The organism is Pseudomonas sp. So3.2b (genome assembly GCF_019464415.1).
Classification (GTDB): domain Bacteria; phylum Pseudomonadota; class Gammaproteobacteria; order Pseudomonadales; family Pseudomonadaceae; genus Aquipseudomonas; species Aquipseudomonas shahriarae.
This window is the reverse complement of sequence record NZ_CP080494.1, coordinates 3,111,603-3,226,945: the sequence shown is the minus strand read 5'-3', so window position 1 is coordinate 3,226,945 and position 115,343 is coordinate 3,111,603. Positions and strand designations below refer to the sequence as shown.

General features: G+C 57.5%; 104 protein-coding genes and 2 pseudogenes (2 of these 106 cut by a window edge). 35 read left to right on the top strand and 71 right to left on the bottom strand.

The annotated features are described in order from the left end of the window. From K1X80_RS14410 to K1X80_RS14400, 3 genes are all read right to left on the bottom strand, one after another. Positions 1-2,776: the 5' portion of an ATP-binding protein gene (locus K1X80_RS14410; RefSeq protein ID WP_220172230.1), read on the bottom strand. It extends 35 nt beyond the left edge of the window; the window shows 2,776 of its 2,811 coding nt (coding positions 1-2,776); its start codon is at positions 2,774-2,776; its stop codon lies beyond the left edge, outside the window. 64 nt (positions 2,777-2,840) lie between these two features. Then, positions 2,841-3,827, bottom strand: coding sequence for a fimbrial protein (locus K1X80_RS14405; protein WP_057959501.1), 987 nt, complete (start codon positions 3,825-3,827; stop codon positions 2,841-2,843). A 23-nt stretch (positions 3,828-3,850) separates the two neighbouring features. Continuing rightward, entirely contained in the window at positions 3,851-4,576 is a 726-nt protein-coding gene (locus K1X80_RS14400) for a molecular chaperone (RefSeq protein WP_120733122.1), read from the bottom strand. 396 nt (positions 4,577-4,972) lie between these two features. On the opposite strand from K1X80_RS14400, the gene K1X80_RS14395 reads away from it, so the two are divergent. Further along, positions 4,973-5,377: a DUF2251 domain-containing protein gene (locus K1X80_RS14395; protein WP_198830695.1), complete on the top strand. Its 405-nt coding sequence runs from the start codon at positions 4,973-4,975 to the stop codon at positions 5,375-5,377. 602 nt (positions 5,378-5,979) lie between these two features. Here the strand turns inward: K1X80_RS14395 and K1X80_RS14390 are convergent. Further along, positions 5,980-6,504 carry a DUF3833 domain-containing protein gene (locus K1X80_RS14390; RefSeq protein ID WP_057436468.1) on the bottom strand — a complete coding sequence of 175 codons (525 nt, stop codon included), beginning with the start codon at positions 6,502-6,504 and terminating at the stop codon, positions 5,980-5,982. A 358-nt stretch (positions 6,505-6,862) separates the two neighbouring features. Between K1X80_RS14390 and folE the strand changes: the two genes are divergently transcribed. The 3 genes from folE (at position 6,863) to K1X80_RS14375 (ending at position 9,301) form a co-directional block, all read left to right on the top strand. Beyond that, positions 6,863-7,423 carry a GTP cyclohydrolase I FolE gene (gene folE, locus K1X80_RS14385; protein ID WP_169989715.1) on the top strand — a complete coding sequence of 187 codons (561 nt, stop codon included), beginning with the start codon at positions 6,863-6,865 and terminating at the stop codon, positions 7,421-7,423. A 202-nt stretch (positions 7,424-7,625) separates the two neighbouring features. Then, a complete protein-coding gene (locus K1X80_RS14380) occupies positions 7,626-9,164 on the top strand; it encodes a cryptochrome/photolyase family protein (protein ID WP_220172229.1) in 1,539 nt (512 codons plus the stop codon). Further along, a complete protein-coding gene (locus tag K1X80_RS14375) occupies positions 9,161-9,301 on the top strand; it encodes a DUF2256 domain-containing protein (protein ID WP_120733116.1) in 141 nt (46 codons plus the stop codon). The genes K1X80_RS14380 and K1X80_RS14375 overlap by 4 nt, the downstream gene beginning before the upstream one ends. Positions 9,302-9,448: 147 nt before the next feature. Here the strand turns inward: K1X80_RS14375 and K1X80_RS14370 are convergent, their stop codons facing one another. Together K1X80_RS14370 and K1X80_RS14365 are read right to left on the bottom strand one after the other, a co-directional pair. Continuing rightward, a complete protein-coding gene (locus tag K1X80_RS14370; RefSeq protein ID WP_169989717.1) occupies positions 9,449-10,228 on the bottom strand; it encodes an EAL domain-containing protein in 780 nt (259 codons plus the stop codon). 419 nt (positions 10,229-10,647) lie between these two features. After that, positions 10,648-11,028: a DUF4354 family protein gene (locus K1X80_RS14365; RefSeq protein ID WP_128593839.1), complete on the bottom strand. Its 381-nt coding sequence runs from the start codon at positions 11,026-11,028 to the stop codon at positions 10,648-10,650. Positions 11,029-11,415: 387 nt separating this feature from the next. Here K1X80_RS14365 and K1X80_RS14360 point away from each other — a divergent pair, with 387 nt between their 5' ends. After that, the gene (locus tag K1X80_RS14360) at positions 11,416-12,357 is read left to right on the top strand and encodes a radical SAM protein (RefSeq protein ID WP_128593840.1); all 942 of its coding nucleotides are present in this window, start codon (positions 11,416-11,418) and stop codon (positions 12,355-12,357) included. 121 nt (positions 12,358-12,478) lie between these two features. On the opposite strand, the gene K1X80_RS14355 is transcribed toward K1X80_RS14360, so the two are convergent. Both K1X80_RS14355 and K1X80_RS14350 read right to left on the bottom strand, forming a co-directional pair. After that, positions 12,479-13,762, bottom strand: a complete 1,284-nt coding sequence (locus K1X80_RS14355; protein WP_220172228.1) for an OmpP1/FadL family transporter — start codon at positions 13,760-13,762, stop codon at positions 12,479-12,481. A gap of 476 nt (positions 13,763-14,238) precedes the next feature. Further along, complete coding sequence (locus tag K1X80_RS14350; RefSeq protein ID WP_128593842.1) at positions 14,239-14,868, bottom strand: response regulator transcription factor; 630 nt, start codon at positions 14,866-14,868, stop codon at positions 14,239-14,241. A 360-nt stretch (positions 14,869-15,228) separates the two neighbouring features. On the opposite strand from K1X80_RS14350, the gene K1X80_RS14345 reads away from it, so the two are divergent. Then, positions 15,229-15,990 carry a subclass B2 metallo-beta-lactamase PFM-4 gene (locus K1X80_RS14345; RefSeq protein WP_198799270.1) on the top strand — a complete coding sequence of 254 codons (762 nt, stop codon included), beginning with the start codon at positions 15,229-15,231 and terminating at the stop codon, positions 15,988-15,990. Positions 15,991-16,022: 32 nt separating this feature from the next. Here the strand turns inward: K1X80_RS14345 and K1X80_RS14340 are convergent, their stop codons facing one another. The 11 genes from K1X80_RS14340 to K1X80_RS14295 all read right to left on the bottom strand — a co-directional run bounded on the left by K1X80_RS14340 (position 16,023) and on the right by K1X80_RS14295 (position 26,972). Beyond that, positions 16,023-16,505, bottom strand: coding sequence for a hypothetical protein (locus tag K1X80_RS14340; protein WP_128593844.1), 483 nt, complete (start codon positions 16,503-16,505; stop codon positions 16,023-16,025). Next, on the bottom strand, positions 16,502-17,356 hold the full coding sequence (locus tag K1X80_RS14335; RefSeq protein WP_128593845.1) for a transcriptional regulator: 855 nt from the start codon (positions 17,354-17,356) through the stop codon (positions 16,502-16,504). Before K1X80_RS14335 ends, K1X80_RS14340 begins: the two co-directional genes overlap by 4 nt. Positions 17,357-17,396: 40 nt before the next feature. Continuing rightward, a complete protein-coding gene (locus K1X80_RS14330) occupies positions 17,397-18,593 on the bottom strand; it encodes an EAL domain-containing protein (protein WP_198799269.1) in 1,197 nt (398 codons plus the stop codon). A gap of 322 nt (positions 18,594-18,915) precedes the next feature. Beyond that, the gene (locus tag K1X80_RS14325; protein WP_128593848.1) at positions 18,916-19,251 is read right to left on the bottom strand and encodes a hypothetical protein; all 336 of its coding nucleotides are present in this window, start codon (positions 19,249-19,251) and stop codon (positions 18,916-18,918) included. Positions 19,252-19,385: 134 nt separating this feature from the next. Beyond that, positions 19,386-20,261 (bottom strand): winged helix-turn-helix domain-containing protein, encoded by an 876-nt coding sequence (locus K1X80_RS14320; protein WP_198799268.1) that lies wholly within the window; start codon positions 20,259-20,261, stop codon positions 19,386-19,388. Between the two features lie 128 nt (positions 20,262-20,389). Further along, positions 20,390-21,472 (bottom strand): fimbrial protein, encoded by a 1,083-nt coding sequence (locus K1X80_RS14315; protein WP_220172227.1) that lies wholly within the window; start codon positions 21,470-21,472, stop codon positions 20,390-20,392. A gap of 26 nt (positions 21,473-21,498) precedes the next feature. After that, positions 21,499-24,024, bottom strand: coding sequence for a fimbria/pilus outer membrane usher protein (locus tag K1X80_RS14310; RefSeq protein ID WP_233096728.1), 2,526 nt, complete (start codon positions 24,022-24,024; stop codon positions 21,499-21,501). 35 nt (positions 24,025-24,059) lie between these two features. Beyond that, complete coding sequence (locus K1X80_RS14305) at positions 24,060-24,851, bottom strand: molecular chaperone (RefSeq protein WP_258571512.1); 792 nt, start codon at positions 24,849-24,851, stop codon at positions 24,060-24,062. A gap of 34 nt (positions 24,852-24,885) precedes the next feature. Continuing rightward, positions 24,886-25,446 carry a fimbrial protein gene (locus tag K1X80_RS14300; RefSeq protein WP_198799266.1) on the bottom strand — a complete coding sequence of 187 codons (561 nt, stop codon included), beginning with the start codon at positions 25,444-25,446 and terminating at the stop codon, positions 24,886-24,888. Between the two features lie 228 nt (positions 25,447-25,674). After that, positions 25,675-26,181 (bottom strand): fimbrial protein, encoded by a 507-nt coding sequence (locus tag K1X80_RS28555; RefSeq protein ID WP_370693738.1) that lies wholly within the window; start codon positions 26,179-26,181, stop codon positions 25,675-25,677. A gap of 158 nt (positions 26,182-26,339) precedes the next feature. Next, entirely contained in the window at positions 26,340-26,972 is a 633-nt protein-coding gene (locus K1X80_RS14295) for a response regulator transcription factor (protein WP_128593854.1), read from the bottom strand. Between the two features lie 273 nt (positions 26,973-27,245). Here K1X80_RS14295 and K1X80_RS14290 point away from each other — a divergent pair, with 273 nt between their 5' ends. Then, positions 27,246-27,464: a carbon storage regulator gene (locus K1X80_RS14290; RefSeq protein ID WP_164844875.1), complete on the top strand. Its 219-nt coding sequence runs from the start codon at positions 27,246-27,248 to the stop codon at positions 27,462-27,464. 203 nt (positions 27,465-27,667) lie between these two features. Here the strand turns inward: K1X80_RS14290 and K1X80_RS14285 are convergent, their stop codons facing one another. From K1X80_RS14285 to K1X80_RS14255, 7 genes are all read right to left on the bottom strand, one after another. Further along, complete coding sequence (locus tag K1X80_RS14285) at positions 27,668-28,741, bottom strand: fimbrial protein (RefSeq protein WP_220172226.1); 1,074 nt, start codon at positions 28,739-28,741, stop codon at positions 27,668-27,670. An 11-nt stretch (positions 28,742-28,752) separates the two neighbouring features. Then, positions 28,753-29,271 carry a fimbrial protein gene (locus K1X80_RS14280; RefSeq protein WP_198799265.1) on the bottom strand — a complete coding sequence of 173 codons (519 nt, stop codon included), beginning with the start codon at positions 29,269-29,271 and terminating at the stop codon, positions 28,753-28,755. Continuing rightward, complete coding sequence (locus tag K1X80_RS14275) at positions 29,271-31,886, bottom strand: fimbria/pilus outer membrane usher protein (RefSeq protein ID WP_164844876.1); 2,616 nt, start codon at positions 31,884-31,886, stop codon at positions 29,271-29,273. Before K1X80_RS14275 ends, K1X80_RS14280 begins: the two co-directional genes overlap by 1 nt. A gap of 238 nt (positions 31,887-32,124) precedes the next feature. After that, positions 32,125-32,829, bottom strand: a complete 705-nt coding sequence (locus K1X80_RS14270; RefSeq protein ID WP_128593859.1) for a fimbria/pilus periplasmic chaperone — start codon at positions 32,827-32,829, stop codon at positions 32,125-32,127. A 47-nt stretch (positions 32,830-32,876) separates the two neighbouring features. Continuing rightward, entirely contained in the window at positions 32,877-33,431 is a 555-nt protein-coding gene (locus K1X80_RS14265; protein WP_164844877.1) for a fimbrial protein, read from the bottom strand. A gap of 94 nt (positions 33,432-33,525) precedes the next feature. Next, entirely contained in the window at positions 33,526-34,059 is a 534-nt protein-coding gene (locus tag K1X80_RS14260; RefSeq protein ID WP_164844878.1) for a fimbrial protein, read from the bottom strand. A gap of 294 nt (positions 34,060-34,353) precedes the next feature. Then, positions 34,354-35,769 carry an MATE family efflux transporter gene (locus tag K1X80_RS14255; RefSeq protein ID WP_198799263.1) on the bottom strand — a complete coding sequence of 472 codons (1,416 nt, stop codon included), beginning with the start codon at positions 35,767-35,769 and terminating at the stop codon, positions 34,354-34,356. An 840-nt stretch (positions 35,770-36,609) separates the two neighbouring features. Here K1X80_RS14255 and K1X80_RS14250 point away from each other — a divergent pair. After that, positions 36,610-37,005: an SGNH/GDSL hydrolase family protein gene (locus K1X80_RS14250; protein WP_128593862.1), complete on the top strand. Its 396-nt coding sequence runs from the start codon at positions 36,610-36,612 to the stop codon at positions 37,003-37,005. Positions 37,006-37,224: 219 nt separating this feature from the next. Here K1X80_RS14250 and K1X80_RS28550 read toward each other — a convergent pair. Both K1X80_RS28550 and K1X80_RS14240 read right to left on the bottom strand, forming a co-directional pair. Further along, a pseudogene (locus K1X80_RS28550) lies at positions 37,225-37,389 on the bottom strand (IS3 family transposase); the annotation flags it as partial. A 235-nt stretch (positions 37,390-37,624) separates the two neighbouring features. Continuing rightward, a complete protein-coding gene (locus K1X80_RS14240) occupies positions 37,625-38,185 on the bottom strand; it encodes a chalcone isomerase family protein (RefSeq protein WP_120733112.1) in 561 nt (186 codons plus the stop codon). 168 nt (positions 38,186-38,353) lie between these two features. On the opposite strand from K1X80_RS14240, the gene K1X80_RS14235 reads away from it, so the two are divergent. The 3 genes from K1X80_RS14235 to K1X80_RS14225 are packed head-to-tail and all read left to right on the top strand — an operon-like array spanning position 38,354 to position 39,859. Continuing rightward, entirely contained in the window at positions 38,354-38,818 is a 465-nt protein-coding gene (locus tag K1X80_RS14235) for a thiol-disulfide oxidoreductase DCC family protein (RefSeq protein ID WP_220172225.1), read from the top strand. Positions 38,819-38,828: 10 nt separating this feature from the next. Then, positions 38,829-39,539 (top strand): SDR family NAD(P)-dependent oxidoreductase, encoded by a 711-nt coding sequence (locus K1X80_RS14230; RefSeq protein ID WP_220172224.1) that lies wholly within the window; start codon positions 38,829-38,831, stop codon positions 39,537-39,539. 14 nt (positions 39,540-39,553) lie between these two features. Continuing rightward, the gene (locus tag K1X80_RS14225) at positions 39,554-39,859 is read left to right on the top strand and encodes a DUF6482 family protein (RefSeq protein WP_115128216.1); all 306 of its coding nucleotides are present in this window, start codon (positions 39,554-39,556) and stop codon (positions 39,857-39,859) included. Here K1X80_RS14225 and K1X80_RS14220 read toward each other — a convergent pair. Both K1X80_RS14220 and K1X80_RS14215 read right to left on the bottom strand, forming a co-directional pair. Then, on the bottom strand, positions 39,854-40,471 hold the full coding sequence (locus K1X80_RS14220) for a dTMP kinase (RefSeq protein WP_115128215.1): 618 nt from the start codon (positions 40,469-40,471) through the stop codon (positions 39,854-39,856). The genes K1X80_RS14225 and K1X80_RS14220 overlap by 6 nt on opposite strands. Further along, positions 40,468-40,797, bottom strand: coding sequence for a lysozyme inhibitor LprI family protein (locus K1X80_RS14215; protein WP_057438473.1), 330 nt, complete (start codon positions 40,795-40,797; stop codon positions 40,468-40,470). The genes K1X80_RS14220 and K1X80_RS14215 overlap by 4 nt, the downstream gene beginning before the upstream one ends. Before the next feature lie 112 nt (positions 40,798-40,909). Here K1X80_RS14215 and K1X80_RS14210 point away from each other — a divergent pair, with 112 nt between their 5' ends. Beyond that, on the top strand, positions 40,910-41,563 hold the full coding sequence (locus K1X80_RS14210) for a TetR/AcrR family transcriptional regulator (RefSeq protein ID WP_216312124.1): 654 nt from the start codon (positions 40,910-40,912) through the stop codon (positions 41,561-41,563). 10 nt (positions 41,564-41,573) lie between these two features. Here K1X80_RS14210 and K1X80_RS14205 read toward each other — a convergent pair whose 3' ends face one another. The 3 genes from K1X80_RS14205 to K1X80_RS14195 are packed head-to-tail and all read right to left on the bottom strand — an operon-like array spanning position 41,574 to position 43,438. After that, positions 41,574-42,041: an Atu1372/SO_1960 family protein gene (locus K1X80_RS14205; RefSeq protein WP_057438472.1), complete on the bottom strand. Its 468-nt coding sequence runs from the start codon at positions 42,039-42,041 to the stop codon at positions 41,574-41,576. Positions 42,042-42,065: 24 nt separating this feature from the next. Further along, a complete protein-coding gene (locus K1X80_RS14200) occupies positions 42,066-42,968 on the bottom strand; it encodes a glycine betaine ABC transporter substrate-binding protein (protein WP_253207574.1) in 903 nt (300 codons plus the stop codon). Next, complete coding sequence (locus K1X80_RS14195; RefSeq protein WP_128593866.1) at positions 42,968-43,438, bottom strand: VOC family protein; 471 nt, start codon at positions 43,436-43,438, stop codon at positions 42,968-42,970. The genes K1X80_RS14200 and K1X80_RS14195 overlap by 1 nt, the downstream gene beginning before the upstream one ends. 142 nt (positions 43,439-43,580) lie before the next feature. Between K1X80_RS14195 and K1X80_RS14190 the strand changes: the two genes are divergently transcribed. Further along, on the top strand, positions 43,581-43,961 hold the full coding sequence (locus K1X80_RS14190) for a RidA family protein (protein WP_057438469.1): 381 nt from the start codon (positions 43,581-43,583) through the stop codon (positions 43,959-43,961). A gap of 94 nt (positions 43,962-44,055) precedes the next feature. Further along, entirely contained in the window at positions 44,056-46,059 is a 2,004-nt protein-coding gene (locus tag K1X80_RS14185; protein ID WP_128593867.1) for a U32 family peptidase, read from the top strand. A gap of 34 nt (positions 46,060-46,093) precedes the next feature. Here the strand turns inward: K1X80_RS14185 and K1X80_RS14180 are convergent, their stop codons facing one another. Then, a complete protein-coding gene (locus tag K1X80_RS14180) occupies positions 46,094-47,008 on the bottom strand; it encodes a DMT family transporter (RefSeq protein ID WP_057959662.1) in 915 nt (304 codons plus the stop codon). Positions 47,009-47,139: 131 nt separating this feature from the next. Here K1X80_RS14180 and K1X80_RS14175 point away from each other — a divergent pair, with 131 nt between their 5' ends. Further along, complete coding sequence (locus K1X80_RS14175; RefSeq protein WP_220172223.1) at positions 47,140-47,583, top strand: Lrp/AsnC family transcriptional regulator; 444 nt, start codon at positions 47,140-47,142, stop codon at positions 47,581-47,583. Positions 47,584-47,654: 71 nt separating this feature from the next. On the opposite strand, the gene K1X80_RS28195 is transcribed toward K1X80_RS14175, so the two are convergent. The 3 genes from K1X80_RS28195 to K1X80_RS14165 all read right to left on the bottom strand — a co-directional run bounded on the left by K1X80_RS28195 (position 47,655) and on the right by K1X80_RS14165 (position 48,649). Continuing rightward, positions 47,655-47,786, bottom strand: a complete 132-nt coding sequence (locus K1X80_RS28195; RefSeq protein WP_258571511.1) for a hypothetical protein — start codon at positions 47,784-47,786, stop codon at positions 47,655-47,657. 4 nt (positions 47,787-47,790) lie between these two features. Beyond that, positions 47,791-48,018: a hypothetical protein gene (locus tag K1X80_RS14170; protein WP_081044249.1), complete on the bottom strand. Its 228-nt coding sequence runs from the start codon at positions 48,016-48,018 to the stop codon at positions 47,791-47,793. Positions 48,019-48,103: 85 nt separating this feature from the next. Next, positions 48,104-48,649: a hypothetical protein gene (locus K1X80_RS14165; RefSeq protein ID WP_057438464.1), complete on the bottom strand. Its 546-nt coding sequence runs from the start codon at positions 48,647-48,649 to the stop codon at positions 48,104-48,106. A gap of 375 nt (positions 48,650-49,024) precedes the next feature. Between K1X80_RS14165 and K1X80_RS14160 the strand changes: the two genes are divergently transcribed. The 3 genes from K1X80_RS14160 to K1X80_RS14150 all read left to right on the top strand — a co-directional run bounded on the left by K1X80_RS14160 (position 49,025) and on the right by K1X80_RS14150 (position 52,440). Beyond that, complete coding sequence (locus K1X80_RS14160) at positions 49,025-50,434, top strand: circularly permuted type 2 ATP-grasp protein (protein WP_057959664.1); 1,410 nt, start codon at positions 49,025-49,027, stop codon at positions 50,432-50,434. Positions 50,435-50,436: 2 nt separating this feature from the next. Beyond that, entirely contained in the window at positions 50,437-51,387 is a 951-nt protein-coding gene (locus K1X80_RS14155; RefSeq protein WP_029299950.1) for an alpha-E domain-containing protein, read from the top strand. A 621-nt stretch (positions 51,388-52,008) separates the two neighbouring features. Next, entirely contained in the window at positions 52,009-52,440 is a 432-nt protein-coding gene (locus tag K1X80_RS14150) for a nuclear transport factor 2 family protein (RefSeq protein WP_120733094.1), read from the top strand. Positions 52,441-52,443: 3 nt separating this feature from the next. Here the strand turns inward: K1X80_RS14150 and K1X80_RS14145 are convergent, their stop codons facing one another. From K1X80_RS14145 to K1X80_RS14135, 3 genes are all read right to left on the bottom strand, one after another. Further along, positions 52,444-53,379: an alpha/beta fold hydrolase gene (locus K1X80_RS14145; RefSeq protein ID WP_115128209.1), complete on the bottom strand. Its 936-nt coding sequence runs from the start codon at positions 53,377-53,379 to the stop codon at positions 52,444-52,446. A gap of 79 nt (positions 53,380-53,458) precedes the next feature. Continuing rightward, positions 53,459-55,711 (bottom strand): ATP-dependent DNA helicase, encoded by a 2,253-nt coding sequence (locus K1X80_RS14140; RefSeq protein ID WP_220172222.1) that lies wholly within the window; start codon positions 55,709-55,711, stop codon positions 53,459-53,461. Next, positions 55,708-57,357, bottom strand: coding sequence for a VRR-NUC domain-containing protein (locus K1X80_RS14135; protein ID WP_216312127.1), 1,650 nt, complete (start codon positions 57,355-57,357; stop codon positions 55,708-55,710). The genes K1X80_RS14140 and K1X80_RS14135 overlap by 4 nt, the downstream gene beginning before the upstream one ends. A 188-nt stretch (positions 57,358-57,545) precedes the next feature. On the opposite strand from K1X80_RS14135, the gene K1X80_RS14130 reads away from it, so the two are divergent. Continuing rightward, complete coding sequence (locus tag K1X80_RS14130) at positions 57,546-57,770, top strand: YgdI/YgdR family lipoprotein (protein ID WP_057438460.1); 225 nt, start codon at positions 57,546-57,548, stop codon at positions 57,768-57,770. Positions 57,771-57,814: 44 nt separating this feature from the next. Here K1X80_RS14130 and K1X80_RS14125 read toward each other — a convergent pair whose 3' ends face one another. The 10 genes from K1X80_RS14125 to K1X80_RS14080 all read right to left on the bottom strand — a co-directional run bounded on the left by K1X80_RS14125 (position 57,815) and on the right by K1X80_RS14080 (position 75,293). Continuing rightward, entirely contained in the window at positions 57,815-59,662 is a 1,848-nt protein-coding gene (locus K1X80_RS14125) for a polyurethanase (RefSeq protein WP_220172221.1), read from the bottom strand. Between the two features lie 101 nt (positions 59,663-59,763). Then, positions 59,764-62,895 (bottom strand): autotransporter domain-containing protein, encoded by a 3,132-nt coding sequence (locus tag K1X80_RS14120; RefSeq protein WP_220172220.1) that lies wholly within the window; start codon positions 62,893-62,895, stop codon positions 59,764-59,766. A 31-nt stretch (positions 62,896-62,926) separates the two neighbouring features. After that, the gene (locus K1X80_RS14115) at positions 62,927-65,851 is read right to left on the bottom strand and encodes an autotransporter serine protease (RefSeq protein ID WP_220172961.1); all 2,925 of its coding nucleotides are present in this window, start codon (positions 65,849-65,851) and stop codon (positions 62,927-62,929) included. Between the two features lie 66 nt (positions 65,852-65,917). Beyond that, entirely contained in the window at positions 65,918-67,255 is a 1,338-nt protein-coding gene (locus tag K1X80_RS14110; protein WP_057959670.1) for a TolC family outer membrane protein, read from the bottom strand. Positions 67,256-67,257: 2 nt separating this feature from the next. Beyond that, complete coding sequence (locus K1X80_RS14105) at positions 67,258-68,580, bottom strand: HlyD family type I secretion periplasmic adaptor subunit (protein WP_220172219.1); 1,323 nt, start codon at positions 68,578-68,580, stop codon at positions 67,258-67,260. After that, positions 68,577-70,328 carry a type I secretion system permease/ATPase gene (locus K1X80_RS14100; RefSeq protein WP_057959672.1) on the bottom strand — a complete coding sequence of 584 codons (1,752 nt, stop codon included), beginning with the start codon at positions 70,326-70,328 and terminating at the stop codon, positions 68,577-68,579. The genes K1X80_RS14105 and K1X80_RS14100 overlap by 4 nt, the downstream gene beginning before the upstream one ends. Positions 70,329-70,505: 177 nt before the next feature. Then, positions 70,506-70,874 carry an AprI/Inh family metalloprotease inhibitor gene (locus tag K1X80_RS14095; protein ID WP_081044256.1) on the bottom strand — a complete coding sequence of 123 codons (369 nt, stop codon included), beginning with the start codon at positions 70,872-70,874 and terminating at the stop codon, positions 70,506-70,508. Positions 70,875-70,946: 72 nt separating this feature from the next. After that, complete coding sequence (locus K1X80_RS14090) at positions 70,947-72,395, bottom strand: serralysin family metalloprotease (RefSeq protein WP_057438454.1); 1,449 nt, start codon at positions 72,393-72,395, stop codon at positions 70,947-70,949. Between the two features lie 426 nt (positions 72,396-72,821). Then, entirely contained in the window at positions 72,822-73,919 is a 1,098-nt protein-coding gene (locus K1X80_RS14085; protein WP_120733078.1) for a P1 family peptidase, read from the bottom strand. A 9-nt stretch (positions 73,920-73,928) separates the two neighbouring features. Beyond that, positions 73,929-75,293, bottom strand: a complete 1,365-nt coding sequence (locus K1X80_RS14080; protein WP_057444785.1) for an APC family permease — start codon at positions 75,291-75,293, stop codon at positions 73,929-73,931. Between the two features lie 212 nt (positions 75,294-75,505). Between K1X80_RS14080 and K1X80_RS14075 the strand changes: the two genes are divergently transcribed. Then, the gene (locus K1X80_RS14075) at positions 75,506-76,300 is read left to right on the top strand and encodes a helix-turn-helix transcriptional regulator (protein ID WP_057438452.1); all 795 of its coding nucleotides are present in this window, start codon (positions 75,506-75,508) and stop codon (positions 76,298-76,300) included. A gap of 214 nt (positions 76,301-76,514) precedes the next feature. On the opposite strand, the gene K1X80_RS14070 is transcribed toward K1X80_RS14075, so the two are convergent. The 4 genes from K1X80_RS14070 to K1X80_RS14055 are packed head-to-tail and all read right to left on the bottom strand — an operon-like array spanning position 76,515 to position 80,303. Then, entirely contained in the window at positions 76,515-77,594 is a 1,080-nt protein-coding gene (locus tag K1X80_RS14070) for a polyamine ABC transporter substrate-binding protein (protein ID WP_057959677.1), read from the bottom strand. A gap of 60 nt (positions 77,595-77,654) precedes the next feature. Then, entirely contained in the window at positions 77,655-77,996 is a 342-nt protein-coding gene (locus K1X80_RS14065; RefSeq protein WP_220172218.1) for a cupin domain-containing protein, read from the bottom strand. 27 nt (positions 77,997-78,023) lie between these two features. After that, positions 78,024-79,430, bottom strand: coding sequence for an FAD-binding oxidoreductase (locus tag K1X80_RS14060; protein WP_198792114.1), 1,407 nt, complete (start codon positions 79,428-79,430; stop codon positions 78,024-78,026). A 48-nt stretch (positions 79,431-79,478) separates the two neighbouring features. Continuing rightward, entirely contained in the window at positions 79,479-80,303 is an 825-nt protein-coding gene (locus K1X80_RS14055; protein WP_186625746.1) for an AraC family transcriptional regulator, read from the bottom strand. A 257-nt stretch (positions 80,304-80,560) separates the two neighbouring features. Here K1X80_RS14055 and K1X80_RS14050 point away from each other — a divergent pair, with 257 nt between their 5' ends. Continuing rightward, complete coding sequence (locus K1X80_RS14050) at positions 80,561-80,833, top strand: DUF1652 domain-containing protein (protein ID WP_057438448.1); 273 nt, start codon at positions 80,561-80,563, stop codon at positions 80,831-80,833. Positions 80,834-80,880: 47 nt separating this feature from the next. On the opposite strand, the gene K1X80_RS14045 is transcribed toward K1X80_RS14050, so the two are convergent. Beyond that, the gene (locus K1X80_RS14045) at positions 80,881-83,346 is read right to left on the bottom strand and encodes a UvrD-helicase domain-containing protein (protein WP_220172217.1); all 2,466 of its coding nucleotides are present in this window, start codon (positions 83,344-83,346) and stop codon (positions 80,881-80,883) included. Positions 83,347-83,573: 227 nt separating this feature from the next. On the opposite strand from K1X80_RS14045, the gene K1X80_RS14040 reads away from it, so the two are divergent. After that, positions 83,574-84,269: a pirin family protein gene (locus K1X80_RS14040; RefSeq protein WP_057959680.1), complete on the top strand. Its 696-nt coding sequence runs from the start codon at positions 83,574-83,576 to the stop codon at positions 84,267-84,269. A 130-nt stretch (positions 84,270-84,399) separates the two neighbouring features. On the opposite strand, the gene pgm is transcribed toward K1X80_RS14040, so the two are convergent. From pgm to K1X80_RS14020, 4 genes are all read right to left on the bottom strand, one after another. After that, a complete protein-coding gene (gene pgm, locus K1X80_RS14035) occupies positions 84,400-86,046 on the bottom strand; it encodes a phosphoglucomutase (alpha-D-glucose-1,6-bisphosphate-dependent) (RefSeq protein ID WP_220172216.1) in 1,647 nt (548 codons plus the stop codon). Between the two features lie 114 nt (positions 86,047-86,160). Further along, the gene (locus tag K1X80_RS14030; RefSeq protein ID WP_120733068.1) at positions 86,161-87,567 is read right to left on the bottom strand and encodes a PLP-dependent aminotransferase family protein; all 1,407 of its coding nucleotides are present in this window, start codon (positions 87,565-87,567) and stop codon (positions 86,161-86,163) included. 37 nt (positions 87,568-87,604) lie between these two features. Further along, entirely contained in the window at positions 87,605-89,014 is a 1,410-nt protein-coding gene (locus K1X80_RS14025; RefSeq protein WP_120733066.1) for a hypothetical protein, read from the bottom strand. 701 nt (positions 89,015-89,715) lie between these two features. After that, positions 89,716-90,738 (bottom strand): zinc-dependent alcohol dehydrogenase family protein, encoded by a 1,023-nt coding sequence (locus K1X80_RS14020; protein WP_120733064.1) that lies wholly within the window; start codon positions 90,736-90,738, stop codon positions 89,716-89,718. A gap of 247 nt (positions 90,739-90,985) precedes the next feature. Between K1X80_RS14020 and K1X80_RS14015 the strand changes: the two genes are divergently transcribed. Beyond that, positions 90,986-91,900 carry a LysR family transcriptional regulator gene (locus K1X80_RS14015; protein WP_057959684.1) on the top strand — a complete coding sequence of 305 codons (915 nt, stop codon included), beginning with the start codon at positions 90,986-90,988 and terminating at the stop codon, positions 91,898-91,900. A 313-nt stretch (positions 91,901-92,213) separates the two neighbouring features. On the opposite strand, the gene K1X80_RS14010 is transcribed toward K1X80_RS14015, so the two are convergent. Then, on the bottom strand, positions 92,214-93,119 hold the full coding sequence (locus K1X80_RS14010; RefSeq protein WP_120733062.1) for a LysR family transcriptional regulator: 906 nt from the start codon (positions 93,117-93,119) through the stop codon (positions 92,214-92,216). A gap of 130 nt (positions 93,120-93,249) precedes the next feature. On the opposite strand from K1X80_RS14010, the gene K1X80_RS14005 reads away from it, so the two are divergent. The 3 genes and pseudogenes from K1X80_RS14005 to K1X80_RS28190 all read left to right on the top strand — a co-directional run. Beyond that, entirely contained in the window at positions 93,250-94,080 is an 831-nt protein-coding gene (locus K1X80_RS14005; RefSeq protein WP_120733060.1) for an oxidoreductase, read from the top strand. 94 nt (positions 94,081-94,174) lie between these two features. Beyond that, positions 94,175-95,176 (top strand): aldo/keto reductase, encoded by a 1,002-nt coding sequence (locus tag K1X80_RS14000; RefSeq protein ID WP_057959686.1) that lies wholly within the window; start codon positions 94,175-94,177, stop codon positions 95,174-95,176. A 107-nt stretch (positions 95,177-95,283) separates the two neighbouring features. Next, positions 95,284-95,472 (top strand): annotated as a pseudogene (locus tag K1X80_RS28190) (transposase); the annotation flags it as partial. 41 nt (positions 95,473-95,513) lie between these two features. Here the strand turns inward: K1X80_RS28190 and K1X80_RS13990 are convergent. The 8 genes from K1X80_RS13990 to K1X80_RS13955 form a co-directional block, all read right to left on the bottom strand. Then, a complete protein-coding gene (locus K1X80_RS13990) occupies positions 95,514-96,101 on the bottom strand; it encodes a hypothetical protein (RefSeq protein ID WP_057959687.1) in 588 nt (195 codons plus the stop codon). 95 nt (positions 96,102-96,196) lie between these two features. Then, a complete protein-coding gene (locus K1X80_RS13985) occupies positions 96,197-96,367 on the bottom strand; it encodes a ribbon-helix-helix protein, CopG family (protein WP_120733054.1) in 171 nt (56 codons plus the stop codon). Between the two features lie 468 nt (positions 96,368-96,835). Beyond that, a complete protein-coding gene (locus K1X80_RS28545; protein WP_057959688.1) occupies positions 96,836-97,192 on the bottom strand; it encodes an NTP transferase domain-containing protein in 357 nt (118 codons plus the stop codon). A gap of 54 nt (positions 97,193-97,246) precedes the next feature. Further along, a complete protein-coding gene (locus K1X80_RS13975) occupies positions 97,247-98,227 on the bottom strand; it encodes a GTP 3',8-cyclase MoaA (RefSeq protein ID WP_057959689.1) in 981 nt (326 codons plus the stop codon). Then, positions 98,217-99,200, bottom strand: a complete 984-nt coding sequence (locus tag K1X80_RS13970; protein WP_057959690.1) for an XdhC family protein — start codon at positions 99,198-99,200, stop codon at positions 98,217-98,219. The genes K1X80_RS13975 and K1X80_RS13970 overlap by 11 nt, the downstream gene beginning before the upstream one ends. A gap of 2 nt (positions 99,201-99,202) precedes the next feature. Continuing rightward, positions 99,203-101,383 (bottom strand): xanthine dehydrogenase family protein molybdopterin-binding subunit, encoded by a 2,181-nt coding sequence (locus K1X80_RS13965; protein WP_233093256.1) that lies wholly within the window; start codon positions 101,381-101,383, stop codon positions 99,203-99,205. A gap of 17 nt (positions 101,384-101,400) precedes the next feature. Then, positions 101,401-101,859 carry a (2Fe-2S)-binding protein gene (locus K1X80_RS13960; protein WP_029290699.1) on the bottom strand — a complete coding sequence of 153 codons (459 nt, stop codon included), beginning with the start codon at positions 101,857-101,859 and terminating at the stop codon, positions 101,401-101,403. Positions 101,860-102,003: 144 nt separating this feature from the next. After that, a complete protein-coding gene (locus tag K1X80_RS13955; protein ID WP_120733046.1) occupies positions 102,004-102,621 on the bottom strand; it encodes a hypothetical protein in 618 nt (205 codons plus the stop codon). Between the two features lie 479 nt (positions 102,622-103,100). Here K1X80_RS13955 and K1X80_RS13950 point away from each other — a divergent pair, with 479 nt between their 5' ends. The 4 genes from K1X80_RS13950 to K1X80_RS13935 all read left to right on the top strand — a co-directional run bounded on the left by K1X80_RS13950 (position 103,101) and on the right by K1X80_RS13935 (position 108,152). Then, complete coding sequence (locus tag K1X80_RS13950; RefSeq protein ID WP_169990119.1) at positions 103,101-104,027, top strand: AraC family transcriptional regulator; 927 nt, start codon at positions 103,101-103,103, stop codon at positions 104,025-104,027. A 126-nt stretch (positions 104,028-104,153) separates the two neighbouring features. Then, positions 104,154-105,419: a low temperature requirement protein A gene (locus tag K1X80_RS13945; protein WP_220172215.1), complete on the top strand. Its 1,266-nt coding sequence runs from the start codon at positions 104,154-104,156 to the stop codon at positions 105,417-105,419. 931 nt (positions 105,420-106,350) lie between these two features. Beyond that, on the top strand, positions 106,351-107,184 hold the full coding sequence (locus K1X80_RS13940; protein ID WP_120733044.1) for an oxidoreductase: 834 nt from the start codon (positions 106,351-106,353) through the stop codon (positions 107,182-107,184). A 26-nt stretch (positions 107,185-107,210) separates the two neighbouring features. Further along, complete coding sequence (locus K1X80_RS13935) at positions 107,211-108,152, top strand: AraC family transcriptional regulator (protein WP_057959773.1); 942 nt, start codon at positions 107,211-107,213, stop codon at positions 108,150-108,152. 408 nt (positions 108,153-108,560) lie between these two features. Here K1X80_RS13935 and K1X80_RS13930 read toward each other — a convergent pair whose 3' ends face one another. Next, entirely contained in the window at positions 108,561-109,097 is a 537-nt protein-coding gene (locus tag K1X80_RS13930) for a hypothetical protein (protein WP_258571510.1), read from the bottom strand. Between the two features lie 72 nt (positions 109,098-109,169). Then, positions 109,170-109,949 (bottom strand): helix-turn-helix domain-containing protein, encoded by a 780-nt coding sequence (locus K1X80_RS13925; RefSeq protein ID WP_220172214.1) that lies wholly within the window; start codon positions 109,947-109,949, stop codon positions 109,170-109,172. Positions 109,950-110,047: 98 nt separating this feature from the next. Between K1X80_RS13925 and K1X80_RS13920 the strand changes: the two genes are divergently transcribed. Further along, positions 110,048-110,299, top strand: coding sequence for a hypothetical protein (locus K1X80_RS13920; RefSeq protein ID WP_057438437.1), 252 nt, complete (start codon positions 110,048-110,050; stop codon positions 110,297-110,299). Between the two features lie 141 nt (positions 110,300-110,440). Further along, the gene (locus K1X80_RS13915) at positions 110,441-111,931 is read left to right on the top strand and encodes an MFS transporter (RefSeq protein WP_057959697.1); all 1,491 of its coding nucleotides are present in this window, start codon (positions 110,441-110,443) and stop codon (positions 111,929-111,931) included. A gap of 29 nt (positions 111,932-111,960) precedes the next feature. Here K1X80_RS13915 and K1X80_RS13910 read toward each other — a convergent pair whose 3' ends face one another. After that, positions 111,961-112,575, bottom strand: coding sequence for a helix-turn-helix domain-containing protein (locus tag K1X80_RS13910; protein WP_120733035.1), 615 nt, complete (start codon positions 112,573-112,575; stop codon positions 111,961-111,963). 145 nt (positions 112,576-112,720) lie between these two features. Between K1X80_RS13910 and K1X80_RS13905 the strand changes: the two genes are divergently transcribed. The 3 genes from K1X80_RS13905 to K1X80_RS13895 form a co-directional block, all read left to right on the top strand. Further along, positions 112,721-113,893 carry an FAD-dependent oxidoreductase gene (locus K1X80_RS13905; protein WP_233098332.1) on the top strand — a complete coding sequence of 391 codons (1,173 nt, stop codon included), beginning with the start codon at positions 112,721-112,723 and terminating at the stop codon, positions 113,891-113,893. A 26-nt stretch (positions 113,894-113,919) separates the two neighbouring features. Further along, complete coding sequence (locus K1X80_RS13900) at positions 113,920-114,300, top strand: RidA family protein (RefSeq protein WP_057959700.1); 381 nt, start codon at positions 113,920-113,922, stop codon at positions 114,298-114,300. 96 nt (positions 114,301-114,396) lie between these two features. Continuing rightward, positions 114,397-115,343, top strand: the 5' portion of a protein-coding gene (locus K1X80_RS13895) for a hypothetical protein (RefSeq protein ID WP_220172213.1). Its footprint extends 121 nt past the window's final position; the window shows 947 of its 1,068 coding nt (coding positions 1-947); it begins with the start codon at positions 114,397-114,399; its stop codon lies off the right edge, out of view.

Genomic DNA, 115,343 nt, shown 5'->3' with positions numbered 1-115,343 from the left:
CCAGGTAATTAAAGAGGGCCCGCAACGCAAAGGGTTTGACCAGGCAATAGTTCATACCTGCGGCCAGGCACAAGTCGGCCTCGCCGCGCATGGCGTTGGCGGTAGCCCCGATGATGGGCAGCGAGCAACCTTGGCTGCGTAACTCCCTGGCTAATTCATAGCCGTTGACTCTGGGCATATTCACATCCGTCAGTACCACATCGAAGTGTGAGGCCTTGCACAGCAGCAGCGCTTCATGACCATCGCAGGCCAACTCCACGGTGCAGCCAAGTTCCTCAAGCTGATCGCGCAAAATCAATTGATTGATAACGTTGTCCTCGGCCACCAGCACATGCAGGTTGAGCTTGCGCAGTTCACGCGTGTGCGCCTGCTCGTCGACCCTGGCCACCCACAACCCTTGCGCCTGGCTGACAGCCTGGTGAATCGCGCTCAACTGATTGAGGTTGGCATGCCACGCGCCGGTCTCGCTCTGCTGGCCATTGCTGCTGTTGCTGCTCACCAGGATTACCGGCCCCGGCCAGGCGGGCACCAGTGGCTGTTCGAAACTGCCTGGATGCAGTTCCAACAGTAACTGGCCCTCGGGGTGGGTCGGCTGGCCGATCTGTGCGCGGGCGCCCCAACGGCGTAACCAGCCGCCGATGGATTGAGCGAGTTCGGGGATCGGCGAAACCACATAGATCGTCTCTGCCAACAAGCTGCTCATGGGCGTACAGGGCGCCTCTTCCAGGGGCAGGGTCAGGCTGAAACTGCTGCCCAGGCCCAGCTCGCTGACCATACGGATATGCCCGTTCATCAATTGCGTCAGGCGCTGGCAAATCGGCAAGCCGAGCCCGGTCCCGGCCACCACGTTGGTGTTGCCTTCGGTTTGGTAGAAAGGTTCGAAAATCATCGCCTGGTCTTCCTGGGCAATCCCTTTGCCGGTGTCGGACACTTGCCACAGAACGCTGGAGCGCTCGTCGTCGCGGTCCAGCAACTTGACCCTTAGCACCACGCGCCCATAGTCGGTGAACTTCACGGCGTTGTTCAGCAGGTTATTGAGGATCTGGCGAATGCGCGTGACATCCCCGATCAACCGCTCGGGCAACTTGGGGTCAAAGCAGGCGTAGAGCTGCAAGCCCTTGCCCATGGCAGCGGCGGCATAGCCCTGGATGATTTCATTGACCAGGTCCAGCGGCGAGAACTCACTCAGTTCCAGAGCCAGTTGCCCGGCCTCGATCTTCGACACGTCGAGTACGTCGCAGATCAGTTGCAACAAGGTGGCCGAAGAGCCTTCTATTGCATGCAGATAGTCTTTTTGCTGGTTGTCGAGCTGGGTGCGGGCCAACAGCTCCAGGGTGCCCAGTACGCCATACAGCGGCGTGCGTATTTCATGGCTCATGGTCGCCAGAAACAGGGTTTTCGCGGCATTCGCTGCGTCGGCCGACTGCCGGGCCTCTTCCAGGGCGGCTTCAACTTGCTTGCGCGCACTGATATCACTGAAGGCGCAAAACAGCACGTCCTCGCCTCTATAGCGGGTAGGCGCGCTGCTGAGGTAAAGGTGGCGGCCGTCGAGGGTCTCGAAGTAGTCGCAATGCCCGGACGGAGCGCTATCGAACGCCTGGCGGATCCAGCCGGTGCACAGCGCTTCGCGCTCCAGGCCGTTACCCAGCCAATGCTGGGCCAGTGTGTTTTCCAGCACAACCTGGCCGTCGGTGCGACGCAGCACGCACAAGGCGACCGGCGCGGTCTGGATCACATCGCGACTGAAGGCCTCGCTTTCAATCAATGCCTGAATCCCGTTGATCGAGGGGATGATGAAGCGCTGGTTGACCCGGCGCATCACCAGCCAGATCAGCGTCACACTGAACAGGCAAAACACCAGCGAACCGAGCAGTTCGCGCCACAATCCGCGGACCACATCCCGCAGGTTGATCGAGTACATCAGTTGCCAGTCCGACGACTTGAGTTGCTTGCGAATGACCAGATGATCCGGCACCAGGCCACTGCCGACAAAACCGAAAAAGTTCGCACCCTGGGGCTCGAGCAATGACTGGTTCAGCTGGGGTTCGTGGCTATTGGTAAAGACCAGCATGCCCTTGGAATTGAGCATCATGAACTCGCCCGCACTCTGGTCATTGAGGGTCATGGACACTTCGTGGCTTTCCATTTCCAGGCCCAGCCAGCCGGAATTGGGGTCACGCTCATCCAGCAGAATGAATAGATACAAATGTGAATGCCCTTCGCTCTGGTCACTCAGCCAGAGTTCGCCTGGGTCCACTGGGTTGCGTTTCTTCAGCGTCCTGAGGCGATTGAGCATGCATTGGGAGAACGGTAATACCTGCGCCGTCGAATCGTAGAGTCGGGTTAATTGCGGGTTGGGGCCGGCGGTCACGTAAAGCAGGTTGACCTGTTTGACCTTCAGGTAGTTGCGCATGCGTGAGGTCAGCCAGATGCTCCACTGGTTGCCCGGTGTACTGCCCAACTGCAGGCGCTGCTCTTCGCTGGAAGCCGGATACGCTTGCGCTTTGGCCTGCATGGATTTGCGCACCGCCGACAGGCTCAGGCTTTCGAGCAAGGCTTCGCGGGTAGTGAAAAACGTATGGGCTTCGGCAATCGCGCTGCTCATGTAGCCGCGCCGCTGAGAGATGTCATTGTTGAACGTGGACAGCAGAAACGTGTAGACACCGCTAAAGATGCCAATCAATAACACGATGGCGAAAAGACGAAGCAGCCTTCTGGCTGCTTCGGGTCGGGACAGGACGGGATTGATCTGGAGCAGATAACTTTTAAATCGCATCGGCGGATTTTAATGAGCCATCCGCCGCCTGGGCATAAGACGATCCTTAAAAGCGCCCATGGGCTTACTTGTAGAACATATCGACGACCACCGCGGCATCGAACGCGCCAGGCTGAGGCAGGGCGCGCCACTTCAAATCAGCCCTGAAGTCTTGGCGGAAGGTCTGGTTGGCACCATTCATTTTGGCCAAGGGAAACCATTCATTGAATGGCAGGTTTTGATGGGTGTAGTCCCAGGATAACGCGATGCCCACGGAGCTGTTATTAGCGGGCACCAACAAACCATTGATCACGCTCCCGCCGCCCGGTGTCGTGGCGAAGCGAGCGCTCACCGTGTACGGAGTGTCACAGGCTTTGCGCAGGCTCAGATTGAAGGTAGCGGTGCTCGCCACTTCACCGACCTTTGCCAGGCGCGAGGGTTTGGGAAAGTTGACGACACTGGGGGTAATCGTCAGGTCTGGCGTGCAGGGCACAAAGCGGATGTCGTTCACGCCGGTGACAATGTAGTTGAGGTTGCTGTTGGGCCGGCTGTTGAGCCCCGTAATCCCGTCCAGTTGAAAGACCCGGTATTGCGACAGGGTGCTGGCCTGGCCGTTTTGCGGCGTGCTACCAAACTTCTCGATAAACACGCTGAAGTTGAGGGTGAACCGGGCCTTGTCCCAACCGACGCAATTTGACAGGTTGCAACCGCGGTCGGAGTAGAACCCCGTACCGTACTTGCCACTGCTTTGGGTGATGGGCACTGAGTTATAGCGGATCCCGGCGCGAATGCCCTTGCCGATACTGACGCTTGCCGGGTTCAGGTAAAAAAACACTTCTTCGCGGCCGTGCTCAAAGTCATCCTTGCAAATCACGTTGACCGAGCGTGGGCCCGACTCCCAGATAATCGTGCCATCCGGCGCATCGGCCGCCACCGCCAATGCGGTACCCAGCGGTGCGGTGTCGGCGACCGAGCCGCTACCGTCCACCCGGCAGGCCAGCGCATAGCTGGTAGCGGGGAGGGCAGCGCTGACAAGCAGGGTGGCCACGAGTAGGTATTTAAGAGGTGACATAGGTCGGTATTCCCCGCGTTCCATCACTTGAGAACCGCGCGATGGCGGGCCTGCAAGCCGATATCGGTGATTTCGGTAAAGTTGATTTGGCTCCCGACGCTAATGGGGGCCTGGGTGCTGAAGACTTTGCGCTCACCGGGCTTGAGCAATAGGTAGTCATCCAGCACTTGAACCTGGCCGCCTTTGTCGACTTGCACATCCACCAGGGACAGATGAAACGCACTGGGATTGGTGACGGTCAGGGTTTGCCCATCGGTGCGGCTCCATACCAGTTGCGGCACGGCCTCTGACGAACTGCCTGCCAGCCCGGCCGGGCGATAGAACAGCTTGAGGCGCTGGCGCACGGCAAATTGCACACTGTCGGCGGCTTCCGGCTTCAGCGGGATTTCCATGACGTTAAGCAAGAACATCGACTCCACATCGCTGGGCAAGCCTGCGCCGGCGTACAGAATGCGCAGCAGGTGATGCTGTTGAGCATCCAGGCGAACCAGCGGCTGAACCACGGCAAAGGGCACCGGCGAAGTTGCATCATCGTCCTCGCGGGTGACCCAGCTTTGCACCGCCAGTTCGCTGGAGGACTGATTGACGATATTGATGCTGGCTTCTTTATATTGGCCAAAGTAGATCAGGCGCGTGCCTTCAATCTTGACCGTCGCCTGCGCACAGGGCGCCAGAGCCAGCAACGCTGCAATCAGCGCACTGATCCAGAGCAGGGAGCGGCAGAATGGCAAGTGGTTGAGAGGTGACATGAGGGCCCGTAGCTTTCCTGGGTATGTTGGAGTGGCTTCGGGGTCCATGGTAGGAGGTGGGCGTCAGGGATTCTCTCAGGCGATTCTTAAAAGGGAAAATTACAGGCTCAGGGTTGGGGGGCTTTGTGTTTGTCACCGCCGAATACAGTGCCGGCTGGGGCAGGGGAGTCGGTGGTGGACGGGGCACCACAGCGCGAGCCGGGACGATCATAGGCGATCAGCGGCGGCAGGATCGTATTCTACTGCACATTTATATAACTAAACTAAACAGTTATTTAGTTTAGTTATTCTTTTTTGTTTTTTTGACAGACATAGGGCAGGTTAACAGTTGTCACCCAGCCGTGGGCTATTGGTATTCTTGATGTCTGAAACATTCAACTCGTAAAGGAATACCCGATGCCAATATACCTCGCTGCCGAATCAGAACTGCACGTGGGCCAAAACTCGGTCACAGAAGCACCCGCGGAAGAAGGAAGTTACGTTGTCGTATTCGAAGACGACGAGGACACCGGCTATTTCTACGCCCTGGATACAGCGGCTGAAAGCAACCCGATTCAAGACGCGCTGCATATCTACAACGTCGCGGACGTTTCAGACAAACATAAACCCTCCAGTTTGAAGATCGGTTGGTCAGTTGATCACAGCAAGGCCGTGTTGCTAATCAACGATTATCCGCATGCCATATTCGATTTCACGGCGAAACAAGGCTATTGCCGTACCGGGTTTCCACCGCACACTGGCAATGGTTGGTCTGAACATGGCCACGACTGGGATGATGCTGCGCTTGAACTGTTCGCATGAGTACGAGCCTGGGTTAGCCAGGCTTTTTCTTCTGCGCAAAGGATCCACCAGGTTTAACGGGTAGGCAGCGCCACACCAAGTTTCAGCATCGTGTTTTTCCAGCAGGCGAGAAACACGGGGGGCCGCTTGGTGAAAAGCGTCAAGCAGAGCCCAACGAGGATATCCCATAGGTTCGCATAATGTATATTATGTTAAATTATGTATCATGTTAGAAATGGTCATGAGCCTCGTCAGGCACTGATTCGACAAAGCCGATTCTGGCATCCACTCTCTCAACAGGCTATCTACTCCGTGTTCGTGGCGAGTCATTGAATGAAGTGGCTGCCGATGAAACTGGTTCAGTGCCGTTTATCTTCAGGTAAACGACTACCGCTGCTTGTGCAAGCTGGTGATGCGGCGCTGTTGCCCATACTTGCCCCATTCATCTACACCCAACTTAAACCCAGGCACCGTGCTTACAACACGGCTGCGGCACATCTGCGTGCGATCCACGCTTTCTACTCCTATGCCAGAACCCGAGATCTGGATCAGGCTGGAGTTACTTCCACAGTGGGTTGAACACCGGAAACGTGCAGGATGTACCTGCCGCCGGCCCTGACTACTCAAGGTTGCTTACGGAAGAACAAAGTGATCTGGCCTACTTCCACTCCGAATTTAGTCATGAACGAGCGATTGATCATGGTGTTCTTGTCCATAAGGTACATCCAGTCGTCTAATTCAACCTGATACTCCTTACCATCCACAGGAAGGCTCAGTACGTATTTCCAGCGCAGGGTATTGCCTGCCATCTCACCACGCGCCTCCCCCACCACGTCGTCAGCGGTTCCGCGCCATTGGTTATGGCCAACTGGCGTTAGCGTCCACACCCGTTTTTGTTTAGTGCCATCGCTGTAAGTAAATGACTCATCGAGTATTAACTTATTGCCTTCGGACTGGCCATTGATCTCCACGTGGAAGCGCTTGACTACCTCACCTGAACGCTTTTGAAACATGCCCCAAGCTTCGACCCGCCCCTCGAAAAAATCGCGTAGCTCAAGGGTGGGCATCTCCTGGCGGTAAGTATGCACATCTACCCGGCTGCAACTCGCGAGACCAATGCTTAGCAGAACTATCAATACCTTTAACATGTGCAACTCCTCAACGGTCTCAGGGGTTTAGAACCGCCCAGCAATTGGGATTGCAGCTGCGGGCACGCCAAAAGCTATACAAAACAATTAATTTGTACAACTGAATCCTCAGGTCGACGTTACAGCCACACAAACGGACTCCGACGGCCTGTCCAAGGGGGGCACGCGCATCGCGCAGAAATGGTGCCTGCGACAGCCACCCATACGCATCACGCCTAGGAACGGCGCACATTGTCAGGTGGTTTTTTTAGGCCTACCCTATACAGAACCTATACAGCGAATTAGATAATGTACAATAAAAACTGACCACTGGCGCTGCAATTTGACGGTGAGAGCAGCATGGCTTCGAGGAATCTTAATGAACACATCAATAGCCGAGCATTACCGTGAAATTCTCGTCGGCGTCGGCGAGAACCCTGAGCGTGAAGGACTGCTGGATACTCCCCAGCGTGCAGCCAAAGCGATGCAATACCTGTGCAATGGCTACACGATCAGTCTAGAGGATTTGATCAACGGCGCATTGTTCGAATCGCAAAACGATGAAATGGTCATCGTGCGCGACATCGAACTGTATTCGTTGTGTGAGCATCACCTGCTCCCCTTCATCGGCAAGGCTCATGTCGCCTACATCCCCACCGGGCGGGTGCTGGGCCTGTCGAAAGTCGCCCGGGTCGTCGATATGTTTGCCCGCCGCTTACAGATCCAGGAAAACCTTACAAAGCAAATTGCCGACGCTATTGCGCACATCACTGATGCGGCCGGCGTGGCCGTGGTCATTGAGGCAAAGCACATGTGCATGATGATGCGGGGCGTGGAGAAACAAAACTCGGTGATGACCACCTCAGTGATGCTGGGCGCCTTTCGCGAGTCGTCCGCTACGCGGCTGGAGTTCCTGCAACTGATTGGGCAACGCAGTTAACGCTCGGAGCTCGCGCAGGCTTGCAGGAGAGACTCAATGAACAGTTCCTTTGAAATGAACGCCTTGGTGATAGGCGCCAGCGGTGCGCTTGGCGCAGCGTTTGGAATGGCTGAAAGCAGATCCACGACGATATCGAGTCGTTACGCATTCCTTTCTCGCTGGCGGCACCCTGGTGAGTCACGTTGCACCGGGGACCTGGCAAATGAGTAAGATTCGCCGACTGTGCCTGGTGCTGGGCGACCAACTGTCTTGGGACTTGGCTTCATTGCAGGGGCTGGATCCCCAGCGCGATACGGTGTTGCTGGTCGAGGTGATGGAGGAAGCAAGCCATGTGCCCCATCACCCACAAAAAATCGCGTTGATCTTCAGTGCGATGCGCCATTTTGCCGAGGCGTTGAAGCAGCGCGGTATCCGCGTGCACTACGTCAGCCTGGATGATCCGCACAACAGTGGATCGGTGCCCGGCGAGTTACGGCGCTGGCACTCACGGCTTCAACCACAGCAACTGTACCTGACTGAGTGCGGTGACTGGCGCCTGGAGCAGTCGCTCAAGGACTGTCGCTTAACGATCCAGTGGCATAGCGATAGCCGCTTTCTCTGCACCCGCGGCGAATTTTCGTCTTGGGCCGAGGGCAAAAAGCAGCTGCGCATGGAATTCTTCTACCGCGAGATGCGGCGCAAAAGTGGCTTGTTGCTTAATGGCGACCGCAGCCCGGTCGGTGGCGCCTGGAACTTTGATGCCGAAAACCGCAAGGCGTTGCCCAAAGGTGTGAGAGCGCCCTCACCCATGCGCTTTTCGGCCGATGCCATCACCCAGGAAGTGCTGGCGCTGGTGGCAAAAAACTTCTCCGGCCACTATGGCGCCCTAGACACCTTCGACTACCCGGTAACCCACGCCGATGCCCAAGCCTTGTGGGATTACTTTCTCGATTGGGGCCTGGCTGCGTTCGGCGACTACCAGGATGCGATGGCCAGTGACGAACCCTTCCTGTTTCATGCGCGGATCAGCGCCGCGCTAAATATCGGCCTGCTGGATCTGCGCCAGTTGTGCAGCGACGTCGAAGCCGCGTACTGGGCGCAGCGGATTCCGCTGAACGCTGCCGAAGGCTTCATTCGTCAACTGATCGGTTGGCGGGAATACGTCCGAGGCATCTACTGGTTGAAGATGCCTGAATATGCCGACGGAAATGAATTCAGCAACACAAGGTTGCTTCCAGAGTTCTACTGGACAGGCGAAACGAAGATGAACTGCATGCGCCAAGCCATTAACCAAAGCCTTAAGCATGCCTACGCTCATCACATCCAACGGCTAATGGTTACCGGCAATTTCGCTTTGCTCGCAGGTATCGCGCCGAGTCAAATATGTGAGTGGTATCTGGCAATCTACATGGACGCGTTCGACTGGGTGGAGTTGCCCAACACACTTGGTATGGTCATGCATGCAGACGGCGGCTACATGGGATCTAAGCCTTACTGTGCGAGCGGCCAATACATCAAACGCATGTCCGATTATTGTCGTGGCTGCGCATACAAGGTGAGCGAAAGCACCACAGATGACGCCTGCCCTTTCAATGCGCTTTATTGGCACTTCCTGATACGTCACAGCGATCGCCTGCGCAGCAATCACCGTATGGGCATGCAGTATAAAAACCTCGACCGAATGCCTGAATCAAAGCAGCAAGCGCTCTGGCAACGTGGTCAATTGTTGCTCGCAAACTTAGATGACGGTGAATCATTTTGAAAAAGAGTGAACTCCCGGTCAAAACCTGCATGACTTGCGGCCTTCCCTTCCTATGGAGGAAGAAATGGGCGCGCTGCTGGGAGGAAGTTCGTTACTGTTCTGAGCGCTGCCGGCGCAGTAAACCTGCCCAGTGCTGAGCCAAAAAATGGCCATCACAGGCCCTCTTGGACTCAAACCAAAATCACTTGCTTAGCCAGGATGTCGATGTGATGTTAGGCGTTTTAGAACGTCACACCAAAAATCACAACCTGAGCCTACAACGATGTGCGCTATGAAATTTTCAATTAGGAATAAATTGGAAGCGGTAGTAGAAATGTATCAGGTCGTGCGAAGAGGTACCCTTGCATAAGATCTATGCCTAAGCGGAGTAATGCATCACTCTCATCACGGGTTTCAATACCTTCGGCCACAACCACTATATTTAAACGGTTTGCGACTAAAACAATACCTTCGACTATTGCAGTTTTAACCGGGTCTTTGTCAATGTTTCTTGTGAGAGCCATGTCAATTTTTAGCACATGAGGTTGGAACATCGCCAATAAATTCAACCCCGAGTAACCCGAGCCGAAATCGTCGATAGATGTAGTGAAACCTTGACGCTTGTACTCTTCGAAAATCCCCTTTAGATGCATAGGGTCATCAACACGTTCACCTTCGGTCACTTCGAACATTAGTCTCTCTGGAGGGAACCCAAACAGCCTGGCAGCCTCCAGAGTGGCTCGAATGCAGGTTTCGGGTCGATACACAGCATTTGGCAAAAAATTGATACTGAGCTTGCAGTCTGGAATGCCCAGCAAACCTAGTTCCGTCGCTCTCTCGATAGCCTTGACTCGGCATGCTTGGTCAAAGCGGTATCGGTTGTCGTCATTAACCTGATCCAAGATGCTCGCCGCCGACTCACCGTTCACCCCACGTACAAGGGCTTCATAGGCGAAGGTTGTGCGCGTTCTTACGTTAACGATTGGCTGGAATGCCATTATGAAATCGAACCCCAACCCTTCTAGATTTCGGCACTCTGCGCAGCCGACTGATACGAACGTAGAGAACGCAATATTACGGGGCATGGCTGATCCTCCAGATTTTTAGCAACCCTAACCTATAATTTTCGAGCTTTCAGTATGTATCGGCACTGATCTGGCTTCGTTGAAGGCGCATGTTCATCGCGTGCAACGCGCCAGCCTGATAATGCCAGCTTTCGCCACGCCAATATCTTGTTTTGCGCATTTCCAAGCAGAGCCAGCATCACTGGCACCCGCGCGATGAATGCCGGCGTCAGGAGGGGCCGCTGACCTTAACACCGCATGCAATGCAGACGCTGTACCCTGGATAGCCTATGGCTTCCTGCGTCGTTGCTTTTACCGATAATTTCGCGAATCAACGCCAGCTACGCAATGAGCTTGCAAGGTGTCTAGAGAAGCCGGGGCTATTCATCATGTTCCGCGGAGAAAAAAAGAGTTCCAGCATCCTAACATCCCAGAATGGCTTATTTGCATCTTCCAGAGAGCTTGATCATCAGAGGCTGATATACGCCGGAATCGACAGAAGAAAACATTGCCATACCTTGGACCGGGGCGCCTACCTTTAATTTTCCGACGGTGAGCGCCTCATCCACAGTATCCAACTTGTATTCTTGGCCTTCAATTCCGTAGGCTTTCAAACAGTAGCCGGCCAAATCAATTTCCCGCCCCTTGAGATTCCCCAGGAAAATATCAAAACTCTGTGTGTAGGCGCTTTTATCGCCCACGGACATCGTGCCGGAAGACTTTTGTGTCGAGACTACTATCACGTGATCCAGACCTTTTGCATGTGCGGTGAGAGCAATCAGGCTCAGAGTGATTGGGGCAATGATACTTGAGAATTTCATAGTGAGTCCGCTGAGGTAAACGTCAATCTTAGATAATTGAAATGTAAGCTAGTATGCTCGCCATGAAAAATAGCAGAGTTATTTCCATAGCAATATATTTCATAGATTAAAAGGAAGCCGCACGCCACACAACTCAACCACACTGAACAGTTGTGAAGCTCTGCCGCGAGGCATAGTGAGAGCCTTCACCTTAATGAAGAGGAAGCCGTTGGTAATATTTAATGAGGCGCACTATATACGCAACAATAGGGCGCGCCATGAAGAACTCTGAATTGCGCTGAATGGCTGTATCGGAGTCATTCTACTAGGTGGCACTTTAATGCTTCACTGATAACAACATCAGCGTATGTATGACCCACTCACCGCCCTCGAAATGGAAGCGACAAGATGCGCCATCACCAGCAAAAAAACCGCACTTTCGGCTTATCGCGCGTTGATGAAGACAAGGTTGAGCTGACACCGTATTTCGGTTGTCCCTGTCGCTACTGCATCAAGAAATCTAGCACTGTGCGCTGCGAGTCTCAATCGATGAGTGAGGAAAACCTGATCAATGTCGTAGAGTACATACGCAACGACGCACGCATCACTCAAGCCTCAATCACTGGTGGCGACCCGCTGGTAAAACCAAAGCAGCTGTTCGCGTTGCTGGAAAACCTGGCGAGCATTCCCCATCTCAATAACATTCGTATCGCAACCCGGCATGCTTTGCTTCAACCAGAGTACATTAATGAAGCATTTGTCGAACGCATGGCCAGTTATAACCACGTCGATTATGCCTATCCTCTGCGCTCCACAAGGGTGTCTTTGGACGTTGCAATCAACCACGCCAGCGAGCTGCAACCGGACGTCATCAGGGCACTCAACGGCTTCGCCCGTCGGGGCATCAACGTACGTGGCCACGCAGTACTGCTCAAAGGGATCAACGACGATTTCCACAGCCTTAAAAATCTTATCGATCATTTTCTCGCGGTTGGAATCACGCCTTATCACTTAATGCACTGCGCAGACGCTCCAGGTGGAGCACCGCTGCGCACCACAGTGCAAAAAGGCCATACCCTAATTACCCAATTGATGGCGTTTTCAGGCACCTATGCACTGCCTTATGGGTACGTCACAGCCATAGGTACGCAGTACATCACACCAGGCCAAGTCCTGCGCTACGAAAATATTGGCGGGCAGCGTTTTATTCGCGCCCGCTCACTCTATCCAGCCGAGCGCTATAAAACACTTTCCGGCAACTCGAGCCTGCCGCCACTGCACGAAATTGATGCGCAAGGCTACATCGTCTCGCACTACCCAGATGGTAGCGACGCCCTCCTCGTCTATTGATCCACTAAGCGCCCCAGGTACTGTGGGGCAATTCGACACAGGGCTCAGCGGCCTGCGCCGAAGGCACAGTCAAAACGCCCCGCTCTCTTGTAAGACAGCAGGGCTTTAAGACGATGGCGAATCAGAAACGGTAAGTGACGCCCAAGCCGAAACCATTGGCGCTGTTTTCATACTTGGCCTTGTAGTGCTGGCCAAGCCCATTGGTGCGGTTAACTTTGACCGGCTCTTCCTTAAGATAGGCATAAGCCACATCGACAGTCATGTTCGGCAGCACATCGTAACCAGCACCGAGACTGAAGATGGTTCGGTCCCCGGTAGGAATACGTGGTGAGCGATCCGTGTTGTTGGTCGGCGACTGGTCAAGCGTCAAACCGGTACGCAGCACCCACTGTTTGCTCAGTCGGTAGGACGTCCCCACGGCATAGGCCCAGGTATCGTGCCAGTTTTGCTCTTCTTTAATGGTACTGAGCAAAGCCTGAGCATACGCACCATCGCTGTAACTAACGCCCTCGTTCTTGACCGTGATGTCTTTCAGGCGACTCCAACGTGTCCAGGTGGCCCCGGCATAGAGCTTCCAATCAGCATTCACATCTTGCGTCACAGAGAAATCCCAAGACTCTGGCGTGTCAATTTTGAGCGACGCGTCGTAGCGTCCGCTGCTCAATAATGCGTCATGAACGTTGGCGCCTTTAGTGACTTGAGTGTGCCCCTTCAGCTTGTACTTGACCTGCGAATGGTAAGTCAGGCCTACCCGCGTGCTGTCTGTTGCTTGAAGCAACACCCCAGCGTTAAAACCCAAGGCGGTGTCGTCACCCTTGATTTTGATATTGTTGGACGCGAGACCTGGGTTCGGAAGGTTGATATCCGACTCCAGGGTACCGGAAACTCGGTTGATGGTCGGGCCAAAGCCGATAGACAGCTTATCGTTGAAGGCATAGCTGACGGTTGGCTGGAGCGTGATGACTTTCACCTCGCTCTTACTGCCGAAAGCTTTGCCTTGGAAGCCTTTTTCATAATCGGCGACCATGCCAAATGGCGCGTAGAGACCAAAGCCGGCAGCCCATTGCTCGTTGAGTTTTTGGGTGTAGAAAGCAAAGGGCGCGCCGGTAAGCGGCACCATGTTGCCCTTGTTACTGCCACTCGAACTGCCACTGGCCTGGCTGATGTTGCTTGTTGCATCAATAACGGCTAGACCACCGGTGATTTGCTGACCGTCCAGGCGAACCATACCGGCGGGGTTGCCATAGACAGTACTGGCATCTTCTGCCGATGAAGATCGCCCGGCAAACCCTGTTCCCATACCACTGATGCTTTGCTCATTCAGTGCAAAGCCACTGGCAAATACTTGTGAAGATGCCAGAGTAATAGCCAGACCCAGTGTTTTTTTCAACATTACTTTCTTCATTAATTAAAGCTCCGTGGTGATCACCACAGAGGAAAGTAACAATATTTAAATGTCAGTGTTGTAGGGCAACTTGTAGGAAAAAATCTGCACAGGCTAGTTTCGCCCATGCCAACTTACCCATCGGCAACACTTAGTTACGTACCCAGCAACTAAGGGCAACGAAACGCTCGCACATTGGCGTCACCGAAGGGCTGCTCAAGCCCTAAGCTGCGTATCTGCAGAGCGGGACGCTGCACTTGCCTTGCGCGTGCGGCAGCACATATTCGGGCATCGCTATGTTGGAGGCCCGTCGCTTGAGGCGCCCCATAATTGCGATGGCATGACTGATAGAGGCCTTATACTCGGATGCACCCCGGGAAAAGGGCATGAAGTGGTGCAAGTAATACGGATTTACACCATCGAGCGTAACGCCGTCAGGATCTCCTCCGATCAAACAGGACGGGAGTTGATATCACTGTCGCAATTTCGTAAATGACCTAATCCGCGAAACCGTTGCGCTTGGCAACTTCAAACAAATGAACCAGGGAAAAGACATTGAGCTTTTCCAGTAGTCGTACCTTGTAGGTGCTGATCGTCTTGTTACTCAGCTGCAAATAGTTCGCTATTTCCTTATTACTCATCCCTCGCACAAGCAGTTCAAATGTCATTAACTCGCGGTTGGAAAGCGTATTGATAAGTAGGGCCTCATTGGAGAAACTGTCACCGAGCGCAGGCAGTCGATCAATGCCATGAGGCATATAAGCCCTGCCTTTCATCAGCAGGTTGACAGTCCTTTGCAACTCTTCAACTGTGCACGTTTTCGACAAAAACGCCGACGCGCGCGCCGCACGGCAACGGTTGTAATAATAGCGTGCTGAGCAGGATGTCAGCACCAGAATTTCAATATTCTTATCAAAGCTGTAAATCTTCTGCATCACCTCTAACCCCCCAATTCCGGAGAGCTGGATGTCCAAAATCACTAAATCAGGTTTATGCTCACGTACCAAGTCAAGGCCGTCGGTACCATTATTAGCCTCTGCTACCCAGGTAAAGTCGTCCGGATTCAGAATGGATTTAATAGCCGCTCGCACAAGCGGTTGTCCATCAATAATAATGACTTTGAACATCAGCACCCCCCAGTGTTTCAGATCAGATGAACTACAGGAAACTTCTCATCCAGCAATCCTACACACGCGGCTGCTGTTACTTAACTAAAATACTAATCGCTTAAAGAAATTAACAAGTTATCACGCACCTCCATTGTGCACCCAGAGCCCTTAAAGCAGCCCAGGTCAATACTGCGCCTGCACCGACGCCCGGAATCCGCAGTTGAGCCAGGCGCGTACCAATCCCGCATTAATTCTCAATTCATGGTTATTCACTTCGCAATGGGTGGGATGTGCCTGATTCTATGACGCGGCCTCACTACCGATCAGAACAGGTGGGGGCATGCCCCTGTGTTGTATAACTCATTCCCTGAGAAACTTATGAAGCTTATTAATATTCTGTCAGTCATCAGCCTGGCCTGCATTACCTCCCAGGTCTTCGCTAACAAGAGTGACTTGACCCTTACCCACTTCAAAGGCCCGCTCTACATCGTTGAAGACAAGGAATATGTGCAGGAGAACTCAATGGTCTACGTTGGCGAGCAACACATCACGGTTATTGGCGCAACCTGGACCCCAGCCACCGCTGAAAAGCTTGAGCAGGAAATCAGGAAAATCAGCCCCCTGCCCATCAAGGAGGTGATCAATACCAACTACCACACCGACCGCGCGGGAGGTAACGCCTACTGGAAGAAGCTCGGCGCCAGTATTGTCTCAACGCAGATGACCTATGACCTGGAAAAAAGCCAGTGGCGCAGTATTGTCGACTTTACCCGGCAAGGGATGGAGCACTATCCAATCCTGGAACAAAGCCTGCCAGACCAGGTATACCCGGGCAACTTCGACTTGCAAAACGGCCATGTTAGAGCACTGTATTTAGGCGCGTCTCACACCGAAGATGGGATTTTTGTGTACTTTCCAGAAGAGCGTGTGTTGTATGGAAACTGCATTCTCAAGGAAAAGCTGGGTAACATGACATTCGCGAATCGCAGCGAGTACCCGAAAACCCTGAAGAAATTGCAAGGGCTGATCCGCAGTGGTGAATTGCCCGTTGAAGCGATTATCGCAGGGCATAACTCACCGATACAGAACGTTGAGTTGATTGACCATTATCTGACCCTGCTTGAACACGGCGAGCAGTAATATCTGCGGGGATTTTGCCAGTGCCGGCGAGCTCAGCGTGATGAAATATCTCGACTGCGCTCGCTCCCCAGGCACAATACGCGCTCCAGCTCTTTGATATAGAAACACGGCGTATCCGGGTTCAGGTCCAACTTGTAAAAGGTCAATTGTGATGCATGACTTGATAAATAAGCATAATTAAAGGCAACGTCTCGATCACGCACCGACATGCTTCTAAGCAGCTCATTGCCGCCTACTGGGTTAGTCACAAATCGGGCACTGCCGAAGAGGTTGTTAACCAGTGCAAACGAAAACTTCTGGCTATCATAATTTATTTTCTCAAAATCATGAATTTGATTTCCATGCGACTGAAGCCTGATCAGCACATTTAAGACTTCGCCACTGCTCATAATCATCGAACCGGTGGTGAAACAAGCGCCTTTAAGCACATCCTTACGCGATGCGGATGAATACATCAAATGCAAGGCCACGAGCAACCCGATGCCCACCAGTAGTCCAACACTGCGCTTGTTCACTTCAGGCACCTGTCTAACTGTTCATCGGTCAAGAGTGCTAACTTCGAATTATGCACTGAAACAAATTCCACCGTGCTGCCACTGATGCAAAGGATTTCGTAAAAGCTGTGCATCGTATTTAAAACCACTGTGCCGGGCACTTCCAACAAACTTTCCATGCGCCGTAGCACCGGTGCCATGCTCACTTTTAGCCTCTCGACTTCCGGTGTATTTGCACCGGTGTACCACACAGTCAGCAAGCCCTGAGTTTCGGTTTCTTTGACGAAGTCCGGCTGTAGCCAAAGGTTCCAATCAATCCGCCAAAGAAAACTCATAGCTAATATCAGCGTCGCTCCCATCAAGATATTCTCAGTGCTCAGCCGCCTTGTCAGCCATGAAAGCCTAACCTGCGGCACTTCGGAGCTTGATGCGGCGCCCAAGGTTAAAGGCGCCGGAGCGCTAATGTCGCTAACGTGCCCGGGAGCAACCAAGAACGCGGAGTTGAACTGGTAACCCCTTCGCGGAATGGTCTGGATGATTTCACGATGCTCGTCATCGGCCAGCAGTTCCCGAATCGTTGAAATAGCCTGGTTCAAGCTGTTCTGCCCAACGATACGGTCAGGCCAGCCAAAGGCAAATATTTCATCGCGACTTACAATGGTGCCTGCCCGGTCAATCAGAATTTCCAGGATTCGACTGGAACTGTATCCCAACTCAACTTTTCGCTGGTTATTATGCTCATGAATAACCAACATATTTTGCGAGGGCCAAAATACAACTTGCCGCCCTTCAGAAGCACATAGAATTAACACTTTTTTAGCTTCCGCTTGAATACCCTTATCGCTCGATGTCGGGTCAATCGATGACTGCATGTTCTTTTCCTTGCAACGATAACTGTGAGTACCTATTCTTTTAGATCACTCGGTTCATATCCGGATGAACCAGCGAAAAATACCCATGTACCAAGTCCTCTGCAGTCAAGTCTTTTGCATAAAACCAACCTTGGGCAGTGGTCGCCCCTAAGGTAAGCAGACGCTCCACTTGTTCGGGTGTTTCGACCCCCTCGACGATTACGTTGAGTTTCAGGTGTCTGGCCATATTCAGCAAATGGACCAAAATCGTATTTGCGCGCCCTTGACCTTTTTTGCTCACAAAGCAACGGTCAATTTTAAGAATGTCCAGAGGCAGGCAATCCAGATAAGACAAATTGGAATAGCCCGTACCAAAGTCATCCAAGGCAATCTTATGGCCCTGGGCACGTAATTGATTCAAATGCAGGATGGCTTCGTATTTATCAAGCACGACACCTTCAGTGACCTCAAATACAATGCGCGACGCCGGGATGCCATATTGACTCAATAGTTGTTGAATAAACGCGGGAAACGTGGGGTCGGATACATCTTGAGAAGATAAGTTTATATTGATGTAAAACCCGTCACATGCCCATAGCAGGCATGAATAATCTTCTATAACACGCTGGCAAATCCAACGGGTTGTCAACGGCATGATGCCGGATCGTTCGATCAACGGAATAAATACCGCAGGGCTTATCGTCTGCCCCTTATGGGTCCAGCGTAGTAATGCCTCAGCGCCTACCCATAGGCCAGTGTTCATATTCACTATCGGCTGATAGTGCACGCTCAACTCACCGTTAACCAAGCCTCTGCAAAACCTTGCTTGCATTGAAAAGTAATACGTATAGATCGAACTGAAAACCTTATAGAGGCCGATAATGGTACATACCCCAGCAGCCGACATAGACAATAAAATACAATACTCTATAAAGGCATAGCTTTTAGCCAACAGCGAAGGCCACTCCTCAACGCTAGCCTCATAGTTACCCATGGCTTTCAACTCACTCAGCATGCCAGGCTCAAAACCAGAGAAGTTACCATTGCTCAAATCAACAATATTACTCAGGCGCTCAAAAACATACATTTGCGCCAAATGTTCCACCGAGTATAGCGACGCCCAGACCATCAGTAATGCGACGATCAACCAAAGCGCGACTTGCGCGACTGCTACCTGAGACCACATTGAAGAAATAGAGTTTGCCCATGAGCGCTCAACAGAACGCCCACGCTTAAGAACGCGCTTGATTGCTTTCACGTATCAACCTGTTAGGTAAAGTCATTTCTAGAACTGCGGGGCTAAATCTGAATAACACTCACAAGTAGGCGAATGAAGTGAACCCGGTCGCTTCATGGCTACGATAATGATTTATTGACTGCCCGATTTGGATGCCGAGCATAGAGCAGATTGGTGTAGAGACGAGGTGATGAGTGGTGAATTCATAATTATTCACCACTCAAGCTTACTACACGCACGAAGGCCGCCCGTCCACCGCGGTCATGCGTGTGCTCTCAGCATCACTTAATAAATAGCGCCGCTATCAGTGAGCACTCGGAGGGTACATCTCAATTTAAAAAGGTTAGCGCTCGGCACCAAAGCAACGTACTGTCTCCAACTCCTTTACATAAAAGCACTGACTGCCTATACGCGCCTTTATTTTATACAAGCTTAATCTGGAAAACTCGTTCGAGTAGTAAGCGTAATTAAAGGCAATATCCCGGTCGATGCTGATCTTATCTTTAATCCACTCGCCATCCCGCTCTTGATTCGTCACAAACCGCGCATTACCGGATAGACTACTCACTTGCGTCAGAGAAAAATCCTGGGTGTTTTTATTAATCGCTTCGAAGTCGTGCAGTTTATAGCCATGGGACTGTAAGCGCTGGCTGCTATCATACACAACGCCGCTGCTCATGATCAGTACTCCAGAAGCAAAGAACGTGCCCTGCAATATCTGTCTACTCGATTGAGCCGAATACACAATATGCAAAATGATTAATATCACTACTAACCCAGACCAAGTGATCACCCATCGAATATTTAATGGTTTCAATTGACGCACCTGTTCAGTTGTTCATCTGTCAACTGGGATAATTTGGTTTTATGCACCGTCAAAAACTGCACAGATCGCCCCTGATCAATACAGACGATCTCATAAAAACCATGCATTTTATTGAAAATGATGGTTTCCGGTTGTTTGACAAACGCCTGCAAACGATCACGCAAAGGCTTGATATCGGCCTGCAACTGCGTCAGCTCTTCTGGGCTTTCCGAGACATACTGAATGTCTAACTCGCCCAATGCTTCACTTGCACTGAACAAGCCGTGCTGCAACCAAAGCGCCCAGTCGATACGCCAGACTAACGTTGCTGCCAGTGCAATCGTCAGCACACCGAGCAGCAGGTTGGTAGAGCGTGGTAGACGGTCTAATGCAAAAAACGCCTGGCCTTGCTCCGGCTGATTGATACCTTCAGCAGCATCCGCTGCTACCGGAGGCGCTGGGGCAGTGTCATCGCTGACGTTAAACTCTTCGCGGTCCTCGCTCAGGTATGCCGAGTTAAATCGATACCCACGCCGTGGGATCGTCTGGATGATCGTTCGCTGTACATCATCGCCCAGCAGATCACGAATATTGGAGATTGCCTGGTTCAGGCTGTTCTGTCCCACCACCCTGCCCGGCCAACCGTAGGCAAACATTTCCTCGCGGCCGACGATCAGGTCGGCGTGGCAGATCAGCAGTTCAAGCAGCCGGCTTGAGCTGTAACTCAACTCCTGTCCAGTGATAACCCCCCCCTCACTAACCCTCAACAGGTGTTGGCTGGGGGAAAACTCTGCATACCGCGAAACCTCATGAAGCCTGAGTATGACCTTTGTGGGCACCACCGACGGAAGAACACTGCCATCGGTACTTTCAATGGGTTGCATTACTGTCACTACCCCGCGTCTGTCTTTCGATCACGTCAATGGACTACGCTTGCCCAGAACCACTCGATAGCCGACGTATCAGCGGGAGTATAGACAGGTTTAAACGGGCCTCTAAGTGCTGTTTTTGTTTATTGATAGTTGATTGTAAAAATCGCTGTCGCATTCGCCGGGCCGCTGTGTACCGTTGAGTTAGGCAGCCTGAGGTAACGAGCCTTGAGCGCAATGACATAACTGCCACCCTCTTTGGGCTGGAGTGAAATGCCACTGTCAAGCAACGTCGACAGCCTGATCGGCTGGGTATTCTCCAACGCAAGCTGTACACCGATACCTTGCGCCGCCCTCTCAACCCTTGGGCCCTGCGCTGTGAGGCTCAGGATTCCCTCGTCAGGGGACACCGCCCGCTGGGTGGGGTCGATACGGAATGCAATTTTATTGGTTTTGAATACTACGCCTGGCTCAAGTACGTTGGCCCCTGCGGAGTAGTACCCGTAAAACCCCGGGCACTGATTGAGCACGATAGAAAAGTCTTGCCAGGGCGTGTAGCCGGTTTTCTCAAGGGTACCCACAGAGTGTTGGCCCAGACTGACCTGAATGTTCGGCGCCTGGCAGGTTTGCGACACCACCCTCAACTGGCCCGAGAGTCGCACCCTGCGCACCGGCAACTGCCGCCCACGGATTTCGTAGCCGATGTTAACGATTGGCAACGACGCACTCACGACGGGCCCCGCTTGGACATGCGCACTGACCTTGACAAGCGACAGGGTGAATTTATCCAGGTTCGGATCACGAAATACGCAGGCTTGCGGTCCTGGGCAGTCAGGTAGTTTCGCAGTGAATGGAAAGGCGCGGTTATCGACGTCCAGGAAACGCACCCCGATGCCTGCAAGGTTGGTGGGATAGGTATTGCCGTTTACCCCGGGTGAATAACCGGGGATAGACCCAGAGACCATCTCCAGGTTGCGCTTGAGGTTAATATCCCGGGTACCGGGTGCACATCGGATAGATGCGACACCGCCTGGGGTGAAGACTTGACGGTAAACCTCGGTGCCGACGGGGATATCGCGGCCGACGCTGATCTGGCTGATGCGCAGCGGCATTGTCGAATCATTTGCCCCGCCCGCCTCGACCCGTTCGCAGTCCGCCGCCGCGTTACCGGCTATCCATACGACGCTCCACACCAAAAGCGACAGAACCGCGACGTTGCCAAACATATTTCATCTCCTCAGGTCAAACCGGATTAGGGTTGAACCGCTGTGCATAGGCTGTTTCGGCTTTGCAAGCCCGACCCTTCAGCGTCGGGCGCCGGCAGCAGCAGCAGGCACTGCTGAGTGGCCTCTCGCCCCCAACTGACCCTTACTTGATCCACCCCTTCTGGTACCCGCGCATAGAGCTGCCCTCCCTGCCCGACCAAGCCTAACGACGGACCGGCGGCAAGGCTCACGGTGGCACCAAAAGGTACGGGGCTGCCGTCGGCTAAATGCACAGTGAGCAACAGCGCACGTCCCGCATTGGTTGCGAAATCCACCGCTAAAACAGCCCCGGCGGTGGGCACCACTTTGCGGCTTGATTCGTTCAGATCCACACTCGAGGATGCGCCGCGGGGGTCGATGCCCACCTCGTTAAGTTCATAAGGGCGCAGGTAAGGCACCACGGCATTGCCCTGACCATCCAGCTTGACTCCCGGAAAGCCCACCACTTCAGCCCCTTGGGCGCCCTTGGCACTGATTAACGCAATGGTGTCGCTGCGAAAAGGACTCAGCGTAAGCCCCTTGGGATGCCCAACAAGACTGCCGCCGACACTGACACCCAAGGTGGCATAGTCATCGCCCTGACTCAGCGAGCCGCCGAGGGAGGTTTTGTCGCCTTGGTACTGGCCGTTCCACGAAGTGCCCGACGTGCCACTTGCACCATCACGCTGGAGCCCAACGCCGTAACTGTATTGATTGCCCTCGCCGGAGCTACCGCTGAGGTATAGATCTTCGCTGAGTTGCCCTTGGGCATCGCGTGCCAAGCGCGCCGACAGTTGGGCGTAATGACGCGTTGAGCCAAATGCCAATGGCAGGTTAGCGGTGAGCAGGTAGGTGGTGTCCATTGCCCCGAGTGCCTGGCGGCTGCGGTTGGCATTAAGACTTAACCCCACACGCCCCAATCGGGTGCTGTAGCTGAGTTGATACTGCAAGTCACTTCCCGCCGTGCTCCTGTACCACTGGGATGACGCGCTGAGCCCTAACTGCCCCCACTCTCCGATCTGTTGATTGGCGCTCAGTGTCACACGGCGGCTCATCCGCGAAGCCAGGGTCATGGATGAGAGCACGTTCTTCTCAAACTGTAATCGCTGCGACGCATCGTTGAGATTATGGGCGCCAGTGGCCGAATACCAATAGGATGCTGCCGTGAAGTAACTGCCGGTCTCCAGCACACTCTTGCTGTACAACAGGCGCAGGGTATTGCCGTGTTCTGTGCCACTGAGGAAACGGGTCTTGGACTGCGTCAGGTCAAGCGCCAGTGCGCCCAACTGCGTATTCATGGCCACGCCGGTCAACAACGCGGTGTATTTGTCGCTCGCCTGCAGCCCGCCTTCTCCAGTGAACATATTGTTCAAGCCATGCTGGACGGTAGCTTGGGTAAAGTTGGGCGGATCATCAAGGTACTGATTGCGTAACTGCCCCGCCGTCAAGCTGTAACGCGATACGCCGGGGCGCAACAGTTGACTGACCGAAGCGTAGGGTACGGTGAAGCGTTGCTGGCTGCCATCGGCCTCAATAACGGTCACGCTCAGGTCGCCGCCATAGCCACTTGAGTAGAGGTCGTCGATCACAAACGGTCCAGGCGCGACAAGGATCTCGCGCAAAATGTTGCTCTCCTGACGGATAACCACGCGCGCGCTGGTGCGTGCGATGCCGCGAATCATCGGCGCATAGCCGCGTAGCGATTGCGGCAGCATCCGATCATCCGTGGCCAGTTGCACGCCCCGGTAGAGCACGCCATCAAATAACTCGCCCGTGGTATGGGTCTCCCCAAGCGTGAGCTGGCTTTTAAGGCCCGCCAAATCACGTTGCAGGTATGTGTTCAGCGCCTGGTACGCGGCCCCATTAGTCGGTTGCCAACTCACTGAGCCATTATGGCGAGCACGCCAATGGCTCAGGTTTATTCCGGCGTCAAAGCTCAGGTAGGCTGAGTCTTCGCCATGCCCCTTGAGATTGCGGGTTGCGTTAGCGGAGTAGCCGAAAATCGCTGCGGTGGTGCCGCGGTTCCATAACTCAGGGCTGACATACCCTTGGGCATCACGGCGCAATGCGACTTGGGGAACACTCACGCGCAACATCAAGTCTTGCAGGTTGAATGTCGCGCTGGCGCCCCTCACTGTTTCAGGTAACACCAGACAGGACGGGTCTCCTAAGGGCGTCAGATAGGCTTTCGGGCTGACTCCCAATTCATCCAGCAATTGCGCAGTGAAGCAGGGCAACACGCCCCCCCCCGATGCGGAGAACAGGATATTTTTACGTCCGATGGGCTGTTCATTAACAAACACGTCAGCCCTGTATTGCCCTGGCAACACCGCATTTCCCTTTTGAAAAGGCGCCAGGTCCAGGCTCTCTGAGCCCTCAGGCAGAAAAGCACGGTTAAAAAGCACCTCATCTGCGAAAACCTTTTGCCCACACGACATGCCCAGAGCCAACCACCAGCCAACAACAGGTTTGGATAAACGCGAGGCACTGAAGTACCGAGCCACTTCAGCCCAGGAGTCAAAAAGAGTGTTCATGGATTACTCGTATGCACTGTTCGCAGCGATCGCGACTAAGGCGTTAGCGGCCGCTTGATCAACACATCCGCGCCATAGTCATTGATAGCGCTGAGTTCCACTTGAGCCTGAGGCCCCGGCAGGTTTTTTAGCGTGGGCAAAGCAAAGGAGTGCTTGGACCTCGGCGCGAGCATTTCACTGCCGGCCATAAACCGCTGTTTGCCATCCACCACACCCACTTTGGCTACGGTCACATAAAACGCCGTGGGGTTATGCCCTTCCAGTGCCAGACCTCCGGCCTGGTGGACGATGCGCCATTGAACCTGATCAATAGCGTCGGATGCGTTGCCGCTCAACGTTTCAGGACGATAGAAAATCTTGATTCGCGAGCGAAAAGCCATCTGCAACAAATTAACCGGCGTGCCAGTCTCCGCGGGCGCGGTGGGCACTTCGAGCAGGTTGAAATAATAAACCGACTCTTTATCTTCGGGCAGGCTGGCACCGGTGAACATTAACCGCACACTTTGGCCTTTGTTTGGGTCCATGCGAAATACGGGGGGGGTTAACAAAAAAGGCGCCGTCGAATGGGTGGGGCTAGAGTTTGGATCTCCGCTGTCGACCCAAGTCTGCACCAGTACCGGGAGCACACCGTTGTTGTCCAGCGTCACGGTGATTTCTGCTTCTTGTGCCGGGTAGATCAAGCGTGTGCCGGTAATGACCACACTGGCACTCACCTGACAACAAACCATTGACATCAGCACCGCGGCCATTCCTTGGCGTATCGATATAAGGTAAGCCATAAAATCCCTTGCTTGGCTGATCAAGTTCCCAGTGCTGTCTTTAATCACAAAGGCAGCACTGGGAGTGCTGAGCGGTTGCAGCTTATAGATAGCTGATCGAGTATGTGACAGCCCCCTCAAACCTACCCGCCTGCACCGGTGTACCGGTCGTTAGATATTGAACAGTGTATGACTTCGTCATACCGCCGTTGACAAGAGGGCTGTAGTCAGAGAGTGCTGGTGCATTACCAATGACCACTGCCTCGTTGTTGGAGTCTTTAATTTGCAGCACGACGCCCTTCGCTGCAGCAGCCGCTGGTGCGGATGTATTAAGCACATTACCGCCCGCGATGCCCTCGCCGCTCTCGAAAGCGATTGCGGCACTCCCTGCTGCTGCTGTTGTTACCACTGCAGACGAGCAATTCGTGAGCGCAAAATTTAGTGCCGTAGCGCCTTTGACAGCACCTACGGTATCCATTCCTGTCGAACTTATCGTCGGCAGTGTAACGGTTGTTGTACCCGCAGCAGCGCCATTCACTGTGATGGTGCAGGTGGTAGAGCTGATACCACCGATAAAATTAATAGTACCGTCGGAGGCTGCATTCACAACCTGGATAGACGATGCGATCATCAATAACGACACAGCGATTACTTGACGTTTCATTTTAATAACTTCCCTGGTTAAACTTAAGTCAGATGTGGCGCAACATAAGTGAGCCCTACGCACTTCCTATTGCGCAACACAATCAGCAAAACACATGCAACAGCATCAAACAACTCAAAATCCATAAAGCATGTTTTTCACAAGTTTCCAGACTCGCCCCTCCCTCAGCGCAACGATGCAGCATTTCTACTTTGGTCAGCATGCGACACTCATCAGATCACCCCCCGCTTACTCGTAACTGATTGAATACGTCACACTGGTTTGAAATGGGCCAGAACCTATCGCATCACTATCAGCGATATACCGAACGTAATACTCCATCAAGTCAGCCAAGGGCATGGCGGTCTGATTTAGTTGAGAGGGGTCTCCTACCCTGATGGGATTCATCGACGCGTCGTACAACTGGAGCGCGACCCCGGTGGCTGCGTGGGACGTCAGTTTGTTTTCCAGAGTACCGTTCTCACCCACATTCGATCCACGCTGGAAATACACACGGGCCTTAGTCACCAAACTGGATGAACACCCCGAGAACTTAAACGTGAACCTTGTGCCACCCTTGGTTTCTCCTTCCACCGACATTCCTTTACGGCTCACCCTGGGCAATTGAACTAAAGGCGCAAAAGATGTTGAGTTATTGACAGCAATCGTACACGTTTGCGCCACCAACCTGCCGCCGAATTGGAGGGTACCTTCACTCGCAACCGGTGCGGCTACTACTAGCAGGGCAAACGACATCAACGTCGCTACTAGTGCCCTTACACCGAATTTATCTATCATCAATATACCCCTGGCTGCGTTTACGCTCGTCGCTTAGCAGACTGTTAGGGATGACTTTAGCCCTCAGGCAATCTACCGCCAATGAAGAAGAATGATTCACGACTAGTCACACGGGATCATCCCAGCTTATTGCGAGCCGCTAACGCTTGCAGTTGCGATATCGACTGCAATAACATTTTTTCAAAAATATTGGTTTTATGTACACTGATATGAGGTCTGCCAACATTCATGTGTTCGGCAATTTGCCTATTATTCAACCCCCTCGCCAACCCTTGAAATACCATTAGCTCGCGATCCGTCAACGTAGCAATCAAATCAGTTTCATTGGCAAACGACCGCTCTCGCGTTTTGATAGGTGCGTTAATAAAGTCAAAATAGGCGTAGCCCGAGCGTATGGCCCGAAGAATAAATGCCAGCCCCCGCACATCCCTTGAGACACGTAACGACACCGTCGCCCCGGCACGGCGGTAACGCGCCGAAAAATGCTTGGAGTCTTGCTGTGTCAGCACAATAATTTTCAGTTCGCGGTTGCCGGCACGCAGCTGCCTGATCAATTCAAGGCCCTCAATATTGAAGGTGGCAAGGTCCAGAATTGCAATACTCGCAAGCCGTGTTCGCGCAGCCTCAACAACCTGTGCCGCGCACTCGGTGTTGATCAATACGTTGACAGATTCCGCCTCTAAAATATCGGCCATTTCGCCGCCCATACACCAACGGCCCGACAGCACAACGGCTGATATTGTTTCCATCACTCTTTCCGCCTCTAACACATACTTTTCGAGAACGCTATAAGTGGGCTGCCCTGTGACCAGGCAAGCGCTCGACAAGACGGTCAGCCTAATTCAACACACGCTGCGATTAACCTGAAACATGCTTCTTTTGGCTCATTCACCTTGAGCCTCACTTCAAATCCAATCACGTCAGTGTGCGAGGTGATCAACCGAGCGCATGCCAGGTTTTTCACGGCTTTTGACTTAAGTTAAACGATAGTCAGGTAGATCATGTGCGAACGGAAATATGTCATGGAGGAATCACGCGTGAAAATTATTACACTCAAGGTCGGTGACGCCGGTTGTCTGGGTAGCGACATCAAGATCCGGATACTGACGATCCAAGGTAAGCAGGTCCAATTAGGGTTTGAAGCGCCGAGAGATATCCCTATTTATCGCGCAGAGCTCGTCCTGACGCCGGAAAAACGCCAGCGGCAAAACGATAAGTTAAAGGGTGTAACCTCCGAATAGCCGCTTCTTAGCCTTGCCCCCTATCCTGGTCGTTAATCGACCAGGATAGGGTGTTTTCCCCTTGCAGGATGATGGCACGTAAGCCGCAGACCGCTGTTCTTGCTTAGTTAAACCTCAATGCTCTGGCATACGCATCTGCAATCCGCTGCACCGGTCACTATCTATTGTCGTTCGACAAGAGCGTACCAAGGCAAAACCTCGAATCAATCATAAGCAAAGGTAATGCTGGCTACTGCGTTAGCTTCGCCAGCGGTAATGGAACTGGCAGTCTGAATATACTGCGGGGTCAGTACAAACTGGGCAGTGTTGCTCAGTGTGGCTTTATCCTTCACCCGCCATTGGGCTGCGGAGCTTGAGTCAACAAAGCTCGAGTCAGGTCCATAAATCACCGGTGAACCGCCGTCCTTGAGAAACTGAACGCCTACTCCGGTGGCACTAGCGGTGCCGGGTGTCAACTGCAGCTTATTTGTAGAGTTACTTGAATTATTTTGGTCCGTCATGGTTACCAGAACCCCGATGTCAGGAGTACTGCATTGAAGGCTGACGGTTACCGGCGCGTTTGAAGCAACTGTACTGCCGACCCCGGTGAACAGTAGAGGAGAAACGACGCCCATATTAATGACAGCCGGCGAAAGACTGGCCGTACAACCCCTCTGTTTATACTCCAGTTGGAACGCATTTAAACGCACAGTAGCGACATCTTGACCCAGAGTACCAAAATTACCCCACCCGATAGCACTCCCACCCAGAAGATATGGGCCGGGCTCTATATCCTGACTTGTTGTAATAAACTTTATTTCATATTCATAATGTATGTCGTATGCCAAAAAGCCGCCATCTCGAAACACTTTGTAGTCGTTAAATGTATCCTGTACATGAAGCACACGACTTGAACAATTACCACCGCCAAAATAGCAATCTTTTGAATATGTCCTCAAGACAAATCCAATACCTGATGGACTTCCATTAGGCAGAGCAACGTGGTATACGGTATAGTTTTTTCCAGATTCAGAGTAAGATACATCTGACGTACTAGAACTAATTGTCAGGCCATACGACCCATAACCCAAACTGAAACCTCCTACCACTCGCTGCATACCGCTGTTAATCCAACCAGTTAACGCCTCACCTATTATCGAGCTATTGAGCGCAGGCTTTTGGATGACAACGTTCTCGGCACCTATGTATGAATCAAAGAGGTCCGCCAAAGTGCTGTTAGACGTGAACAACAGCAGCATCGAAAGAACAACAGCACCGCCCTTGCTCATCGCCGTCATGAAAACTCTCATTACTGATACTCCAAAACAAAATTTGCAGTCGCGTTGGCGGGCCCAGCGGTAACCGTACTCGCAGTGGAGCGATACTGCGCATAAAACAATAGTTTATTGTCCCCTTCTACCTGGCTGATCGGAATAGCCGATGCCTGGCTGTTAATTGGAATACTTGCACTGTTCATATCGAGTATTTCAATCGCCAGGCCCTTGGCAACGCCTTCTCCCGGGGTAAGTTGCAGAAGATCGGCGTCATCTGCATCGGCATTGCCTTTAAAAGATACCTTCACCGCCGTTGCGTCATCACCACATCTTTCAAGGCCAATCACGAACTTCTGCTTACCCCAAGGAATGCCTTTTGCGTAAAACTGTTTAGTGGCGACATTACCAAAGTCCACCGTCATCTGCTGCGAAGCGAACGAAACCATGCAACCGTTAGCAGCGATCGCCCCGTTGATATTCACCAGCACGTCATAGGCCGCGGCGTGATGACAGAAGGTCCACCCTGCAATCACCCAAAGAAAGCGCTTTTCCATTACACACACTCCGCCGCCAGTTTGCTGATGTCTTTAAGTTCACTGCCCTCGTCCAGCTGGTAGTTAACCGTGCACTGCCCTCCAGGGCCGTCTTGCCACCACACCTTCAATTGCCCCTCCAGAGCAAGGCCGGACAGGAATACCTGACCGTTGTTACCCACAATGTTATCGCCAGGGGTTGCCGCCTGGGTCACGCTCGCACCGAAAGGCACGGGCATACCTTTGTAAGTAATATTCATAAGTGCACGCACCCCGACTCGCACAGCGAAGGTGCTACGCACCAGAGCACCTTGAGTCGGCACGGCGTAGGCGACTGGGTTGTCCAACTCGATGTTATTGGCCAGCGAATTGATATCCAGGGCTACCCTGTTTTGTCGGTAGGTCGAAGCTGAAGGCACCACGGCATAACCGCGAGAATCGGTTTTTATCCCCACACCGCTGGCAAGCTTCACTTCCTTGGCCAGTGGAGCTTTAACCAGGATGTTGGTTTCCCCCAGCGGCTGACTGAACGTCATACCATCCTCATGAGCCACGATACCGCCACTGAAACCATAATTAAGGCGACTACTGCTGTTGCTATTGTTGTAGCTATAGCCGACATTGGCGTTACCGGAAGCCCCCCGATAATGTGCATTCACGTTACTGCTGGCTACATGATCCTTGTCGCTATAACTTTGTTGTGCGCCATAACTCAGATTATTGTGTTCCAGCGCAGTGCCGGTCACGCCCGCGCTGTATAGCGCATGACCTTTGTTATTGAGTGTCTGCCCATAATTGGCATACGCAGAATTGTTTCGCGGACCTCGTTTACCCGTCCATGCGCCGTCGCCCAATGGCAGGGAGACACTCAGCGCAAAGACCTGATCCGTACTGTCAACCCAAGCGCTTTTGTTATAGCTATAAGAAAGGGAATAATTAACCCCTTTCAGCGAGGTGTGATAACCAGCCTGCAGCAGGTCGGTAACTTCCTTGGTATTCCAAAATGTCTGCCGATGACCGCTGACATACACAGAACCAAAGCCGCCCAATGGTTGAGAAACATTGAGCTGTGCACTGCTGCGCTTTGGGTAATTCAAATTGTAATAGTCGTAGAATTCAGGCTTTTGATAAATTTCGCCGTCTTGAGTTATAACCGACGGTCGCCTTTCCATCATTTTACTGGCCGTATCACTGAAGTTATAAAACCCACGAGTGGAATACTGATAACCCGCCAACTTGAAATTGGTACCGGAACCTATCAAGGTCTTGGCATACAACATGCGGATCGAATAACCGGTATGCTGGCTATCGTCCGCCAGAATGCTGTGGGCCGAAGTCACATCCAGCGACAACGCTCCCCAGTCTCCCAGGTTCTGCCCCGCGCCTAAGGAGTACGCTTTGTATTTCTCTGCATTCTGTACACCGCCGTATAGGGTCAGGCCGTGGGGCAGCCCCCAGGCCAAGGTGCCCTGGAGGATAGTCGGGCTGCTCTGGTAATCAGCGCCCCGTAGCGTACCGGCAACCAGATCGTATTTGAGCCGACCTTCGCGTTGCAAAACCGGCAGCGAAGAATATGGCACGCTGTATTGATTCACTCGACCATCCGCTTCACGCACACTGACTTGCAGATCGCCATTGGACGAGCTTGGATAGAGGTCGTTGATCGTAAAAGGCCCGGCCGCTACGTAGGTTTGATAGATCACGTTCCCGCCCTGACGGATAGTCACCTCGGCGTTGCTGTTGGCAACCCCTCTGACTACCGGAGCGAAACCTCTTTCACTGTCCGCCAGCATGTTGTCATCCGACAGCAGCCGCGCCCCTTCAAAGTTGAAGTTGTTGAAAACCGTATTCGATGTCGATGTCTGCCCCAGTATCAGGCTGCTTTTGATCCCCGGTAGCGCACGTTGCGCGTAACTGTTCAGGGTTTTCCAACTGACGCCGGCATCCGAATAGTAGCCATTGCCCTTGTCAACCGTCGAGTCATTCCTCAAGCGCCAGGCACCGATATTCAGTCCGGTATTGAGGTTCAAGAAATAGTTATCACTGGAAGCACTGTTGGAGGCGGTACTGTGGGCGCCCGTGAAGTTGTAACTGACCAAAAGTGCACTAATGCCATTGTCCCACTCTTCTACAGGTACGAAGCCCCTGGCCTTACCGGTCAACATCGCCTGGGGCACACTCACGTCCAGCCGCAACTGTTCCAGGTTCAAGCGACTTTGCGCCTCAGCCATTAACGACTGTAATTGAACGCAGCTACCCGGCAACACAGACTCTAAACCCGGGACAGCGGCAGGGTTGATATTGAAGTCCTTGATCTCCTCAGCGCTGAAACACGCAGCAAGCGCAGGAGCGCCGTCTTTCGAGTATTGATTTTCCTCAAACACCACATCACGGGTATTGATAAACGCGCCATTCAAGTAGACGTCGACTCGATAGGTGCCTGGCTGAATAGCGTCCGCAGCTGAGAATCTGGTAAGGTCTGCAACTTTCGTTTTGGTGTCGGACAGAAAGGCCGGATCAAAGTACTGATCGGCGTGTACCCAACCCCCATAAATCGAGGCGATCAAATACACATAGATCTTGGTATAACGAAAAGCAATCACGTTGACTGCAGGACGCTTAGTGGCTAAATCCATATTAGCCGGTCGGGGACACCATCTCATTCCGCACACCCTAGTTATTTTATCCATATAAATATCGAGGTTTATAAGCCTTCTTCCAGCGCACTATCTGACAGCACCTCACACGAAGTGGCCGGCTTCAATCCGTATCATTTTCAGTAGTGGCTCATGGCTTATTAAAGGACGAACACATACGAATCGCCATTAAGAAGCTCATTGAGTAAATGCAGAAAGACCAGGATTTACCGCTGCTTTATTTCAGTTTTATCAAAGCGCCGTAATCATTTATAAAGGAATAGTGAAGTTCACCTTTGGCATTTTCCGGCACGCGGACCTTCCCTTGTCCATAAGGTGCGACCATGGTGTTGTCCAATACATGCTCGCCAACTGATACTTTGATCAAACTGATGAAATAAGGTGTTGGATTATTGATGGCCAAGGTGTTACCCACACGCTTGACCTCTACTTTCGATGCTGAGTCCTGAAGCCCGTTTGCCAACTCTTTGGGTCGGTAAAAAAGCTTGATGCGACTGACCACAGCCAGCCGGAGTTTGCTCTGCCCATCATCGGCATCCCGCTTTGTCGAAGGGATCGCCTTGACATTGACCCAGAACAGCGTCTCACGATCCTGTGCCAAGGGCGGACCAGCGTAGACCAGGCGCAAGGTATTCTCGGCGGGTGCGCTTTCTGTTGCTTGCTTGATGACAAACAGGGGGGGCGTCACCATGAAGTCTTGCGTGACCCCACCTTCTGCGGTATCAATCCAGGATTGCAGCAAATAGACATTATTTTTATCTGTATTACTAACAGACAGAGAAACCTGCTTGCTGTCTGCCGGATAAACAACCCGTGTCGCTCCCAGCCCTACCCCTCCGGCGAAAGATGCAGTCGAGACTAACGACAGCAAGAGTGCAACACAGGCAACCATCTTTTTTTTGTACGCATTAAAAACGTCCAAAATCTATTCCTCATCAATTTCCACGATGCATTTTTACATCTTTTCACTTACTGATAGACCAGGGTAAAGTCGGCTGTCGCGTTGGCAATCCCAGGGCGCACAAATTTCTCTACTAATCGGTACTTCGCAAAGAAACTTAAAGTATTGATACCTTTGCTCAACGGCGCATACTCAACGGGATCGGCATTGACTGCTAACAGCTGGTTATCAGCATCAAATAACGCCAGACCAATACCTTGCGCTGCGTCCGTTCCTCCATTAATTGCCAATACCTGCAAATCCTCCTCATTGGCGATGCCGCTAAAGCTGATCCCAACAGACTCACTGACATTACTGTTACAGTCATCCAGCTGAATGGAGAAGGGTACTGCCTGGCTGTCACTGCCAACCCCCGTAAACTGATTACTTCTCACAGTACCCATGAGTACTATCTTGTCGGAGTTACTGATACTGACGGAGCAGGCCCCAGTGGTCACGGCGCCAAACACTGCGACTCTTCCACCAGGAAGTGTTACAACAGTATTAGAGCCGCCTGCAGCATGCACCACTGAATGGGCCGAAATCGTCAAAAAGGCTATCAAAATGCTGATCCATATAGACACTCTATAGACGTTCAAGCTTATACACCCCCTGCCTGCAAGTTCGTTTAGTTATAAAATGCCCGCCCGGGCACTTTATAACCATTCCTCACCTCCGTTATTGATAGTTCACAACGAAGTCAATATTGGCGCTTGCATCGCCTGCTACAACAGCATCCTGCAAAGAAATATAGCTCACTTGAAATGGTAAAATGTTACGACCCGGAATTAACTGGGTCTCCGTACTTACCCCGGTATTGGGAGTAATAACAACGCCATTCTGGTCCCTGATCTGCAAGCCAATGCCCTGGGCCCTGCCACTCCCCATACCCGCATCAAAAGCTGGAAAACCATCGGCGGCGGTTGCTTGAAATTTTATACTCGCAGTTTGCGAAATAACTGTATCGCAGTCCAGCAGCTCAATGGTGAAAGGTGTTCTGGATGCTTCAACCCCCGCCCCCGTAAAGGACGCGAGTCGTACCTGCCCCATATTTACTGTCAATTGCGAAGATGCTGCACTCACTGCACAAGCCGCGTTGACCACGGAACCGGTGAATTTGATTGTGCCTCCCGTTACTGGCGTGACAGCGCTGGCCATGCCACAAGACATCGCTAGAGCCACACCACAGAATGCCGAGATTCCTTTATTCATTACTGATTTCCATCCATTATTGATTGTCATTAAGGGTGTAAGCCTCCCCCTTGATATGAGCGCGGACACCAATGTAGTGTGATCTCCGACCTCATAAAATATGACAGCTAAACAATGCATAAAGAAATCAATCTGAACTTTTTCACAGCTTTTCACACCAATACACTTCTTTTCTCGGTGCTTTTAATACGCCTTATCGAGTGCAGAAGGCACAGACGCTAAAAAGTTTCAGCGCTCGAGGCGACGCAGGTCGTTATCGAGATGTTAGTTATTTACACCAACACGCGGTGAGAACTACCGACGCAATAGCGTGACCACGCCCGTCGCCAGCACAATGGTCGACAGCGGCAATGCCAGTAATATACCGACAACCCCGAGCCAGGGCGCCAGTATCAGCAAAAATGGAATTTGAATGCACATATTTGCCAGTGTAATCATAGTCGCCCTTCTGCTATCGCTGACTGCTTGATAATACGCCGCGGCGAGTACTAAGAATCCGTCCAGAAACAGCACAAACAGATGGAGGCGAACAGCGTCAATGGCTGCCACATCCAACGCAGGGTCTTCGTCGCTGATAAATATTCGCGTGCCAATGTGTGGGAAGATCAGAATCATCAGTACCAACACCACGCCCGTGCCCACCACCCAGCGCATGGCCAGAAAGAACACCTTACGGACTAAAGCCGATTGCCCCGCACCATGAAAGTAGCTGACCAGAGGTTGCATACCACTGGCCAAGCCTTCGGCCAGCAGATAATAAACCGTCATTAAATACCCGGTTATGGCATAGGCCGCCACGTTCACGGTGCTGCCGTAATGCATCAACGCGGTGTTGTGCAATAACGCGGCGAAACTGGCGTAAAGGTACATCAATAAACTGGAAAACCCATTAAGCAGAATCTGCCGACAGGGTACGGGCTGTAGGCCAAACTCGCGCAGGGCCAGGCTTAATGGCAGGGAACTGTAACGGGTGAACAGAAACACCAAGCCGATCAGCGCCGAGAGGGACTCGCCGGTGACTGTCGCAATGGCCGCCCCCTGCAGCCCCCAGCCCAGCTCTACGATAAATACGTAGTCCAGCACTATATTAGTGAGTGCGCCGACAAGCATCATGATGGTGGCCAACATGGGAGCACCCAAGTTTCTGACCAGAATGGGCATGGCAATACTGGCCATTACCAACGGTGAGGACCAACCGATAATTTGCAAATAGCCACTGCCATGGCGCTGCACGGTGGCATTGGCACCTTGCAAAGCAAGCAAGCTATCGCGCCCAGCGATGATCAAGACGCCAACTACAACGCCTAATAATACCAACAGCCACAAGCCTTGTATGAGAAAGCCCTTGGCCCTCTGGAAGTGCCCTTCGCCCTGGGCGATTGAACAATGAACGCCCGCTCCCGCACCAATCATAAGGCCAACACCGGCCATCAGGCCGATCCAGGGCCACGCCATGTTAATGGCTGCCAGCCCTTCGGCGCCCACTACATGTCCAATAAAGATCCCGTCGACGATTTGATACAAACCACTGACCAACATTGCCATGACCGTGGGCAAGGCATAACGCCAATAGGCTGCGGCCACGTTATCAGGCGTAATAGCGATTGAGCGCCTGTTCATATTGCTGACCTGAGCTGATTTGATAGTAAGGGGTTCCAGTCGATTGCCATATGCATCGGCCAGTGTTGTTCTCGTTGAAAATAGATTCACTTCAAATTCAGCGACGTAAACGCGCGGCGCAAGTTACATTAATTTCGAGTAAAAAAAGGCTCAAAAGTCATTAATTCACAATTACTCACACTTAGATGCGACGGGATCCGCTACGTTTCCTGCGGGTATTCTGCTGCGTTCTACGGGACCACCATCTACCGCTGGGTAGGAATCATTTGCCTTGCCAGCGGTGCCGTTTTATACGTCTCGCTGAGAGGCCTTCATGGAAAATAGAGTCCATCATTGAAACCAAGCACACCCATTCATCGCCAATGATAATTCTTCATGAGATTATAGAAAATAAATTAAAAGCTCAGCCTACACTACACATAGATCGAAGAGTTTGTGGTTTACGATTTATGTGCATCCGACAACTTTCGAGAAATGTAGAGTAAAACCTTCCAAACCTCGCGGTTATTACGTTGATTCTAAAAAGAGCAGATACTTTATCTCCCTCCAACACCTTTCTATGAATCGTACGGGTGCGGACTGTCAAGTCTTCAGGAGCAAACATACTAGTGATTCCCGAAGTCTTTGACGAACCCGCCCTCAATCTGGAGGGCTATACCCCGCGACTATCTACTCGCATTCGAGCATGAGCTTACCAAGGCCGCCGACAGCGCGGCAATGATAGAAGCCATGACCTAATTGTATCCCGATGCCGGTATGGGTATTGCGCTACAACTTGGGGCCAAGGTTGCAAAAGATGAAATGAAGTGGGGTTGAAAGCAATAACAAACCCAGGACAACGATCCGCTATTTCACTTAGCAATGGAGGTTGGAGCAAGCACCTTTTCTCCCCTTCAGAAAGCTAAACTACTTTTTAACTGGAGAACATTAATGAGCAAAGCAATTAACATACTTCTCGTCGGCTGGCACCCCGACGCGGTGGATTACAGCAAATGGCCAGGGCTGACACACGAGAAACTTCAGGCCGCTCTGGACACTGATAAAAACACGTTTGAAAGCCTCGGCTACGCGACTGAACTAGGCTTAATCCAAAGTGAACAGACCGCAGAAACGCTCCTTCTCAGTCTTCTTCAGGAAAAACAACGTGATTGCGTCCTGATCGGAGCAGGCGTTCGTACTGATGCCGCGTATCTACGCCTCTTTGAACGCCTCATCAACACAATTCATGAGCATGCTCCCAAGGCAAGAATATGTTTCAACAGCGGACCATTTGATTCGCTCGAGGCTGTGCGGAGGTGGGCCCCTATGCCCCCACCCATTCACTAGGCAATATAAGCGCCGCTATCATCACTGCGTTCAACGGGGGATAACGCCGTTGAACGACTTCGGCCCAGACCGCTGTATGCGCTTGCTCAAGCACAACCGCCAATATGCACCGCCGTCAATTGAGAAAAACCATTGTTGCACTGGGTGCTGCTCGCACTGGAGACTGAGCCTCCAAACTGTTCAATGGTTGAATCGCCCCGGATTCTCTAATAGTGCGAGGCGACTACAGTCTTCACCGACCTCGCGCAGATCGTCATGGATTTTGCGATAGCCATAAACGCCGCCGCTCTCCAGCCACGAATGCTTGATCAAACCCGGCAATCGCTGGTCGTCTTTAGCGCGTGCCGATTGCAGCTCAGACAATCAGACGTAATACCCACTGGGTTTACCCAGGCAAAGAGGCTATGCGTCGACACGCGGAGACGAGCCGCTCAATCAGCGACAGGCAGCTTCTTTCGGTCACTTGATTGACAGCTTGCATTTTGAATTCTTCGGGGTAACGCGGGGTTGCTTATGGATCTCCTAATTGGCCTCAGTTTGAGACAACGAGGTGTCTACAAAACCCGAGGCGATTCACCCACCGGTTCGACAAACCCGGCTTATCCAATTGTGCAATTCCTCAACGCCCCCCGGGTTTGGATCCACCCAGCAACTGGGCCCGCAGTTCCGGGTTGCGTGTTCGGGGGTCAAGCCAGATGGCAAAAAAGGCTTTGGCGAAAGCTTCATCCCTCACCACGCGCCTTAGGTTGTCGCCGAAGTAAAACCGTACGCCCTCTCCAGGAACATAAACGCCCGTGATGCGGTCGCCTGCGCGCACATTGACGAACGCGTGCTGCATTTCCCGCTCCCAGCGGCCCATCAGCTCTGAGTTCAGGCCGTAGGGTGACAAGCGACGGATTTCCTTGATGCTGGCCTCGACTAGATCGTCGCGGCTAATAGCGCGGCTGTAGGTGAGTTCAAGCGCAAAAGGTGCATCTGCAACCAGCGGCTCACCGGCGATCAGGCGTGGGCTCCAGAACTGCGCGCTGTAGACCGAGAAACCGAATACTCGCATATCCCCGCTGCCCAACAGATGGGCATTGGGGATCGCCTCACGCCAATCGGCAAATATGTCCGCGCTCTGGAGCATAAGAGCAATACAGATAAGGTGGCGGACCAAGCTATCGTTGCGCGTAGCCATGCAAATACCTCGATAAGACTCTTGGATACCTATGCGCTCGCCACGCGTCAATTGCGGGTGCGTAGCCGGATGGCATTGGCCCGTGGTTAACACGCATAAGCATTGCGCACATTGTCAGGTGGTTATTTTAGGCCTATCTTAGATAAAACCTATACAAGGTATAGTGCAATGTACAACAAAAATCCTTGGCCACTGACGCTGTACTTTGACGGTAACTGTCCATTGTGCGCGCGCGAAATCAAGATCCTGCGCCGACACGCCACAGAGGGCCGACTGCTATTTATTGACTTAAACAGCGCTGAATTTGACGCCAAGGCCCTTGGCTTTACGTTCGAGCACATGCAGTCCGTACTTCACGCCCGTTTCGCCGACGGCCGCTGGGTTGAAGGCTTGGACGCCACCCTATGGAGCTGGCGTGCCGCCGGCCTGGGATTCTGGGCCAGCCCCCTGACCTGGCGTGCACTTCGACCGCTGCTGGCGTTCGGTTATCGGCTGTTCTGCCGCTTGCGCCCCCATTTGGCGTGGTTGCCTCACCCGGATGGGGGACGTCGATGTGTCGATAACTGTTACGCAGTGCCGGAATCACAACACGCACCCGACGCGTCGGACACCTTGAAAACGAGGCAGCCTTAGAGCGCTACTCATGAACAGCCCCTTAGAAATGAACTCACTTGGCGACGGCTATCGCGCCTTAGTGATAGGCGCCAGTGGAGCCCTTGGCACGGCGTTTTGTCAGTTGCTCAAAGAAGATCCACGCTGCTCGGTTGTTCGCGAACTGACGCGTCATAGTCTTCCGGGGTTGGATCTGGAAGAGCCCGAGAGTATCGCCAAAGCCGCCGCCGAATTAGCTGAAGAAGCCCCGTACCAGTTAATCCTGCATGCTGCGGGCCTGCTCCATCGCAAAGAAATCAAGCCGGAAAAGAGTTACTCCGCCATTGAGGCGGATGCGTTTCAGGCAGTGTTCCAGGTCAACGCCCTGGGACCAGCGCTTGTTTTGCGTCATTTTTTGCCATTGCTCGACCCTCGTGGCGCGATGGCGGTGCTTTCGGCCAAGGTTGGCAGCATCGGCGATAACCGTTTGGGCGGCTGGTATGCGTATCGCGCCTCCAAGGCCGCGTTGAACATGTTGATTAAAACCGCGGCGATCGAACTGGCGCGAACCCGCCCGCAAACCCGCTTGCTGAGCCTGCATCCAGGCACCGTTATTTCAGGCCTTTCACAGCCCTTCCGTGGAGCCTCGGCAGCCAGGCCGGCACACATTGCTGCCCGCGAGTTGTTATCGCTGATTGACCGTCTGACTGCTGGCGACAGCGGCAATTTTTTTGCTTATAACGGCGAGCGCCTACCCTGGTAGGCAAGGAGTAAACCTTGAATTTGCAAGCACTGACCGAACGGGCCGCGAAGGGCGAAATACGCGAACTGGAGTTGCTGTCACTCGAAGGTGGTTTTTATCTGGCACGAATCCGCCTGGATCACGGCCAGTTCACCCTGCTTGATGATGCGGCCAAGCCGATGCGCCTGCGGTCGACCACCCACCTGCGCGACTTGCTGCAGACCGTGCCGGCATTTCCTTGCGTGCTGGTGCAGCAATGCGCGCACGACGAAATGTGCGGCCGGGATTCAGGGCCTGTCGAGGAGCTGCGTATCCCGTTTTCGCTCACCACGCCATTATGAGCAGGCAAGCACGCGATAAATCTCAGAAACAACCTGCAATGTTGCCTCTTCAAGCGTTCCCTCGTTGCGGCATAAAACCCAGCCTTGATCTGCAACCGCTCGCTCGAACGCCTGGGTACAGGCAACATGTTCTTCCAGCGTATGCATCACAGTACTGCTCAGCCCGCGCCGTCGTGCTGCGGCCCTCGCCCATGAAATTTCAGGGGCGGTGACAATCCCGACGTGCAGGTCTGGCACCTGCACGTTGCGATCAATGTTCAACTGGAGAATGTCTGCAAACGGGACTATGCGCCGAAACGCGGCATCAGACGGGTACCAGCGATCAATCAACACAATGCTGCCCGGAGGTTGTTTAGTCAGCACCTGTCGGGAAATCCATGCACGGCTATCCGCGAGGCGTTCACACACCTGCAACTCCAGATCCCGGCAGGGATTTCTCACCAGCTTGTTAACGAGGGTCATTGTTTCCCGTCTAAAGGGATCGCTTTTTTTCTCGCAAAGTCGGATTACCGTTTTGGCGTCTGCCCTCAGTACTTTTGTAACGGCTTCCAACAGTGTGGTTTTGCCGGTGCCCTTGGGCCCATCCAGAGAAACAAACAGCGGAGGATTCATTGTTGCAGTTCAACCAACCGCTGGTTGTAACTGTCACGAATGCAGGCCTGTTTGTCGTCAGCCTTCCAGCAGTCGTTGCGCCCCTTGATCCAGCCACGTTGCTCGGCCTTGAGCATCTTGGCCTGGCTGCCGGCCTTTTTCAGCGCCGTGTTGTAGGTGCTCGCCATCTGGCGATCCAGGGCGGAAAGCGCTTCGCTGCCGCAAATCAGCGTCTCCACGGAACTGGCCATGTTTGCGCTGCACTTGAACGAAGGTCCGGTCTGGGCGTGTGCGCTGATGGCGAAAATGGCCACTGGCAACAGCGCCGCGCGGATGAATGAATGCATAGGAGTCTTCCTGTAAAGGTGTCGATGGCCACATCGATGCGGGCCCACGTTGACCGCTGCAACGCGTATGATTCTGTCACGCTTTCTAGATGTGGCACTGCATAGGTCAACAATGGCAAAAATCAGCGTTAGCAACAAGGCGACCACGCCAGGCCGAAAAAATCTCACGGCAGCCGATCGTCAGCAGCAGATGGTCGAACGGGCGATCACCCTCTTCGCCCAGAAAGGCTTTGCGCTGACCACCCGCGAGCTGGCCGAGGGGCTGCAGGTTACCCAGCCCCTGCTCTACCGCTACTTTCCCAGTAAGCAATTACTCATCGAACAGGTGTACCAGCAGGTATTCATGAACCGCTGGGACCCTGAGCTGGAGCAGCAGCTCAAGGACCGCACGCGTCCTTTAAGGGGACGGCTGATTGATTACTTTATCGGTTATACCCGCACCATCCTGAGCAATGAATGGGTGCGGATATTCCTGTACGCCGGCCTGCAGGACCCGGAGTTGAACCAGCGCTATCTCAAACAATTACACGAGACGGTGTTCCTGACGATCATCGAAGAGCTGCGTCATCAGAAGCAACTGACCGCCCCGCTGGATAAACACGCGCTGAGTCTTGAGATCGAAGTGCTGTGGGGCTTCCACAGCAGCTTCTTTTACCTGGGGGTGCGCAAGTGGGTGTATCAGATGCCCGTCCCTGAGAACCTGACCGAACTGATTACCCTGCGGGTCAATGCCTTCCTCGATGGCGCCCTGCATAACGAGGCGTAGTGAAGGCCGTTTACGGGGCGTCGATTTCCGCAAAGAGATACACCAGGCAAAAGCCATCCATGGGGATGACCGGGTTGGTCCAGATCATGCGCGAATGCCGGGCCTGTTCGGCGAAGACTTCGACCAGCACGTCAGACGCGCCATCCAGGGCTTTGGGGTGCTCATGGAAATCCTCCGCCACATTCAGTACGCCTTCCAGCCGATAGACCTGGCGGATACGGCTCAAATCCCCCACCGCATCCTTGAGCTGGGCAATTGCATTCAATGCCGCCAGGCGACAGGCCGCATACCCTTGCTCCAGGTTCAGGTCGCGGCCCAGGCGCCCACGGTACAGCAGCCGGCCATCAATCCAGGGGAATTGCCCGGAGGTCATCAAGGTATTGCCAACAATGCTCCAGGGCACGTAGTTACCCAGGGCCGGGGCGGGAACAGGCAAGGTGATGCCGGCGGCCTGCAGACGCGATTCAGGGGTGGTCATGATCGGTTCCTGTTTTGATTGTGTTCAGGCCAATGGCGCCAGCCAGGAGGCAAGAGTCTGCGGGTTGTTCAGTAGCCAGCCCTCAGCCGCCTGGTCCGCACTTTTACCCTGGCGATTGAGGGCGTAATCCAACTCGGCAACAATCGCATTGCTCAGACGGATGTTATCGAGCACCTGCAATTGCGCCTCGCTGAACCGCCCCAGGCGATCAACCCGCGCCAACAGCACCGCACGGTCGACACTGCCCAGCAGCCCCTTGGGATCCTTGAGATCACGGATACGATGGCGGAAATGCAGGAACTGCGGATGCCAAAGTGGCACCACGCCCCATCTGCCCTCCTCGACCAGCGCCTCGAACGCCGCCACGCATTGTTCCTGGGTGCCGGTGCGGAACTGGTAGCCCGCCGCCGCAAGGCCGTAGTCCTCCATCATCCGCAGCGAAAACCGGGTAATCCCGGCGCCCGGGCCAATCCCCTGGATCAGCGTGTGCATACGGGCGATAACCTCCGGCTTGCGCAGGTCATCCACGGAGTCCACCTGCGACACCGACACATAGTCGGGCACACCCCACAACGCATACGGGGTGTAATGCAGGCCCAATTCGCGGGTGGCGACCACCTCTTCCACCCGGGCTTTGTACATCCCATGGCTGGACGGGATCCATGCGGAGGCAATCATGTCGATGCTGCCAGCACGCAACTGCTCGAAATTGGCCTCGTGCAGCGCATACGAACGCTCCACCCCAAAGCCCATGCGCTGCAATACCGAAGCAACCACCGCTGCTGTCGCACGATGAAAGGACAGATCAGTCACACCGAGTCGTACCATGGTTGGGCTCCTCTCAGGGTTATTGCCACGGGCCAGCAGCGGCGCCAGTAACGCTGCGCTGCCCAGGGCTTGAATCACACGTCGACGTTTGAAGTCCATCAGCGACCTTCCGCAGACGGGCCAATGGCAAGGCTCGCCATGGCCTCGCCGACAATCCGGGTTCCTGGCACATAGTCAAAGATCATTTCGATGGTGATGCCGTTGGGGTCTTCAAGAAACAGCTGGTGCTCGCCAATCTGCGGAGTCACCCGTTCGCGAAAGGCGATGCCCAGGGATTGCAGGCGGTTCTGCACGGTTTCCAGCCCTTCACAACGCAGCGAGACATGGTCAAGGGCGCCCGACCCGTAGCCGCCCGGCTTCTCGCCCAGATAGGCCTGCAGATCCTTGTCACCGCCCACGATACTGGCGATGTGCAAGAGCGGACGGCCGCCGGCGTACATCCAGCAGCCAGGGAAACGAAAATCCGGGCGCGGCCCAGGTGACAGGCCAACCACTTGTTCAAAAAACTCGGCGGTCTTGCCCCATTGTTCGGTGCGAATGGTGAAATGGTCGAGCGCTAGGACTCCCATGTTCTCTCCTGACAGTGCGGATTAGAGACGGTACAGCTGCATATTTTATCATTCGATAATTTATTTCAAGGGATAATTTATCGACCGATAACTAGTGCGTAGCGTTTACTATCCACGCTGTTCCATTCACCTAGGGCTCCCCATGAGCAACCACGACCTCAGCTTCACCCCCGACCTCGACCCGGATTCGATTTCCTCCGACGTCATCGGCTTCAACGGCATCCTGGTCTCCACACAAATCCCGGTACGCGCCGATGGCAGCCTGGAATTGGGCGATGTCACTGCGCAAAGCGAATGCACCCTGCAAGCCCTCAAAGTCGCCCTCGAACGCGCCGGCAGCAGCATGGACCGGGTCATGCACTTGACCATCTACCTCACTGACATGGCCGACCGCGCCGCATTCAACGAGGTGTACAAGCGCTTCTTCGCCAAACCCTGGCCGGTACGCGCGGCGGTTGGCGTGGCGTCGTTGGCGGTCGAAGGCATGCGGGTTGAAGTCACGGCGATGGCCGCCAAGGGCTGAGCCCGGCGCGTCATTGGGCATCCAGCGGGTGCCCGCCAGGCGATTCACGGCTACAATGCGCGCCTCAACCGTGACAAGCCTGACTAAAAAAACTATGTCCTTGCCCAAGCATCATCTGGAATTGCTCAGCCCTGCCCGCGATGTCGCCATCGCGCGCGAGGCCATCCTGCACGGCGCCGACGCCGTGTACATCGGCGGCCCAAGCTTCGGTGCGCGCCACAACGCCTGCAACGACGTGAGCGAGATCGCCCAACTGGTGGAATTCGCCCGTCGTTACCACGCCCGGGTGTTCACCACCATCAACACCATCCTGCACGACGACGAACTGGAGCCGGCCCGCAAGCTGATCCACCAGTTGTACGATGCCGGCGTTGATGCGCTGATCGTCCAGGACCTGGGGGTGATGGAGCTGGATATCCCGCCCATCGAGCTGCATGCCAGCACCCAGACCGACATCCGCACCTTGAACCGGGCCAAGTTCCTCGACCAGGCCGGGTTCTCCCAGTTGGTGCTGGCCCGCGAGCTGAACCTCCAGGAAATCCGCGCGATTGCCGATGAAACCGATGCCGCCATCGAGTTCTTCATCCATGGCGCGTTGTGCGTAGCGTTCTCCGGGCAATGCAATATTTCCCACGCGCAAAATGGCCGCAGCGCCAACCGTGGCGACTGCTCCCAAGCCTGCCGCCTGCCCTACACCCTCAAGGATGACCAGGGCCGCGTCGTGGCCTTTGAAAAGCACCTGCTGTCGATGAAAGACAACAACCAGAGCGCCAACCTGCGCGCTTTGGTAGACGCCGGCGTGCGCTCGTTCAAGATCGAGGGCCGCTACAAAGACATGGGTTATGTGAAGAACATCACCGCCTATTACCGCCAGCGCCTGGACGAGATCCTCGAAGACCGCCCGGACCTGGCTCGCGCTTCCAGCGGGCGTACCGCGCATTTCTTCCTGCCAGACCCGGAAAAAACCTTCCACCGTGGCAGCACCGACTACTTCGTCAGTGACCGCAAGATTGATATCGGCGCCTTCGACACCCCAACCTTTACCGGCCTGCCGGTAGGTGTCGTGGAAAAAGCCGGCAAGCGCGACTTGCAGGTGATCACCCATGAGCCGCTGTCCAACGGCGATGGCCTCAACGTGCTGATCAAGCGTGAAGTCGTGGGTTTTCGCGCCAATATCGCCGAGCCTAAAGGTGAGTTCGAAGAAGACGGCGAAAAGCGCTACCGCTACCGTGTCGAGCCCAACGAAATGCCGGCGGGCCTGCATCAACTACGACCGAATCACCCGCTCAACCGCAACCTCGACCATAACTGGCAGCAAGCGTTGCTCAAGACCTCCGCCGAGCGGCGGGTTGGCGTGTCGTGGCAGGCCACCCTGCGCGAAGACCAATTGCAACTGACCGCCACCAGTGAAGAAGGCGTGAGTGTCTGCACCACCCTGCCCGGCCCGTTCGGCGTGGCCAACAAGCCGGAACAGGCGCTGGACACCTTGCGCGACCTGCTTGGCCAACTGGGCACCACCCAGTATCACGCCACCGCAATCGAGCTGGACGCCCCCCAGGCGTTTTTCATTCCCAACTCGCAACTCAAGGCCCTGCGCCGCGACTTAATCGAAGCGCTGACGGTTGCGCGTGTCGAGGCCCACCCCCGTGGTGGTCGCAAGGCCGAAACCACACCGCCGCCGGTGTACCCGGAGTCGCACCTGTCGTTCCTGGCCAACGTCTACAACCAGAAGGCCCGCGACTTCTACCATCGCCATGGCGTGAAGTTGATCGATGCGGCCTACGAGGCCCACGAAGAAACCGGTGAAGTGCCGGTGATGATCACCAAGCACTGCCTGCGTTTCTCCTTCAACCTGTGCCCCAAGCAGGCCAAGGGCGTGACCGGCGTACGCACCAAGGTCGCACCGATGCAGTTGATTCACGGCGACGAAGTACTGACCCTGAAATTCGACTGCAAACCGTGCGAAATGCATGTGGTGGGCAAGATCAAGGGGCATATCCTCGATCTGCCGCTGCCGGGCAGTGGTGTGCAACAGCAAGTCGTGGGGCATATCAGCCCGGCGGACTTGCTCAAGACCATTCCCCGCGCACCACACTGAGTCCCCCTCTGTAGGAGCTGGCTTTGGCTGGCTCCTACAAGGGGCGCTTAGCATGAGAGGGCGAAACATCCGACTTCCAGCGCCACCACCATCCCCGCTGCAACCCCGCCGCAGCCAGCAGAATCGCCGCAACACCCAGCCATTGCGTCCAACCCAGACGATGCCCATAGGCCATCCAATCAACCAGGATCGCCGCAATCGGGTAGATGAACGACAACGCCCCAGTCAATGCCGTCGGCAGTTTTTGGATCGCGCCATACAGCAGCACATACATCAGACCGGTGTGCACCATACCCAGTGTCAACAGCGCCGCCCAGGCATCAACCGGTGCTGAAAGGCTGTGCCATGAAACCAGTGGCACCAACAGCACCGCACCGGTACTCACTTGAATCAGCGCCAGCAGATGGGGCGGCACAGCCTTCAGGCGCTTGATAATCAGTGCAGCGATGGCATACAAAAGAGCCGCGCCCAGCGCCTGAGCCACGCCCCACAGGTATTGATCACCGCTGCCCTGCTGCTCGCCATGGGCGGTGACGATAGCCAGCATGCCCATGAATGACACGCTCAGCCACGCCAGCTTCTGTACGGTGATTTTCTCGCCAAGCAACAGCGCCGCGAGAATCACCAGCATAAATGGCTGAACGTTATAGACCGCCGTGCTGATGGCAATCGACGCTTTTGAATAGGACGCAAACAGCAACAGCCAGTTACCCACGATGGCCACGCCGCTCAACATGGCCCAGCCGAGTGTCGAATAACTCAACCAGGCACTGCGCAGATACCCCAGGTGCCAGCACACCAGCAACAAGGTCAAGGCGCCAATGACGCAACGCCAGAACACCACCTCAATGACCGGCACCCCAGACACCAGCACAAACCAGCCGATCGTGCCGGAGATCAGCATGGCGCCAACCATTTCCCATGAGCCGCGACGTATGGATTTGTCCATGATTAAGCTCCTCGAATGAGGCTAAATTATGGCAATCTGCGTCGATCAGGCTCCAGCGCCTGAGAAAGGCCAATGGCGGTGTTTGCCTATTCTTATTAGGCAAAAATTCAGGTTTACCTAAGGAGCCCAGGATGATTGACGTTATCGACCAGCAACTGCTCGCTGCCTTGATGGACGACTCGCGTTGCTCGCTCAAGACCTTGGCCGGCATAACCGGCCTGTCCTCGCCCAGTGTCGGCGAGCGCTTGCGCCGCCTGGAAGAGCGCGGGGTGATGAAGGGCTATACCGTGGAGGTCGACCCCAAACATTTTGGCTACTTGCTGCAAGCCATCGTGCGCATCCGCCCCCTGCCCGGCCAATTGCAGGAGGTTGAACGACAGATCCAGGCGATCCCGGAATTTACCGAGTGTGACAAGGTGACCGGCGACGACTGCTTTATCGCGCGGCTGCACGTGCGCACCATGGATCAGTTGGACACCTTGCTTGACCGCCTCAACGGCTATGCCGAAACCAACACCGCCATCGTCAAGAAAACCCCGGTCAAGCGCCGGCTGCCGCCGTTGGCAGGTGGGTGATACCAGAGTTGATGCACGCTCCTCTCGCTTTGGATCACATAACAAGCTGGCTAACTGATGCGGCGCTGACGCTAGGCATCAGCACTGCCTTCGTCAGCCACCTCTTCCTCCTCGATCAGCGGCACTTGCGCATCATCCATCAACGATCCGGGGTCTTCATTGCCCGGATCATTGATCGGTTCCTCTTCGGCTGGAATATGCATGGCCTTAGCCGCCCGGGGTATCAATGTCAGCGTCGGTCTGCGGCTTGGGCTCGCGCTCTGGCTTGAAGTCCGGGCTGTACTCATTGTCCCTGGCCACCTTGTCGGTAGCGGGTTGCGGGTCCTTGGGGGCGGCGGCTGCGGTGCCGGGAGCGGGCACTTGGCGAGTCTCGTCATCGATGGCCGGATCGTTCCTGCCGCTGACGTGTGGGTCTGGGCTGTGACGGGTGCTCATGGGAACCTCTTTATCCGATGGTGTAAGGTTAAGGTGCCGCACTGGTGGATGAAGTTCAGTCCGGATGACCTGTACTGATCAATGGTCACGCCCCCGGATTGTCCACCTGGATATAGAACGCAAACGCCGCCAGCAGTATCCAGAACACCATGAACAGCCACGGCGTGCGCACCGAAAACAGCAAGGACTTGCGATAACCCTTGTGTGACGACTCGGTCTCGCAGAACAGCGGTGACTCATCGTAGGCCATGCCCATCACCGGCTCGCTGCGCAACAACTCGCTTTGCTTGAAGTGCCAGTGATCAATGATGTCGTAGGCTGCGCGGATGCCCGGCCAGGCATTGAGCGAGCTGAACACCCCGAGCATCGACAACAGCAGCGGAACCACCAGGGTAAACAGCTTGCCCCACTCCGGGTTGAGGTTGCCCATGCACGACACAAAGGCAATCACCAAAAACGACTGCGCCGTCAGGTAGGCATCGGTGCGGTTGGCGAGGATGGTGGTTTCGTACTGGATTTCCCGGCGATAGAAGTCCAGTCGGTCCTTGGGCGAACCGAAAATCTTGGCGTTGTGTTCGGTGTGGTCAGTCAGCGCCGATTCCGGGCTGTGCGGGGAGATGATTCTGGGCACAATCGTTGATCCTCAAAGTGCTTAATCTCCTTAGAAGAACCGCCCATGGCCGAAGTTCAGGTCAATCGCCTGCACCGTTATAGGGCGCAGACTGCGCATATCACGCACTGCACTTGCGCAGGCTGCTCCAGTAACGGGCTGATACACCGTGTAATCCCCATAAACGCGGTTCCGGCACAGCCATTGCTTTACTCCTGTAACCCCCTGCCTGCCCAGGTGAACACAGGAGCAACTGTTACCCCCCGACTCAGAGCCGACTCCAAAAGAAAGTAAGGACCCGGTCCGTTGGCGCCAAAAGCCACGGGCTCATAACAATGCGTTTTCTAAAGCGGCAGTGCCTGCAGCCTTTCACCCGGCACTGACAAGGTAATTGGAATGGCTCGATCTTTCTTTGATGAGATGAATGACGCAAACGGCGTATGCCGTGCGCACTACCAGGATTTTTCCCGCTGGCTGGCCAACACCCCGCCGGAACTGCTGGCCCAGCGCCGCCGTGAGGCCGACCTGCTGTTCCACCGCGCCGGCATCACCTTCACCCTGTACGGTGACGAGCAGGACACCGAGCGCCTGATCCCCTTCGATATCATCCCGCGCAGCATCCCCGCCAGTGAATGGAGCGTGATCGAACGCGGCTGTATCCAGCGGGTCAATGCGTTGAACATGTTCCTCGCCGATATCTACCACGACCAGCGCATTATCAAGGCCGGGATCATTCCCGCCGACCAGGTGCTGGGCAATGAAGGCTATCAGAAGGCCATGGTCGGCCTGGACCTGCACCGCAATATCTACTCCCATATCTCCGGTGTCGACCTGGTGCGCGATGGCGATGGCACCTACTACGTCCTCGAAGACAACCTGCGCACCCCCAGCGGCGTGAGCTACATGCTCGAAGACCGCAAGATGATGATGCGCCTGTTCCCGGAAGTGTTTGCCAAGCAGCGCATCGCGCCGGTGGATCACTACCCCAACCTGCTGCTCAAGACCCTGAAAAGCGCCAGCCGCCTGGACAACCCCAATGTCGTAGTACTGACCCCGGGGCGCTTTAACAGCGCGTTCTTCGAACATGCGTTCCTGGCCCGGGAAATGGGGGTGGAGCTGGTCGAAGGTGCCGACCTGTTCGTGCACGACCTCAAGGTGTTCATGCGCACCACCGACGGCCCGAAAGCCGTGGATGTGATCTACCGGCGCATCGACGATGCCTTCCTCGACCCCCAGGCCTTCAACCCCGAATCCATGCTCGGCGTGCCTGGCCTGGTGGCCGCCTACTGCGCCGGCAATGTGGTACTGGCCAATGCCATCGGCACCGGGGTGGCCGACGACAAATCCATCTACCCCTATGTGCCGGAGATGATTCGCTTCTATCTGGATGAAGAACCGGTGTTGCAAAACGTGCCGACGTTCCAGTGCCGCAAGCCTGAAGAACTGTCCCATGTACTGGCGCACCTGCCCGAGCTGGTGGTCAAGGAAACCCAGGGCTCCGGCGGCTACGGCATGCTGGTGGGCCCAGCCGCCTCGGCGGCCGAGATCGAGGACTTCCGCCAACGCATCAAGGCCCGGCCCCATGCCTATATCGCCCAGCCAACCTTGAGCCTGTCGACCTGCCCGACCTTTGTCGAAAACGGCATCGCGCCACGGCATATCGACCTGCGTCCGTTTGTGCTGTCGGGCAAGGAAACCCGCCTGGTGCCAGGCGGCCTGACCCGGGTGGCATTGCGTGAAGGCTCATTGATCGTCAACTCGTCGCAAGGCGGCGGAACCAAGGACACCTGGGTGGTGGAGGGCTGAGTATGCTGAGTAGAACCGCCGCAGATCTGTATTGGATGTCGCGCTACCTGGAACGCGCGGAAAACCTGGCGCGCATGCTGGAGGTCAGCTACTCGCTGTCGCTGATGCCCCAGGCCGGGCGCAGTGATGGCCTGGACGAACTGGCGATGTCGCTGCTCAGCAGTGGCACCCTCGACAGCTACCTGGAGCGCCATCAACAACTGGACGCCGAGCGCATGTTGCACTTCTTCGCCCTCGACGAAGAAAACCCGGCCAGTATCTACAACTGCCTGCGCGCCGCCCGGGGCAATGCCCATGCGGTACGTGGGCGGATCACCGCCGACATGTGGGAAAACCTCAACGCCACCTGGCTGGAAATGCGCAGCATCGCCGCCGGCGGCCTGGCGCGCCATGGCATCAGCCACTTCTGTGACTGGGTCAAGCAACGCTCGCACCTGTTCCGGGGGGCCACGTCCGGCACCATCATGCGCAACGATGCCTATCGGTTTATCCGCCTGGGTACCTTTGTCGAGCGCGCCGACAACACCCTGCGCCTGCTGGATGCACGCTACGAGATGTTTGGCGAAGAGTCCGAAGAAGTCAGCGACCTGTCCGCCCGCGGCTACTACCAGTGGAGCGCCCTGCTGCGAGCCTTGTCGTCGTTCGAGGCCTACACCGAGCTGTACCCCAATGCGCTGAATGCGCGTTCGGTGTCGGAACTGCTGCTGTTGCGCAGCGACGTACCGCGCTCGTTGCATGCCTGTATCGAGGAGTTGAGCCATATCCTCGCCGACCTGCCGGGCAGTTACGGCCGTACGGCCCAGCGCTTGGCGGCCGAGTTTGAGGCGCGGCTGCGTTACACCGGTATTGATGAGATTCTCGAAGAAGGCTTGCACAGCCGGCTGACCGAATTTATCGACACCGTGCGCGAACTGGCGCGGGCGATCCACAGTTCCTACCTGGAGGTGGTTTGACCCCCCATATCCCGCTGTAGAGGTGGGCCCGTTATAGCCATAGGTATCTATTTTTTTAGTGTTTCTTGGGTTTGTGTACATATCCGTTGCTGCGGTTACGGCGGCTATTGGTTCCGCCCTTACGGCGGCTCACTTTTGTAGAGCGCAAAAGTAAGCAAAACACTCTTGCCCCACCACTCGGTGCCTCGCTTAGGCTCGGCATGCCCGCAGTCAGGCATTGCTCCGTGGGCCCGCCGCGATCGGCCATCCATGGCCGTGTCGCGGCTACCCCGGCATCCATGCCGGGGTGCCCAATGCGCAATACCTGCCTGCGGCCATCGTGGTTTAACGGGGCGCCTAAGATCAAGATCAAAAGCCAGATCAAAAGCAGAGCAACAGCAACAGCAATCCCAAAGCGCGAAACTGCATTCCCTGTGGGAGCTGGCTTGCCTGCGATGGCGGTGTATCAGTCGATAAATGTATTGGCCGGTACACCGCCATCGCAGCGATGCGGCGACCCGACAATCCCGCTCCCACAGGTGTGGTGTTTGCTCCAGACATATAACTGTCAGTTTGGATCATTGATCCCACCTCGCGGCGGCTCTTATGGTTGTTCGACACTCATAAGAACAGGTACAAACCATGTCCGACGCTCTGCAATTATCCACCCCGGCCGCCCATACCCTGAAACGCTGGCACACCATGCTGGCCACTGCCGATCTCAAAGCCCTGCCCGAACTGCTGGCGCCGGAGGCGGTGTTTCGCTCGCCCATGGCGCATACGCCCTACCCCGGCGCGCCCGTGGTGTCGATGATCCTCAACACCGTGTTTACCGTGTTTGAAGACTTCCAGTACCACCGCGAACTGGCCAGCGCCGACGGGCACAGTGTGGTGCTGGAGTTCAGCGCGCGGGTGGGCGACAAGCAGCTCAAGGGTATCGACCTGATCCGCTTCAACGAACAGGGGCAGATCATCGAGTTTGAAGTGATGGTCCGCCCCCTGAGCGGGCTACAGGCTCTCGGTGAAGAAATGGGCCGGCGCCTGGCGCCGTTCCTGGCCAAGGCCAAGGGTTGATACTCAACGCCCGAGGAATTCCAGCAACCGGGCGTTGACCTGCGCCCCTTGCTCCACCTGGATCCAGTGCCCGCAGTTGGCCAGTACCTGCTGTTCCAACTGCGGTACCACCTCAGGCATGCGCTTGAGCGTATGCGCCTCGAATACCCCCACCGGATCGCGGTCGCCGATCAGGAACAGCGTCGGTTGTAACACCTGCCGCCCGGCCAGGAACTCGGTGCGCTGCCAGTTGCGCTCGAAGTTGCGGTACCAGTTCAACGGCCCGCGAAAACCCTGGGCGAAGGTTTGCACATAGATCTCCAGGTCGTGCTGGCTGCACCAGGCCGGCAAGGCGCCCGGCAGCGCGACACCCTCGAGCAAGGTCGCCGTGGCCGGCTTTTGCTGCAGGAATACATCCTGGTCCTGCATAAACAGGCGCAAGGTGCGTTCGATGTCCGCTTCCAGCTCCTGTTCGGCCACGCCGGGCTCCTGGAAGTACAGGATGTAGTTGAACCGCTCGGCGTACAGCTCGCGCATGATCTCGATCACCGGCCTGCGGGAGCGACCGGCAAAGGGCACCGACATTGTGACCAGGGCGCGGATGCGCTGCGGTTCCAGCAAGGCCAGGTGCCAGGCCACCACGGCGCCCCAGTCATGACCGACCATCGCCACCCGACGATGCCCGAACAGGTCCATGGCGCCCTGGATATCTGCGCACAGGGTCAGCAGGTCGTAGTCAGCAATGTCTGCAGGGGCACTGCTTGGCCCGTAGCCGCGCATCTGCGGGACGAACACCCGATAGCCGGCTGCCGCCAGCGCCGGTATCTGCAGTCGCCAGGAGTGCCAACACTCGGGAAAGCCATGGAGCAACCACACCGGCGGGCCGTTCTCGGGGCCGGCGATATGCAGGCTCAATTGAATACCGTTGACCTGGATCGTCTGTTGCTCGATAGCACTCATCACGCGGCTCCATCAGGGGACTGCTGCAGACTGCCCCAGCAGCACGGCCTGCGCCAGCATCATTGATCGGGCAAATACCTCAGGTCACCGACCACCAGCGCGGCAGCAGTGGCCGCACCTTGGGCTCGGCAAAACGGTCATCAATCAGCATCACTACCCCCTGGTCCTGCCGGGTGCGAATAACCCGGCCGGCCGCCTGCACCACCTTCTGGATCCCGGGATACAGGTAGGTGTAGTCATACCCCGAACCGAAGATCGCGCCCATGCGCAGCTTCATCTGCTCGTTGACCGGATTGAGCTGCGCCAGGCCCAGGGTGGCGATAAAGGCCCCGATCAGACGCGCCCCCGGCAGGTCGATACCCTCGCCGAACGCCCCGCCCAGCACGGCAAACCCCACGCCCTGGCTATGCTGGGTGAACTGCTCAAGGAAGGCCTGGCGCTCGGCCTCGGCCATGCCCCGTGATTGATGCCAGGTCGGGATCGCCGGATGCCGCTCGGCCAGTAATTGCGCCACTTGCTGCTGGTAATCGAAGCTGCTGAAAAACGCCAGGTAGTTGCCCGGCGTACGCGCAAATTGCTCGGCGATCAACGCCACGATGGGCTCCAGAGACGCCTGGCGATGCACAAACCGCGTGGAGATGCGATCGATGATGCGCACCTGCAACTGCGCAGCCTCGAACGGTGATTCGACGTCAATCCACGCGGTATCCGCCGGTAGCCCCAGCAGGTCGGCGTAGTAATGCCGGGGGCTGAGGGTCGCGGAAAACAGCACGCTGCTGCGGGCTGCGGTCAAACGTGGGCGGATAAATTCGGCCGGCACCACGTTGCGCAGGCTCAAGCGCGAGAAGCGGCGCTTGGCCAGCGGGTCGCGCTGGCTGATATCAAAAATAAACTGCTCGTTGAACAGCTCCGCCACCTTGGCGAACTGCAAGGCCTCGAAGTAAAAGCTTTGCAGTTCGCCCGTGAGCGCCTGCGGGTGGTCGTTGAAATACTCGCCCATGGCGCTGGTGCACAGGGCCAGGGCCTGCAACAGCTTGTCCGGTTTGCTGGCATAGGCCTGGTACACCGTGACCTGTTCCTTGTGCAGCGCATTCCATTCACGGTTGAGCCGCTGCAATGGCTTGTGCAAAGGCTCGGGGGCGCTATCGCGCACGCTCTTCAGGGCAAATTGATCAAGGTCGGCGCTGTACATCGCCCGGCCCCGCTCCACCAGGTTATGGGCCTCGTCCACCAGCACCGCGACCCGCCATTGGTTGAGTTGGGCGAGGCCAAACAGCATCGCGCCAAAATCGAAGTAATAGTTGTAGTCGGCGACCACCATGTCGCACCAACGCGCCATCTCCTGGCTCAGGTAATACGGGCACACCTCATGGGCCAGTGCCACTTCGCGCAGCGTGGGTTGATCCAGCAGGCGCACCTTGGCTGCGGCCTCGCGCGCGGCGGGCAGGCGATCATAAAAGCCTTTGGCCAGTGGGCAGGAATCACCGTGACAGGCTTTGTCCAGGTGTTCGCAGGCCTTGTCCCGCGCCACCAGCTCCAGCACCTGCAATGGCAGGTCGGCGCTGGCGTGCAGCACTCGCACCGCGTCCAGCGCCAGTTTGCGGCCGGGGGTCTTGGCCGTGAGAAAGAACAGCTTGTCCAACTGTTGTGGCGCCAGGGCCTTGAGCATCGGAAACACCGTGCCAATGGTTTTGCCGATCCCCGTGGGTGCCTGCGCCATCAGGCAGCGCCCGGTACTGACGGCCTTGTACACCGACTCGGCGAGGGTGCGCTGGCCCAGGCGAAAGTCCGCGTGGGGAAAGGCCAGGGCCCTGGTTGCGGTATCACGGGCCAGGCGCTGCTGCGCCTGCTGCTCGGCCCAGCCGAGAAACAACGCGCACTGCTGATTGAAGAACTTCTCCAGTTCATCCGCAGGGCACAGCTGGTTGATCACGGTTTCGCGCTCGCTGACGATATCGAAATACACCAGCGCCAGCTCGATCTCAGGCAACCCCAGCTTGCGGCACATCAGCCAGCCATAGACCTTGGCCTGGGCCCAGTGCAGTTGCCGGTGGTTGGCCGGCTGGGCATCCAGGTCGCCACGGTAGGTCTTGACCTCTTCCAGCACGTTGCGATCCGGATCATAACCATCGGCGCGGCCGCGCACGCTCAGCTGTTGGTAGCACCCTTCCAGGGCCACCTCACTCTGGTAATGCGCGCTACGGCGGGACGCCACCGTGCGGTGGCCGAGCATGCCTTCCTGGGCACTGGGCGAAGGGGTAAACCGCAGGTCGAGGTCACCGACCTTGGCCGTGAACTCGCACAATGCCCGCACGGCGACCGTATAACTCAAGCGCCCTGCTCCACCCAGCGGACATAACAGACGGTGACCGGCATCTGGTGCTCGCCACAGAACTCCAGCCAGCGCAATTGGTTGTCCTGCAGGCGGTCGCCCGGGCCTTTGACTTCGATCATTCGATAGGTTTTCTGCGCCGGCCAGAACTGGATCAGGTCCGGCATCCCGGCGCGGTTGGCGCGGATATCCAGCAACAGTCGGTCGAACCAGTGCCGCAGGTGCTCGGCGGGCAGGCAATCGAGGGCCTGCTCGAGCAACTCTTCGCTCAATACATTCCAGAACACAAAGGGTGACTGGATCCCCCATTTTTCGGCGTAGCGCTGGCGGATCGTGGTTTTGTAGCGCTGGTCGTGCAGTTGGTCCAGGCAGGCGGCAAACAGTTCGGCGCGGCGCTGCTGGAAGTCCTCACTGTGCAAGTCCACCGGCCCGCGCTGGAACGGGTGAAAGAACGAGCCGGGCAACGGCGCAAAGATCGCCGGCCAGCACAACAGGCCGAACAGCGAGTTGATCAGGGTGTTTTCGACGTAGTGCACCGGCCCCGCGTCATCTCCCAGGTGCGCCTGCACGCAGAACTCCACGGCGGCCAGCGGTTGCGGGAATGGCAGTTCCAGGTCCAGGCGCTGGATCACCGGGGGTTTGGCCTTGGGCAGCGCCGGTTCGCCCAGCTTGCGCCGCAACCGTGGCAGCACCCGCAACAGGTGCTGCTGCTCGGCCGCACTGTGGGGCGCTGCCTGCGCCTCCAGGGCCAGGTCCATGGCCTGGGCGAACGCCTCTTGACGCTCCAGCACCCGGATCAGCCGTGCACGCGCGCCGGGGTAGGCACAATCGCGGTAGATCGCCTCGGCCAGGGCCAGTTCGGCGACCCGTTCGCAATGCTGGCCGACCTGGAACAGCAGCTTGGCCCGGCGCTTTTCCAGCCAGGGGTTATCAGTGGTCAGCGTGGCGATCTGCGCCAGCACCTCCGCCAACGGTTCACCGGCCTCGAAGGCCTGCTGGCATTGGTGCAGGAACAGCAGGCCAGACACATCGTCGCGATGGCGCAGGCCACGGGATTCGGCACAGAACTCAACCTTTTCGTAGGTGTAGATCCCCAGGTCCGCCAGTACAAACTCCGACCAGTCCTGGTACAGGTTGCCGAAAAACATCAGCCGCAGGCGGTCACACAGGTCCATCACCGTAAGGCTGTACAGCCGGTCGTCCAACTGCGGACACCACTGCGCAAACGTCCGCGGCTCGGTAAATTGGCTGGATAAACCGGGCAGCCAATCGGACTTCTTGCCCCTGGGCTGCTCGATCCACGGCTTGAACGCTTGCAGCACCTCGCCTTTTTGCAGTTGCCCCCACACCTCATCAAGCGCCAGCAGGCCCTGCTCATTCACCCAACCGTGAGCCAACAGTGGCTGCACGGCCACGTCGACCGGGCCGATCTCGAGGTAATTGAGCTTGCTCGCCCGAAAATGCAGGCCCTTGCGCATCACCATGCGCACCAGCAACGCCTGGGCCGGTTGCGGCAGCTGGGCGAACTGCGTAACGAAGCGCTGCTCTTCATCGTCCAGCACATCCGCATAGCGCTGCTCCAGCCAGTCGAGCACTTGCTGGAAATTATGCAGGTAGTAAAACGGGTCTTCGAGGGGATTGGACATGACGGGCACTTGGGAAAACACTGGTTATGCATACAGATTGCCGCTGCCAGGCCTGCGTTGCAATCGCTAATAGATCAGTGGCGCACGCAACTTTTTGCATAAAAGTGATCAGATGGGGGTGGATCCGCGTAACATTTGTTGCCCGCAGCCGTTGAGCACGGGGTTTTCGAAGGATGAGAGTAAGGGTTATGAACATGAAGAACTGGGGCCTGCCGCTGGCTGCACTGACGTTTCTGGCATTGGCCGGTTGCTCGACGCCGACCGTCGTGACCTTGCAGAACGGTACGCAGTACCTGACCACAGACACGCCGAATGCCAAGACTCCCGATGGTTTCTACGAATTTACCGATATCGCCGGCAAGCGCGTACGGGTCAAGGCGGCGGATGTCGCGACCGTGCGCAAGGAAGACTGACCGAATCACCGTAGGAGCCGGCGAACCGGCGCCTACGGTTTGTTTCAGGTAATCACGAACGCCTCCGCCGACAGGCTGCCCAGCCCTACCCCCACCAGCGTCACCGAGTTATCGCCGAAGGTCAGCAGCGTATCGCTGCCCACTGCCTTGGCATGGTCGAGGTAGTTGTACTGCCCGTCCACCACCGCCACGCCCATAAATACCAGTTTGTCCGTCGACTGGTAGCCCAGGATCCGGTCCTGGCCGAAGTCGCCGTCGAACAGGAAGGTATTGCGCCCGCCACCCGCTTCCAGCAGGTCATTGCCGGCCCCGCCCACCAGAACATCGTTGCCTTTACCGCCGATCAGGTGGTCATTGCCGTCCAGGCCAAACAACCACTGCCCGCTATCGCCGGCCTTGAGCAGATTGGCGCCGGCATCGCCCTTGAGCGACGCCGCGTAGGCGGTCAGGTCCTTGCCCGCCAGCAACCCCTTGTCGGTCACGCTGTGGGTCACCTCTTTGCTGAACAGCAACAGATAGCTTTCCTTACTCACTATCGCGCCCATATCGCGGGTCATGCTGATACCGCCTTGGCCGTCGCGGATGTACAGGGTGCCTGCGCCATCGTTGGCCACTTCGACGTTTTTCAGCGACTGCTGCAAGTCCAGGGTGTTGAACCCCTTGCCGCCCAGCAGGATGTTGTAGCCGCCGCCATCACGGAAGGTATCGTTGCCGGCGCGACCTTCCAGGTAGTCGTTGCCCCGGCCACCCTGGATCAGGTCATTGCCGTCGCTGCCGATAATGAACGTACTGCCCTGGTGGGCTTCGGCATTGCGGTTGAGGTCCTGCACCCAGGTGTTGGCGCGCGCCGGGTCGGACAGATTGGCGACGATGATCGTCGAATCACGGCTGGTCAGGTCATAGAACTTGGATTCGAGGATGCGGCTCATGCCATCGCCATAACCCGTGGGTAAATGGGAAATCCACGTCGGCAGGTTGAGAATGGAAAACGGCAGGATATTCCAGAGCGTCGAGGCGTAGTGGTCGTTGAAGCTGACGATGTTATCGGTGCTGGAGGCATGCGGTTGGTCATGCACCCCGAGGGACGACAGATTGAACGACGAACCGTCGAGGGCGCGATAGACCGGGTCGTTTTCATAACCGATGTTCAACACCTTGTCGCCGCTGCTCTGGGTCGGCGAGGCATAGGCCACGTAGTTGGCGTCCTTATAGAAACCCGCCCAGGTGGTGTTGCTCAAGTCGGCCATGCTGTTGACCGCCAGGCCACCGAGGCTATGGCCGCTGACCAGTACATCCTGGCCACTGAGCCCCTGCGCGCTGGCATACGCGGCGACTTTGCCCAGCAAGTTGCCAAACGCCTGGCCCGCGTAGTTTTTCGCATAGTCCGCAGGGCCGAAGGCTGCCAGCAAGTCGCTGATCACATCGCCGATGGAATCAACAATCAGGTTCTCCCTGGGCCCCGAGGTGCCACGGAAGGCGATTCCGATTTCCAGCAGTTTGCCGGCGTCATCGTATTTGCCCAGGACTTCTACCTGGGCACTGGTATAGCCGGTTTTCTCACCAAAGAAGGTGCCCCGGGCATCGACCTTGCCGCCGTAGTCGAGGGTGCTGGCGCTGATGGGGGTCCAACCGGCCTTTTGCACCGCGTCGAGGGCGGCCTTTTCCGAGTCGGGGTTCCATGGGATACCGGGGATCACGCCCTGGGAGTCGGTGCTGCCCAGCAACGCCTGCACCAGGGTCACCGGCAAGCCAAGCCCCAGGCCATGCTGCTGGTAGCCCACGGCAAAGCCGTTATCCAGGTTGTGGTAGGAATACAACGTGATCGCCATGGCATCGGCGAACAGTGCTTTGGAGTCCTCGGTAGTAAGGTTTTTGTAGTCGTAGACACCCATGGTATTGCCTCTCTTTTGTTGGAATTGTCGAGAAAGCCAAAACAGTTGGAATGCTGTAACTGTGGGAGCAAACCTGCTCCCACAGTTTGGAGCTGCGGTGTTTAGAAGGCCCAGTCCAGGCTCAAGCCCACACCGTGGACTTTCTCCTTGCTGGCCAGCAGGCCGTTGTAGTCAAAGTTCAGCCGCGCATCCTTGGTCAGCGCCAGGCTGGCCCGCGCACCGACCAATGCCGCATCGCGCACCATCGGCGAGCTTTCCACGGCAAACGCAGTGCTACCCGAAGCAAACGCCAGGTGACGCTCGGAATCGGTGGCGCTGAGGTTGTGCTGCCAGCCCAGGGTGCCGGAAACGTCGAGGGCCTGATGGTCGGTGACGTTGAAGGTCTTCAAGGCCCGTACGCCCAGGGTGCTGAGCACCAGGTCGCGGGTGTCATCGCCGCCCTTGAGCGCCGCTGCATCGCCTTTCTCGCTGAAGCCATCGCTGTCCAGATGCACATAGGCCAGGTTGGCGAATGGCTCCAGCGCCAGCGGTTGCAGGTTCAGGCGGTAAGCCGCTTCGGTAAAGACCTGGGTGCTGCGGGCATCGACCTTGGCTTTCTGCTTGCCGGCGACTTCGCCGTATTGCAGCTCACGCGTCACATCAGCACGGTGCCAGCTGTAGGTTGCCCCGCCGCTCAGGCGCCAGGCGCCGATGTCGTGACCGGCATAGGCGCCAAAGTGGTAACTGTCCACCGATGCCCGCGAATGGGTGCCATCGCCCATGTTCAGCGAGGTATCGCTGTAGCCCGCGACCAGGCCCAGGCGCGTGTTTTCATCCAGCGCACCGTCCACACCCGCCAGCAGGCCGCCGATGGAGGTGGTGTAGCCCGCCGTATCGCTGGCGCTGTCGGTTTTACCCCAGGCGCCGAGGGCCTTGATCCAGACGTTGCCACGCGAGTCGAGGGTTTGCGCTGAAGTGCCCATTTCCCCCTGCTGCAGGCGCTCGCCTACGGCTTCACGCAGGTAGCGGTTGTCGTTGACCAGCGCGGTTTCCAGGGCGGGGTAGATTTCCCCCGACAACTGTTGGAACGCCCCTTGCGCCGAGGCCGCACTCGGCGCCAGCAGCAGGCTTTCATACACCCCGTTACCTGCACCCAGTTGCTCGGCAGCCGCCGCCACCGCACGTTGGTTATCGGTCGCTGCGACGCTGGCGAAGCTGTTGGCCGTGCGCGCGACATCCAGTTGCACGCCGTTGGCGCCATAGTTCAGGTTGCCGCCGACAAACAGGTAATTGGGCAGTACCGAGACAAAACTACCGGTAATCCCCCCGGCCGCCTGCAGAATGTTGTACTGGCGGCCAATCAGGCTTTGCGCTTCGGGCTGGCTAAGCAAGGTCGGGCTGTTCTCCAGGGCCAGGGTCACAGTGCCGCCGTTGAGGGTCGCCTTGCCACCGGCGACGATGCGGTCGCTGCTGGTCGTGGACAGCTCTACCGCATAGGTGGAGCCCGCATCGAAATTGACATCCCCAGCCACATTCAAGGTGCCGATGGAGTTGCCCGGCGCGACCGTACCGCCGCTTTTCGCGTTTAGCGCGCCGATGCTACCGGCCCCGCCCAAGACCCCGCTGTTGCTGACAGTGACCTGCGATGTAAGCGAGCCATTGACCGCCAGCAAGCCTTGATTGACCAGGGTCGGCCCGCTGTAGGTGTTGCTGCCGGTCAGCACCAGTGTGCCGATGCCCTGCTTGGTCAGGCCACCGTGACCGGAAATGTTGTTGCTCCACACGTCCCGCCCGCAGTGCACATCGGTGCACAGGCGCTCAGTGGGCTTGCCGGCATCGACCACCGCCCCAACCCCGGGCAAGTCCGCGACAAACTGGCCGCTGCCATAGCCACCGTCGATGCGAAACTCGGCCGGAATATCCTCGGCGGTGATAAACATCCCCGGGCCGTTGACCGCCTTGCCCAGGTTGATCATGCCCCAACCGTACAGGGAGTCGATGCCCGGTGCACCAAGGTCGGTGGCGGTGGTCTTGAGCAGCGTGGAAATCTGCTCGCCGCTCATATACGGGAAACGCTCCATCAACACCGCGGCCGCGCCCGCCACATGGGGCGCGGCCATGGAGGTACCGCTTTTATTGTTCCAGCCCAGGTTCATGTTATCGACGGTGGTGCCGACCATCACCGAGCTGTAGATCGCCGTGCCCGGTGCCGATACGCAGATGCTCGCGGCATACCCGCAACGCGAGGAGAAGGTGCTGATCACATAGGGGTTGGGGCTGTTGACGTCCGGGTTGCGCTGCAACGCCGCCACCGACAGCCAATTGGGCGCGATCTCGGGGACAAAATACGCCAGGCCGGAAATCGCATCGGGGTTGTTCAGGTTGTAGTCGTTGCCGGCGGCAAAGATTGTCAGCACGCCGCTACGCGCCGCATTGATCGCGCCCGAATAAGCGCCCCCTGCAGCGGTGCCCAGCAAGGGTTTGATCTGGTCGAACTGCGCCTGCGCCTCGCTGAGGCCGAAATGGGGGAACGCCGGGTCCTTGCCGCCCTGGGCAAACTGATCGCCAATGCCGATGCCCCAGCTGTTGTTGATGATGCGCGCACCATTGGCCACCAGGCTGTCCCAGCCGGCCTGGTACACCGCGCCGTCGTTGCCCAGGATGATCCCGTCTTCGGGGCCGGGGTCGCCGTTCTCGGCGCTGAGGATCTGTGCGTTGTAGGCCACGCCGTGCATCGGCCCACCGTTACGGTCGCCGGCGGCAATGCCACCGACATGGGTGCCGTGGTCGCCCAGCTTGCCATTGGAGCCCTGGGACGGTGTGCCGTCATAGCGGAACGGGTCACCGGCCTTTACCGGGATGTACGGGTCGGTGTACTGGCGGATCCCTTCAGTGACCAGGGTCTGCACCTTGCCCGGGCTGGAGAACTCAGGGTGCAAGGCGTACACCGGCTGGTCGAAAATCCCCAGCTTCACGCCCTTGCCGCTGTAACCGGCGGCATACGCCACATCGGCATTCACCGCCCCCAGGCCCCAGTCGGCCTTGAACTCATTGCTGCGCCAACTGGCGACATCCCCCAGCTTGCCGGTTTCGACGTAGGGTGCGGCCTGGGCGGTACCCAGGCTGGCCAGGCAACACAGCAACGCGCCGTATGGCACGCGACTCAGGGCCTTGAGCGGGTAGCCCGGGCCTGTTGGGATGGCGGAGTGAAACCCTCGTTGTTTTACGTTCACGGTGACCTTCCTTAGTTTCATTGCGTTTGTTGTTCTTTTTGTTGGCGCCGCTTCAGAACTGCCAGTCGAGGCTCAGGCCCACGCCCTGGTTGTTCTCCTTCGCACCCAATTGGCCGCTGTAATCGAGGTTGACCCGCGTGGTCTCGCTCAATGCCAGGCTGGCCTTCAAGCCCACCAGCGCGGCGTTGCGCTGCAACGGCGTGCTTTGCACGGCAAACGATGGGCCACCGGCAACAAAGGCCAGGTGCTCCTCGGATTCAACCGGTGTCAGGCTGTGCTGCCAGCCGAGCGAGCCGGAGAGTTCCAGTTGCTGGCGGTCATTCAGCGGCACTGTTTTAAGGGCGCGCAGGCCCAGGGTGCTCAAGGTCGCGTCGCGGCGATCACTGCCGCGCTGCAGGGCGGCGGCATCGCCTTTTTCATGGAAGCTTTCGCTGTCCAGGTGCACATAGGCCAGGTTGGCAAACGGTTCCAGGGCCAGCGCTTGCATGTTCAAGCGGTAGGCCGCCTCGGTGAACACCTGCAGGCTGCGTGCATCCAGCTTGGCCTTTTGCTTGGCGCTGACGTCGCCGTATTGCAGGTCGCGCTGCACATCGCCGCGATGCCAGCTGTAGGCGCCGCCCACACTCACGCGCCAGTTGCCCAGCTCACGCCCGGCATAGGTGCCCAGGTGGTAGCTGTCGACATCGGCCGACGAGTGCGTGCCATCGCCCATGTTCAGCGAGCTGTCGCTGTAGCCCGCCATCACGCCGACGCGGGTCTGTTCGTCCCACTGGCCATCGACCCCCAGCAGCATTCCGCCGATAGAGCGGGTGTACCCCGCGTATTCGCTGCTGCTGTCGGCCTTGCCCCAGGCACCGAGGGCCTTGATCCAGAGGTTGCTTTCGCCGGTCGCCGGCACATGGCGCAGGCGCTCACCGACGGCCTCGCGCACATGGCGGCTGTCGTTGATCAGCATCGCGCCCACCGCCGGGTAGATTTCGCCAGACAACTGCTGGAAGGCCTGGCGCGCGACCACTGCGGAGTCGGCACTCAGCACGCTTTCATACACGGGGTTGCCGGCCCCCAACTGCTCGGCAGCGGAAGCCACGGCAAGCTGGTTGCGGGTCGCCGCGACGCTGGCAAAGCTTGCGTCATTGCGCGCGATAGCCAGTTGCACGCCGTTAGTGCCGTAATCGAGGTTGCCGCCCAGAAACAGATAGTTGGGCAATACCGCAGCAAAACTGCCGGTCACTCCGCCCGCCGCCTGCAAGATGTTGTACTGGCGGCCGATCAGGCTTTGCGCCTGGGGCTGGCTGAGCAGGGTCGGGCTGTTTTCCAGGGCCAGGGTCACGGTGCCGCCGTTGAGGGTAGCCTTGCCGCCCGCGACGATACGATCGCTGCTGGCGTCCGACAGCTCCACCGCATAGGTGGAACCGGCCTCGAAGCGCACATCCCCGGCCACGTTCAAAGTGCCGATGGAATTGCCCGGCGCAATCACACTGCCGCTGTTGGCCTGCAATGCGCCGATGCGCCCGGAACCGCCCAGGGTCGCGCCAGGGTTGACCGTGACCGCCGAGGTCAACGAACCATCGACCTTCAAAACACCGCCATTGACCGTGGTCGGGCCGCGATAGGTGCTGTCGCCACTGAGCAGCAGGCTACCGGCGCCGGACTTGATCAGGCTGCCTTGGTAAATGCGCTGGGCCGCCGCCGCATCCCGGGCCATGCCCACCGCGTAGTCGGTCTGCTCCTGCTGGCTGGCGCCGGCGCCAGGACCATTTTCCCAGCCCTTGTCCTGCACGGTCTGTTGCCATGCCAGGTGTTCGGCGCTGTCTTCCGCCTGGCGCTGCAGCAGCGCCTTGTCGGAAATGCCATTGCTCCACACATCGCCCTGCCCGGCCGCCAGATTGACGTCCATGGCGCCCAGTAACTGCCCCGGTCCATGCATCGCCCGGCCAAGGTCCGGCACGCCCCAGCCGACCTTGGCGTTCGGCGCGTCGGTCACCGAACCGTCCAGTTGCGTGGCCGTCGTCAGCAACACCTGCAAGGCCTGTTCGTTGTTCAAGTACGGGTAGCGCTCCATCACCAGCGCCAAGGCGCCTGTGGCATGGGGCGCCGACATCGAGGTGCCGGACTTGACCGCATAACCGCCGCCTGGGATGGTGCTGTCGATCTTCGCGCCGGGGGTGGAGATGCACCAGTACTTGGCGATGCCGCACTGGTTGTACTTCTGGTTATTGGCCTGGTCCAGGCCCGACACCGCCAGCCAGTGGCCTTCCAGTGCCGGCTCAAAGTACGGCAAGGCCGAGCGCACGCTGGCATTGGCATAACCGCTGTTGCCAGCGCTGAACACATTGATCACCCCGGCGCGCGCCACATCGGCGGCGGCGTCCAGCCAGGTGCCCTGGTTGAAGTGTTGCGCGTAGGCGGCGTGCAGATCACCCAGGGTCTGGTAGCTGACATCCTTGGGCTGGCTGCCCCAGCTGTTATTGATCACGCGTACCCCGGAATCGACCATGGAGTTGTACACCGCCTTGAAGTACTTGGGGTCGGGCGTCGGGCCAAACAGGAAGCTGTCGTTGGCGTTGGTATTGCCCACATAGATCTGCGCGTTGTAGGCCACGCCATGCATACCGTTGCCGTCCCGCGCAGCCGCCATGGTGCCGGTGACGTGGGTGCCATGGGAGTCGTTGTTGGGGTTCAGCGCGCCGGTGGTGGAAAACGGGCTGCCATCCACGTAAGTGCCGCTGGCGGTCACCGGGTGAAAACGCTGCGGGGAGGCTTCCGGGTGGCTGGCATCAAAACCCGAGTCCAGCGCACCGATCTTCACCCCGGCACCGCTGATCCCCGCGGCATAGGCTTGATCAGCCTGCATGCGGCCCAGGCCCCAGTCCCTTTGATATTCCGCCGAGCGCCAACTGGCGGGGTCGCCCAGCTTGCCGGCCTCTACATAGGGCGCGGCCTGGGCAGTGCCCAGGCTGGCCAGCCCACACAGCATGACGCAGTGATAGCCTCGTTGTTTCGCGTTCACGGTGACCGTCCTCACTTTTATTGTGTTTTTTATTCAGCGCGGGCCTGGGCCAAAGGCTTCGTCGACCTTGGCCAGATCGGTGTCGCGCAGGTTGCCCGCGTAGTAATGCAATTTGGTCCAGGCCATCAGGTAGTCGTAACGGGCCTGGGCCAGGTCGCGACGGGTGCTGTACAGCTGCTGCTCGGCGTTGAGGGCGTCGAGGTTGACGCGCTCGCCGCCAAGGATGCTTTGCTTGGTCGACACCACCAGCGCTTCAGCCGAGGCCAGGGCCTTTTGATAGGCGCGCAGCTTGCTGACCCCCGACAGGCAGGCGCTGAACTGGCGCCGTAGCTCGATCAGGGTTTCGCGGGTCTTGCCCTCCAGTTCGTACTCGGCCTGCTCCATGGAGCGACTGGCCTGGCGGGTGGACGCCGAGACGCCGCCCCCGGCATACAACGGCACGCTGACTTCAATGCCGATGGTGTTGGTGTCGTAGCGCTGGTTGTAGGTGTTGCCACTGTCGGACTCCTGCTGGCGCGAACTGGCATACGCGGTGATGCGTGGCAGGTGCCCGGCGCGGTTGCGTTCCACCTCATAGCGCGCCACTTCCACGGCCTGGCGCTGGGAGGCCAGGGTCGGGTTGTTGGTCAATGCCAGTTCGTGCCAGCTGTCGTAGTTGGCAGGGGCCAGGGTCAAGGCGGCGAAGTCCTGGTTCAGTGGCGCCAGGTCGGCAATGTCGACACTCTGTACGCCAAGCAAAGCCCCCAGTTCGCGCAGTGACGCGTCCTGCTCGTCGAGCGCCTGGATCTCTTCGGCCGTCGCCAGTTCATAACGGGACTCGGCCTCCAGAATGTCGGTGCGGGTGCCCTCGCCTTGCTGGAACAGGTGCTGGTTCTGCTGGAACTGTTGCTCGTAGGCCTTCTTTTTGGCCCGGGCGATGTCGATCTGGTCCTGGGCGAACAGGGCCTGGGTGTAATAGGTCAGCACCCGCACCAACAGCGCCTGGCTCTTGTCGCGAAAGCTCTCATCGGCAAACAGCGCCTGGGCCACGCCCTTGCGGTAATTGGCATAGGCTTCGTAGTCGAACAGCGGCTGTTGCAGGGTGAAGGTCGAACCGAAACTGTTGTAGTTGCGGTCGTCGTGATAGTGGCCGCCACGGCCATCGGGCAGGTTGGCCTGGGAGTTGTTGCGGCCCTTGTTGTAGTTGTACGACAGCCGGGGCAACAGGCCGGCGCGGCCGATGGTGCGGTTTTCCAGGCCGGCGTCACGCTCCTTGATTGCGCCGAGGAAGGCTGGATCGTTACGCAGGGCCTGTTCATACACATCGAACGGGCCCATGGCTGCCTGGGCGCCGGTGCAGGCGAGAAACAAGGCGATGAACACAGGCTTCATGCTCATTCCTCGGTCAACGCAGAGCCGGCACGGTCGAGCAGCGGCTTGAACAGGTAGTTGAGCAGCGAGCGCTCGCCGGTGCGCACGAACATCTCGGCGGGCATGCCCGGCTTGATCACCAGGCCCTGGAGTTTTTCCAGGGCGTCATCGCTGACCGTGGTGCGCAGCACGTAATACGGCACACCGGTTTTTTCGTCGAGCAACTGGTCGGCGGAGATCAGGCTCACCTCCCCCGGCACCCGGGGCGTGCGGCTCTGGTTGAAGGCGGTGAACAGGATATCCACCGGCAGATCGGTGCCGACCTTGTCCACCAGGTTCACCGGCAGGCGCCCTTCGACTTCCAGGCGCGTGCCCTGGGGCACGATTTCCAGCAGGGTTTCCCCGGCCCGCACCACCGCACCGATGGTGTGCACGCCGAGGTTGACCGCAATGCCATCGGCCGGCGCGTTGATTTCACTGTGTTGCAGGTCAAAGCCGGCGGAGGTCAGTTGCTGCTCCAGGGTCAGGCTGCGCAGTTGCGCGTCGGCCAACTGGCTGCGGACTTCCTTCTGGTACTCCTCGCTGTGCTGTTGCAACTTGAGGCGCGATTCGAGGATGCCCTGCTCCAGGCGCCCGCTTTCGCCGCTGTTCTGCGCCAGGTCCTGTTGCACCTGGGACAGTTGGCGCTGGTACTCCAGCAGGCGGTTGCGCGGGATATAGCCGTTGTCTGCCAAAGGTTGCAGGTTGGCCAGTTGATCACGCAGCGATTGCGCCTGGGCGCTGAGGTCCGTGCGGGCGCGGCGCATGCCGTTGAGTTGGGCGCTGGCGCCTTCGATACTGGCGCGGATCCCGGACTGCTCGCGGGCAAAGGCATCGCGCCGGCTGCTGAACAGTTGGCGCTGGCCTTCAAGTACCAGGGCTAGCGCAGGATCGGGGTTGGCACTCAGTTCAGCGGGAAAGGCCACGGCAGGCAAGCTGTCGCGCTCGCTCTGCCAACGGGCGACGCTGGCCCAGGCCATGCGGTACTGGGCTTGCAGGGAATGCACATCGGCCTGGCTTTGGGTCTGGTCGAGGCGAAACAACGGCTGGCCCTGTTTGACCGCCTCGCCTTCGCGCACCAGGATCCGGCTGACCACGCCGGGGCTCAGGGTTTGCACAGCCTTGCGCTTGCCGGACACCACCACCGTGCCCTGCACCGGGATCCCCTGGTCCAGCGGCGCAAGGCTGGCCCAGAGGAAGAATCCCCCGGCGCCAACCACCGTCATCAGCCAGCCCAGGCGGGAGAAAAAGCGCGCATCGCGCTCGGGAAAGGTCTGCTCGAGTGGCAGGCTGTTATCGGTACTCATTGGCCTGGATTCCTTGCCGCAGGATATTGACGGTTCAAGCTGACGCCGGCCTTTTCACGGGGGGGCTCCGTGTGGCCGGACAGTGCCCGCAGCACCTCCTGGCTGGGGCCAAAGGCTTGCAGGCGGCCTTCATTGAGCACCAGCAATTTGTCGGCCTGGGCCAGGGCCGAGGAGCGATGGGTCACCAGGATCACGCTGCTGCCCTGGGCTTTCATCTGCATGATGGCGCTGGCCAGGGCGGCTTCGCCTACGGTGTCGAGGTTGGAGTTGGGTTCGTCGAGCACGATCAGGCGCGGCCCGCCATACAGCGCGCGGGCCAGGGCCACCCGCTGTTTCTGCCCGCCGGACAAGCCGCTGCCGTCGTCGCCCAACACCGTGTCGTAGCCCTGGGGCAAGCGCAGGATCAGGTCATGCACCCCGGCTTGCTGGGCGGCCTGCACCACCCGTTCGGGGTCAGCCTGGCGAAAACGTGCAATGTTGTCGGCGATGCTGCCGCTGAACAGTTCGATGTCCTGGGGCAAGTAGCCGATATGGGGGCCGAGGTCGTCGCGGTCCCAGCGATGGATATCGGCGCCGTCCAGGCGCACCGTGCCGGCCAGGGTTGGCCACACCCCCACCAGTACCCGCGCCAGGGTCGACTTGCCGGAGCCGGAGGCGCCCAACACCCCCAGCACTTCACCGGCCGCCAGCTTGAAGCTGACCTGATGCAAGGTCGCCGCCCGCCGCCCCGGCGGCCCGGCGCTGACCTGCTCGAAACTCACCTGGCCCTGGGGCGCCGGCAACGCCATGGCCTGCGCCCCAGGCGGGAACTCCTGCAACAGCTCATCGAGGCGTTGATAGGCCAGCTTGGCCGAACTCCATTGCTTCCACACGGCGATCAACTGGTCAATCGGGCTCAGCACCCGGCCCATCAGAATGGTGCCGGCAATCATCATCCCGGCCGTCATCTGACCCTTGATCACCAGCAAGGCGCCCAAGCCCAGCACAAGGGATTGCAGGAGCAGGCGCAGGGATTTGCTCAAGGAACTGATCACCGAACCGGTGTCGCTGGCCCGGTTTTGCAGGCCGAGGAATTGTGAATGCACCTGGAACCAGCGACTGCGCAGCGCCCCCAGCATGCCCATGGCCTGGATGGTCTCGGCGTTGTGCAAGTGGCTGGTGGCCAGTTGGGTGGACTGCTGGGAGTAGCCGCTGGCTTCGCGCAACGGCTTTTTGGTCAGGTATTCGTTAAGGCACGCCAGGCCGATCAACAGCACCGCACCCGCCGTGGCCAGCACGCCCAGCCACACGTTGAACAGGAAGATCACCAGCAAGTAGATCGGGAACCACGGCGCATCGAAGAACGCAAACAACGCCGGCCCCGTGAGGAACTGGCGGATATGGGTCAAATCCCCGAGCGATTGCCCGGCGTGCCCCTCACCCCGTTGCAGGTTGCGTTCGAAGGCGGCCTTGTACACCTGCAGGTTGAACCGCCGCTCCAACTGGCTGCCGATACGGATCACGATAAAGCTGCGGACGATTTCCAGGGTGCCGATAAAAGCAAAGAAGCCCACCACCATCAGGGTCAACATCACCAGGGTGGTTTCATTCTGCGAGGACAGTACCCGGTCATACACTTGCAGCATGTAAATGGACGGCACCAGCATCAGCAGATTGATCAGCGCGGTAAAGCAACCGACGCTGATCAGGATACTTTTATAATCGCCGAGGGCTTTAAACAGTGGTGCAGTGGGAGTGGTCTTCGCCATGTTGCCTGATCTTCCCTGGACTGAAATACGCGCAATAGTCTGCCGAGCACCCCAAACAATGGGGCGGGCAACTATTTCAATAGTGTTTAATGCGTTGGAAGTGACAGGTCGATAAAGGTCACGACCAACAAATGTCTCTATACCCGGCAGTTATAAGCATATAACCGCAATACTTAATTAGTGTGTGCGTCGCAGTAACAGCTCTACTCCAGAAGCAGAACGCGCGGTGTATTCGCCTTCTTTCTGTCGATTCAAATGGGTAATACCGGTGCCCTCGGTATTCATCAGCCAAATGCCATCCGGGGTGGGCAGCCAAGTCAGGGGTTTTTGCCCCAGCCACTGTTGCGCGCACTCAATATCACCGGCCAGGCTGTTGGGTTCGGCGATCAGATCCAGCTCGCACACCTGCTCCTGCTGGCGCAGTTGCCAGTGCCCCGCCAATTGCGTGGTGCTGGGTAAAACAAGACTGCTTGCCATTGCGTTGGCTCCTGCCGACACGAGCAATGCCAGGATCAACCAGGCGATTGCGTTGCGAAAATTAGTCATCACCATTACCCGTTTACGGGGCTGTTGCAAGGGAAGAGCAGCGCCGGGGCGCCACCCTTCGTTACGCCTTGATCAAGCCACGATGTCGCTATACATCGCCTGGCCTACGGTGGTGACGAGGAAATCCGCCACGCCGTGCCCGGAGAAGTCCACCGCCAAGGTACCCAGGTTGGTACCCGAGGCATAAGTCAGCACGGCATCACCGATAGCGCCAGTAAAGGCGTTGACGAAATGCAGGCCGCTGCCGTTGGTGATGCCGGTCAGGTCGATCTTGTCCGAACCCGAGGTGAAATCAAGAATCTGATCCGCCGCACCCGGCTTGGAGTCAGAGCTGGCACCGAACACAAAGGTGTCCGAACCCGCGCCGCCCCAAAGTTTGTCGGCACCGCCACCGCCGTAGATCAGGTCATTGCCGGCGCCACCCTTGAGGGTGTTGGCCACGGCGTTGCCGATCAGCAGGTCGTTGCCCGAGCCACCAAAGGCGTTTTCCACGGTCACGCCCTGGGCGATCGACACGTTACCCACCAGGCCACCCACGTCGGAGAACGAAGTCGCGTTGAGGTTGATTTTCTGGTTCTGGGTAAAGCCGGAGAAGTCCAGGGTGTCGTTGCCGCCACCGTCCCATACCGAGAACACCAGCTTGTCGGCGTTGGACGTGGCGCTGAGGTGATCGCGCCCGGTGTTGGAGTTGAAACCGTAGGTGGTGTCACCGGCACGGGTGTTGTAGTTGGCACCGTAGAGCTTCTGGATCGCCGCAATATCGTCGATCAGCGGGCCGGACGCATAGGCCTCGACCCCGCCTTTGGTGAAGTTTTGGTTGGTGTTGTTTTCGCCCCAGTAGCTCATGACGCTGTAGCCACGGGTGTCCTGGCCGTAGTCCGCGTCTTTGTAAGACGGGTTGCCGGTCCCGGCGTTGTAGTCGCCAGGGTGATCCAGGCCCAGGGTATGGCCGATCTCGTGGGTCAGGGTCTGACGCCCGTAGTTGTTCAGGCCAGGGTTGATGTTGGCGGTGTAGCTGTTGTTGATCAGGTACCACGAGGTGCCATCCGTGCCACTCGTGTGGTACTTCTCATTGGTGCCAGGCAGGTAGGCAAACGCTGCGGCGCCGTCCTGGCCTGCGCTGTAGTTGCCGAAGGTCATGTGGAAGTCGCCGCCCGAGGCTTTCTCGGTGAAGGTGACATTGGCCACATCGGCCCAGGATTGCATGGCCAGTACGGCTTGGCCTTTTTGCAGGTTGCTGAACTGGCTGAACCCGGAGATACCATGCTTGTTCATGGTCGCCGAGGAAGCCGAGGTCAGGAAGGTGTAGGTCAAGTCGATCCTGCCGTTACCGTCAACGTCCCGGTATGCCGCGTTTTCGCGCAGCAAATGGTCGGCTGCCTGGTCGACAGAGAACGAGGGTTTGCCATTGACCGTGAGATTGCCGCCACGGTCATACAAATGGCTAAAGCTATCGACTTGTGAATAGGCACTACTTGCTTGAGCTGCCGAGACAATAGCTTTGTCTTTTACTTTCGACATAAACGTACTTCCTTGTTTGCAAGTGGAACAGTTTTTGTCCGATAGCGACGCTCTCGGGCGAGATCGTCCTATCACTCGCCTCTTATGAAGGCGAAAAGAAACTGACACAATTCGAAATCACACGTCCACTATTTTTTTTGTTGAAAAAGTGCGTGGACGGAATAACGACTGCAAACATTGGGAATTAAGTGTTTATATTCTTTGTTTTGGGCTGGATGGCAGCAAGCGGGCTATTTAAATATTAAATAGTGCTAAATAGTTAAATGCCAGACACGTCACACTTTAGTGCTAAGTGGATCCAATATATTGAGTGGGGTGCACTTTTAAAGTGCCACCGTGTCATTGGTAAATATTAAATAGCCACTGTTTAATTATCGACAGCTTGCGGCCGCTATCACCGGCAAGCCGGCGATAGCGAGGTCACGACTAGCCACGCCACCCCGTTTGGCGCAGGGCCTCCCGCAGCGTCTGCCCCTCCAGCCCCGGTACCAGCACGCCATCGGCGGTGGTCATGTCCTCCCCGGCGAGGATCGCGTTGATGATCGCCTCTTCCACCGCTTCGGCCGCGGCGCTGAACAAGGGCGAAATATGATCGTTATTGACCATGCTCAGCGTTGTGCTCAGGGGCAGGTCCTTGCGCCCGTAATCCGCCGGCGGGAGGTCGTGGTTGCCGGTGGCAAACGCGAGGAACAGATCACCACTGGAATCCTCGGTGCCACCGCCGGTGCGGGCAATGCCGATGGAGGCGCGTTGCGCCAGGCGCTGGCACTGGTGCGGCAGCAGCGGCGCATCGGTGGCGATAATCACCACGATGGAGCCCATGCCCGGCGTACCACGCTCGGCAAATGGCGAGGCGATTTCCATCAGGTGCCGCCCCACCGGGTAGCCATCCACCCGCAGCTCCTGGCGCTTGCCGTGGTTGGCCTGTACCAGCACGCCGACAGTCCAGCCGCCCTGCTCTGCTGCCAGCTTGCGCGAGGCGCTGCCGATACCGCCCTTGAATTCATGGCAGATCATCCCGGTGCCACCGCCCACGGCACCCTCCTGTACCGGGCCGGATTCTGCGTTGGCCATGGCCTGCAGCACATGCTCGGGGCCGATATGCTGGCCCCAGATATCGTTGAGCAGGCCGTCGTAGGTTTCCATCACCACCGGCATGCACCAGTACACCGCCGGGTCCGCCAGGCTGTCGCGCTCCAGGGCAATCAGGGTGTCGCGCACAATGCCGATACTGTGGGTGTTGGTGATCGCCAGGGGCGTGGTCAGCAGCCCGGCTTCGCCGATCCACTCAAGGCCGGTGGCGTCGCCGTTGCCATTGAGCACGTGGTACCCGGCAAAACACGGCTGCAGCCGGGCTGCACCGGCCCGTGGCTGGATCAGTGTGACCCCGGTGCGCACCTGTTTGCCGTCGATCTGCTCCTTGAGCGTGCTGTGGCCGACCCGAATCCCGGGGACGTCGGTAATCGCATTCAATTCGCCGGGCGTACCCAGCCCCAACGTGATGCCCAATTGACGTGCGCGCATAACCACTCCTTACAGTTTCTGAAACGCCGGACTCGACCGGCCGCTGATGCAGTACAGGATCACCGACAAGGCCAGCAGGCCGATGATAATCATGATGTCGCGCATGGACGCCGCGCTAAACAAGGTAAACAACAGATAACCCGCGCCCGCCACGGCCAGCAGTGCCGGCACCGGCCACAGGGGCATGCGGTACGGGTGCTCGCGGTCGCGCAACAGCACCCGGCTCATCAGCGCGCTCAGGGCGACGATCAGGTACACCAGCATGATCAACAACACGCTGAAGGACGTCAGGTCTGCCAGGTTGGAGCTGAAGCTGAGCAGTGCCGATGGGATCGCCAGAAACAGCGTGGCCAGCCATGGCGAATCCCAGCGCGGGTGGATGCGCGTGAAGAGTTTATTGATGGTCGGCGTCCACAGCGCATCGCGGCCGCTGCTGAACACCACCCGGCCGATCTGGATCACGATGGCTACGATGGCGTTGAACACCGAGAGGAAGATCCCGGCGCTGACCAGGCGTGACAGGGTTTCATTACCATGGCTGGTCAGCAGGTAGCCGATGGGGTCCGGGCTGCTGATCATCTCGCTCAGGGAGGGCGCGCCGATCAACAGCGCGGTGATTGGCACCAACTCGATCACCACCACCAGGCCCAGGGACCACAGCACCGCCTTGTGCACGCCCTTGCCGCCGCACTTCATGTCTTCGGCCAGCAACACCGCCGGGCCGTAGCCGTTGAACGAGAACAGGCCGATGCCCACCGCGCCGATCACCAGGGCCCAGGGCGCCAGGTGCAGCACGCCGTTTTCGACGATCTGCGGTTGGAACAGCACACTGGCGGGCTGTACCGGGTTGCCAAAGCCGATAAACACAATCACCAGCAACGCCGCCACTTCCAACAGCAGGCAAGTGCCGGTGATCCAGGCGTTGAGCTTGATATTGAGAATGCCCAGGGCGTAACTGCACACCACAATCACCAGGGCCACGGTTTGTGAATCGAACTTCGTGCCCAGGGCGTTATTGAGGTAGGTCGCGGCGCCGGTGGCCAGGACCGGCGGGATAAACAGCAGCATCACCAGTACCGTGAGGAACGTCGCGTAGCCGGCCATGCCGCCAAACACGCGCTTGGCGTACACGTATTCGCCACCGGCACTGTTATGGGCACGCCCCAGTTCCGCGTAGCAAAAGGCGAACATCAGCGCCAGTAGCCCAGCCATCACAAATGCCAGGAACACCCCGCTGCCCGCTTGCTGGATCGCGAACGGTGCAATAACAAATACGGAACTGGCCGGGGTTACCGCCGAAACAGTAATGGCCACCACATCGAACACACTCAAGGTAGGTTTCAGCACGCCGTCGGGTGCGGGGGTTGCGCTCATGTCGTTATCCTCGTGGTTATTCTTTTTATTGGAAAGCTGGTTGAGGCAGGAACGAAAAGGGAATGCGTGTGCGGGATATGTTTCCCGCTGAATGTCAGGGAATCTAGGCGCTGCGCCGGCACCCGCCAATTCCCCTATTGGAGTACTCCCCTTGACGGGCTCGTGCAAAAGCCGAACCCTTGGCCGATCTTTCAGCCATCGGAACCCATCACATGAGCCTGTTCAGGGAAATCGGCATGCATGCGGGGCTGGGTCGGACGGTGTCGCAAATTGGCACCGAGCGTTTCTGGAAGCAACTGGTGTTGCTGCTGCACCAGAACCTGGCGTTCGATAATGCCCTGGCAATCTTCTACCCGCTGGATGGCCCGCCCCAGGCGCTGGAGGAGTACGACGCGCAGCCCACCAGCAAGCCGGCGTCGATGCTGGTGTACCTCAATGGTTTGTACTTGCTCGACCCGTTCTTCCAGGCCTGCCGCGAAGGCTATGCCAGCGGCGTGTATCGCCTGGAAGAGGTGGCGCCGGACCATTTCCGCCAGAGCGAGTACTTCCTCAATTACTTTCACGACAATGTGCTGGAGGATGAGGTGCAGTTCATCCTGCAACTGCCGGGGGTGGGCACCTTGTCGTTGTCCCTGGGGATGCAGCGGGTATTTACCGCGCCTGAAACCGGGCTGCTGACCCTGCTGGCGGCGTGGGTGCTGCCACTGATGCAGCAGCACTGGCAGCAGAGCACCCGGCGCGCACCGGCTGGCGAGGCCATGGCCAGCCAGATTCGCGATGCGTTGAGCCATTTTGGCAGTGGGGTGTTGTCCGAGCGCGAACTGGAAATCGCCCGCCTGGTATTGCGCGGGTTCTCATCCAAGGCCATGGCCGAACGCCTGAGCATCTCGCCGGACACGGTCAAGGTGCATCGCCGGCACCTGTACGCCAAGCTGGATATCTCGTCGCAGCCGGAGTTGTTTTCGTTGTTTATCCAGTCGTTGGGGCATGACCTGGATAACCCATAGGGCAGGCACGCGGGCGTGGTGGATCAAGTAAGGATGTGTCGACTGGCCTACCGCCATCGCAGGCCAGCCAGCTCCCACATTTGACTTGTGGTGTAGCCACAATTTTCTGCTCGCCGAGTTCCCCCTGTGGGAGCGGGCTTGCCCGCGATGGCGGTGTGTCAGTCACATTTATCTAACCTGACACTCCACCCCCCACCAGGGTAAGCGTGCTGCCTTAGCGCCCGGTACGGATAGTGTTCCAGATCCGCGTGCGAACACGGTCGATCTTCATCGGCATGGCTTCGAGGGCGAAGAGCTTGCCCATCATTTCCTCGCTCGGGTACACCTTGGTGTCGCTCTTGATCACCGGGTCTACCAGGCTGTCGGCGGCGCTGTTGCCGTTGGCGTAGTGCACGAAGTTGGTGATGTCGGCCATCACGTCCGGGCGCAGCAGGTAGTTCATAAAGGCATAGCCGGCCTTCTCATCCGGGGCATCGGCGGGCATGGCGACCATGTCGAACCAGATTGCGGCGCCTTCCTTGGGGATGTTGTAGCCGATCTTCACGCCATTCTTGGCTTCCTTGGCGCGGCTTTCGGCCTGCAGCACGTCACCCGAAAAACCCACTGCCACGCAGATGTCGCCATTGGCCAGGTCACCGGTGTATTTCGAGGAGTGGAAGTAGGCAATGTACGGCCGCACTTTGATCAGCAGCGCCTCGGCCTTTTTATAGTCTTCGGGGTTCTTGCTGTGGTGCGGCAAGCCCAGGTAATTCAGGGCAATGGGCAGCAGTTCCGGGCCGTTGTCGAGGATCGCCACCCCGCATTTACTGAGTTTTTCCATGTATTCGGGCTTGAAGATCAAGTCCCAGGAGTTGACCGGCGCGTCGTCGCCCAGCACTGCCTTGACCTTGTCGATGTTGTAGCCGATGCCGGTGCTGCCCCACAGGTACGGGAAGCCGTGTTCATTGCCCGGGTCGTTGGTTTGCAGGGCCTTGAGCAGCACCGGGTTGAGGTTTTTCCAGTTCGGCAGTTGGCTCTTGTCGAGCTTTTTCAGGGCCCCGCCCTGGATCTGCCGGGCCATGAAGTGGTTGGACGGGAACACCACGTCGTAGCCCGAGTTACCGGTCATCAACTTGCCGTCCAGGGTCTCGTTGCTGTCGTACACGTCGTAGCTGAAACCGATCCCGGTTTCCTTCTGGAAGTTCTTGGTGGTGTCCGGCGCGATGTAGCTCGACCAGTTGTAGATTTTCACCGTCTCGGCGGCCTGGGTCAGGGACGCCACCAACATCAAGGGCAACAGGGCAATGGGTCTCATGGTTCGATTTCCTGGCGGTTATAGGGCTGTTTTTATGGCAGGCGATCAAGGATCAAAAGATTAGAGGATCAACATATAGGTCTTGCGCACGGTCTCCTGGATATCCCAGATGCCCGTGCTGTTGGCCGGCAACATCAGTGCATCGCCGGCTTCGATATGCAGGGTTTCGCCGTCATCGGGGGTGAAGGTGCAGCGACCCTGGATAAAGTGGCAGAACTCCTGGGCCACGATCTGGCGCCGCCAGCGGCCGGGGGTGCATTCCCAGATACCGGTTTCGACGCCGTCGTTGCGCTCTACGCTGAGGGTGGAGGCCACGGCAACCGGGGTGCCCAGGGGCACGGCGACCGGGTTTGAGTCCGGCAAGTGGCGGTTAAGGGTGTCTTTGAATTGGGTAATGCTCATGGTCATACCTGTGGTGATTGAAGCGACTTAGTGCATGAAACCTTCCATGAAACCGGCAATCCCACTGGCCAGCTTGCGCCGCCAGGGCGCGGTGTTCGGGTCGGCCAGGGTCTGGTCCTCATGGACAAAACTGCGAATGATGGCGTTGTAGCCCAACCAGCGGCACGGCTCCGGCTCCCAGCCCCGGAGGGCACTCAGGCCGCCGTCGCGCAACACCCATGGCTGCTGGACCAACGGCGTGTCGCGCCCCAGGATCAGGTCGGCCAGGGTCCGGCCACCCAGGTTGCTGGCGCCCACGCCCTCCCCGCCATACCCGCCGGACAAGGCGATGCCACTCTGTTGGTCGCACAGCATGTGCGGCCGGAAACGCCGCGACATGCCGAGGTTGCCGCCCCAGGAGTGGGTGACCCGCACATGCTTGAGTTGCGGGAACAGCTCGCAGAACAGGTAGCGGCGCAGTTCCACTTCGCTGTCGGTGAGGTCGAAGTTGTGGCGCAGCTTGCCGGCAAACTGATAGCCACCGCGCGCCCCGAATACCAGACGGTTATCGGCGGTGCGCTGGCCGTAGGTGACCTGGCGGCTGCTTTCACCGAAGGCCTGGCCTTGATTCAGGCCGATTTCCTCCCAGGTACTGGCCGGCAGGGGTTCGGTGGCGACGATCAGGCTCTGCACCGGCAGTTGATAGCGACCCAGGGGCTTGAGCGTCGGCGCATAGCCCTCCACCGCCGGCACCACCCACGAGGCGCGGACCTGGGCCTGCTCGGTGCGCAGGCTGCCGGACTGCCAGTGGGTGACCGGGCTGTTCTCGTAGATCGCCACGCCCATGGCCTCGACCACCCGCGCCAACCCGCGCACCAGCTTGGCCGGGTGGATCGTCGCGACGTGGGGGGTGTAGACCGCACCATAGGCCGAGGCGATGCGGATCTGCCCGGCCAGTTGTTCGGGGCTGAGCCAGCGATAGTCGTCGTCGGTCAGGCCCTGGCCATGCAGCTTGGCCAGGTATTCGCGCAGGCTGGCTTCCTGCTCCGGGTAACGGGCGGCGCAGTGCAACGCCCCGCCTTTGCGGTAGTCGCAGTCGATACCTTCGCGCTGCAACACCTGCCCGACTTCATCGGGGATGCCGTGCAGCAGGTCAAACGAGGCCCGGCGCTGCTCGGCGGGCAGCCCTGCCAGCAAGCGATCTTCGCCCAGCAGATTGCCCATCAGCCAGCCACCGTTGCGCCCGGAAGCACCAAAACCGGCGGTCTGCGCCTCGATGATCACCACCTTGATTTGCGGCGCGTGGCGCTTGAGGTAATAGGCGGTCCACAACCCGGTGTAGCCGGCGCCAATAATGGCCACATCGACATCCAGGTCCTGCCCGAGGGACGCACGCGCCTCCAGCGGCTCTTGCAGCTGGTCCATCCATAAACTGATCTTGCGCCATGCCGGCATGCCGAACTCCACCACCAAACGTCGATGGCGTGATCCTAGTGCCTGGCTTCAGTCGTCGTCTTGCGCGCGTGCACGCAGGGAAATTTGTTTGACGTAGGCCTTGGGCGACAAGCCAGTGTGCTGGCGGAAACAGCTGTAAAACGCCGACAAGGAATTGAAACCGGCGGCAAACGCCAACTCGTCGATACGGATCGGCGGCGTGGCGCCGTCCAGCGCCGCCAGTAAATGCTGCAGGCGGGCCTGGTTGACGTAGCGGTAGAAGCTCTGCCCCAGCACCTGGTTGAGCAGGTAGGAAATCTGGTTGCGGCTGTAACCACATTCCTTGGCCACCCGCTGCAGGTCCAGTTCCGGGTCGAGATAGGGTTGCTGGCGCTGGAAGTACTGCTGCAGATCGTTGGCCAGGTAACTCAGTTGCTGGGGCGACAGGCCCAGGCGGCTGACGGTCGGCCGCGTAGCCTGGGACTGGGAGCGGCTGGTGGCGGGCTCGTGCACCAGGGACGCGTATTCGTTGACGCACCAGATCAGCCCGTCACGCACGGTGATCGCCTCACTGGTGCGAAACGACACCAGGCCCTGGCCGCCACGCAAGGTCACGCGATACTGGATAAAGGCGGTATCGCCGTCGGTGCGAATGCGGTCGGTGTGTTCAATGCCTTCGTCGGGGTCGCGGGGCATGCTGGCTTGCAGGTACTCACGCAACTGGTCGAAGCACACCACGCGGTTCTGGAAGAAGTCGTGGTACTGGATATCCGGGTGATAGTGCGCCATCACCCCGTCCAGGTCCCGGTGTTTCCAGCAAAGATGATGGCGCAACACCACCTCGGCAGTCGCTTGCGTCTGTTGCGGGCTATCGGCCGGGACGGTCTGTGGCATACAACGCTCGAAAACGGCTAAAGCCTGGAGCTTGCACAACTTTACCAAGGGCTTCAATGGCAACGTGACAGTTTTAAGTGGTGGCCTTTTGCCTAAGTATTTGTAAGACATGACCCACGTCAAACTTCTTGCAAGCAACTGCCGAACGGATAGAAAAAACTCCGCTGCTCACTGCAAGTGAGTGCTATTTTTTAAGCTTCACAGTCAGCACCATTGATGGTTCTGACACCCTTGCCGCGAGCTAAAGGAAGTGCTCAATGAACAAGGTGGGCCACATGAACAAAGTGACGTTCCCCAACGCATGTCAGTTGATGCGCTGGCATTTTCATCCGGTCGGTTTTGAAGGCAGCATGGACGCACCCGGCAGCCTGATTGCGCGCCTGTTTGACCGAGAGAGTGGTGAAACCCTGATTGCCATCGCTGGCATTCCCTGCGCCACGGTGATGAATGCCACGGATGTGGAGCGGATTATCGAAGCGATCGAGGCTGAGCTGGAATCGTTTGTGCGGCCAAAGTTGCTGCAGGCCTGAAGGGTGTGGGAGCTGTCCCGCCCGGCGAGACAGCTCCCACATTTGATTTATTGCGCTTTAATGGCGCGGCGATCATCAAAGAACGCCTTGCCCCCCGCCACCCGATCCGACGCCCTGGGCGCATGCCCCACCTGGCCATCCTGCCCTTCGACATACCAATAGCAATGGCTCACCGCCCGGGTAATCCCGACATAGGCCAGGCGCAGCACTTCGTCTTTTTGCGCATTGTCGTAAGGCTCGGCATCCCCGTCCTTGCCAAGGCCGGCCATGCGGTACACCTGGTTCTTGTAGGGCGAACGGGTCAGGTGCTGGCAGTCGCCGAGCAAAAACACAGCATCCGCCTGTAGCCCCTTGGCGCTGTGGTAGGTCAGTTGCTTAAAGCGGCGCATGCCCGGCGGCAAGCTAGAATCAAGGTTAACTACAGACTGAATATGCTCCTGAATCAATAGCTTATCGCTGCTTTTTCGATACAACATCAATACCGATTCGCCCCGTTGATAGTGCGCCAGCAACTGCTGCGCCAGGCCCGCCTCGTCACGATCCAGCACCTGTACCGGCACCAGCGCCCTGGCTGCGCCGCTGGCCTTGGCCTTCTTGCCGCTGATTGCCGGTGCGGCTTTAACGATATGTTCGGCCGCATCAATGATGTGCTGATGACTGCGGAAGTTCTCCCCGAGCATCACCCGCGTGGTGGTCGGCGACGGAAACTCCTTGTTGAACTCCATGAAGTACTTGGGCGAACTGCCGCGCCAGCCATAGATCGACTGCCAGTCATCACCGACACAGAGCAGCGAAGAATGCTGGGCCGCGCGCCCCACATGCAGCGCCGGCCCACGGCTGCGGATCTCGCGCAGGCTGGCGCGGATCCACGATACGATCTGTGGCGAGACATCCTGGAATTCGTCGATCATCAAGTGCGACAGCGGGCGCAACAGCCCGTCGCCGAGCAGCTTGAGGTTTTCTGGCGTGTTCTCGCCAAACAGCGAAAACATGCGGTTGTAGGTCATGATCGGCGGCGACTGGTCCAGCAGATGATCTTCCAGGGCCTTCCAGAAAATACTCAGGGCCTCGAAGAAGCCGCGGTCCGGGTCATCCTTGGCAAAGCTCATCTGGCCCACCGCCGTGGGCACGTCCAGGCCGAGGTTCTCGATAAAGCCGGCGGCGCTCACGAAACAGTCCAGCAATGGCGCTGAAGCCAACTCACCCTTGACCTTGTAATCAAACCCGGGGCCGGAGCTGGCATCCCCCGCCAGGCTGCTCAACAGGCGCCTGGATGATTCGTAATTATCCAACCAAATCAATGGCTTGCGGCAGAATGCTTGAAACAGGGTGCGCTTGACCGCCCATTCAGCCCGCACCGACAGCTTAGCCCCAGAGCGGGCGATCTGTGGGTTTTCCCTGGCGTCGAAACCCAGCACTACCCAGGCATCCAGCTCGGCGCTGTAGCCATGGCAATGGAACGACGCACCATTGATTTCAACACGCTGGCGGTTCGGCTCGATGCCCTTGATCGGCCATGCGCCGGCCCGGAACCACAGATCCTCGATCACATCGCACAATTCTTCATCGCGCTTGGCCGCCAACTCGGTGACGGCCACGCGTTTTTGCACATCCGGGTGGTCGCGCTCCAGCTCCTTGAGCTGCAAGGCATGGCGGGCCATCCGTGCAATCAACTCGCGAAAACGTGCATGCCGGCCGTAGAGGCCGTGGTAGCAGGCATTGAGCTGCTGGCGCTGGGCATCGTTGATGCGCAGGTCGAAGGGGTTGCTGTCGGCCTCGTCATCGTAGAGGCCGCTGCGCAGGTTTTCGAAGGCCTGCAACCGCTCAAAGCCCGGAAGGCTACGAACCATAGGCAGGATGCGCGAGTGAAAGGTGCGCACTACCGCCTGGGCTTCTTTCAAAGCAAGGGGTTGGCCCCACAGGTGGAGAATCTCCATGAGCTTGCGGATAAAGTCCTGGCGTGACTCGCGGGTGAAGGTCACCACGGTCATGGCGCTCAGCTCAAAGCCCAGGTAATGGGTCAACAGCAGGATCCGCAGGACCAGCGAGGTAGATTTGCCAGCCCCGGCCCCGGCAATCACCGAAGTTGAAGGGGTATCACTGAAGATCATCTTCCACTGCGCCGTGCTGGGCTGCGCATGGGCCGGCAGCAGGCGCGCCACATCGGCTTTGATGCGTTTTTTCAATTCGGCGGTCAGTGGCAGGCGCCAATCGTCGAACAGGCTGTCGTCCACGCCCGGGGCGCGGTGCTCATCGCTACGGAAGTCGCGAATCAACAGAACCTGACGCCCCTCTTCGATGCCATCGCGCCGGCCTTCCTGATAGCCGTACTCCACGCCGGCCTCATGCCCGCTGCGAAAGCCATCGGCCTGGCCGTGCAACCACGAAAAACGATGCTGGGCCCGCAGGCGCGTCAACCCGTGGCCAAACAGCCGCGCAGCCAGGCGTTTGAACAGCGGCATTTGCGCCAGGGGGCGCAGTTCGGGAGGCAGATCGGGGGTGTGTTGCGGCACGCGGACTCCTGCGGGGGCTTGAGCGAACAGAGGCCCTATGGTCGCCGGAATCCCCCGACAGTTCCAGCCAATTGCTTTGGCTTCATGCAGTTAGGCGATTAACTGAAGCTGGGGTCTAGTTCTGGGACTGGAAAAACAATCGAATAATCTGATGAGAATTAGGCATTTTTTACGCTTTTTGTCGATGATGCCCTGGCGGATGATAGGCCCATCAACAGGAGACGATCATGCTTGAACTTCGACCTTTTACCTCCCTGGGCGGCGCCAATCACGGTTGGCTGGATGCTCATCACCACTTCTCGTTCGCCGAGTACCATGACCCGCAACGTATGCACTGGGGCAACCTGCGGGTGTGGAACGACGACATCATCGCGCCGGGCACCGGCTTTCCGCAGCATCCGCACCGGGACATGGAAATCATCACCTATGTGCGTGAAGGTGCCATCAGCCACGCTGACAACCTGGGCAACAAGGGCCGTACCGAGGCGGGCGACGTGCAGGTGATGAGCGCCGGTACCGGGATCGCCCATAGCGAATACAACCTTGAAGCCACGGCGACCAAGATTTTCCAGATCTGGATCATTCCCAATGAAGCGGGCTTGCCCCCTTCCTGGGGCGCCAAACCTTTTCCCAAGGGTGAGCGCGAAGGGTTCGTGACCTTGGCCAGCGGCAAGCACGGTGACCATGAAAGCCTGCGGATCCGTGCCGACGCACGCCTGGTGGCGGCCAATCTGAAGGCTGGGGAAAGTGCCGAGTATCACCTGGATGCAGGCCGCCGGGCGTACCTGGTGCCGGCGACCGGGGTGATCGAGGTCAATGGTCTGCGAGCGCAGGCGCGTGACGGCATTGCGGTGCAGGATGAGCGGGTGTTGCGGGTGACGGCGGTCGAAGACAGCGAAGTGGTGCTGGTGGACCTGGCCTGATCTCGAGCCAGACTCAAAAACCAATGTGGGAGCGGGCTTGCCCGCGATGACGATGGGTCAGTCACACATGTATTGACTGATCCACCGCCATCGCGAGCACACCCGCTCCCACATTTTTTACAACTGTGTGTCAGTTCGGGGTGATGGCGCCATCCACCAACACCTGAGCCTCTTCCACCAGGCGCTTGAGGTGATCTTCGCCAACAAAGCTCTCGGCGTAGATCTTGTAGATATCCTCTGTGCCCGACGGCCGTGCGGCAAACCAGCCGTTTTCGGTCATGACTTTCAGCCCGCCAATCGCCTGGTCATTCCCCGGCGCATGGCTGAGGATCTGCTGGATGCTCTCCCCGGCCAATTGCGTGGACGTGACCTGCTCCGGTGCCAGTTTGCCCAGCAGCGCCTTCTGCGCCGGCGTGGCCTTGGCATCCACCCGAATGGCGAACGGCTCGCCCAGGGCGTCGGTCAGGCCACGGTAGATCTGGCTGGGGTCCTGGCCTTTGCGCGAGGTCATTTCTGCGGCCAGCAAGGCCGGGATCAGACCGTCCTTGTCAGTACTCCACACGCTGCCGTCCTTGCGCAGGAACGAAGCGCCCGCGCTTTCTTCGCCGCCAAAGCCCAGGGAACCGTCGAACAGGCCGTCGGCAAACCATTTGAAGCCTACCGGCACTTCGTACAGGCGGCGGCCGATGCGTGCGGCCACGCGGTCGATCAAACCGCTGCTGACCACGGTTTTACCCACGGCAGCATCCGCCCGCCATTGGGGACGGTTCTGGAACAGGTAGTCGATCGACACCGCCAGGTAGTTGTTCGGCGCCAACAGCCCGCCCGACGGAGTGACGATGCCGTGGCGGTCGTGGTCGGGGTCGCAGGCAAACGCTACATCGAAGCGTTCTTTAAGGCCGATCAGGCCTTGCATCGCGTAGCTGGAGGACGGGTCCATGCGGATCTGGCCATCCCAATCCACGCTCATGAAACGGAAGGTCGGGTCGACTTCGGTATTCACCACGTCCAGGTTCAGACGGTAATGCTCGGCGATGGCCGACCAGTAGCGCACCCCTGCTCCACCCAGCGGGTCCACGCCCAGGCGCAGATCGGCGCTGCGGATGGCGTCCATGTCGATGACATTCACCAGATCGGCCACATAGGTGTTGAGGTAGTCATGGCGATGGGTGGTGTCGGCTTTCAGCGCCTGCGCGTGGATGATGCGCTTGACCCCGGCCAGCTTGGCCGCCAGCAGTTCGTTGGCCTTGGCCTCGATCCATTTGGTGACGTGGGTATCGGCCGGGCCGCCGTTGGGCGGGTTGTACTTGTAGCCGCCGCTCTGGGGCGGGTTATGGGAGGGCGTGATGACAATGCCGTCGGCCAGCCCGCTGGTGCGGCCACGGTTGTAGCAGAGGATGGCGTGGGAAATCGCCGGGGTCGGCGTGTATTCATCGCCTTCGGCAAGCATCACATGCACACCGTTGGCGGCCAGCACTTCCAGGGCGCTGGCGCCGGCCGGCGTGGACAGCGCGTGGGTGTCGAGGCCGACAAACAGCGGGCCATTGATACCTTGCGCCTCGCGGTACAGGCAAATGGCCTGGCTGATGGCCAGTACGTGCCATTCGTTGAAGCTCAAGTCAAAAGAACTGCCACGGTGCCCGGACGTACCGAAAGCCACGCGCTGAGTGGAGATCGCTGCATCGGGCTGGCCGGTGTAATAGGCCGTCACCAGTCGCGGGATGTCCACCAGCAATTGAGCTGGCGCCGGTTTGCCCGCAAAAGGACTGAGAGTCATGCAAAAACCTCTGAAAAGAAGGATTCGGAAAAGGAATGCAGTTTACTGGGTGTTCGACCGCCACGCGACGGTATCTATCCCACAACAATCAGTGATATTTCCCACAAAACCAATTCATCCGTGCTGCCCCTGCCTGAGGGCCTGGGCCAACTCCTCCAGCACCAGGTCCAGGCTGTGATGAGTGCTGACCACATGGCTCAAGCGAAAGTGCTGCTGGTACAGGCCAGTCACGCTGAACAACTCGCCCGGGGCGATCACCACCTGGCGCGCCAGCATGTTCTGGAACACCCGGCGCATATCCACGGCCTCGGTCGAACGCAACCAGAAGGTGGCGCCAGCCTGCGGCGTCCGGTACGTCACGCGCTCGCCCAGATGCTGGGCCAGGCGTGCCTGCATCGCTGCAGCGTGCTCCTTGAGCACCATGCGCAAATCATCCAGGTGCTGGTCAAAGCGGCCACTGTGGTAAAGCCGGGCAATCGCACGCTGGCGAATGGACGATAAACGAAACGCACGCAACAGGAACTGACGCTGCAAGGGCGTGCTCAGGTGCCGCGAGAGTAGATAACCATAGGGCGCCTCCGGGCCCATGGCTTTCTCGAAACTGGAAAACACCATCAGCCGCTCGGGGTTCACCAGGTCCCGCAGGTAGCGGGTGCACGCCTCAAACGCCAGCCCGCCATGGGTGTCGTTTTCCAGCAGCCAGCAGTCATATTGCTCCAGTAACCTGGCCACCTGCGCCTGATCCGCCACACTCAAGGCGTTGCCCGTGGCAAGGCCTGGAGTCGAGGACAGCAGCGCCAGTTGCACCCCCTCGGTCCGCAGTTGCTGCTCCAGATACGCAGGATCGAGCCTGCCCTGCTCGTTGCATGGCCACTCGATCACACGCACTCCGGCATCTTGCAACAGGCGCAGGATAAGCCAGTCACATGGCGACTCCACCAACACCGCCGCCCCTTTGAGCGCCAGCACTTCGATCAGAATGGCCAGGACACCTCGCAGGTCCGCGCCGATGTACACGTCATCCGCCTGCCAGCAACGTGTGGGCGAACGGGTATAGCGCGCCGCCAGTGCCGCACGCAGTTCCCAGATACCACACGGCTGGGAATAGGGTTGCAACTGGCGCGGATACTGGCGCACCAGTTCACGCTCCAGTTGCAGCAGCGGCGCGTCCAGGGACAACAGCTGTGCCGGCTCATCGGCACTGAGTACCAACATCCCTGGCCTGCGTGCCCCTACATACAAGCGCTCCAGCAAATCCCCCGTGGTACAGCACGCAGTGCTACCGGCAATGGGCAAGGCGTAGTAGCCGGACTTGGCTACCGAGTACACCCTGCCCTCCTTTTCCAGGAGCGAGTAGGCGTACTGAATGGTGGAAATCGACACATTCAACCGCTCTGCCAGGTGTCGCAAGGACGGCAGCTTGACCCGCCCCTCGGTGCCCACTTCATTGATCAGGTTGATCATGTAGCGGTACACCGCCTGATAGGCGAAGTCTGCCTGTTTATCGTCCCTCATGAGGATTCCTGCCCGAGCAACGGCTGCCGTCGCGCAACCACCCTCAGTACCCTGTTACGCCGCACGGTCCTGTGGCCGGCTCCTCGACATTGATACAGGCCGCATTGGCCGCGACATGGGTGCCGTACAAATGCTGCAAAAGCGCCAGGGGCAAACCGCTGGTATCGACCATCCAATGCTGGATCAGCTCTGCCGACGCCTTGCCCTCGAGAGCTTTGTGCAGTTCGGGCAGCACCACCAGCATGCCCGGGTGACAGCGACGCAAGAAGGCTTCCAGCCGCTGTCCTTGCTGGATAAACGGTGAAAACAACAGGCACACCAGTTGGCTCTCCTCCAGGCCAAAGAACTCGCGGGCGTAGGTCGCCGCCAGCATGCGCCCATCCTTGGTGCCGGCTTGGGCAATCAGCAATTCGGGGATTTTTTTACGGCGCATAAAGCCGCTGGCGTGTTCGATAAAGCGCGTGACGCCCTCTCGATAATCAAGGCCCAGCAGCACTTCGGCCTGCAGGCCATGCATATGCGCCATCAGCAAGGGGTTGGCGTAGGCCGGGGTGCTGAACTGAAAGGCGAATTCATCCTGTTTGTAACCCATAAAATCGTTAAGCAGTGCCGTGAAATCCTGCCCGGCCGCGCGTAACAGATCGGCCACGCCGATATAGGTCAGGTGACGATGCACCTCTTTGGAAGCGTTATCCTCCGACGCGTAATGTTCGCCATAGACATCGCGGTAATAGCCGGCGCTGCAATCATCCATCCGGCAAAACAGGGCATTAAGCGCCAGTGGCTGGCCGGCGTGGCCTTTCATGCCAGCAGCGCGGGTGGTCCTGAACAGCCACGCCAGGTATTGGTTCTGCTGGCGCGGCGAATCACTGCTGACCAGGGCGTGCACCCCGCCGTCCCATGCCGTGATACGGCGATAGAAATCCCCCAGGGACAAGTATCTGTCGTTGCACACGCTGGCGCGGATATCCCCTGAACGCTTATGCCCGATCATCAACATGTTGCGCCGGCCGATATCCTGGCCCGCTGCTGAAGCGGGGCGCAGGTGGTTGAAGGGCAGAACTTCCTGGTTTTCCACCATCAGCAGCTCGACCCTGGGGTCGTCGTGGAAAAACAACGCGCTGTAGCCCCGATGAATGCTGTCCAGCGCCGCTTGCGTCATCCCGGTATGGCGCAGGGTGGCGACTCGCAATTGAAAACTCCTCGGCGCCCGGCCGGCGATGGTCAATTGGGCGGCGCGCAAGAAGGCCAGTGCGTAACTGCTGCCTTTGCCGCCCCCGTGGGTGACCAGTACTTTGTAGTCGCCGATCTGCTCGATGCCACCTGCCGCTACAATCAACCGCTGAATCAATAACTGAAGTGTGGTGCGCTCCGCTCGCGAGAAGTAGCCCTGCAACCGTTGCAATACCTGCTGGTAAACATAATTCATGGCTTGTTCGTGAATAGCGCTCATAGCTTTACTACCTGAGGTTAACTGTCAGTTCCGAGCAAGCAGTTGCGCGTGCCTGTCCGATCTGCTGTTTGCTTAGAGTTGACGTCTGTTGCGATTAAAGCTGATAGCTAAATGTTAGCACCGCACAACAAAACGCCAGTTGGAACATCCCGACGAAGATGCCACCACCTGCTGAAGAAAGCCCCTACAGCGGCCCAATGACGGCCTTAGGAACGGTCTTACAACTTCCTACTAGTCTTTAACTCAAACATTAAAGAATGATCTGACATATGCAGTGCAGGGCAAGGTCGGGATTCAGTTCGCGCGCACTTTAAGCCTCTCTCTACAGGCCAACGTCCTTGAGCCGGTATACAAGACGACTTGTTAGTTACAGCGAACCGCTGTTTGGATTTGATTTCTGCAATCATTGCTCAGTCCTTGAGATGAAAGTGACTGGGCAATTATCAGCGCTTGTTTGATGATTAAAAGATACAGACTCGGCGCAAAAACCAGTGCAGTTTGGCGAGCAGGTGTTTACCGCAGTGCCCATGTAAAACGCCGCTGCTCTTGGATTCAGGGCAGCGGCGGCATTAAAGGCAGGTTTTGCAGGGGAAGAATCCCGGCGGCAGATTCAGCAGGTGCGGAGATCCTGTCCTTCTAAATGGCGTATTTGCCCCATGGCAAACACCGGCGAAATGTCCGTTTACGAACATTCCCACAGATCAAACGGCTTCAACCTGCAACGCCACCCGCTCGCGGCATGGGCATTCGTCCATATAGCGATGGGCTTCGACGAACTGGCTGAACGCAAACACTCGGGTCTTGAGCGGCACCAGCATGCCGTCGGCGGTCAACTGGTTGATCTCGCGCAGGGCCCGTTGCAATGCGGCCTGGTCCTGGGCAATGCCCAACTCCGGCTTGCCAGTGAAGTTGCCGATGCAGTGCACAAAGAACTGGATGTTTTTCTGGAACGCGGCACAGGCCGGGAACGGGGTCTGGTTGCCACCTTGCAAGCCATACAACACCAGGCTGCCACGGGGTGCGAGCACATCGCCCAACAGCGACATCTGGGGGCCACCGAGGCCGTCGAACACCACATCCACGCCGCGTCCCTCGGTGAACTTGTTGATTTGCATCAGCAAGTCCTGCTCTTCAGTGACGATGACCTTTTCCGCGCCCAGGGACAGCAGGTATTCACGCTCGTCCGGCGACTTGGTGGCAGCAATCACCCGCGCCCCCAGGGCCTTGCCCAATTGTACGAACGAAGGCCCGGCACAATGGCTGGCATCCGTGACCAGGGCGAATTGCCCGGGCTTGACCCGCGCCAGGTCGACATAGGCAAAGTAGGCAATCAACAACGGCGTGTAATGCACGCTGGCCTGCACCGGGCTCAAGACATCCGGGTAACGGGTCAGGGCTGAACGGGGCAGGACAATCAGTTCGCCATACACTGGATAGTCATTCGGGCTTTCGGCCGGAAAACTGGCAACCTTGTCGCCAATGGCCAGGTCTTCAACGCCCTCGCCCACCGCCACCACCACACCGGCCATTTCATGGCCAAGGCCCGACGGCAAGCGCGCATGGGAAGACGCCAGGTTCTGCCGCCAGAGAATGTCGTACCAGCTGATGCCAATCGCTTCGACACGCACCTGCACTTCGCCCGGTGCGGGCAACGTGGCTTCATGCTCTTCGCACTTGAGCACCTCGGCCGGACCAAACTTGTGAAAACGGATCGTGCGGGACATCGCAAACCTCGCCAAAGTAACCTCTAATGCCATGAACTTTATCTGGGCTTTCGGGGCAAGGCCACCAGTCGCCATTAATAGTCGTCATGTCTGTCATTGATTCCGCCCCCTCGGAAAATACCCCAGGCAGCGTAGGAAATCTGAATTAGCCGGTGCAGAGTACCAGCCTTTCCCCGTAAGATTCATGCCGGCCATTGTTATCATGTGGCCGCTCACGTCAAGTTCGCTGAATCTGCCAGGACACAAGATGAACCGTAACGACCTGCGTCGTGTCGACCTGAACCTGTTGATCGTATTCGAAACCTTGATGCATGAGCGCAGTGTGACCCGCGCTGCCGAGAAGTTGTTCCTCGGCCAGCCGGCCATCAGCGCCGCCTTGTCGCGCCTGCGCGGGTTGTTCGATGATCCGCTGTTCGTGCGCACCGGGCGCAGCATGGAACCCTCGGCCCGGGCGGTGGAGATTTTCGCCCTGCTCTCGCCGGCCCTGGATTCGATTTCCACCGCCGTCAGCCGCGCCGCCGAATTCGATCCGGCCACCAGCACCGCAGTGTTTCGCATCGGCCTGTCGGACGATGTCGAGTTCGCCTTGCTGCCACCCCTGCTCAAGCGCCTGCGCGCCGAAGCACCGGGCATCGTGCTGGTGATCCGCCGCGTCAATTACATCCTGATGCCGGGCCTGCTGGCTTCCGGGGAAATCTCCATCGGCGTCAGCTACACCGCCGACCTGCCGGCCAACGCCAAGCGCAAGCTGCTGCGCCGCAGCCTGCCCAAACTGCTGCGCGCCGACAGCGTGCCCGGCTCCCTGAGCCTGGACGACTTCTGCGCCCGCCCCCACGCCCTGGTCTCGTTTGCCGGCGACCTCAGCGGGTTTATTGATGAAGAGTTGGAAAAGCTCGATCGCAAGCGCCATGTGGTGCTGGCCGTCCCGCAATTCAACGGCCTGGGCACCCTGCTGGCGGGCACCGACATCCTCGCAACCGTGCCCGACTACACCGCCGAAGCCCTGACCGCCGCAGGCGGCCTGCGGGCTGAAGACCCGCCGTTGCCGGTGCGCAGTTTTGAATTGCATATGGCGTGGCGTGGTTCACAGGACAATGATCCGGGGGAGCGCTGGTTGCGGTCGCGGATACAGATGTTCTTCGGCGACCCTGAGAGTCTTTAGGCGTTGTCGGGCAGGCTGTTTAGCTGATCATTTCTGGCTTTTCATAGGCCATGGAGATCCATTCACTTCCAGTGGATTGCTACATTGGGGGCAAATCTGAGGGCATGCTTTGGATGGTTTGAAAAGGATGCCCCAGGCTGAAGTCCAACAGCCACTTCTCGGAAAAGTCATACGCTGCCGCTCCCAAACCGCCGTCGAGCGCTATCCGATCACCTCAATTTGTAGACTTGAAGCGATCTTCTGGCGCCTCTGAAATCCTGACAATTCCGTCCAGGAACGCCAACTACAGAGGTCGTTGGAAAAAATAATAACGCTATAAATTTTTGATCTGGCGGGTAGAGCGAGTGAATTCAATAAATGCCTTTAGCGGAGCGGGAGTATGTCGCCGGCCAGGGTAGTACAAGTGCAACCCTGGATAGTATGGGCACCAATCGGCTAAGACCTGTTTCAGTCTCCCATCTGCTAAATACTCAGTCACCATGCCTTCAAAGACATAAGCCAACCCCAGCCCATCTATGGCTGGTCCGAGCATAAGGCTGACGTCACCCAGAGTGAGTGGACCGTTAACTTCGATTTCTTGGGCGATTCCCCCCCGCTCGAATTCCCAGCGATAAATCGAGCCACTGGGAAATCGATGGCGAATACAGGGGAGCCGATGCAAATCCTCGGGTTTTTGCGGCGCAGCATGGCGTTCGAAAAGCGAAGGTGCCCCCACAACAATTGACCGCATGTTGGGCCCAATAGCCAGAGAAACCATGTCTGCTTCTAGACGATTACCGAAGCGCACCCCAGCGTCAAACCCTCCAGCTACTACGTCTACAAACGCATCACTTTCGACAATCTCTACTCTGATATCCGGGTACTGCTGGAGAAACGGGCTAACAATTGGGAGCAGCACCAATTCGCAAGCTTGGCGTCCTGCGGTGATGCGCAAACTGCCAGAAGGCTTGTCACGAAAGCTATTGAGATCTTCAAGGGCATCATCGATATCTCGAAACGCAGGCCGCAAACGAATGTACAGCCGCTCCCCCGCCTCCGTAAGGGCGACGCTACGAGTCGTCCGATTGAATAAGCGCACGCCGAGACGACTCTCCAGTACTCGCAGCGAATGGCTCAATGCTGAGGGGGTAAGGCCAAGATCTATCGCCGCTCTACTCAGGTTTAGATGCTGAGCGATGCTCAAAAAGATCGATAAATCGGCGGGAGATGGAGATTTCATTTGTGAGCCGCTTTCACAGAGTCAAGTAACCTTCATGGTATTAACACATCAGTAATGCACATTTAAAGTTGCGTCAACTTATCAGTAAGGCCCGGCAATGCCGCACGGGCTACTGGCAGGAGGAGTTGATATGCGTACTTGGTTCATTACAGGCGCTTCTCGTGGTTTTGGCACACTCATCGCAGAACAAGCTCTGCGTGCTGGTGATGCAGTCATCGCTACCGCTCGCAAGCCTCAAGACATTACCAGTCGCTTGGGAGATCACCCGAATCTGTTGGCTGTACGCCTGGACGTAACCAGTGAAGAAGAAGCACATCAGGCTGTTGCCGAAGGTATCAAGCGATTTGGCCAGATCGACGTGGTCGTCAACAACGCCGGCTTTGGCGTGTTGGGCGCCGTTGAAGAAACCAGTGCTGAAGAGACGGAACGCCTGTTCGCCACAAACGTCTTCGGTGTGCTCAACGTGACGCGCGCTGTTCTGCCGCACCTGCGTCGGCAACGTAGCGGGCACATCATCAATATTTCCTCTGTAGGCGGATATCAGTCGTTTATCGGTTGGGGTGTGTACTGCTCCACCAAGTTTGCTGTGGAAGGCATTACCGAGGCACTGCATCAGGAATTGGCACCTCTGGGAATTCGAGTGACGGTCGTTGAGCCCGGTTTCTTCCGCACCGACTTTCTTGATGAGCAGTCGTTGATCAAGACCGCGCTGGAGCTGTCTGACTACGATGAGACGGTCGGTAAAATGCGGCAGTTTGCTGAGGGCGCTAACCACGCGCAGCCCGGTGATCCATTGAAGTTTGCAGAAGCCATGTTGACGCTGGTCAATGCACCTAACCCTCCACAGCGTTTGGCGATGGGTAGTGACACGGTAGCCATCGTTGGCGAGAAGAATCGTTTGGTTGAAGCTGAGTTGCTCGAATGGAAAGAGCTGTCTATCTCGACCGATTTCAAAGACTAAACACGCAATGACATAGAAACCGAACTTACTCGGTTTTTGCGTTGAGGGCTGCGAATGCAACTACCCACCCAATCGAAGTTTTGATGGAGGATTTATGAAGTACGTGAAACTTGGTAGCACGGGCCTTGATGTTTCCAGACTGTGCCTTGGATGCATGACCTTCGGTGATCCTGATGCTGGCATGCATCCCTGGACATTGGGTGAGGAAGCAAGCCGACCGATCATCAAGCACGCAGTGGAGCAAGGGATCAACTTTTTTGACACAGCAAACAGCTACTCCGCTGGAACGTCGGAAATTATCGTTGGCAAGCTGCTGAAGGAGTTCACACGTCGAGAAGAGACCGTAATCGCCACGAAGGTATTTTTCCCGGCAAACATGAGGGAATGGGAAGGCTCCGCAAAGCCAAACGAGAAAGGTCTTTCTCGTAAAGCCATCATGGCCGGCGTTGATGCGAGCCTGATTCGCTTGGGCACCGACTACATCGACCTGTACCAGATCCATCGTTGGGACTACGACACGCCTATCGAAGAAACGATGGAGGCCCTGCATGACATCGTCAAAGCAGGCAAAGCCAGGTACATCGGCGCCTCATCCATGTATGCATGGCAGTTCGCTAAAGCACAGCAGGTCGCCATGGCAAACGGATGGAGCAAGTTTGTGTCCATGCAGAACTATCTGAACCTGGTGTATCGAGAAGAAGAGCGGGAAATGATCCCATTCTGCCTCGATCAGGGCGTGGGGTTGATGCCATGGAGTCCGATGGCACGCGGCAGGCTGACCAGACCATACGGCCAGCAGACCGAGCGCACCAAAACCGATCTCTCAGGGCAGTCGTTTTACCAGGCTACTGAAGTCGAAGACGGTCGGGTGATTGACATTGTTGAGCAGATTGCTGGGGAACGAGGCGTGCCTATGGCGCAAATTGCGTTGGCATGGGTGTTAGCCAAGCGTGGCGTCTCAGCACCTATCGTTGGCGCCTCTAAAGCAACCCAACTTGACGACGCAATCGCTGCGCTGGAGTTGGTACTGAGCGAAGAGGAAGTCAAACGCCTTGAGGCCCCATATGTACCCCATGCGGTGACTGGATTCTCCTGATGCGGCAGTAAAAGAGATACCGGCAAACTTATGCCGGTATCAGCTTATCGCCGCTGATCGACTCCTACTCTGGCACAACCTGCGGCATGACTTTCTCGCCTAGCCTCGATCAGATGCCCAATGGATCAGCAACGGCCAACACCCTGGGTTACAGACTTAAACGCTGGGTAGCGCTGACGCGCTACCCGGAAGACGAGGCCGTGCCCATCGACTACAACCCGGTGGAGAACCATATCAGGCCACGGGTACTTGGGCTCTCAAACCGGTGGTTTACCGGGCCGCCGCGTGCAGATCGAAGCTTGCGGCGCCCGTGGGAGACACGCGGGTGCGTGCCTTGTCAAAGGATGACATAAAGCCTCAAGATCCAACTCACCTGATAAGTAATGGCCGCGAGCACCAAAACCATCTGGAGTTTCTTTGAAGTGATTGCTACTGCAATTATGCAAAGGAGGACGAACGCAATCTGTCGGATCAAGTACTCGACCCCGAGTGAGTACAGGTAATCCTCGCCTTTTATTAATGTATCTCCAACATCTAGCAAAAACGCAAAGGCAAGTAGTCCGAAAAACCAGCGCTTGCGCTGCTCGAAGTAGTCCTCGAATCCCTTGTACTCATACATTTGGTCGGGAAACAATAATGCCGTGAGCGCTGCAAACACCATCGCGTAGAAAAGCAGGAACCCATAGAGTGGGAATGTCCAGACAGGGATCCGCGACAAATGGAATTCGTACCACCAAAAGTGCACGATCGTGATGAAGAGGAATATCACCCACCCAAGGTGGACAGGATAAACTTTAATTATTCCTGGGTGCTGTACGAAGCGTGTCAGGCCGTTTACCAGTCGCGCAAGGCTTAGGCCCAAGACCATGCCGATAATCGTGCGCACATGCGAAAAATACTCTGGATGAGTTGAGGCCACTTCCATAGATAGTTCCATCCTTGATGAGCAGTACAGTTTTTGGGGCCACGCGGCCGAGTATTCCTATATGTAACTCCAACGCGATCTTGCCCGAAAGAAAATTACTCCGGCTCACCGGTCAACCTCCGAGTTTCGGCTTCTATGAGGTATAGCTTTATCAGCCTCCGAATGATTTGCGACGTTGTTTTGTCTTCCTCTTCCGCGACCTGCTCCAGACGCTGTTTAGTCGATGGGGCAATCAAGATTGTCAGCCTTTCAGTATTCTTTTGCATTTGTGTCCACTCCTCCGGCGCCTATATTTCGTCACTCCGCCTAGGCTTTTTGATTGTAGTGCATGCTGCCTCGCAAGCCAGTCCAGCTATTCTGGCTCGGCCATATACCGCTGCCAGCTCTTCCGCTCTTTGTCAGGCAGTTGGAGCAGTTCGGGAAGCACCATGGCGACGCGGGTGGGTATCTGCGATTCGCTTTTCCAGGCGAGGACTTGCGCTTAGAAGGGATATGTAAAACTGCAGGCACCATGAGTAGATATATTTTCCAACGACTAGGTAAAAAGAGCGCCCCGAGGGGCGCTAAAGATTCATCTCTTTCCAAAGGAGCTCTACAGAAAAGCTTCAGAGATGAATATTGCTCGATGTGTAGCTTGTAGACTTGGATGTTTTTATTCGCATTTAACCAGCTTAAAAAAGGTAGAACGTCGTACTTGTACAGCTAAGCGAACGATGAAAATTCTAAAGGCGTGATCACCATTCGATGAACTCTTCGATTTCGACACGCCGCCGGGAATCGATATCGCTTAGTTCTGGGGGCCATACAGGGTGCGGAGCCACCTGCAATTGGTCTTTTTCATCGAAGTCCTCAGCAAGCAACTTTAACGTTTGCCAGAACTGCCGCTTTAACAAGAAATTAGCCCCTTGCACCCTCCTAAATGTCGGAATAACTATGCGTTCAGGCGAGACTACTGACACGAGATGATGCAGAGTGTCGCCAGTGATCCAGGGCATGTCACTAAGAAAGCTCGCCGCTGACAATGCATCCGCGTGCTCGATCGCCCGTATACCACTTAGCAGGCCCTGGCTCCTAGCCCGGGCAGAAACCATGCTGCGTATTACCCATACCCGAGGTGGCGATTCAGTTTCAGGGATCATTGCTTATTACCCACCAATGACTTTCATGATCATGAGGTCGCCCGTGAAATGAGTCGGTTGTTTGTCCAGTAAGGCGTGCCTCGACAATTCGCGAATACGTGACAAGGCAAGATCGCGTGGAAGTTCAAGGGCATCGCCCAAGTAATGGCTTTGGCTGGAGGAAAGGCACCCATGCAGCCACCCGCTCGAACTTAGGCGCACTCGGTTACAACTGCAGCAAAAAGGCGCGCTGGCGTTGGCGATCACGCCGAAGTCACCTCGCCCCGGTATATTGAAGCGCAATGCCGTGGCGCTGGGCGCACTCGGTACTGCGCTGAACGGATGGTGCTGACCGATAACCTCAAGAATCTCGGCCATGCCATAGAACTGCCGACGAAAAGTTTCATCATCGCGCGCCAGATGCCCCATGCGCATCAATTCGATGAAGCGCAACTCCATTCCCCGCGCGAGACAGTATTCAAGCAGGGGCAGGATCTGATCCTGATTGTGCCCACGAAGCGGCACCATGTTGATTTTCACCTGGAAACCGGCCTCCAAGGCCCGGTCAATGCTTTCAAGAACCGTAGCTAGATCCCCGCCGCGGGCGATGCGCTGGAAAGCTTCAGCATCCAGGGTGTCGAGTGAAATATTGATGCGCTTGACGCCGGCCTCTAGTAATAGCGGGAGCTTGCGCGACAACAACTGTCCGTTGCTGGTCAGCGACACATCTTCGAAGCCGAGCCGTCGTACCGCCTTCATGAAACCATCGAACAGAGGGCTGATCAACGGCTCTCCACCAGTGATCCGCAGACGTTCTAGTGGGTTTACCGTTTTCAGGTACTCCACTGCCAGTAATAACTTGTCTAGCGGCAAGCTATCGTCGCGAGCCTGCAGACGTTTGCCATCAGCCACACAGTAGATGCAAGCGTAGTTGCAGGCACTGGTCAGGCTAACGCGCAAGTTGCCCAGACGCCGTCCCTGCGCATCAACGATCGATTCAGAGCGCATCGCGCGACCGCCCACGTTGGACTCGGATGATATCCGCCATCACTGCCAGGGCGATCTCAGCAGGCGTCTTGCTGCCCAAGGACAGACCTATAGGCATATGCAATCGAGCAATTTGCTCGTCGCTTAATCCCCCAACTCGACGCAGTCGTTCCGCGCGCAGTTTAGAAGTTTGCAGCGAGCCCATGACGCCGATGTAGAAAGCCGACGTGCATACAGCCTCCATCATTGCCAAGTCGTCGATACGCGGATCATGAGTAAGGGCGACTACGGCAGTGGCTGCATGACATCCCCCTGCGCTGATGAACATCGATGGCAAGATAGGTTTAACCTCTATGCCAGGTAGCTCAACACCCGCTAAGGCTTCTTCTCTTGGGTCACAGAGGATGACTTCGAAACCAAGTGTGCTGGCAAACTCTGCGCATGCCACCGATACCGGCGACATGCCTGCGATGATCAGGCGTGCAGCCGGACCGATGCGCAGATGCACGATTTCGCGTTCGATCTGTTCAACCACTCGGGGGCCCAGGCCGTCGTCGACTTCGAAGCGGGCTTCACCGCTGCTCAGGTTGACGCATCGCAGTAGATGGCGCTGCCCACGCAGTGTCGATTGCATGATCCCCAACTGATCCAAAGTCATCGAATTGGCAGGCAGACGCTCGATCAGCACTTTCAATATGCCACCGCAAGGCAGCGTGATTCGCGAATCTTGTGGCCCGTCCTGCGCATCGCCGTAACGCACGATCTGAATACGGTCCTCGAATTGGCCGTCTTGCAGGCGCTCGAGGAAGTTCTCCTCGACGCAGCCACCTGACAGCGAACCGACATGACGTCCGTCGCTGCGGGCAGCCAACCAAGAGCCAGGCCCCCGTGGCGATGATCCGAACGTCGCGAGCACTGTGCACAGCCAAACGGTTTCCCCATTCTGGGACCAGGTCAGTGCTTGCTCGATGACCTGCAAATCCAAGTGTTGCATGGTCAAGCCGACAACTGATTGCTGATAGGCAGGCGCCGGATACGTTTACCGGTTGCTGCTGCCAGTGCATTCACCAACGCCGGCGCGAGAGGCGCAACGGGCGGCTCACCGATACCGCTTGGCGGGCTTGCCGACGGCACTATATGTACCTCGACCTTAGGCATGTCATAGATGCGCAGCGGTTCGTTGTTATGGAAGTTGGATTGATCAATCTTACCGTCGGTCAAGGTAATCGCTTCGTGCATGGCCGCTGAAAGAGCGAAGCCAATGGAGCCCTCGACCTGAGCACGGATTACATCCGGGTTGACCGCAATGCCGCACTCCACCGAGCAGACCACACGGTCCACTTTGAACTGGCCATCGCTTTGAACCGTAACCTCGGCCACTTGGGCTACCACCGAACCAAAGGCTTCGTGCAGTGCCACTCCACGGCCACGACGCTCACCCTGCTTGCCTGCTGCCAACGGTTTATCCCAGCCAGCTTTCTGCGCCACCAACTTAAGCGTTTCTATATGACGTGAATGGCCTTCCAGCATAGCCAGGCGCCATGCCACTGGATCTTGTCCCGCCATCTGAGCCAGCTCGTCGAAGAAGCACTCGGTGGAAAAAGCGTTATGGGAATGTCCCACTACCCGCCACCACTGTATGGGTACTGGAATATCGCTTGGGGTATGCAGATCAACACGCAGATTGGGGATTCGATAAGGAAGCGTCGACCCTCCCTCTACCGATGTGGAGTCGATGCCATCCTTAATAAACGCAGCGAAAGGTGATCCTGCGAACACGGATTGACCGACCAAACGGTGCTGCCAGGCCACCAGTTTGCCTTGCTCATCTAGCCCGGCAGTCAGGCGATGATGGTACATCGGTCTGTAGTGGCCGGCCTGCATGTCGTCTTCGCGTAACCACACCAGTTTTACCGGCGCCTTCCCACCGATAGCTTTGACGATATGGGCATTTTCCAAAACGTAATCAGCATCTTTACTAGCCCGCCGGCCGAAACTGCCACCGGCGTAAAGCGTGTGGACCCGAACCTGCTCCGGTTCCAGGCCGAACAGGTCGGCCAACACCGTCTGCACATGTGACTGCATTTGCGCACCATGCCAAGTTTCACAACCGTACTTAGTCAGGGCGACCACGCAGTTCATCGGCTCCATGGCCGAGTGGGCAAGAAAGGGAAAGTCGTACTCCGCTTCCAACGTACGCGTTGCGCCCGCAAGACCGGTATTAACATCACCATCGTTGCGGACAACCGTACCCTCCGTTTTGGCTAACTCACGGTAGCGCTTGAACAACTGCTCGGAGCTTTGCTTGAACGCACCACTCTCGTCCCACTGGATCGCTACTGCGTCACGCCCCTTCTTTGCGCTCCAGGTGTCTTTCGCCACAACAGCGACGCCGCTGGGGATCTGCACCACATGTACCACTCCAGGGATGGCAAGCGCCGCCTTGGCATCAAAGGATTTCACCTTGGCGCCAATGCGCGGCGGATGAGCAACCACAGCCGTTAGCATGCCGGGCAAGTGAATGTCCTGGGTATAGATCGCCTTGCCATTGACCTTGTCAGCCGAGTCTTTACGCGCCAACTGCTGCCGACCGATCAGTTTGAATGCACTGGGATCTTTGAGCTTGACCTGGGCCGGGACCGGCTGATCGGCGGCGAGCTTGGCAAGTTGGCCGAATGTTGCCTGCTTACCCGACGCAGCATGCCGCAGTACCCCATCTACCACTTCGATTTCTTGCGCCGGCACTTTCCACAGCCAAGCCGCGGCCGATACCAGCATGGCGCGAGCGGTAGCTCCGGTCATGCGCAGTTGTTCCCAAGAGTTGGCGATGGAGCTGCTGCCACCGGTACCTTGAATACCCAATAGCGAATTCTTGTAACGCGACTCTGCCGGGGCGCTTTCAACACGGACTTGCGCCCAGTCTGCATCCAACTCCTCAGCAACCAAAGTGGCCAGACCAGTGTAAGCGCCTTGTCCCATCTCCAAATGTTTGGAGATGACGGTGACGACATTATCTTCGCCTATGCGCAAGAAAGCGTTGGGTTCAAACTCTCCCTCCTTCTTTCCCGCGCGCGCGGTGCTGTCAGCCAGCGACCAAGGCATATAAACGGCCAAAGTGAGGCCTGCTGTACCTTTGAGGAAGCGGCGACGACTTTCGTTCTCGATAGACCGGATCATATTCATTACCTCGTTGCTCAAGCCAGCGACTTGGCAGCATCATGGATGGCCGCGCGAATGCGTACATAGGTTGCGCAGCGGCAGACATTGCCACCCATTGTTCGATCGATGTCGGTATCTGAAGGTGAGCGATTGGTTTGCAGCAAAGCCACAGCGCTCATGATCTGACCTGACTGGCAGTAACCACACTGCACCACGTCGAGCCGTTGCCAGGCCTCCTGAACTACCTTACCGGTCGGGGTCTCGCCGACACCTTCAATCGTGACGATCTTCGCCTCGACTGCTGCCGAGACAGGTGTAACGCAAGAGCGGACGGGCTGACCATTAAGGTGAACAGTGCACGCCCCGCACAGGGACATACCGCAGCCGAACTTGGTACCGGTAAGCTGCAAACTATCGCGCAGCACCCACAGCAGGGGCGTATCGGGGGCAACGTCGACACGCAGGTCCTTGTTATTGATATTAAGCGTGATCATGAAATCCTCCGACCCGTAGGTGTTTAAATGGCTGGCGCCAGGCCAGCCTTGCGAAGCGTTTGCCCGAAGGCTGTTTAAAGGGCGAATGCCAGACACTCGCAGATCGCTCGCCAAAAACTGTTTGGCAGCACATCAATATGTTCATCATTCGGGACAAGGCTGGCCTGCAGCACCCCACACGGTCATGTCCTGCACGTGCGTCTCGAAACTGCCAGGCGGGGTAGAGCGCCCAGGTCCGGGAACCCAGGCCCAGGGAATAAAGCCCTTTATCTTTGCGTCATGATGAAGGTGCTCAACCAGGCCAGCGGCATCACGGCCCCCATTACGCTTGGGGTCGCGCAACTGGGTACAAATCTCCGCGCCGGTCTTTGCGAACCACTCGAACGCCACTGGGGCGAGCTGCCAGGGAAGGCCCACATGCGGCGGCATGTTGGGGGCAACGTTTGGTGTGTCCGAACTTGCGTGACAAGCAACGCAAGACACTGTTTCAACGCCTATTCGAGAGTCACCCGCGTGGATATTCATGCCGTGCGGGCGGGTCTTGTTCTCACTGGCGATGGTCCACATTGGAATATTGTTGGGGCCGACGTGACAGTTGGCGCAGCGCGGGTGAGTCACCACGGCTTCAATCCGCTGCCAAGCCTTTAACCCCTCGGCTTTACTGACACTACCTGCCGGAGGCATGGAACTGCCTGCGCTGTCAGCCAGTGCCGTGCCCGAAATAGGCAATGCCAGTAATAATGCGATCAGTCCTATTTTCATTATAAAGGTCCTTCAGGCGAACTCACGGTGTTGGACAGACGGCTTGGTGGATACTTTCTCCAGAACATGCCAGGTTATTCAGGCGGCATCTTTTTGCGCCGCTCTTGATTGATCCGGTGACAGCCAATGGATAACCCACGGCGCAATTTCTGATGATGCAATCACCACTTTGTTGTCCACGCAGATGCTTAAGAGTAGGTGAGCAACGTCTCGACTGTTTGCACAAAAGTTATGATTACTTGCCTGATTAATCGGATTCGGCAATTAGGGACGCGGGAGGCGAATGATCTTGCGATGCTGGACGGCCAGGCAACACCGGTCGGGCATGGCTTGCATCTAGTGGACTGCACTAACACCAAGACCAAATTGCCTGATTCTTAGATTTTTTTACCTAAAAGACGGAAATTTCAGGGGGGCTGCAACTTCCAGTGGCGCCTGCTGCTACCATTTTCCGTTTGGTTAGCTAAGGAAATTACCAAATGCACGGCGATCAGGGATCTAAAACCGCAAATGTCCCTCAGGCAGTAGAGTTGTCCGCCGCGATTCAGCGCTTTGCCAGCACGGACGGTGATTTCACTACAGCGCTTCCCGCGCTGACGATGCATCGCCGTCATGGCGTTAGCGAGCCGATGCCTTGCATCTATAACCTGGGCATAGGCGTCATTACCCAGGGCTACAAGCAAATCATGGTCGGCGACAAGGTGCACAATTACGGGCCTGGCCAATTGATGCTGTCGACTTTCGACATGCCAGTGACTGCCCACGTCACGCGGGCATCTCGCAGCGAACCACTGCTGGGTATGATGCTGAAGCTGGACATTCGCCAGATTGCGCAAGTGGCCTATGAGATGGAGTTGCCGTCTTCGCCCGAGACCGCCTATGAGCCAATCTCTGTCCACAAGCTGGAGCCTGCTTTATTCGATGCGTTTTTGCGACTGGTACGGCTACTGGACGAGCCGCAATTGGTAAGCCCACTTGCGCCACTGCTTCAGCAAGAAATCGTCGTCCGTTTGTTAGCTGGTCCCCAAGGTTCCCAACTTCGCCACATCATTGCCGATGGCACGCCGCGTCAGCGAATGGCCCAAACCCTTTCCTGGCTCAGGAAGAATTTCAAACAAGCTTTGAATCTGGATGACCTGGCCGCTCACGCGCACATGACTCCATCAACGTTCCGTCAGCACTTTCGCGATATCACCGGTATGAGTCCTCTGCAGTTCCAAAAGCAAATGCGCCTGCAAGAGGCTCGGCAATTGATGTTGAACCAGGCTTTCGACGCAGGCGAAGCCAGCAACCTTGTCGGCTACGAAAGCGCCTCGCAATTCAGCCGGGAATATAAGCGACTGTTTGGCTCGCCCCCTTCGCGCGATATTCGGCGCATGCGTCTTGACGCGGACGTGTCTGAATAGCCGACTCCTTGAGCCAACCTCTTTGTGGCGTCACGCGCGGGAAGCGAAATGACCTATGCGAGTCACGTTGAACATAACTTTTCAAACCACCTTTGATACATGGCGCTTGCCAACGAGGGATCACGCATGAGCACATCGGCGTCTGTTACTAAAGCTCTTCACCATCACCTACGGCGGATGTCCGGGCGCGATCCGCACGAAACACACCGCGTTGTCTCGTCTCTCGAACTATTGTTCGACCTGACCTTCGCGACCTGCTTCGCGTTTGCTGCTACCCAACTCGCACATGCATTGGCAGCAGGCCACTACTCCACTGCATTGATTGGGTTCGGATTCGCGAGCTTTTGCATTTGTTGGGCTTGGACCAATTTCTCGTGGTTCGCATCAGCCTACGATACTGACGATTGGATTTTTCGCATTACCACAATGGTGCAGATGGCTGGTGTCCTCGTGCTGGCGATCGGATTGCCACGGCTGTTCTCCTCAATAGAGGAGGGTCACCAGCTGGATGCTTCAGTTATGGTACTGGGCTACGTGATCATGCGCATTGCGATGATATTTCAGTGGTTGCGAGCAGCGAAACAAGACCCTTCAAGGCGCCGCGCCTGCATCACTTACGCTGTCGCGATCGCGGTGGCGCAACTCGGCTGGATAGCACTTTTCATTTTTCCTCTTTCGATAGACGTCACCATCACACTGTTTTTTTTGTGGTTTCTAGTCGAGTTTGCAGGTCCGATATTGGCGGAACGCAGGGACGGCGGCACGCCGTGGCACGCGGAGCACATTGCAGAGCGCTACAGCTTGTTCGCAATTATTGCCCTGGGCGAAGGGTTGGTGGGGACGGTCGCAGCCCTGTCTGCGGAAATGGAGCATGTGGGATGGACGGCTGAAACGGCACTGGCCTGCGTTGCAGGTGTCGGAATCACCTTTGGAATGTGGTGGGTCTATTCAATTCTGCCATCGGCTAACGTGCTGCACGCTTATCGCTCGCGCGCTTTCGTATGGAGCTATGGGCAAATACTGATTATTGCCTCGATTGTCGCAACGGGTGCGGGACTGGACGTCGCGGCGAACTTTATCGAGAACAAAGCCCACATTGGAGTGCTACCGGCTCTGCTCGCCACAGCTATTCCGCTTGCGATCTTTCTTGGGCTGATTTACGCGCTTCATTATTTTCTAGTGCGCCACTTTGACCTGCTGCATGTATGGCTCTTACTAGCGACCGTAGTGGTCATCGCGATCGCGATCGGCGCGGCGATATTGGGCGTGAGTATCGTAGTTTGCCTGGTCGTGCTCATGTTTGCGCCTATCATCACAGTAGTCGGTTACGAGGTTCTAGGGCATCGTCACCAGGGAGAAATGCTCAGTGAACGATTAGCGGAGACCGCGTAAGTCGGCGTTATCTTTCGACTCCTTACCTCAACAGCTCGGGCCTGGAGGCAACGATCCCCGCGGGAGAAAAACACTGAGTACCAGCCACTGCCACACTGGAGTTCGTCGGAAGCCGCCCTTCGCGTTCATTCGCGTATTCGGTGCGAGTGGGGGCAAAAACAAACTCGTTCGACCTGGAAACACCGTCCTAGAGCCAAGTCAAAATGTTTTTTGGGGATCCTGAGAGTCTTTAAGACTCGTAGGACAGGCAGTTCTTCTGATCATTTTTGCCTTTTCACAGACCATGGAGCTTCATTCACTTCCAGTGGATTGCTACATTGGGGGCAAATCTGAGGGCATGCTTTGGATGGTTTGAAAAGGATGCCCCCACTGCCCGCAATCTTGCCTAAGCATCAGTGTGTCGCTAAGCGCCAAGAGAACTTTAGCGAAATCATCGGTGCACGATTTCCGGCTGGAGCACCCCCGCTACAGGCATGCGCACTACCCAAGGGAATCGTTTGGGATCGGCCTGTTCGGACTGATTGCCCTCAAGGCGAGGGAGATTCCGCTTGTCATACATTGCCAATCTCTCAACCCTCTGGCCTCGATCACGATGACCTTCTTACGGCTCACTCGGCGGATAGGCCAATGATCCAGGCTGATGGCTGACAGCACTCCAAATGCATTGTCACTCTCACATTCATGGGCACCTTCGGCCAGACCGCATGCACATCAGCGTTACCGAAAAACCACTCGCGACACGAAGCAGAGATTAGAGCAGGTAAATAAGCCCGTCGTTTTTTTCCTTTGGCCTCGTTTTTTGCCACCAGATTTCAGGTTGCTCGCCGATCACTCCGATAGAATCAGGCAATACTAAAATCGAATCAGGCATAGTTCCCAACCACTCCCCGCCCTAGCATAGCCTGACCTTATATATTCAGGAGTGCGCCCCATGCGTGCAGACAAAACCATTTTTATCACGGGCGTTAGTAGCGGCTTTGGCCAGGCCCTGGCTAAAGAAGCTCTCGCTCAGGGCCATCGAGTGATCGGCACTGTTCGCAGCGAATCCTCTCTGGCAACGTTCCAGGCACTCTTGCCTGAGAGAGCCCATGGCGTGGTGCTGGACGTTACCCACTTTAATGCCATCGACGCCGTCGTCGCCGCTGTTGAGGATCAGTATGGCCCGGTGGACGTGCTGGTTAACAACGCGGGTTATGGGCACGAAGGGGTTTTCGAGGAGTCGTCGTTGGAGGAAATGCGCCGTCAGTTCGACGTCAATGTATTCGGCGCGGTGGCGATGACCAAGGCGTTTGTGCCCTTTTTTCGCCAGCGACGGGCGGGGCATATCCTCAATATCACGTCCATGGGTGGCTATATCACCATGCCAGGTATTGCTTACTACTGCGGCAGCAAATTTGCCCTGGAGGGCATCTCTGATACGTTGAACAAGGAGCTTGCACCCTTCAATATTTTTGTAACGGCCGTGGCGCCGGGGTCTTTCCGAACGGACTGGGCAGGTCGTTCGATGCAGCGTACGCCGCGCAGCATCAGTGACTACGATGCGACTTTCGACCCGGTGCGAAAAGCACGTGAGGAAAAAAGCGGCCTTCAACTGGGCGACCCGCAGAAAGCCGCACGCGCCATGATGACTATTATCACCAGCCCTAACCCGCCGGCTCAACTGCTGCTGGGCAGCGACGCCCTGGCTCTGGTGCGTGACAAGTTGCACCGGACGGCGGAGAGTATTGAGCAATGGGAAGCGCTGAGCTGTTCCACGGACGGCTGAGCATAAAAGTGGAGAACGTGCAATCGATGCCGAAACCCAAGAACCCGAGCACTGCGCGTATGGTGCAGTTGATGGGCCAGCTTGCACCGCTGGAGGGTTACAACCTGAGTCCGCTGGATGATGTGCGTTTTCTGCGTTCCAACCGGCCGCTGAAGCGCACGCCGGTTCTATATGAACCGGGCATCGTCATCCTCTGTCAGGGGCAGAAGCGCGGCTATCTGGGTGATGAGGTTTACATCTATGACGCCCAGCATTATCTGGTGGTCTCAGTGCCAGTACCTTTTACAATGGAGACCGACGCTAGCGAGGCGGAGCCAATGCTGGCGGTGTACATACGTCTGGATTTCAATCTGGCCGGCGAGCTGATTCAGCAGGTAGATGAGGTATGGAACATCCGCGTGGCTCAACCTATGGGTATGTACGCCTCGCCCATGGACGAACCGCTGCGCCAGTCGACCCTGCGTTTTCTGGAAGTCATGGGCGACTGCACCGACGCGCAAATCCTCGGGCCAGCGATGTTGCGCGAACTCTACTACCGCATCCTCACTGGCGAACAAGGCGGCACCCTACGCGCGGCTATCGCCCAGCAGGGTCAGTTCGGCAAGGTGACGCGCGCCATTCACAAAATCCACCGCTGTTACCACGAGCATCTGGATGTAGAAATACTCGCCCAGGAAGCGCAGATGAGCGTGCCTAACTTTCATCTACATTTTCGCAAGGTGACCGATTCCTCGCCTATGCAGTACCTCAAGTCGACGCGGTTGCATCAAGCGCGATTACTGATGCTGCGTAACGACCTGACAGCGGCCAAGTCGGCATTTCTGGTGGGGTATGAAAGTGCTTCGCAATTTAGCCGCGATTTCAAGCGCCTCTTCGGACGCACGCCGATAGCGGAGGTGGCGTGGATGAAGCAGGCTTATGCGTTGCCGGCACCGACAATCCCGTCGCCCTTCGTGTCATCACACTGAGTTCCAAACAATCCTGCCTTGCCCGTCGCCAGTAGGCTTGGGAACGTGCGGATGGCGTGACTGCCGACACAGTGGGGGAGTGAAGTTTCACATCTGCGGCCGCATAGATGAACAGGTCGCGGCAGGGATGGCAGTTGCCTGCCACCCCCCGCACAGATCCGTACGTGCGGAACTACCGCATACGGCTCCTGCCGTGGGTGCGTGACGCGAAGCGATCCTCAGGATACGGATGTGCATTCTTTGGGCTCGGTATGTAGTGATCTGTGAGCAACCCGAAGCTAGACCATTGCAGCCGATTTCGCTGGCTGCGTCGCCCGAGAGCCTGACGCCAGTATCGGCATATGGCCTTCCTGAAGCCACTCAATAGCTTCAAGTTTCCTGGCACCGCGTGGTAATTGAAGTAACCACTTACCACCCGAGTGAACCATTGCCCTTGAGCCCGGATGGGTTCGTGACGTCGGCGCTTGAGCTCATCCCGAAATAGCCAGCAGCGTCGCACGCATTCGACGCCCGGTCACCGAAGTTCTCGGTGGTGTTTTCCACGCGCTGGCGGCGGGCGCCCACGGTCCATTGCACGCGGTCATCGGCGAAAGACAGGGTATCGGCAAGCGCATAACTGCCCAGGGTTGCGCGGGTCTGCGAGGTGGTCACGCCATAACCCGGGAAGGTCGGTGTGTCGCCAAAGTCCAGGTTGTCGAAATGGGTGGTACCGGGAATACCGGCCCTGGCGTCCTTGAAGCTGTTGTCGGAGGTGAAACGGGTGGTAGCGAGGGTCCAGGCGTGGCCCACAGGCCCGGTCTGGAATTTGCCCTTCAGGCCTACTTCACCGGATTGCTGGGTGCCGCTGCGGGTCGAGCTACTCGCCGAAGAACTGATGTCACCCACATTGTTGATCAGGGTGCTGGAGTTGATCAGCGCGTTGTAACTCCCATCGCGCGGCCCCATGCCGCGTAGGCCGTGACGGAATCTGACAGGTCGCCCGTATTGGATCGGATCCCGGCTAGGGCGCGCCCGGCCTCAAAGGCAGTTTGCAAAGTAGCGACCCGGTGTAACACCGAACGTGCGACGAAACAGTGCAATAAAAGCGCTGACGTTTTCGTAGCCCAATTCCAGGGCCACACGGGTGACCGACATGTCCGCCGCAAGCATTTCCAGGGCCCTTAGCAGGCGCACCCGCTGACGCCACTCGGTAAAGCTGAAACCGGTCTCCACCACAAAGCGCCGTGTCAGCGTGCGCGGTGCCATCCCCACCCAGGTCGCCCAGGCCTGCAGGCCGCGCTCGTCATCGGGGTGATCCGACAGCGCCTGGGCAATCTTGCGCAACCGGGCGTCCTGAGGTATCGGCAAACCCAGGGCCACCCGGGGCAGAGTCTGTATTTCATCAAGCACTACACCGGCCAAACGCGACTGCGCCTGGTCCAGAGGCTTGGCTCCCCACCCGGCGGCACGGGCAACTACTTCTCGCAAAAGCCCGGACACTGCCAGGATGCATGGCGTTTCAGGTAAATCAATGCACGCCAGTTCGCGCACGTAAACGCTCCACCCGGCAAACGGCCCATGGGAACGCACGCCGTGGGAGATATTGGGTGGGATCCACACGGCATGTGTCGCAGGCACCACCCACTGACTGGTGCCGGCATCCACCGAAAGCAGGCCCGACGTTGCGCCAAGCAACTGGCCCCGCGCATGGCAGTGGCGCTCGGTAACCCGTGGTTCAAGCTCCTTGCGGATCACTGCAACAATCAACGGATCCTCGGCCGAGGAGGCCTCGGCGGGGGAAATCAAGGCAGTTGGCATGAGTGGCCTTATTGGGTTATTGATTGTCTTCAATAACGTAAATCAGCCAACACTACGCCCTTATAGTCAAGGTCTTCAAGACCTCGCGAGGAAACACCATGCGTGCAGAAGATATGCTGCCCGATGACAAAAACCAGGTACAACGCAACGGCGTCATGATTCGTAAAGGCAGCGTTGGCGCCTTCCTGATCAACGCCAGAGTGTGGACCGCCCCTACCTCCACGCCCGCGGCGCGCAGCGCTGCCGAGCAGGACCTGATCGACAGCCTGCCGGCCCTGCGTGCCCTGGGACTATTTGAAGTGCTTGCGATCCGTGATGGCGCCTTGCAGCGTCTGGTGGATGCACATTGATGGGCTTTTGCCCACAGGGCTATCCCTTGCAAGGTCTTTTGAAAGGCCAGTTGTACTCGGAGATGGAGGCTGACCTGGGTCTTGACCTGAACCTTACTTGAGGTTTTATAAGGAGTGCCTGAATCGCAACGTGGCCTCCCTATGAATACCCACCACACCTCACCAGATCAACGTTCGCAACCGGTACCAGAGGTCGATGATCCTCCAAATGCAGGTTGGGCCACCCTCCTCTCTGGCGCCAATGGCGTGCGCTCCCTGGCGTTGGCAGGGGGCGTCGTGCTCCACGCGATCAACGTCTACATTGCCACTACGATCCTGCCCTCAGTTGTCCGGGACATTGGCGGTATCGACTACTACGCGTGGAACACCACACTGTTCGTCACCGCCTCGATCCTTGGATCAGCACTGTCAGCCAGGCTCCTGGTCGGCTTGGGGGCACGCGGCGCCTACACCCTCGCCACGCTGGTGTTTGCAGCCGGTGCGCTGATCTGTGCGTTTGCCCCATCCATGCCCGTGATGCTGGCCGGCCGTCTGATCCAGGGGTTGGGTGGCGGTTTTCTGTTCGCGCTCTCTTACGCGATGATCCGCCTGGTGTTCCATGAAACCTTGTGGCCGCGAGCGATGGCGTTGGTGTCGGGCATGTGGGGAGTGGCCACGCTGATCGGCCCGGCGGTCGGTGGCGTCTTCGCTGAACTCGGCGTATGGCGCGCGGCTTTTTGGTCGCTCATCCCTGTCGCCGGGTTGTTCGCCCTGTTGGCTGCCGTGGTGTTGCCCAAACGCAACGCCATCAGATCACAACGCTTGCCGCTCCCTCTGGCCCAGTTGGTGTTCCTGACGTCGGCCGTGCTCGCTGTTTCAGCCGCCAGCGTCTCATCAACACTCGCCTGGAACATCGCCGGCCTGGGTGCCGCCGCACTCCTGACTGGCCTGCTGATAGTCACAGAAAGCCGCGCCCGCCATCGACTGCTGCCAACGGGCGCCTTCAGGATCACCTCCGCGCTGGGAGTGCTGTATGCAACCCTGTCCTTGCTTGCGGTGGCCGTTACCAGTGGCGAGATCTTCGTGCCACTTTTCCTGCAGGTCCTGCACCATCAATCGCCGCTCGCCGCCGGCTACCTCGCGGCGCTTATGGCGGGCGGATGGACGCTGGGCTCAATCGCAAGTTCCGGGGCGCGCGGCAAAGGCATCAGGCGCGCGATCCTTGCCGGCCCAATCCTTGGCTTGACGGGCATGGCTGCACTGGCCGTTTTGATTCGCGTCGAAAGTAGCGGTGGCTGGCTGACGGTCACGCCGATCTGCCTGGCGCTCGTCGCCGTCGGGTTTGGCGTCGGGCTGGCGTGGCCGCATTTGCTGACCCGGGTATTTCAGGTGACGCCTGCCAGCGAGCAGGACTTGGCAGGCGCGTCGATTACTACTGTGCAACTGTTCGCCACCGCCCTCGGTGCGGCCCTCGCCGGCATGGTGGCAAACCTTGCCGGCCTTACGCATCCCGCAGGCATCGCCGGCACGGCCAATGCTGCCGGCTGGCTGTTCGGTGTGTTTGCGGTCGCGCCCGGCGTTGCCATTTTTACCGCCCTGCGGGTGATCCGGTGTTACTCCAAAGACCAGGCAATCACTGCAGGGCACCGGTAGAGGTCACTGCCCAAAAACGCCTTGGCGCCTCAGGACTCCGACATCACCACCATCACTTCGGCGGCGGCGCCATCCTCGCCTTCCGCCAGGTAAATATGGCCGATTGCACTATTGAAATAGGCCGTCTCACGACAGCCGATGCTAAGGGATTCACCGGTTTCAAATTGAATGCGCACGCGGCCTGACAGGACGACCGCGAACTCTTGCCCAGGGTGCCGGATGTAGTCTTCGAATTGACCCAGTTCCCGCGCATAGATCCGCGCATACATGGGCGTCATGCTGCGCCCGGGGAAATCCCCGGCCATCGGGTGATAGTCATAATTGCCCGTGCTGTAGCCGGCCGCACCGTCGATGGCGGTGCTGACCACCGTAGGCTGTTGGGCGCTGACACCTTGTCTGGTCGGGCTGAACAGCTGGGCAATATCTATATTCAGGGCCCGTGCCGCAGCCGCCAGTTTTTCATAACTGACCGACACCTGCGCCAGTTCCATCTTCGACAAGGTCGACAAAGCCACGCCTGAGCGCTCGGACAGTTGTTTGAGCGTCAACTTCTGGTGCTTGCGGATCACACGCAGGCGGGCGCCAACCTGGGCGCGATCTATCAAGGGATGGGTTGTGGAACCCGAGGCGCAATCGGAACTCATGCAGGCTCTCTGTCGTACAAAAAACGGTGCCTGGAGCTGAGCCAGGGCATGGGCAGGAATAATACCTCATGGTTGTGGGTTGACTGGAAAATTCTCATATCTTACATTTCTCTTATCTGAGAATTATAAAAACACAGGAAAGGGCATGTCGTTCCTTCCCCAGAGACAGGAGGTACTCGCAGTGCCCAACAGCGAATGTTTCGATTTCGCCATCATCGGCGGTGGTATTGCGGGGGCCTCCCTGGCTTATCGCCTGGCCGGCCAGGCCAGTGTCGTGGTGCTCGAACGTGAAAGCCAGCCGGGTTACCACGCCACCGGGCGCTCTGCCGCAATGTTCATGGAGAGCTATGGCACGCCACAGATCCAGGCCCTGACCCGCGCCAGCCGAGGCTTCTATGAGCAGCCGCCCGCCGCGTTCACCGAACATGCACTCCTAGAGCCGCGCGGCTGCCTGTACATCGCCGGCCAAGAGCAGCAATCCCTGCTGCAACAAGCCTTCGCCACCAGCCGGGCGCAGGCCGGCAACGTGTCATTGATTGATACCGAGCAGGCCCTGGCATTGGTGCCGTGCCTGCGCCCCGAGGCGGTTGCCGGGGCGATGCTCGAGACCGATGCCCGCGACCTCGACGTGCATGCGCTGCACCAGGGCTTTTTGCGGGCCATGCGGCGGGCCGGCGGGGTGCTGCACTGCGATGCCCAACTGAATGGCGCCACCCGCGAAGGCCTTCAATGGCACCTGGTACTGGCCGACGGCCGCCAACTGCGCGCGCGCCACCTGGTCAATGCCGCAGGCGCCTGGGCCGATCAGGTCGCACAGCAGTGCGGCGTGCCGCCCGTGGGGTTGCAACCGTGCCGACGCTCCGCCTTTACCTTCGACGGCCCCGAAAACACGGACTTCTCCCGCTGGCCGGCGGTGATCGGTATCGACGAAAGCTTCTACTTCAAACCCGACGCTGGCCAATTGCTGGGCTCACCGGCCAATGCCGATCCTGTCCCGCCACAGGATGTAATGCCCGAAGAGCTGGATATCGCCACCGGCATCTATCACATCGAGGCCGCCACCTCCTTGACCATTCGCCGCCCACGCCATAGCTGGGCCGGCCTGCGCTCATTCGTCGGCGACGGTGACCTGGTGGTCGGCTGGGACAATCATTGTGAAGGCTTCTTCTGGCTGGCGGCACAGGGCGGTTATGGCATTCAGTCCGCAGCCGGTGTATCGCAACTGGCCTGCAGCCAATTACTCGATCTTCCCCTTCCCGAGACCCTGCGCCACCAGGGCGTCGAGCCACAACGCCTGGCCCCTGGCCGCTTGCGTTAATTCATCCCCCCAATGAGGTGCATAGCATGTCTGACACTTTCCAGCGTTACCCCAGCCACCTGCCCTACCCGTTCTCCAAGGCCATTCGGGTCGGTGATTTCCTGTACCTCTCCGGGCAAGTCCCCATGAACCCTCTGGGCGAAGTGGTGCTCGGTGATATCCGCGAGCAGACCGAGGCGGCCATGGCCCGCATCGGCGAAACCCTGGCCGAATGCGGAGCAAGTTTCGAGCAGGTGATCAAGGCCACCGTGTGGCTGTCGGACATGCAGCATTTCGCGGGTTTCAACGACGTGTATAAGCGCCACTTCGACGGCGGTTTCCCGGTGCGCTCCACGGTCGGCGGCGCCCAATTGGCCTTGGGCGTCGATGTCGAGATCGAAGTCCAGGCGTGGGTCGGCGCCCGTTGATCCACCCCTGCCGTTTGCCAGAGCGATGCCCCGGTAGGCCATGAGCAGTGGCCTTCCCCCCTGAGCGATAACAACAATAATTTGAGGGAAGTCGTCATGAAAGAAAGTCTGAAAATAGCCGGCGCATTTGTCGGCGTCATTGTCGGTGCAGGGTTCGCCTCCGGTCGGGAGCTGCTACTGATGTTCGTGGATTTCGGCGTCTGGGGGCTGCTGGGTTCGGTGGTCAGCGCCGCGCTCTTCATCTTTCTCGGCATGGCGTTGGCGGGCATGGGCAGCCGGCTGCGGGCAACGTCCCACAAGGACGTAGTGCATGCATTGTGCGGACGCTACCTGGGGACCTTTGTCGACCTGATGATCAGCTTTTTCATGTTCGCGGTAACGGTGGTCATGCTGGCCGGGGGTGGCGCCCTGCTGGAACAGCAGTTCGGCATTCCCGCCCTGTTCGGCAGCGCTGGGGTGACGCTGATCGTGGTCGCCATCGTGTGCCTGGATGTGAAGAAGGTCATTGGCATGATCGGCGCCGTCACCCCGCTGCTGGTCCTGACAGCGGCAGGCGTGGCCCTGTATGGCGTCGCCACCCGGGGCCTGAGTTTCGGTGAACTCAATCAACTGGCCAGCCAGCAAGACGCTGGCGCGAGCCATTGGCTGCTGGGCGCGTTGTTGTATGTATCCTACAACATCGTGGCCGGGGTGCCGTTTCTGGCGATCATGGGCGGTGCCGCCAAATCCGAGAAACAGGCGATCTGGGGTGGCATTTTCGGCGGAGCATTACTGGGGCTGTTGATGTTGGTAATGAGCCTGGGTCTGCTGTCACGCCTGGACAGCGTGGCGGACCTGCCCATGCCCATGCTGTCCATCGCCACTGAGGTTTCGCCGGCCCTCGGCCTGCTGATGGCGTTGATCATTTTCCTGATGATCGTCAATACGGCCGTGGGTACCTTGTATTCCTTTTCGGCCCGATTGCTACCGGCAGGCACACGTACATTCCGCATTGGCTCGGCAGCCTTCGGTGCATTGGCATTCGCTGGCAGCCTGGTGGGATT

Coding starts and splice junctions, on each gene's coding strand:
- K1X80_RS14405 (WP_057959501.1), bottom strand. CDS start 3,827: ATGTCACCTCTTAAATACCTACTCGTGGCCACCCTGCTTGTCAGCGCT.
- K1X80_RS14400 (WP_120733122.1), bottom strand. CDS start 4,576: ATGTCACCTCTCAACCACTTGCCATTCTGCCGCTCCCTGCTCTGGATC.
- K1X80_RS14395 (WP_198830695.1), top strand. CDS start 4,973: ATGCCAATATACCTCGCTGCCGAATCAGAACTGCACGTGGGCCAAAAC.
- K1X80_RS14390 (WP_057436468.1), bottom strand. CDS start 6,504: ATGTTAAAGGTATTGATAGTTCTGCTAAGCATTGGTCTCGCGAGTTGC.
- folE (WP_169989715.1), top strand. CDS start 6,863: ATGAACACATCAATAGCCGAGCATTACCGTGAAATTCTCGTCGGCGTC.
- K1X80_RS14380 (WP_220172229.1), top strand. CDS start 7,626: ATGAGTAAGATTCGCCGACTGTGCCTGGTGCTGGGCGACCAACTGTCT.
- K1X80_RS14370 (WP_169989717.1), bottom strand. CDS start 10,228: ATGCCCCGTAATATTGCGTTCTCTACGTTCGTATCAGTCGGCTGCGCA.
- K1X80_RS14365 (WP_128593839.1), bottom strand. CDS start 11,028: ATGAAATTCTCAAGTATCATTGCCCCAATCACTCTGAGCCTGATTGCT.
- K1X80_RS14360 (WP_128593840.1), top strand. CDS start 11,416: ATGCGCCATCACCAGCAAAAAAACCGCACTTTCGGCTTATCGCGCGTT.
- K1X80_RS14355 (WP_220172228.1), bottom strand. CDS start 13,762: ATGAAGAAAGTAATGTTGAAAAAAACACTGGGTCTGGCTATTACTCTG.
- K1X80_RS14350 (WP_128593842.1), bottom strand. CDS start 14,868: ATGTTCAAAGTCATTATTATTGATGGACAACCGCTTGTGCGAGCGGCT.
- K1X80_RS14345 (WP_198799270.1), top strand. CDS start 15,229: ATGAAGCTTATTAATATTCTGTCAGTCATCAGCCTGGCCTGCATTACC.
- K1X80_RS14335 (WP_128593845.1), bottom strand. CDS start 17,356: ATGCAGTCATCGATTGACCCGACATCGAGCGATAAGGGTATTCAAGCG.
- K1X80_RS14325 (WP_128593848.1), bottom strand. CDS start 19,251: ATGAGCAGCGGCGTTGTGTATGATAGCAGCCAGCGCTTACAGTCCCAT.
- K1X80_RS14320 (WP_198799268.1), bottom strand. CDS start 20,261: ATGCAACCCATTGAAAGTACCGATGGCAGTGTTCTTCCGTCGGTGGTG.
- K1X80_RS14315 (WP_220172227.1), bottom strand. CDS start 21,472: ATGTTTGGCAACGTCGCGGTTCTGTCGCTTTTGGTGTGGAGCGTCGTA.
- K1X80_RS14310 (WP_233096728.1), bottom strand. CDS start 24,024: ATGAACACTCTTTTTGACTCCTGGGCTGAAGTGGCTCGGTACTTCAGT.
- K1X80_RS14300 (WP_198799266.1), bottom strand. CDS start 25,446: ATGAAACGTCAAGTAATCGCTGTGTCGTTATTGATGATCGCATCGTCT.
- K1X80_RS28555 (WP_370693738.1), bottom strand. CDS start 26,181: ATGTCGTTTGCCCTGCTAGTAGTAGCCGCACCGGTTGCGAGTGAAGGT.
- K1X80_RS14295 (WP_128593854.1), bottom strand. CDS start 26,972: ATGGAAACAATATCAGCCGTTGTGCTGTCGGGCCGTTGGTGTATGGGC.
- K1X80_RS14290 (WP_164844875.1), top strand. CDS start 27,246: ATGGAGGAATCACGCGTGAAAATTATTACACTCAAGGTCGGTGACGCC.
- K1X80_RS14285 (WP_220172226.1), bottom strand. CDS start 28,741: ATGACGGCGATGAGCAAGGGCGGTGCTGTTGTTCTTTCGATGCTGCTG.
- K1X80_RS14280 (WP_198799265.1), bottom strand. CDS start 29,271: ATGGAAAAGCGCTTTCTTTGGGTGATTGCAGGGTGGACCTTCTGTCAT.
- K1X80_RS14275 (WP_164844876.1), bottom strand. CDS start 31,886: ATGGATTTAGCCACTAAGCGTCCTGCAGTCAACGTGATTGCTTTTCGT.
- K1X80_RS14260 (WP_164844878.1), bottom strand. CDS start 34,059: ATGAATAAAGGAATCTCGGCATTCTGTGGTGTGGCTCTAGCGATGTCT.
- K1X80_RS14250 (WP_128593862.1), top strand. CDS start 36,610: ATGAGCAAAGCAATTAACATACTTCTCGTCGGCTGGCACCCCGACGCG.
- K1X80_RS14240 (WP_120733112.1), bottom strand. CDS start 38,185: ATGGCTACGCGCAACGATAGCTTGGTCCGCCACCTTATCTGTATTGCT.
- K1X80_RS14235 (WP_220172225.1), top strand. CDS start 38,354: ATGTACAACAAAAATCCTTGGCCACTGACGCTGTACTTTGACGGTAAC.
- K1X80_RS14230 (WP_220172224.1), top strand. CDS start 38,829: ATGAACAGCCCCTTAGAAATGAACTCACTTGGCGACGGCTATCGCGCC.
- K1X80_RS14220 (WP_115128215.1), bottom strand. CDS start 40,471: ATGAATCCTCCGCTGTTTGTTTCTCTGGATGGGCCCAAGGGCACCGGC.
- K1X80_RS14215 (WP_057438473.1), bottom strand. CDS start 40,797: ATGCATTCATTCATCCGCGCGGCGCTGTTGCCAGTGGCCATTTTCGCC.
- K1X80_RS14210 (WP_216312124.1), top strand. CDS start 40,910: ATGGCAAAAATCAGCGTTAGCAACAAGGCGACCACGCCAGGCCGAAAA.
- K1X80_RS14205 (WP_057438472.1), bottom strand. CDS start 42,041: ATGACCACCCCTGAATCGCGTCTGCAGGCCGCCGGCATCACCTTGCCT.
- K1X80_RS14200 (WP_253207574.1), bottom strand. CDS start 42,968: ATGGACTTCAAACGTCGACGTGTGATTCAAGCCCTGGGCAGCGCAGCG.
- K1X80_RS14195 (WP_128593866.1), bottom strand. CDS start 43,438: ATGGGAGTCCTAGCGCTCGACCATTTCACCATTCGCACCGAACAATGG.
- K1X80_RS14190 (WP_057438469.1), top strand. CDS start 43,581: ATGAGCAACCACGACCTCAGCTTCACCCCCGACCTCGACCCGGATTCG.
- K1X80_RS14185 (WP_128593867.1), top strand. CDS start 44,056: ATGTCCTTGCCCAAGCATCATCTGGAATTGCTCAGCCCTGCCCGCGAT.
- K1X80_RS14180 (WP_057959662.1), bottom strand. CDS start 47,008: ATGGACAAATCCATACGTCGCGGCTCATGGGAAATGGTTGGCGCCATG.
- K1X80_RS14175 (WP_220172223.1), top strand. CDS start 47,140: ATGATTGACGTTATCGACCAGCAACTGCTCGCTGCCTTGATGGACGAC.
- K1X80_RS28195 (WP_258571511.1), bottom strand. CDS start 47,786: ATGCATATTCCAGCCGAAGAGGAACCGATCAATGATCCGGGCAATGAA.
- K1X80_RS14170 (WP_081044249.1), bottom strand. CDS start 48,018: ATGAGCACCCGTCACAGCCCAGACCCACACGTCAGCGGCAGGAACGAT.
- K1X80_RS14160 (WP_057959664.1), top strand. CDS start 49,025: ATGGCTCGATCTTTCTTTGATGAGATGAATGACGCAAACGGCGTATGC.
- K1X80_RS14155 (WP_029299950.1), top strand. CDS start 50,437: ATGCTGAGTAGAACCGCCGCAGATCTGTATTGGATGTCGCGCTACCTG.
- K1X80_RS14150 (WP_120733094.1), top strand. CDS start 52,009: ATGTCCGACGCTCTGCAATTATCCACCCCGGCCGCCCATACCCTGAAA.
- K1X80_RS14145 (WP_115128209.1), bottom strand. CDS start 53,379: ATGAGTGCTATCGAGCAACAGACGATCCAGGTCAACGGTATTCAATTG.
- K1X80_RS14135 (WP_216312127.1), bottom strand. CDS start 57,357: ATGTCCAATCCCCTCGAAGACCCGTTTTACTACCTGCATAATTTCCAG.
- K1X80_RS14130 (WP_057438460.1), top strand. CDS start 57,546: ATGAACATGAAGAACTGGGGCCTGCCGCTGGCTGCACTGACGTTTCTG.
- K1X80_RS14125 (WP_220172221.1), bottom strand. CDS start 59,662: ATGGGTGTCTACGACTACAAAAACCTTACTACCGAGGACTCCAAAGCA.
- K1X80_RS14120 (WP_220172220.1), bottom strand. CDS start 62,895: ATGAAACTAAGGAAGGTCACCGTGAACGTAAAACAACGAGGGTTTCAC.
- K1X80_RS14115 (WP_220172961.1), bottom strand. CDS start 65,851: ATGCTGTGTGGGCTGGCCAGCCTGGGCACTGCCCAGGCCGCGCCCTAT.
- K1X80_RS14110 (WP_057959670.1), bottom strand. CDS start 67,255: ATGAAGCCTGTGTTCATCGCCTTGTTTCTCGCCTGCACCGGCGCCCAG.
- K1X80_RS14105 (WP_220172219.1), bottom strand. CDS start 68,580: ATGAGTACCGATAACAGCCTGCCACTCGAGCAGACCTTTCCCGAGCGC.
- K1X80_RS14100 (WP_057959672.1), bottom strand. CDS start 70,328: ATGGCGAAGACCACTCCCACTGCACCACTGTTTAAAGCCCTCGGCGAT.
- K1X80_RS14095 (WP_081044256.1), bottom strand. CDS start 70,874: ATGACTAATTTTCGCAACGCAATCGCCTGGTTGATCCTGGCATTGCTC.
- K1X80_RS14090 (WP_057438454.1), bottom strand. CDS start 72,395: ATGTCGAAAGTAAAAGACAAAGCTATTGTCTCGGCAGCTCAAGCAAGT.
- K1X80_RS14085 (WP_120733078.1), bottom strand. CDS start 73,919: ATGCGCGCACGTCAATTGGGCATCACGTTGGGGCTGGGTACGCCCGGC.
- K1X80_RS14080 (WP_057444785.1), bottom strand. CDS start 75,293: ATGAGCGCAACCCCCGCACCCGACGGCGTGCTGAAACCTACCTTGAGT.
- K1X80_RS14075 (WP_057438452.1), top strand. CDS start 75,506: ATGAGCCTGTTCAGGGAAATCGGCATGCATGCGGGGCTGGGTCGGACG.
- K1X80_RS14070 (WP_057959677.1), bottom strand. CDS start 77,594: ATGAGACCCATTGCCCTGTTGCCCTTGATGTTGGTGGCGTCCCTGACC.
- K1X80_RS14065 (WP_220172218.1), bottom strand. CDS start 77,996: ATGAGCATTACCCAATTCAAAGACACCCTTAACCGCCACTTGCCGGAC.
- K1X80_RS14060 (WP_198792114.1), bottom strand. CDS start 79,430: ATGCCGGCATGGCGCAAGATCAGTTTATGGATGGACCAGCTGCAAGAG.
- K1X80_RS14055 (WP_186625746.1), bottom strand. CDS start 80,303: ATGCCACAGACCGTCCCGGCCGATAGCCCGCAACAGACGCAAGCGACT.
- K1X80_RS14050 (WP_057438448.1), top strand. CDS start 80,561: ATGAACAAGGTGGGCCACATGAACAAAGTGACGTTCCCCAACGCATGT.
- K1X80_RS14040 (WP_057959680.1), top strand. CDS start 83,574: ATGCTTGAACTTCGACCTTTTACCTCCCTGGGCGGCGCCAATCACGGT.
- pgm (WP_220172216.1), bottom strand. CDS start 86,046: ATGACTCTCAGTCCTTTTGCGGGCAAACCGGCGCCAGCTCAATTGCTG.
- K1X80_RS14025 (WP_120733066.1), bottom strand. CDS start 89,014: ATGAGCGCTATTCACGAACAAGCCATGAATTATGTTTACCAGCAGGTA.
- K1X80_RS14020 (WP_120733064.1), bottom strand. CDS start 90,738: ATGTCCCGCACGATCCGTTTTCACAAGTTTGGTCCGGCCGAGGTGCTC.
- K1X80_RS14015 (WP_057959684.1), top strand. CDS start 90,986: ATGAACCGTAACGACCTGCGTCGTGTCGACCTGAACCTGTTGATCGTA.
- K1X80_RS14010 (WP_120733062.1), bottom strand. CDS start 93,119: ATGAAATCTCCATCTCCCGCCGATTTATCGATCTTTTTGAGCATCGCT.
- K1X80_RS14005 (WP_120733060.1), top strand. CDS start 93,250: ATGCGTACTTGGTTCATTACAGGCGCTTCTCGTGGTTTTGGCACACTC.
- K1X80_RS14000 (WP_057959686.1), top strand. CDS start 94,175: ATGAAGTACGTGAAACTTGGTAGCACGGGCCTTGATGTTTCCAGACTG.
- K1X80_RS13990 (WP_057959687.1), bottom strand. CDS start 96,101: ATGGAAGTGGCCTCAACTCATCCAGAGTATTTTTCGCATGTGCGCACG.
- K1X80_RS13985 (WP_120733054.1), bottom strand. CDS start 96,367: ATGCAAAAGAATACTGAAAGGCTGACAATCTTGATTGCCCCATCGACT.
- K1X80_RS28545 (WP_057959688.1), bottom strand. CDS start 97,192: ATGGTTTCTGCCCGGGCTAGGAGCCAGGGCCTGCTAAGTGGTATACGG.
- K1X80_RS13975 (WP_057959689.1), bottom strand. CDS start 98,227: ATGCGCTCTGAATCGATCGTTGATGCGCAGGGACGGCGTCTGGGCAAC.
- K1X80_RS13970 (WP_057959690.1), bottom strand. CDS start 99,200: ATGCAACACTTGGATTTGCAGGTCATCGAGCAAGCACTGACCTGGTCC.
- K1X80_RS13965 (WP_233093256.1), bottom strand. CDS start 101,383: ATGATCCGGTCTATCGAGAACGAAAGTCGTCGCCGCTTCCTCAAAGGT.
- K1X80_RS13960 (WP_029290699.1), bottom strand. CDS start 101,859: ATGATCACGCTTAATATCAATAACAAGGACCTGCGTGTCGACGTTGCC.
- K1X80_RS13955 (WP_120733046.1), bottom strand. CDS start 102,621: ATGAAAATAGGACTGATCGCATTATTACTGGCATTGCCTATTTCGGGC.
- K1X80_RS13950 (WP_169990119.1), top strand. CDS start 103,101: ATGCACGGCGATCAGGGATCTAAAACCGCAAATGTCCCTCAGGCAGTA.
- K1X80_RS13945 (WP_220172215.1), top strand. CDS start 104,154: ATGAGCACATCGGCGTCTGTTACTAAAGCTCTTCACCATCACCTACGG.
- K1X80_RS13940 (WP_120733044.1), top strand. CDS start 106,351: ATGCGTGCAGACAAAACCATTTTTATCACGGGCGTTAGTAGCGGCTTT.
- K1X80_RS13935 (WP_057959773.1), top strand. CDS start 107,211: ATGCCGAAACCCAAGAACCCGAGCACTGCGCGTATGGTGCAGTTGATG.
- K1X80_RS13930 (WP_258571510.1), bottom strand. CDS start 109,097: ATGGGGCCGCGCGATGGGAGTTACAACGCGCTGATCAACTCCAGCACC.
- K1X80_RS13925 (WP_220172214.1), bottom strand. CDS start 109,949: ATGCCAACTGCCTTGATTTCCCCCGCCGAGGCCTCCTCGGCCGAGGAT.
- K1X80_RS13920 (WP_057438437.1), top strand. CDS start 110,048: ATGCGTGCAGAAGATATGCTGCCCGATGACAAAAACCAGGTACAACGC.
- K1X80_RS13915 (WP_057959697.1), top strand. CDS start 110,441: ATGAATACCCACCACACCTCACCAGATCAACGTTCGCAACCGGTACCA.
- K1X80_RS13910 (WP_120733035.1), bottom strand. CDS start 112,575: ATGAGTTCCGATTGCGCCTCGGGTTCCACAACCCATCCCTTGATAGAT.
- K1X80_RS13905 (WP_233098332.1), top strand. CDS start 112,721: ATGTCGTTCCTTCCCCAGAGACAGGAGGTACTCGCAGTGCCCAACAGC.
- K1X80_RS13900 (WP_057959700.1), top strand. CDS start 113,920: ATGTCTGACACTTTCCAGCGTTACCCCAGCCACCTGCCCTACCCGTTC.